General features: G+C 68.9%; 79 protein-coding genes and 4 pseudogenes. 24 read left to right on the forward strand and 59 right to left on the reverse strand.

Annotation, left to right across the window (positions count from 1 at the left end; all coding sequences use genetic code 11):
• A pseudogene (locus RT97_RS30400) lies at positions 1-204 on the forward strand (alpha/beta hydrolase); the annotation flags it as partial.
• Between the two features lie 124 nt (positions 205-328).
• Here RT97_RS30400 and RT97_RS30405 read toward each other — a convergent pair.
• Positions 329-3202: an ATP-binding protein gene (locus RT97_RS30405; protein WP_042582660.1), complete on the reverse strand. Its 2874-nt coding sequence runs from the start codon at positions 3200-3202 to the stop codon at positions 329-331.
• Positions 3203-3520: 318 nt separating this feature from the next.
• Here RT97_RS30405 and RT97_RS33320 point away from each other — a divergent pair, with 318 nt between their 5' ends.
• Positions 3521-3661: a hypothetical protein gene (locus RT97_RS33320; protein WP_155403944.1), complete on the forward strand. Its 141-nt coding sequence runs from the start codon at positions 3521-3523 to the stop codon at positions 3659-3661.
• Positions 3662-3706: 45 nt separating this feature from the next.
• Here the strand turns inward: RT97_RS33320 and RT97_RS33325 are convergent, their stop codons facing one another.
• The 5 genes from RT97_RS33325 to RT97_RS30425 all read right to left on the reverse strand — a co-directional run bounded on the left by RT97_RS33325 (position 3707) and on the right by RT97_RS30425 (position 11558).
• On the reverse strand, positions 3707-3868 hold the full coding sequence (locus tag RT97_RS33325) for a hypothetical protein (protein ID WP_155403945.1): 162 nt from the start codon (positions 3866-3868) through the stop codon (positions 3707-3709).
• The gene (locus RT97_RS30410; protein WP_080898486.1) at positions 3865-4944 is read right to left on the reverse strand and encodes a sensor histidine kinase; all 1080 of its coding nucleotides are present in this window, start codon (positions 4942-4944) and stop codon (positions 3865-3867) included. The genes RT97_RS33325 and RT97_RS30410 overlap by 4 nt, the downstream gene beginning before the upstream one ends.
• Positions 4945-5095: 151 nt before the next feature.
• On the reverse strand, positions 5096-5473 hold the full coding sequence (locus RT97_RS30415; RefSeq protein ID WP_042582593.1) for a response regulator transcription factor: 378 nt from the start codon (positions 5471-5473) through the stop codon (positions 5096-5098).
• 134 nt (positions 5474-5607) lie between these two features.
• Positions 5608-6309, reverse strand: a complete 702-nt coding sequence (locus RT97_RS30420; RefSeq protein WP_253278349.1) for a response regulator transcription factor — start codon at positions 6307-6309, stop codon at positions 5608-5610.
• A 44-nt stretch (positions 6310-6353) separates the two neighbouring features.
• A complete protein-coding gene (locus tag RT97_RS30425) occupies positions 6354-11558 on the reverse strand; it encodes a trifunctional serine/threonine-protein kinase/ATP-binding protein/sensor histidine kinase (protein WP_080898489.1) in 5205 nt (1734 codons plus the stop codon).
• A 386-nt stretch (positions 11559-11944) separates the two neighbouring features.
• On the opposite strand from RT97_RS30425, the gene RT97_RS30430 reads away from it, so the two are divergent.
• A complete protein-coding gene (locus RT97_RS30430; RefSeq protein ID WP_042582595.1) occupies positions 11945-12769 on the forward strand; it encodes an alpha/beta fold hydrolase in 825 nt (274 codons plus the stop codon).
• A gap of 34 nt (positions 12770-12803) precedes the next feature.
• Here the strand turns inward: RT97_RS30430 and RT97_RS30435 are convergent, their stop codons facing one another.
• From RT97_RS30435 to RT97_RS30485, 11 genes are all read right to left on the reverse strand, one after another.
• A complete protein-coding gene (locus RT97_RS30435) occupies positions 12804-14015 on the reverse strand; it encodes a DUF1501 domain-containing protein (RefSeq protein WP_042582596.1) in 1212 nt (403 codons plus the stop codon).
• Between the two features lie 155 nt (positions 14016-14170).
• The gene (locus RT97_RS30440) at positions 14171-15733 is read right to left on the reverse strand and encodes a DUF1800 domain-containing protein (protein ID WP_253278350.1); all 1563 of its coding nucleotides are present in this window, start codon (positions 15731-15733) and stop codon (positions 14171-14173) included.
• A gap of 121 nt (positions 15734-15854) precedes the next feature.
• Positions 15855-16538: a DsbA family oxidoreductase gene (locus RT97_RS30445; protein WP_437184115.1), complete on the reverse strand. Its 684-nt coding sequence runs from the start codon at positions 16536-16538 to the stop codon at positions 15855-15857.
• Positions 16539-16598: 60 nt separating this feature from the next.
• Positions 16599-18008: an MFS transporter gene (locus tag RT97_RS30450; protein WP_042582598.1), complete on the reverse strand. Its 1410-nt coding sequence runs from the start codon at positions 18006-18008 to the stop codon at positions 16599-16601.
• 69 nt (positions 18009-18077) lie between these two features.
• A complete protein-coding gene (locus tag RT97_RS30455) occupies positions 18078-19952 on the reverse strand; it encodes a bifunctional sugar phosphate isomerase/epimerase/4-hydroxyphenylpyruvate dioxygenase family protein (protein ID WP_042582599.1) in 1875 nt (624 codons plus the stop codon).
• Positions 19953-20085: 133 nt separating this feature from the next.
• Entirely contained in the window at positions 20086-20853 is a 768-nt protein-coding gene (locus tag RT97_RS30460) for an alpha/beta fold hydrolase (RefSeq protein ID WP_042582600.1), read from the reverse strand.
• A gap of 15 nt (positions 20854-20868) precedes the next feature.
• A complete protein-coding gene (locus RT97_RS30465; protein ID WP_155403947.1) occupies positions 20869-22026 on the reverse strand; it encodes an MFS transporter in 1158 nt (385 codons plus the stop codon).
• 47 nt (positions 22027-22073) lie between these two features.
• A complete protein-coding gene (locus RT97_RS30470) occupies positions 22074-22574 on the reverse strand; it encodes a carboxymuconolactone decarboxylase family protein (protein ID WP_253278351.1) in 501 nt (166 codons plus the stop codon).
• Positions 22571-23782: a 3-carboxy-cis,cis-muconate cycloisomerase gene (gene pcaB / locus RT97_RS30475; protein WP_042582602.1), complete on the reverse strand. Its 1212-nt coding sequence runs from the start codon at positions 23780-23782 to the stop codon at positions 22571-22573. Before pcaB ends, RT97_RS30470 begins: the two co-directional genes overlap by 4 nt.
• 19 nt (positions 23783-23801) lie before the next feature.
• Positions 23802-24635: a shikimate dehydrogenase family protein gene (locus RT97_RS30480; RefSeq protein ID WP_042582603.1), complete on the reverse strand. Its 834-nt coding sequence runs from the start codon at positions 24633-24635 to the stop codon at positions 23802-23804.
• 29 nt (positions 24636-24664) lie between these two features.
• Positions 24665-25588, reverse strand: a complete 924-nt coding sequence (locus RT97_RS30485; RefSeq protein ID WP_042582604.1) for a shikimate dehydrogenase family protein — start codon at positions 25586-25588, stop codon at positions 24665-24667.
• Positions 25589-25787: 199 nt separating this feature from the next.
• Between RT97_RS30485 and RT97_RS30490 the strand changes: the two genes are divergently transcribed.
• The 7 genes from RT97_RS30490 to RT97_RS30520 all read left to right on the forward strand — a co-directional run bounded on the left by RT97_RS30490 (position 25788) and on the right by RT97_RS30520 (position 32115).
• Positions 25788-26582, forward strand: a complete 795-nt coding sequence (locus RT97_RS30490; protein ID WP_042582665.1) for an IclR family transcriptional regulator domain-containing protein — start codon at positions 25788-25790, stop codon at positions 26580-26582.
• A gap of 1 nt (position 26583) precedes the next feature.
• Positions 26584-27231, forward strand: a complete 648-nt coding sequence (locus RT97_RS30495; protein ID WP_042582605.1) for a hypothetical protein — start codon at positions 26584-26586, stop codon at positions 27229-27231.
• Between the two features lie 67 nt (positions 27232-27298).
• Positions 27299-28303: a Bug family tripartite tricarboxylate transporter substrate binding protein gene (locus RT97_RS30500; RefSeq protein WP_042582606.1), complete on the forward strand. Its 1005-nt coding sequence runs from the start codon at positions 27299-27301 to the stop codon at positions 28301-28303.
• A 129-nt stretch (positions 28304-28432) separates the two neighbouring features.
• Entirely contained in the window at positions 28433-29098 is a 666-nt protein-coding gene (locus RT97_RS30505) for a response regulator (protein ID WP_042582607.1), read from the forward strand.
• Between the two features lie 171 nt (positions 29099-29269).
• Positions 29270-30670, forward strand: coding sequence for a sensor histidine kinase (locus RT97_RS30510; RefSeq protein WP_042582666.1), 1401 nt, complete (start codon positions 29270-29272; stop codon positions 30668-30670).
• Positions 30671-30683: 13 nt separating this feature from the next.
• Positions 30684-31694 (forward strand): Bug family tripartite tricarboxylate transporter substrate binding protein, encoded by a 1011-nt coding sequence (locus RT97_RS30515; RefSeq protein ID WP_042582608.1) that lies wholly within the window; start codon positions 30684-30686, stop codon positions 31692-31694.
• A 19-nt stretch (positions 31695-31713) separates the two neighbouring features.
• A complete protein-coding gene (locus tag RT97_RS30520; RefSeq protein WP_042582609.1) occupies positions 31714-32115 on the forward strand; it encodes a DUF6194 family protein in 402 nt (133 codons plus the stop codon).
• Positions 32116-32141: 26 nt separating this feature from the next.
• Here the strand turns inward: RT97_RS30520 and RT97_RS30525 are convergent, their stop codons facing one another.
• Entirely contained in the window at positions 32142-32783 is a 642-nt protein-coding gene (locus tag RT97_RS30525; RefSeq protein ID WP_042582610.1) for a hypothetical protein, read from the reverse strand.
• A 169-nt stretch (positions 32784-32952) separates the two neighbouring features.
• Here RT97_RS30525 and RT97_RS30530 point away from each other — a divergent pair, with 169 nt between their 5' ends.
• The 3 genes and pseudogenes from RT97_RS30530 to RT97_RS30540 form a co-directional block, all read left to right on the forward strand.
• Entirely contained in the window at positions 32953-33210 is a 258-nt protein-coding gene (locus RT97_RS30530; protein WP_042582611.1) for a hypothetical protein, read from the forward strand.
• Entirely contained in the window at positions 33195-33650 is a 456-nt protein-coding gene (locus RT97_RS30535) for a hypothetical protein (RefSeq protein ID WP_042582612.1), read from the forward strand. Before RT97_RS30530 ends, RT97_RS30535 begins: the two co-directional genes overlap by 16 nt.
• A 60-nt stretch (positions 33651-33710) precedes the next feature.
• A pseudogene (locus tag RT97_RS30540) lies at positions 33711-34010 on the forward strand (DUF2846 domain-containing protein); the annotation flags it as partial.
• 123 nt (positions 34011-34133) lie between these two features.
• Here RT97_RS30540 and RT97_RS30545 read toward each other — a convergent pair.
• From RT97_RS30545 to RT97_RS30560, 4 genes are read right to left on the reverse strand one after another with little or no spacing between them, the layout of a single operon-like run.
• Complete coding sequence (locus RT97_RS30545) at positions 34134-35360, reverse strand: ROK family transcriptional regulator (RefSeq protein WP_042582613.1); 1227 nt, start codon at positions 35358-35360, stop codon at positions 34134-34136.
• Complete coding sequence (locus RT97_RS30550; protein ID WP_042582614.1) at positions 35353-36150, reverse strand: ATP-binding cassette domain-containing protein; 798 nt, start codon at positions 36148-36150, stop codon at positions 35353-35355. Before RT97_RS30550 ends, RT97_RS30545 begins: the two co-directional genes overlap by 8 nt.
• Positions 36150-37109 (reverse strand): ABC transporter permease, encoded by a 960-nt coding sequence (locus RT97_RS30555; protein ID WP_042582615.1) that lies wholly within the window; start codon positions 37107-37109, stop codon positions 36150-36152. The genes RT97_RS30550 and RT97_RS30555 overlap by 1 nt, the downstream gene beginning before the upstream one ends.
• A 27-nt stretch (positions 37110-37136) precedes the next feature.
• A complete protein-coding gene (locus RT97_RS30560; RefSeq protein WP_042582616.1) occupies positions 37137-38159 on the reverse strand; it encodes a sugar ABC transporter substrate-binding protein in 1023 nt (340 codons plus the stop codon).
• 310 nt (positions 38160-38469) lie between these two features.
• Here RT97_RS30560 and RT97_RS30565 point away from each other — a divergent pair, with 310 nt between their 5' ends.
• Positions 38470-38700, forward strand: coding sequence for a hypothetical protein (locus tag RT97_RS30565; RefSeq protein ID WP_042582617.1), 231 nt, complete (start codon positions 38470-38472; stop codon positions 38698-38700).
• Positions 38701-38713: 13 nt separating this feature from the next.
• Here the strand turns inward: RT97_RS30565 and RT97_RS30570 are convergent, their stop codons facing one another.
• The 9 genes and pseudogenes from RT97_RS30570 to RT97_RS34170 form a co-directional block, all read right to left on the reverse strand.
• Positions 38714-39886: an MFS transporter gene (locus tag RT97_RS30570; RefSeq protein ID WP_042582618.1), complete on the reverse strand. Its 1173-nt coding sequence runs from the start codon at positions 39884-39886 to the stop codon at positions 38714-38716.
• A 17-nt stretch (positions 39887-39903) separates the two neighbouring features.
• The gene (aroC, locus tag RT97_RS30575; protein ID WP_042582619.1) at positions 39904-41016 is read right to left on the reverse strand and encodes a chorismate synthase; all 1113 of its coding nucleotides are present in this window, start codon (positions 41014-41016) and stop codon (positions 39904-39906) included.
• A gap of 32 nt (positions 41017-41048) precedes the next feature.
• Positions 41049-41246 carry a hypothetical protein gene (locus RT97_RS30580; protein ID WP_042582620.1) on the reverse strand — a complete coding sequence of 66 codons (198 nt, stop codon included), beginning with the start codon at positions 41244-41246 and terminating at the stop codon, positions 41049-41051.
• Between the two features lie 251 nt (positions 41247-41497).
• Positions 41498-42597, reverse strand: a pseudogene (locus RT97_RS33980) (MFS transporter); the annotation flags it as partial.
• A complete protein-coding gene (locus RT97_RS30590; RefSeq protein ID WP_042582621.1) occupies positions 42594-42956 on the reverse strand; it encodes a YciI family protein in 363 nt (120 codons plus the stop codon). The pseudogene RT97_RS33980 and the gene RT97_RS30590, both read right to left, overlap by 4 nt.
• Positions 42953-43315 (reverse strand): YciI family protein, encoded by a 363-nt coding sequence (locus tag RT97_RS30595; protein WP_042582622.1) that lies wholly within the window; start codon positions 43313-43315, stop codon positions 42953-42955. The genes RT97_RS30590 and RT97_RS30595 overlap by 4 nt, the downstream gene beginning before the upstream one ends.
• A gap of 94 nt (positions 43316-43409) precedes the next feature.
• Positions 43410-44657, reverse strand: a complete 1248-nt coding sequence (locus RT97_RS30600) for an RNA polymerase sigma factor (protein ID WP_042582623.1) — start codon at positions 44655-44657, stop codon at positions 43410-43412.
• The gene (locus tag RT97_RS32905) at positions 44654-45133 is read right to left on the reverse strand and encodes an SRPBCC family protein (protein ID WP_080898492.1); all 480 of its coding nucleotides are present in this window, start codon (positions 45131-45133) and stop codon (positions 44654-44656) included. Before RT97_RS32905 ends, RT97_RS30600 begins: the two co-directional genes overlap by 4 nt.
• Before the next feature lie 146 nt (positions 45134-45279).
• Positions 45280-45675 (reverse strand): annotated as a pseudogene (locus RT97_RS34170) (ArsR/SmtB family transcription factor); the annotation flags it as partial.
• Between RT97_RS34170 and RT97_RS30615 the strand changes: the two are divergent.
• The 3 genes from RT97_RS30615 to RT97_RS30625 all read left to right on the forward strand — a co-directional run bounded on the left by RT97_RS30615 (position 45643) and on the right by RT97_RS30625 (position 47837).
• Positions 45643-46065 (forward strand): cupin domain-containing protein, encoded by a 423-nt coding sequence (locus tag RT97_RS30615; RefSeq protein ID WP_042582669.1) that lies wholly within the window; start codon positions 45643-45645, stop codon positions 46063-46065. The pseudogene RT97_RS34170 and the gene RT97_RS30615 sit on opposite strands and share 33 nt — an antisense overlap.
• Positions 46066-46147: 82 nt before the next feature.
• A complete protein-coding gene (locus RT97_RS30620; RefSeq protein ID WP_042582625.1) occupies positions 46148-47095 on the forward strand; it encodes a DUF2167 domain-containing protein in 948 nt (315 codons plus the stop codon).
• Between the two features lie 10 nt (positions 47096-47105).
• Positions 47106-47837 carry a site-2 protease family protein gene (locus tag RT97_RS30625; RefSeq protein WP_042582626.1) on the forward strand — a complete coding sequence of 244 codons (732 nt, stop codon included), beginning with the start codon at positions 47106-47108 and terminating at the stop codon, positions 47835-47837.
• Positions 47838-47851: 14 nt separating this feature from the next.
• Here the strand turns inward: RT97_RS30625 and RT97_RS30630 are convergent, their stop codons facing one another.
• From RT97_RS30630 to RT97_RS30655, 6 genes are read right to left on the reverse strand one after another with little or no spacing between them, the layout of a single operon-like run.
• Complete coding sequence (locus RT97_RS30630) at positions 47852-48640, reverse strand: enoyl-CoA hydratase/isomerase family protein (RefSeq protein WP_042582627.1); 789 nt, start codon at positions 48638-48640, stop codon at positions 47852-47854.
• A 1-nt stretch (position 48641) separates the two neighbouring features.
• Entirely contained in the window at positions 48642-49472 is an 831-nt protein-coding gene (locus tag RT97_RS30635; protein ID WP_042582628.1) for an SDR family NAD(P)-dependent oxidoreductase, read from the reverse strand.
• Between the two features lie 34 nt (positions 49473-49506).
• The gene (locus RT97_RS30640; RefSeq protein ID WP_042582629.1) at positions 49507-49929 is read right to left on the reverse strand and encodes a MaoC family dehydratase; all 423 of its coding nucleotides are present in this window, start codon (positions 49927-49929) and stop codon (positions 49507-49509) included.
• 14 nt (positions 49930-49943) lie between these two features.
• On the reverse strand, positions 49944-50384 hold the full coding sequence (locus tag RT97_RS30645) for a MaoC family dehydratase N-terminal domain-containing protein (RefSeq protein WP_042582630.1): 441 nt from the start codon (positions 50382-50384) through the stop codon (positions 49944-49946).
• Positions 50385-50398: 14 nt separating this feature from the next.
• Positions 50399-51583, reverse strand: coding sequence for a lipid-transfer protein (locus tag RT97_RS30650; RefSeq protein ID WP_042582631.1), 1185 nt, complete (start codon positions 51581-51583; stop codon positions 50399-50401).
• A 52-nt stretch (positions 51584-51635) separates the two neighbouring features.
• A complete protein-coding gene (locus RT97_RS30655; RefSeq protein WP_042582632.1) occupies positions 51636-53195 on the reverse strand; it encodes a long-chain-fatty-acid--CoA ligase in 1560 nt (519 codons plus the stop codon).
• A 110-nt stretch (positions 53196-53305) separates the two neighbouring features.
• Here RT97_RS30655 and RT97_RS30660 point away from each other — a divergent pair, with 110 nt between their 5' ends.
• Complete coding sequence (locus tag RT97_RS30660; protein ID WP_042582633.1) at positions 53306-54331, forward strand: AraC family transcriptional regulator; 1026 nt, start codon at positions 53306-53308, stop codon at positions 54329-54331.
• Positions 54332-54389: 58 nt separating this feature from the next.
• Complete coding sequence (locus tag RT97_RS30665; protein ID WP_042582634.1) at positions 54390-54974, forward strand: GbsR/MarR family transcriptional regulator; 585 nt, start codon at positions 54390-54392, stop codon at positions 54972-54974.
• Between the two features lie 243 nt (positions 54975-55217).
• On the opposite strand, the gene cydX is transcribed toward RT97_RS30665, so the two are convergent.
• The 12 genes from cydX to RT97_RS30725 form a co-directional block, all read right to left on the reverse strand.
• On the reverse strand, positions 55218-55367 hold the full coding sequence (cydX, locus tag RT97_RS30670) for a cytochrome bd-I oxidase subunit CydX (RefSeq protein WP_042582635.1): 150 nt from the start codon (positions 55365-55367) through the stop codon (positions 55218-55220).
• Between the two features lie 18 nt (positions 55368-55385).
• Positions 55386-56540: a cytochrome d ubiquinol oxidase subunit II gene (gene cydB / locus RT97_RS30675; RefSeq protein ID WP_042582636.1), complete on the reverse strand. Its 1155-nt coding sequence runs from the start codon at positions 56538-56540 to the stop codon at positions 55386-55388.
• Positions 56537-58153 carry a cytochrome ubiquinol oxidase subunit I gene (locus RT97_RS30680; protein ID WP_042582637.1) on the reverse strand — a complete coding sequence of 539 codons (1617 nt, stop codon included), beginning with the start codon at positions 58151-58153 and terminating at the stop codon, positions 56537-56539. Before RT97_RS30680 ends, cydB begins: the two co-directional genes overlap by 4 nt.
• Positions 58154-58194: 41 nt before the next feature.
• On the reverse strand, positions 58195-59895 hold the full coding sequence (cydC, locus tag RT97_RS30685; RefSeq protein WP_042582638.1) for a thiol reductant ABC exporter subunit CydC: 1701 nt from the start codon (positions 59893-59895) through the stop codon (positions 58195-58197).
• Complete coding sequence (gene cydD / locus RT97_RS30690) at positions 59892-61577, reverse strand: thiol reductant ABC exporter subunit CydD (protein WP_042582639.1); 1686 nt, start codon at positions 61575-61577, stop codon at positions 59892-59894. The genes cydC and cydD overlap by 4 nt, the downstream gene beginning before the upstream one ends.
• Before the next feature lie 178 nt (positions 61578-61755).
• On the reverse strand, positions 61756-62865 hold the full coding sequence (locus tag RT97_RS30695) for an acyltransferase family protein (RefSeq protein WP_042582640.1): 1110 nt from the start codon (positions 62863-62865) through the stop codon (positions 61756-61758).
• Between the two features lie 61 nt (positions 62866-62926).
• A complete protein-coding gene (locus RT97_RS30700; protein WP_042582641.1) occupies positions 62927-63889 on the reverse strand; it encodes an NAD(P)H-dependent flavin oxidoreductase in 963 nt (320 codons plus the stop codon).
• A gap of 93 nt (positions 63890-63982) precedes the next feature.
• On the reverse strand, positions 63983-65773 hold the full coding sequence (locus tag RT97_RS30705; RefSeq protein WP_042582642.1) for an acyl-CoA dehydrogenase: 1791 nt from the start codon (positions 65771-65773) through the stop codon (positions 63983-63985).
• Between the two features lie 76 nt (positions 65774-65849).
• Complete coding sequence (locus RT97_RS30710) at positions 65850-66782, reverse strand: electron transfer flavoprotein subunit alpha/FixB family protein (RefSeq protein WP_042582643.1); 933 nt, start codon at positions 66780-66782, stop codon at positions 65850-65852.
• A gap of 2 nt (positions 66783-66784) precedes the next feature.
• Positions 66785-67534 carry an electron transfer flavoprotein subunit beta/FixA family protein gene (locus RT97_RS30715; protein WP_042582644.1) on the reverse strand — a complete coding sequence of 250 codons (750 nt, stop codon included), beginning with the start codon at positions 67532-67534 and terminating at the stop codon, positions 66785-66787.
• Between the two features lie 133 nt (positions 67535-67667).
• On the reverse strand, positions 67668-68948 hold the full coding sequence (locus RT97_RS30720; protein ID WP_042582645.1) for a mechanosensitive ion channel family protein: 1281 nt from the start codon (positions 68946-68948) through the stop codon (positions 67668-67670).
• Positions 68949-68984: 36 nt separating this feature from the next.
• Entirely contained in the window at positions 68985-69938 is a 954-nt protein-coding gene (locus tag RT97_RS30725; RefSeq protein ID WP_042582646.1) for a histone deacetylase family protein, read from the reverse strand.
• 76 nt (positions 69939-70014) lie between these two features.
• On the opposite strand from RT97_RS30725, the gene RT97_RS30730 reads away from it, so the two are divergent.
• The 5 genes from RT97_RS30730 to RT97_RS30750 are packed head-to-tail and all read left to right on the forward strand — an operon-like array spanning position 70015 to position 75723.
• The gene (locus RT97_RS30730) at positions 70015-70935 is read left to right on the forward strand and encodes an AAA family ATPase (RefSeq protein ID WP_042582647.1); all 921 of its coding nucleotides are present in this window, start codon (positions 70015-70017) and stop codon (positions 70933-70935) included.
• On the forward strand, positions 70932-71909 hold the full coding sequence (locus RT97_RS30735) for a DUF58 domain-containing protein (RefSeq protein WP_042582648.1): 978 nt from the start codon (positions 70932-70934) through the stop codon (positions 71907-71909). The genes RT97_RS30730 and RT97_RS30735 overlap by 4 nt, the downstream gene beginning before the upstream one ends.
• A gap of 10 nt (positions 71910-71919) precedes the next feature.
• Positions 71920-73941 carry a transglutaminaseTgpA domain-containing protein gene (locus tag RT97_RS30740; protein WP_042582649.1) on the forward strand — a complete coding sequence of 674 codons (2022 nt, stop codon included), beginning with the start codon at positions 71920-71922 and terminating at the stop codon, positions 73939-73941.
• A gap of 53 nt (positions 73942-73994) precedes the next feature.
• Entirely contained in the window at positions 73995-75095 is a 1101-nt protein-coding gene (gene mltB / locus RT97_RS30745; RefSeq protein ID WP_042582650.1) for a lytic murein transglycosylase B, read from the forward strand.
• Between the two features lie 4 nt (positions 75096-75099).
• Positions 75100-75723: an HD domain-containing protein gene (locus RT97_RS30750; RefSeq protein WP_042582651.1), complete on the forward strand. Its 624-nt coding sequence runs from the start codon at positions 75100-75102 to the stop codon at positions 75721-75723.
• A 64-nt stretch (positions 75724-75787) separates the two neighbouring features.
• Here RT97_RS30750 and RT97_RS30755 read toward each other — a convergent pair whose 3' ends face one another.
• The 10 genes from RT97_RS30755 to RT97_RS30800 form a co-directional block, all read right to left on the reverse strand.
• Positions 75788-76291 carry a hypothetical protein gene (locus RT97_RS30755; protein WP_042582652.1) on the reverse strand — a complete coding sequence of 168 codons (504 nt, stop codon included), beginning with the start codon at positions 76289-76291 and terminating at the stop codon, positions 75788-75790.
• A gap of 23 nt (positions 76292-76314) precedes the next feature.
• Complete coding sequence (locus RT97_RS30760) at positions 76315-77388, reverse strand: beta-ketoacyl synthase N-terminal-like domain-containing protein (protein ID WP_042582653.1); 1074 nt, start codon at positions 77386-77388, stop codon at positions 76315-76317.
• Positions 77385-77615 (reverse strand): acyl carrier protein, encoded by a 231-nt coding sequence (locus RT97_RS30765; RefSeq protein ID WP_042582670.1) that lies wholly within the window; start codon positions 77613-77615, stop codon positions 77385-77387. Before RT97_RS30765 ends, RT97_RS30760 begins: the two co-directional genes overlap by 4 nt.
• A 47-nt stretch (positions 77616-77662) precedes the next feature.
• A complete protein-coding gene (locus RT97_RS30770; RefSeq protein ID WP_042582654.1) occupies positions 77663-78820 on the reverse strand; it encodes an ABC transporter permease in 1158 nt (385 codons plus the stop codon).
• An 11-nt stretch (positions 78821-78831) separates the two neighbouring features.
• The gene (locus RT97_RS30775; protein WP_042582655.1) at positions 78832-79740 is read right to left on the reverse strand and encodes an ABC transporter ATP-binding protein; all 909 of its coding nucleotides are present in this window, start codon (positions 79738-79740) and stop codon (positions 78832-78834) included.
• 4 nt (positions 79741-79744) lie between these two features.
• Complete coding sequence (locus RT97_RS30780) at positions 79745-80725, reverse strand: BtrH N-terminal domain-containing protein (protein ID WP_042582656.1); 981 nt, start codon at positions 80723-80725, stop codon at positions 79745-79747.
• Positions 80722-81117 (reverse strand): hypothetical protein, encoded by a 396-nt coding sequence (locus RT97_RS30785; protein WP_042582657.1) that lies wholly within the window; start codon positions 81115-81117, stop codon positions 80722-80724. Before RT97_RS30785 ends, RT97_RS30780 begins: the two co-directional genes overlap by 4 nt.
• An 84-nt stretch (positions 81118-81201) precedes the next feature.
• Positions 81202-82338 (reverse strand): beta-ketoacyl-ACP synthase III, encoded by a 1137-nt coding sequence (locus RT97_RS30790; protein WP_042582658.1) that lies wholly within the window; start codon positions 82336-82338, stop codon positions 81202-81204.
• Positions 82328-83368, reverse strand: coding sequence for a hypothetical protein (locus RT97_RS30795; RefSeq protein ID WP_080898493.1), 1041 nt, complete (start codon positions 83366-83368; stop codon positions 82328-82330). The genes RT97_RS30790 and RT97_RS30795 overlap by 11 nt, the downstream gene beginning before the upstream one ends.
• A 132-nt stretch (positions 83369-83500) precedes the next feature.
• On the reverse strand, positions 83501-85033 hold a 1533-nt coding region (locus RT97_RS30800), incomplete at its 5' end, for an ABC transporter substrate-binding protein (protein WP_042582671.1).

Here is an 85033-nt window from a genome sequence, read left to right on the forward strand (position 1 = left end):
GCCAAGGCCCCGGTGATCGGCGTGCCGACCATCACGCTCGAAGGCGACGCCAACGGCGCGCCGCACCCCGAACCCAGCGCCTACGCGAAGAAGTTCTCGGGGCGTTACGAGCACCGGCTGGTCAGCGGCGGCATCGGCCACAACCTGCCGCAGGAAGCACCGCAGGCATTCGCCAAGGCCGTGATCGACGTGGCACGCGGCTGAGCGGCCGGGGCCGCAAGGCGGCCCTGAGGCGAAGCCACGGTGGCGATGAAAACGGTGGGCGTTGCCGGCCTCATCGCGCCTTGGATCAGCGCCGCGGGCAGCATCTGCAGCCGCGACCCGAGGCCTAGGCGGCCGGCTCGCCCAGCAAGCGTCCGGCCTCCTGCAGGTCCGCCGTCGTGAAGCCTTCGGTGTAATGCGCGAGAACGCCCTCCAGCAGGTCTCGACCCTCGCGCGCGCGGCCGGCGGTTTCCCACAGGCGCGCCAGGTCCATCGCGACGCGCAGCTCCCAGGAACGCGCGCCCTGCTGCCGGCTGACTTCGAGCGCCTCGCGCAACGAGTCCTCGGCCTCGATCGCGCGCGGCAGCACGGCGCCCGACAAGGCGCGCGCCTTCACGCGAAGGAGTTCCGGCAGGTTGTAGAGATCGCCCTTGGCGTGCACGAGCGCGAGCGTGTCGTTCATCAACTCCAGCGCATCGTCGTGCCGGCCGATGGCGTTCAGGCCCTCGGCAAGCGTGATGTTGAACGAGGTGGTGAGCAGTTCGTAGCGTGACTCGCGCAGCTCGATCAGCGCCCCCTGGATCGCCTGCACGCCGCGCGCCGCATCGCCGCGCTTGACGGCAAGCTCGCCCTTCACGCCGCGGCCCACCGCCAGGTAGGGCGTGAGCGAATGGGATTCCGCAAAGGCGATGAACCGGTCGATGTCCTGCTCGGCCTGCGCCAGGTCGCCGACCCACATGTACACCGACACCGCCCATATCAGCGCAATGCACAGCGTGACCGGATGGTTCAGCTGGCGGGCTTCCTCGACGGCGCGCTGCGCCACGACGACGGCCTGCGAGGGATTCCCCTGCAGCCACAGGGTCCGGGCCAGCGCGATGCATGCGCGGTTGTGGAAATCGAAGCCCGAGTAGATGCTGCTGCGCTGCTGCGACACGCCGGCGCCGGCGATCGCGGCTTCCAGGAAATGGCGCGCGCGCGGCTGGTCTCCCACCAGGTGATGGCACAGGCCCACCAGCGAATGCGCGGTCGCCTGCGCTGTCGGGTCGTCGATGGACGCGGCCACCGCGGCGCAGCGCCGGGCATGGCCGAGCGATTCGACGAAGTCGCCGATGCGCTCGTGAAAGATCTGCAGCCGCCCCAGCAGCTCGACCTGGCTGCGCGCATCGCCGAGTTCCTCGGCCACCTGCAGGCTGCGTTCGAGTGCCTGGCGCACTTCGTCGCTGTGGCCGCGCGTGAACATCTGCGAGAGGCCGACGGCAGCCTGCAGATGCATTTCCGCGGCGCTGCCCCGCGTGGCGGCCGTCAGCTCGCCGAGCGCGCGCTTGGACCAGTCGTGGCACTCGGCAAGCAGCGACATCGCCATGAACGCCGGCACCGCGGCGAGCGCCAGCGACACGCCCAGGTCCCTGGCATCGGCGCGCTCGAAGCACCACGCGAGCGCCGCGCGCACGTTCCCCAGGTCCGCGAGATCCGAGGCGCGCGCGGTGTCGCGCGAAAAGGCATCGTCCTTGTGGGCCATCTGTTCCAGCCGCTGCCGGAAGTAGATCGCGTGGCGCCGCGCGGCCGCGTCGGCCAGGTCCGTGGCGGCCTTCGACTGCGCATACGCGCGCGTGCTCTCGAGCAGCCGGTACTGGGTCTGGGTCGCGGATCGCCGGATGGACAGCAGCGACTTCTCCGCGAGGCTCGCGATGGCATCGACCACCTGCGCCTGGGTCAGGTCTTCCGCCGCCGCCACCTCGCGGGCGGCCTCCAGCGAGAAGTGCCCCACGAAGACCGACAACCGGCACAGCACCGCGCGCTCCGGCGTGTCCAGGAGTTCGTAGCTCCAGTCGAGCGTGGCCTGCAGCGTCTGGTGGCGGGGCTGCGCCGTGCGTTGCCCCAGCCACGACAGCGCCAGGCGCTCGTCCAGCAGCGCTGCGGTCTGGTGCAGCCCGTAGGCGGCCACGCGCCGGGCCGCAAGCTCGATGGCAAGCGCGACGCCGTCGAGCTTTCTGCAGATGTTCGCGATGACCGGCGCATCGTCGTCGCTCAGTGCCGTCATCGCGCCGCTGGCGCCGGCCCGGTCGACGAACAGGCGCGTGGCGGGATACAGGAGGATGTCGCGCGCGGCCAGCCCGGGCTGGTCGGGCGGCGTGGCCAACGGATCGAGCAGGTGGATGTGCTCGCGCTGCACACGCAGCGCCTCGCGGCTCGTGGCCAGGATGTGGATGCGGGGCGCCGCCTGGAAGATGCGTCCGGCCAGCGATGCTGCCGCCGCGATCACATGCTCGCAGTTGTCCAGGATCAGGAGCATCCGCCGCTCGCGCAGGTAGGCGACGAGGCTGGGCACCGGATCGGCCGAGCGCACCGACAGGCCCAGCATCGATGCGATCGCGCTCGGCACGAGCGCGGGGTCCGTCAGCATCGAGAAGTCCACGAACACGACGGCGCCGTCGAAGTCGTCCAGCAGGTCCTGCCCGGTGCGGATCGCAACGGTCGTCTTGCCCACGCCGCCCGAGCCGACGATGGTGACGAACCGTTCCTTGAGCAACTGCGCCGCGATCGCGGCCAGGTCGTTGGCGCGGCCGAGCAGTTCGAGCGGCTGCGCGGGAAGGCCGGGTTCGACCGCGCTCGCGACCGGCGGAATGTCGGCGGCGTGCTGCGCCCCGGGGGCCGCGGCGCCCTTGGTGATGCGCGCGACGAAGCAGTAGCCGCGCCCGACGACGTTCGACAGGTAGCGCGCGCCGTCCTGCCCGTCGTCCAGCGCCTGCCGCAGCATCGTGATCTGGTAGCGCAGGCTCCCGTCGGACACGACCATGCCGGGCCAGGCCTTGGCCATGAGCTCCTGCTTGCTGACGATCGCATTGGCCTTGGCGACGAGCGCCAGAAGCACATCCATCGCGCGCCCGCCCAGATCCACCGGCAACCCGTCGCGCTCCAGAAGCCGCTGCGCAACGCGCAGCGTGAAGGGCCCGAAGGAGAGGGTGTCGGCGGTCTCGAAGAAGCTGTCGTCGCTCATGACGGATCGGAAGATCGGATAGATCGGGAATGCGGCGTGCCGCACGGCGGAGGAATCGAACAGGCACGCCACGCAGGCCCCGGCGGGCCGCATCGTTCGTCGAACGGAGCCGGCCCCCGGCGCGCGAGCGGACGGGAGCATAACCGAGGGCCTCCGGCGCGCGGCACGCCATGGCCCCGCCGCTTCGGGCGATTTTGTATGGCCGTGTATCGGCCCGCACCCTGGCTACTTGCCCATGCGAATCGGGCGATTCCTCACACATGCCGGATACATCCGCCCGATTCAATCGAGGGGTCCCAGATTCATCGAGACACCCACATGAGCGAACCCAACCCATCCCATCCCTCTCCCGCCGCCACCGGCGCCTTGGCCACGCTGGGCGCCACGCCGGCATCGGCGGAGACCGTCGCCGACACGCTGAGCAACGGCAAAAAGGCCCGCATAGGCGGGCCTTTTTAGGGGGCGATCGGCATCCTCGATGAACTTCGTCGTCCCGCAGCCAGATCAAGGGAAAGGCTTGAACGCCGGGACTGCGGCCTGCGCGTAGCGTGCGCTGCCCGCACTGCGCACCGCCCTGCCCGTGCCCTCGGCCTTCACCACGCCGGGTGTCGCGAAGCCCATCGCGCCGAAGCGGATGCACTGCTCTCGGCGCCGGGTCGACGTCATGCGACGACCAGCGGCAGCGTGAGCCTCGCCTCGAGCCCGCCGCAGCGGCGGTTCTGCAGCTGCAGATCGCCCTGCATCGAGCGCGCGAGGCGCCGCGCGATCGCCAGCCCCAGGCCCGAGCCGGGCTTGCCTTCGTGGCTGCCCTGCTGCGCGCGGACCCACGGCGCGAACACCGCATCCATCTGCGCCGGCCGGATGCCCGGCCCCGAATCCACCACGGCCAGCACCAGGCTCGTCGCATCGATGCGGGCGCAGATGCGCACGTCGCTGCCGTAGCGCAGCGCGTTGTCGACCAGGTTGGAGAGCACGCGGCGCAGTGCGAGCGGACAGGCCATCACCGGCCGTCCGATGCGGCCGTCGAGCGCGACCGCGCGGCCCGCGTCACGGTAGTCCCGCATCAGGTTGCCCAACAGGCCGTCGGCATCGATGCGCTGCAGCGGCTCGGCCACGCTGCGCTGCATGCGCGCGCTGGCGACGCTGGCCTCCACCAGCTCGCGCATCTGCAGGAGATCGCGCTCCATGGCTTCTCGAAGCGCCTCGTCCTCCAGCATTTCGCAGCGCAGCCCCATGCGGGTCAGCGGCGTGCGCAGGTCGTGCGCGTAGGCGGCCTGCACGTCCAGGTGCTCGGCGTCGCGCCCGGCCTGACGGCTGCGGACGGCATTGATCGCGCGTGCCAGCCGACCGATGGCGCGCGGCCCGTTCTCTGCAAGCTCGGGCAGGCGGGCGTCGCCGGCGTTGCGCTCCATCGCGCGTGCCAGGCGGGCCGCGCCGGCGCGCAGCTCCATCGCCTCGAGCCAGAAGAAGACCGCGAGCAGCAGGAGCCCGACGAGCACGCACACGCCGACGATCCACAGCAGGCCTTCGTCGAGCGGGCAGGCCAGCGGCGCGAGTGGCGCAAGTGATGCAGCCTGCGCGCTCTGCCCGAGCGAGGCGACCGCGATCGCGCGCGCCGCGATCGACGCGATGCCGCGGGAACCACGGCTCGGTGCAACGCGATCCGCATCGGCCCCGGCAGGCGCTGCGCATTCGCGCGTCGCAAGGAAGGGGCTGGCGGACCTGGGGGGCTTCTTCGTCATCTGCTTTTCTCCTGTCGCCGACGCATGTGCCGGCATGGGAGCGATGACATCACGCGGGATGGGCCGCACACCATCGCATCAGCGTTTGCCGCACCCCTACGAAGGTTTGCCCCTGCCATGCGCTGGCGTGGCGCGGCGCGCGCCGGACGCCTCAGCCCAGGGCGAGCGCGCGGCCGATCCAGGCCTCGAGTTCGGCGGCGTCGATCGGTTTCTCGATCAGGCACAGCGCCGGGCTGGCCTGCAGGCGCTCGCGCGTGCGCGCCGTGGCGAAGGCGCTGATGAAGAGCGTGGGTATGCGCAGGCCCTCGCGCTGCAGCCGCTCGAGCAGGTCGATGCCGTCCATGGCCGGCATCTGGATGTCGCAGACCAGGCAGCGCGTTCGCCCCGGCGCGTCGGAGGCGAGGAAGTCGACGGCCGACTCGAACGCACGCGCCTCCCAACCGAACGAGCGCACGAGACTGCTCGTTGCGGCGCGCACGAAGGGATCGTCGTCGACGATGCAAACGAGTTCGATGGCTGACAGGGACAAGAAGGGATCCCGTTCTCTACCGGGGGGTCTCGGGTGATGAAGGCGCGGGACCATTCCCGCGATTGCACAGGATTGCAGGATAGCGGCGCCCGCGCGCGGCGCCATCATCCCTAGGTATGCCGGGCGGCGCGGCCTCAGCGCGTGGCCTCCACGACACCGAGCGCCTCCATCTTGCGCACCAGCTGCGCGACCGAGCGGGCGTTCATCTTGCGCATCGCCTGGCCCCGGTGGATCTTCGCGGTGATCTCGGCGATGCCCATGCGGTCGGCGATCTGCTTGTTCATGAGGCCGCCGGCCACGTGCTGCACCACCTCGCGCTCGCGCGGCGTGAGCGACTCCCAGCAGGTGCGCGCCGCCTGCAGCAGGTGCGCGGCCTCCAGCCGGCGGGCATCGCGGTCCAGCGCAGCGATGACCGCATCGATCATGTCCTGGTCGCGAAAAGGCTTGGCCAGGAAGTCCACGGCGCCCGCCTTCATCGCCTTCACGGTCATGGCGATGTCGCCGTGGCCGGTCATGAACACGATGGGCATGTGCGGCTGGCCGAGATCGACCAGTGCCTGCTGGAAGGCCAGGCCGCTCTGGCCGCGCAGGCGCACGTCCAGCACCAGGCAGGAGGGCCCGCCGGTGCGCGGCGCGTCGAGGAATTCCTCGGTCGTGGCGAAGGCATGCACCGCCAGGTCGATGGAGCGCAGCAGGCTGCACAGCGCATCGCGCACCAGCTCGTCGTCGTCGACGATGAACACGCAACGCCCGGGCTGGGCGTCCGGCGCGGCGACCGGCGGCGCGCTGCGCACCGGCCTGGGAAATGGCGTTGGAAGGGGCATCGGAGTGGACATGGAAGTCGGGGCCTTTTCTGATGGCATGCGATGAGAGGCGCTGCTCATTGCTCAGGGGCCGCGCCGTTCGACGCAGGCGTCGCTCGCCGCAGGCTGAAGACGGCGCGCGCGCCTGCGGTCTCGCGCTGCGACAGCGTGAGCGTTCCGCCGTGGGCATCGAGGATCGACTTGCAGATCGCCAGCCCCATCCCCATGCCGTTGGCCTTGGTGGTGAACAGGGGCTTGAGCAGGTGCTGCGCCGCCTCGGGGCCGATGCCGGGGCCGACGTCGTCCACGACGATGCGCACCTCGCGCGCCTCGATCTCGCAGGCCATGCGCAGCGGCCGCGGGCCGTGTGCAAGCGTGGCCATGGATTCGGCCGCGTTCATCAGCAGATTGACGGCCACCTGCTGCAGCTGCACGCGGTCGCCGTGCACGGGAACCGCCGCATCCAGGCCCTGCGTTTCGAGCGTCACGCCCAGGGTGTCGAGCGCGCCGGCCACCAGCGTCGCCGCTTCGCGCAGGGCTTCGCCCAGGTCGAATGCCGCGAACTGCGGCTCCGCGTTGCGCGCCTTGGCGCGAAGGCCCTGGATGATGGTGCGGGCGCGCAGCGCGCTCTTGCTGATGTGGGTGAGCATCTCGCGGGCCTCGCCGATGTCGGGCGGGCTGCGGTCGAGCCAGCGCAGCGCGGCGCTGGCCGAGGTGTCGACCGCCGCGATCGGCTGGCCGACCTCGTGCACGATGGAAGCCACCAGCTCGCCCATCGCCTTCAGGCGCGTGGCGCGCTCCAGCTCGGTGAGCGTGCTGCGCAGTTGCTCCTCGGCATGCGCGCGCTGGTGGTTCTGGTCGATCAGCTCCTCGTACAGCCGCGCGTTCTCCAGCGCGAAGGCCGCCTGCGAGGCGATCACCTCCAGCACCTCGGCCTTGGCGGGCGTGAACACATGGGAGGCCAGGTTGTTCTCCATGTAGAGCGCGCCGATGAGCGTGGCATGGCGCATCAGCGGCACGCACAGGATCGAGCGCGGACGCTGGCGGCGGATGTAGTCGTCCTGCGCGAACGAGGTGCTCTCGCGCGCATCGTCCACCACGATGTGCTGCTGCGTGCGCGCGACGGCCTGCACGATGGAGACCGGCAGCGTCCCCGCATCGAACGCGGCGCCCGCCTGCGAGAGCGTGATGGCGCCTTCGGCCACCCGCGCCTGCGCCCTCACCTGCCAGGTGTCATGCCGCAGCAGCACCAGCGTGCCGAGCTCGGCGCCGGCGTTCTCCAGGGCGGTGCGAAGCAGCGTCTCGACCAGGCGGGCCGGAACGATCTCGCTGGCCAGCGCCGTCGAGATGCGCAGCACGGCCTGCGCGTCGAGCGACTGCATGCGCCGCGTGTTCGGTACCGGGTCCTCGATCTCGAAAAGCCCCGGATGCGCGGCCTGCAACTGGCGAGCCTTGGCCACCGCACCCCAGCGCTGCCACGCACCGCGTGCATGGCGAAGGTTGCCGTGCGCGGACAGATCGTCGCCCCGGCTGGCATGAAATGCAGCGGCGCGCTCGGCCGCCAGCGCCTCGACCTGGGTGAAGCCGTGGCGCCGCGCGTGCGACACCGCCCGCGCGTAGGCCTCCACCGCCGCCAGCGGATCGCCGTCGATGCGGCACATCTCCGCCCACACCAGCTGGTAGCGCGCCAGGAAGTTCGCCGGGCAGGCCTGCACCCAGGTCCGCAGCTGGTAAACGTCGCGCTGGAGCGCCGCCTGCTGCGAGGCATCGCGCTCGGGCAGCGCGAGCAACGCCAGCGCGCCATAGAACGGCAGGTCGCCGCTCTCGGCGAAGGTGCGGCCCGAGGCCGCGCAGGCCTCGGCCCTGCGGCGCGCCTCGATGGCCTCGGCGAGCCTGCCGCCGAGCAGCGCCGCCTGCAGCCTGTGCACCCAGTAGGCGAAGTCCACGAGCGTTGCGGGCTCGCCCTCCTGCGGCGTGCGCGGCTGCGCGTCCGGGTCGCCCTCGGTGCCGTCCTGCAGCTGCGCGAGCAGCACTTTCTGCGCCAGCAGCGCATCGATCACGAGCTGGAAGTTCGCGTCGCGCGCGAGGGCCAGGCCGCGCTCGACCGTGTCGCGCACGTCGCCCAGGTATTCCCCGGCGAAGAGCATGCCCCTGGCCTGGTTCGGGCCGCAGTACAGCGCGAAGGTGTGGTCGTCGCTCGCCACGGCCGCGTCGTAGGCGCGCCGGATGTAGTCGCGCGCCGCGCGTGCCGGCTGGCTCCACGGAACCATCATGGTGCCGAAGGACATGTAGACCCGGCCGCGATAGCGCGAGAGGCCGCGCTCGTCGACCAGGTGCAGCGCGAGCGCGCCGAACTCCCGGGCGGCGGCGTAGTCGCCGTAGCGCACGCCGAAGACCTGCGTCATGCAGACATAGCCGTCCGCCGAGGCATCGGCGTGGCCCTGCGCGATGGCAAGGCCGATCATCCGCATCAGGATGAAGTCGACCAGGTTCTGGTCGGTGTAGAGCGCCGGCGGAATCAGGTCGGCAAAGATGTCGGTGATCGCGCGGCGCAGCGGGTCGGCCACGATGGGCAACTGCCGCAAGGCGCCGATGCCGTGGCGATCGATCCATGCCTGCAGCGTGGCGTGCTCGCGGTCGACGGCGGCATCGTCCGGGCGCCGGGGCATGTCGATGCCCGACTTGCGCAGGAACGCGAGGCCCACGTCCAGCGCGCGGTCGAAGGCGCCGAGCGTGGTGTAGAGCGCCGCCCGCAGTCGCGCCAGATCGGCGCCGAAGATGCCGTCGCCCGCCACCTCCTCCAGCGCCGCGAGGCGCGCCTCGGCGGCTTCGAGCGAGCCCGTCATGAACTCGGCCTCGCCGCACAGCGCGCGCGCGGCCAGGCCGTCGTCGCTGCAATCGTCCTCGCCGAGGAAGGCGAGCGCGGCGCGGAAGAAGCCGAGCGCCGAATGGTGGGCGGTCGCGGCCTTCGCCTGGCGGCCGGCCTCCAGGTTGAGCCGCGCGAAATCGCGCCGCTCCTGCGGCGACTCGACGGCCAGGCGGGCGAGGCTGGCCTGCGCGGCGAGCGAGAACACCTGCGCCGGGTCGCCCGCGTGCAGGAGCTGCCGCCGCACGATCCGCAGGTGCATGCGCGGGCGCTCCTGCGGCGGGATCGACCGATAGGCCGCCTCGCGGATGCGGTCGTGCCGGAACACCCAGTCGTTGCCGTCGCGCAGGATGCTGCCGGCGTCGCGCGCATCGTCCAAGGAGGCTTGCAGGCGCCGGGCCGCATCGGTGCCGGCTTTCACGTCCATCGCGAGCGCTAGCGCGCCGTCGGACGCGCGGTGCCCGAGGCACGCCATCAGGCGCAGCAAGGCCTGCGTCGACACAGCCAGCTGCTCGAAGCGGCGGGCCATGAGCTCGCCCACGCTGCCGACGCCCGGGTGCGACACCAGCGCTTCGAGGCTCCACCGCCACGAGGCGGATTCCGCGTCGTAGGCCAGCAGGCCGTCGCCTGCCAGCAGGTGCAGCAGGTGCCGCGCGAAGAGCGGGTTGCGCTCCGTCTTGCGGCCGATGACCTCGGCCAGCTCGCCGATGGCGCTCTCGTCCTGCTGCAGCGTCAGCGCGATCATCTGGCGGAGCGCGGCGTCGTCCAGCGGGCCGAGTTCGATGCGAACGGCCTCGGGCACTTCGGCCAGGCGGCCCGCGCGCAGCGGATGCTCCGCGGACACTTCGTTGTCGCGGAAAGTGCCCACCAGCAGCAGCGCCACATCGTCGTGCTGGAACAGCAGGCGCTCGAGCACCTGCAGCGTCTCAACGTCGGCCCACTGCAGGTCGTCCAGCAGCAGCACGAGCGGCCGCGCGGGCGTCGCGAAGCAGGCGACCAGCCGCGCCATGCCCTGCAGCACGCGCTCGCGTTCGAGCGCCGGCGCCGCGTCAGGCGCATCGACAGGCGCAGCCTGCACCGGCAGGCCCACGATGACGCCCAGGGCCGGCAACAGCGCGGCCAGCGTCCGCTCCACGGGTTTCGCCGCGCTGGCGATGCGGTGGCGCCAGACCGCGAATTCGTCGTCCGCGCAACCGAGCACGTGCTGCAGCAGCGGCTCCAGCGCCTCCACCAGCAGCGCATAGGGCTTGCCCCGGCGCCCCTCTTCGCTCTTGGCCGTGGCCAGCAGCGGCGCGCCCGATGGCTGCACGCGCGCCATCGCCTCGCGCAGCAGCGTCGACTTGCCGATGCCGGACGGACCCGTGACCCAGGCCGCGCGCGAGCGGGCGCTCTCTGCGACGGTCCGATAGAGCGCGAGCAGCGTCTGCAGTTCGGCGTCGCGCCCCAGCACGCAGTCTGCCCCGCGGGGCGTGCTCAGGGCCGAATAGACATCGAGCGCGAAGGGCGCGATGCGGCCGTGCTGGCGCAGCTGGGTGTCGCAGCGGCGCAGGTCCGCGAGCACGCAAGCGGCATCCGAGTAGCGTTGTGCCGGTGCTTTTTCGAGCAGCTTCATGACCAGCAGCGAGAGTTGCGGCGCAACGCCTTCCACGACTTCGGCGGGCGCACGGGCGGTCTGCGTCGCGTGCGCATGAACGCGCGCAGCGGCATCCGCCCCCGGGAACGGAAGCCTGCCCACCAGCAGTTCGTAGAGGATGCAGCCGAGCGCGTAGAGGTCGGCGCGCGCATCCACGCGCAGGTTCATGCGGGCGCCCAGTTCCGGCGCCATGTAGTTGAAGCTGTCCTCGTCCCAGGTCAGCTGATCGTCGTTCGCGGCCTTGTCTTCGGCGGATGCGAGCGCAGCGTCCGTGTTGGTGATGGCATGACCGAAGCCGGTCAGGCGCGCGCGGCCGTCGTCGCCCAGCAGGAAGCGATCCGGCGTGAGCGCGCGGTGCAGCACGCCGGCCGCGTGCATCTGGCCGACGGCGGCGGTCAGGCGCAGCGCGAGCGCGATGAAGGCGCCGGCATCGGCGCCGGGCGCCGCGCTTCGGCGGAGCGTCTCGCCGCCGGGGTCCTTCAGGATCAGCAGGAAGCCGTCGCCGTGCGGCACGAACGCGACCGGCACCGCCGCCCATTCGTCGCCCAGCGCATGGCGAAACTCGTACTCGCGTTGAAGCAGCGCGGCGGTGGCCGGCGCGGCCTGGCCGCGACCGGCCACCAGCGACGCAGCCGCGCCGTGGCCGAGTGCGCGATCCAGGCGCGGCGTGCCGGTGCTCAGTTCGCGAAAGTCCCGGTATCGCCGCGCCGGCGTGCCATCCGCGACGACGCGAGCCTCTGGCGAGGCTGCCGGTTCATGTCCGATGAGTTCCTGGTGTTGCATGGGTGTGGGCCTCTTGCGGCTGGCCGGCCTGCGCTTCGCGGCCTGGGCCTGGAGCGTGGGCGCGGTCGGGTTGCCGCCGTTCTTTTTTCTCCCCGTCCGCGAACACTTTCGTCCGCAGGCAGCCATTGGAACGCCGCGCGTCGCGAGATAGGCGCCGGAGGCGTTGGCTGGTGTTAGGCGTTGTTAGGCGCCGCGGTGCGCGCGCTGGAAAACGGGCGCATCGCTGCGTTTTCGGCCCGGCCGCTTGAAAAGTAATGTCGCTGCGCGGCCCCTGGACACACAGGCATACAGAAGCGGTCGGGCGTTCCTCGCATCGCTCATAGATTCATTGCCATCGGCCCGCGCCGATCTTGTTTTCCCCCTGATCAACCCAAGGAAAAATCGTCATGAAGAAGTTCTCTCGCCGCCTCGCCGCGACCCTGATGGCCCACACGCTCGGCGCCGCCGCGCTGGTACCCCTGCACTCGCTCGCACAGCCGGTGGATGCCGCGGCGTCCGCCAAGCCCACGGTCGTGCTCGTGCACGGTGCCTTCGCCGATTCGTCGAGCTGGGACGCCGTGGTCCAGCGCCTGCAGGCGCGGCACTATGCGGTGATCGCGGCGGCGAATCCGCTGCGCGGCCCGGCATTCGACGCGGCGTACGTCGCCGGCATCGTCGATGCGGTCAAGGGCCCGGTGGTGCTCGTCGGGCACTCGTACGGCGGCTCGGTGATCTCTTCCGCCGCGAGCGGCAAGGCCAACGTCAAGGCGCTGGTCTACGTGGCCGCGTTCGCGCCCGACGCCGGCGAGACGGCCCTGGGCCTGACGGGCAAGTTCCCCGGCAGCACGCTCGGCCCGACGCTCGCGCCCGCGGTGCCGCTGCCCGACGGCGGCAAGGACCTGTACATCCAGCAGGACAAGTTCCCCGCGCAGTTCGCCGCCGACGTTCCGCTCGCCAAGGCGCGCCTGATGGCCGTGGGCCAGCGGCCCATCGCCGAAGCTGCGCTGAATGAAGCCTCGCAGGCGCCGGCCTGGAAATCGGTGCCGTCCTGGTTCATCTATGGCGACCGCGACAAGAACATTCCACCGGCGGCCATCGCCTTCATGGCCGAGCGTGCCCACGCGAAGAAAGCGGTGGTGGTCAAGGGCGCCTCGCACGTCGTGATGACCTCGCAGCCCGAGGCGGTCGCCAGGCTGATCGCCGAGGCGGCAGGAGCGACGGCGGCGAACTGAGTTGCGGCACCGGGGTGCCACGGCGCCCGGGCTGCTAGACCAACCGCAGATCCCGCGGCGCCACGCCCTCGAACACGCGCCCCAGCTGCGCAGGCGACAACCCGTACATCCGCTGGAACAGCCCCCCGAACACCGCCCGGTATTCATTGAGCACCGGGTAGTCGCGGTTCTGGAACAGCGTGGCCTGCGTCAGCGCCTGCTGCTCGCCGACGATGCGCCCGCCGGCCTCGGCCGAGAGGCCGCCGCCGAGCACCCAGTACACGGTGCCGTGCCCGTGGTCGGTGCCGCGGTTGCCGTTCTCGCGAAAGGTGCGGCCGAACTCGCTGATGACGACCACCACGGTCTGTCGCCAGGCGTCGTCGCCCATCTCCTGTGCGAAGCCGGCGACGCCCCGGCCCAGCTCCTCGAAACGGTTGGCGAGGTAGCCGGTGCCGGCGCCCTGCCCCACGTGCGTGTCCCAGCCGCCGACGTCGACGAAGCCGAGGTCGAAGCGGTCGCGCATCAGCACGGCCATGCGGCGCGCGACGAGCTCGAAGCCCTTGGCGGTCATCGCGTTGCGGCTGGCCGCGTCCATCTCGGCCTGCACCGCGCGCATGACCTCGTCGCGCACCTGGAAGCCCTCGGCCACGGGCTGCGCGAGCGGCGTGTTGCGGTACATGGACGCGATGATCTGGCTCTGACGCGCGTCGATGCCCGAACGCGCATTGCCCGCGAGCGCCATGTTGGCCGCCTTGGCGTCGCCGCGCAGCGCGATGGGCAGCTGGTCGGTGAAGGCAATGGGCGACACGTCGGTGATCGGCCCGCCGCCGAGCACGCCCGCCAGGCGGTTGAGAAAGCCAGAGCGGTAGTCGCGCCGCTTGTCGAGCGCCTGGCCGAGCTCGATGGAATCCTGCGTTTCGAAGTGGCTGCGCGTCAAGTCGTCGGTGCCCGCGAAGGCGATGAACGATGCCTGCTTCTGCTGGAAGAGCGGCATCACGCTCTGCGCGAGCGCGGTGTGCAGGCCCCAGTCGGCGTCGAGCGGCAACGCGCCGCCGGGCTGGCCCGGCCGCGCGATGGCGATGTTGGGGCGCGAGGCGTAGTAGAAATCGCTGGCGGTCGGCACCAGCAGATTGGCGCAGTCGTAGGCGCCGCGCAGGAACACGACGAGCAGCTTGGCGCCTTCGGCGGACGGTGCGGCGATCAATTGGCCGGCAGCGCCCGCCATCGGCGCGGCGGCAATCAGTTTCAGGAGTTCTCGACGTTGCATCACATGCGTCCTTCTTTATGCCTTGCGCCTTCCCCCTCGGGGGGAAGGTTGGGACGGGGGCGCGACGGGGTCCGATCCGTCACTGCGCTTCATCGAACGCCGCTTGCCCCCACCCCTGCCCTCCCCCAGAGGGAGAGGGAGAAAAATCAATCAACTCATCGGCGCATCAGCTCGGGCGATGCGAGCAGGAAGGTGTTCCACTCCTGCGGGTTCTTCGCCTGCGCGAGCGCCCCGCGCGTGTCGGCGCTCAAGCCTGCCTGCATCGCACGAACCGCGTGCGACTCGGCCAGTTGCGGAAATGCGGGCTTCTCCAGCGGCGCCTTGTCGTCGGCGCGGAACAGCACCGCCCCGTTCGCCCCGATGGCCCGCGCGATCTCGAAGCGCGTGTTCATCTGGCCGGCGCTCGCCCACGCGGCCTCGTTCAGCGGATAGCCGTCGGGCGTCTCGTGCCCATACAGCGGCTCGCCCATGCGGTTGATCCAGTTGAGCATCGGGTTGACGTTGAGCGCCACGCGGTCGTCGTAGGCGAGCCGCACGCCGGCCATCACGTAGTGCACCGGGTCGCGGAACTTGCGGCCGAGCGAGGCGGCGAATTCAGGTGACTCGAACAGTGCTTTCAGCGTGACGGCGATGTCGCCGTCGCTGCGCGCGAAAGCCGAAGCCATGCGGTCGATCAACGCGTGCGGTGGCTCGTCGGCGACGAAGTACACCGCGAGCTTGCGCGAGATGAAGCGCGCGGTGGCCGGCGCGCGTGCGAGCCGGTCGAGCGCCTCGTCGGCTTCGGCGAGGCCGCGTGCCTGGACCGGCTGGCCCAGCAGTGTCTTCGGCCCGTAGTCGTGCCGGTTCGGGTTGAACTCGAAGAGCCCCCTGCGCACATAGTCCGCGCGCACCGCGGGCCGGATGTTCGGCACCGCATCGGCCGGCTGCAGGCTCACGCCCACGCCGGTGAGCACGCGCGCGAGTTCCTGCACGTCGGCCTGCGAATAGCCGCCGCCGACGCCCAGCGTGTGCAGCTCCATCAGCTCGCGCGCGTAGTTCTCGTTGATGCGGTTGGCGGCGTTCTGCGCGTTGTCCAGGTAGCGCAGCATCGCGGGGTGATGCAACGTGGCGCCGAGCAGCTCGCGGAACCTGCCGAGTGCGTGCGGGCGGATCGCGTTCTCTTCGTAGTCGCCGACGAGCGCGCGGATGTTGTCCTTGCGCAGGTTGACGTTGAAGTGGTTCATCCAGAACCAGGTCATCTGTTCCTGCAGCTGATTGGGCGAATACAGCGCCCGCAGCACGAAGCGCTGCTGCGCCTCGCGCGCAAGCCGCGTCAGCTCCTGCTGGTAGGCCTGGCGCGCGGCCTTCTTCTGTTCTTCGTCGGGCAGCGCATCGGCCGCCTTGCGCTGGGCATCCAGGCCCATCGCGAGCTGGTCGAGCGGCGTGCGCGATATCGTCATCGCATCGATCTGCGCCTGTGCGGCCGGGGGCAATGGTTGGGGCCGGGGCTTGAGTTGCCGCCCCATCCATCGTGCAAGGCCGGCCTTTGCGAGCTCGGCCTGGCTGCTGGCGTTCGCGCCCCAGGTCACGCGGTCGAGCCATTGCAATTGCGTCGCCGGGCTGCCGGCCGCGGCGTCCGGAACAGAGAGCGGCGGTGCGTCGGATCGCAGCCCGCTCGTCGTGCAGGCCGCCAGGACCAAGGCGGCCGACACCATGCAGAGACGGCCGAGATGCAGCATGGGACTCATCATGAACCGATCAACCCGCACCGGGTCGATGCGGTTGACGGCAGCCCGCCGCCGGGCAGGTAAAGCTCGTGGTCAGCTTCGTTTCAAGCCGAAACGAAAGCCAAGGGCCACGTCAGGCGCTGACGACCCGGCTCGGCTCCGCGCCAGCGATCTGCTTGAGGGCGCGCTCGAACACTTCGACCGGCTGGCCGCCGGAGATGAGGTGCTGGTCGTTGATGATGATCGCGGGCACCGAGTGGATGCCCGCATCGGTGTACATGCGCTCGCGCTCGCGGGTCTCGGCGGCGTACTCGTCGCTGTTCAAGATCTCGCGCGCCCGCGCCGCATCGAGCCCCGCCTCGGTCGCCGCGCGCACCAGCACCTCGGGGTCCGAGGGGTTCTGGCTGTCGGTGAAGTAGGCCTTGAGCAGCAGCTTCTTGAGCGCCGCCTGCTTGGCCGGGCTCTCCAGTTCGGCCCAGTGCAGGAGCCGGTGTGCGTTGAAGGTGTTGTAGACGCGCGGCCGGCCCGCGGGGTTGAACTCGAAGCCGACGGCCGCGCCGCGCTGGCGGATCATCTCGCGGGATTGGGCCTGCTGCTCACGAGAAGAGCCGTACTTCTCGTTCAGGTGCTCGAAGGTGTCCTGCCCTTCGGGCGGCATCTGCGGGTTCAGCTCGAAGGGCTGGAAGTGCAGTTCGGCGGTGACCTCCGGTGCCACCCGCTTGAGCGCCGCCTCGAGCGAACTCAGGCCAACGGCGCACCAGGGGCAAGACACATCGGAGACGAAATCGATCTTGAGGTGGGAAGAAGAGGTGGTCATGGGCGCCATTCTTCATGGCGCCTCAACCCTTGGTGCGCGAAAGGTTTTCCGTGTGACGGCTCAGGCCGCGGCCTTGGCCAGGCGGGCATCCGACAGCGTCTGCTCGCGCAGGCGGTCGTACTCGCCCTTCTCCACCGGCACCGCATTGGGGTCGCCCAGGTCGCGCATGTGGATGCGGTAGGTCTCCCGTGCGCTCATGGCGGCCAGCGCCGCGAGGACCGTCACGGTAAAGGTGATCGCGCCCACGGTGAGCCACACGTTGGTCGAGCCCGGAGGCGCCACGGCAGCGAACAGCGCGGGCAAGAGCGCGGTGAACGTGGTGCCGATGTTCTGCGAGATGGCCATGGCCGAGACGCGGTTGCGGGTGCGGAACAGCTCCGGATAGAAGCTCGGGAAGGTCGCGTTGTAGCCCTGGTACACGATGCCCCACATCAGGAGCGACATGCAGATCGCGAGCGGCACGTTCTTGATGCTGATCGCATACAGGTACACGAACGACAGCAGCCCCGAGGCCAGCGCGCCGATGACGATCGGGGGCTTGCGGCCGATGCGGTCCGACAGGTTGCCCACGAACGGAATCACCAGCACCGCAAGGATGTTGCCCAGCACGGGGATCCACAGGTACACGTCTTTCTGGAAGCCGATGCCGTAGGCCGCCTGCACCGCGTAGGCGGCACCGAACACGGTGGCCACCACCGGAATCACGTTCATGAGCGCCATGCACACCACGCGCAGCATGTCGGCCCAGCTGTCGGTGAAGGCTTGCACGATGGGCGACTTCGCCACTTCGCCCTTCTTGTCGACTTCGGCGAACGCGGGGGTCTCGTCGACCTCGCGGCGGATGATGTAGCCGGCCACGATGACCAGGAAGCTCAGCAGGAACGGAATGCGCCAACCCCACGAATTGAAGGCTTCCTCGGGCATGTAGTGCGCGAGCGGCAGGAACACGGCGGCCGCCAGGATCTGACCGGCCTGCACGCCCTGCAGCGTGAAGCTCGCAAAGAAGCCGCGGCGCCCGAAGGGTGCGTGCTCCAGGATCATCGAGCTCGCGCCCGAGATCTCTCCCGCCACCGCGAAGCCCTGGACGAGCCGCAGGATCACCAGCAGCGTCGGGGCCAGCAGGCCGACCTGGTCATACGTGGGCAACAGGCCCACGGCCACGGTCGAGAAGCCCATGAGGAACATGCACAGCACGAGCACCTGCTTGCGCCCGTGCGTGTCGCCCCAGTGGCCGAGCACGAAGGCGCCGATGGGCCGTGCGACGTAGCCCACGCCGTAGGTCGCGAGCGACGCGATGATCGCCGTCTTGGGGTCGCCCTTCGGAAAGAAGATCTGCGGAAAGATCAGCGCCGCCGCGGTGGCGTAGATGAAGAAGTCGTAGTACTCCAGCGCCGAGCCGATCCAGCCGCTTGCCGCGGCTTTCTTCGACTGGTGCCTGCCTTGCGGCTCTTTGGCGGATGTGTTGGCCATGGGTTTGTCTCCAGTGGTGATGCAGTGGGATGCGGTGGGATGCAGTGATGCGTTTATGCGTGCGAAGAATCAGTCCTGCGCTTGCGAAGCCATGCGCGCGGGTGCGTTGAGGGCGCCGTACGCGTCATACGCGCCGACGCGCTGCGCGACCTCGAAGAAGAGGCCTCCCTCGAAGCTCTCGGTGTAGATGTGCAGGTAGTCGCCGGCCGGCGAGCGGTCGAACAGCACGCCCGCCGCACGCATGCGCGCAAGCAGTTCGGGCGCGAGGTCGATGCGCGTGGCCAGGTCGTCGTAGTAGTTGTCGGAAATCGGCACGAAGCGCGTGCCGTTGGCGCGCAGCCTCGCGGCGGCCTCGAAGATGTCGTCGCAACGCAGGGCGATGTGGTGCACCGCGCCGCCACCCGTCACGCTCAGCGTGCGCGCGGTGCGGGTGCGCTGGCTCAGCGACACGTTGAGCACGAGGCGCACGCTGCGCCCGGCATTGGCGACGCCGCGGCTGCGGATGAGGCCGAAGGGGTCGGCGAGTTCGAGGCTTTCGCCGGCCTCCAGGCCGAGCACGGCGCGTGTGAAGAGCACCCAGGTGTCGAGCTGGTCCACCGCGAGCCCAAGGGCCACGTGGTCGATCTGCGCGAGGCCCGCGTCGTTGGCTTCGGGCGCCTCGTCTTCGAGGATGAAGTCCGCCTCGTACAGGCCGTTGGCCCCCAGCGCCTCGGGCACGAAGTGAATGAGATTGCCGCCCGGTGCAACGACCGCCGGCACGCGCAGTTCGTTGGGCCCGACGGGGCTGTCGTGGCGCTTGGAGCGCATCGCGGTCGCGCGCCCCACCGCCGCGAGCGGATCGGCGCAGCGCACGCCCAGCGCGCAGACCGAGGTGCCGTGCGCCTCGAAGCGGCCGCGCGCGAAGGAGTCGGGCTGCGCATTCACGATGAAGTTGATCTCGCCCTGCCGGTACAGCGTCACGGCCTTGGAGCGGTGCCGGCCGATGCGTCGAAAGCCCAACTGCCGCACGAGCGTGTCGAGCGTGAGCGCCGAGGCTTCGTCGGCCGCGAACTCGATGAACGAGAGGCCCGAGAGCGCGGCCACCGGCGGCGGGTTGAAGAGTTCCACGCGCTGCGGCTGCACGGCGGCCAGCCGCTGGCGCGCCTCGCTCTCCAGGTACAGCAGCGAGCGCATCGCATCGACGGCGGTGCGGCGGTTCGGCGTCTCGCGAAAGATGTCGTTGAAGATCTCCAGCGACAGCGGTCCGGTGTAGCCGGTGCGCAGCACCTGCTCGAAGAAGCCGACCACGTCGAAATCGCCCTGCCCCGGAAACGAGCGGTGATGGCGCGCCCACTGCAGCACATCCATCGCGAGCAGCGGCGCATCGGCCATCTGCAGAAAGAAGATCTTCTCGCCGGGAATGTCGGCGATGCCCGCCGGGTCGTCCTTCAGCGACAGCGTATGGAAGCTGTCCAGGATCAGCCCCAGGTGCGGGTGATCGGCCTGCTTCACGATGTTCCAGGCCTGCCCGTAGAGCGAGGTGTGCCGGCCCCAGGCCAGCGCCTCGAAGCCCACGCGCAGGTTGCGGCGCGCGGCGCGCTCGGCCAGTTCGTGCAACTGCGCGGCGGCCCGCGCAGGGTCGTCGATGGACAGCGGCGAGGTGTTCGAGCAGCACAGCATCATCGGCGCGCCCATCGCCTCCATCAGGTCGAACTTGCGCTCGGCGCGCTCCAGGCTGCGCAGGAACTGCGCCTCGGGCATGCCTTCGAAATCGCGGAACGGCTGGTAGAGGTCGATCGACAGGCCCAGGTCTGCGACGATGCCGCGCAACTCGGTGGCCGTGCCCTTGAAGTTGATGAAGTCGGCCTCGAACAGCTCGATGCCGTCGAATCCGGCAGCCGCGATGGCTTCGAGCTTCTGGCGAAGGGTGCCGCTGAGCGACACCGTGGCGATGGAGCGATGCATGGGGTGGACTTTAGGAACCCTGGCCCCGCGCCACAATCTATTCGAACCGTGTCTGATCGATTATCGAACGCTCTCGTTCATTAATCGCACGAAATACGGGATACACCTAGGTCCGCAGCCACCGCGCAGAAGCTCAAAGACTGCGCCAGAAATCGATCAGCAGTTGCGCGAAATCTTCCGGGCGCTCCACCGCGCTCAGGTGGGCTGCGTCGATGGTGGCCAGGCGCGCGCCGGGAATGGCGGCCGCCATGGCCTCGGACATCGCCATCGGCGTGGCCTCGTCCTGTAGCCCGCCGATCACCAGCGTGGGCACGGCGATGCGGTGGTTGCTCTCACGGAAGTCGATGGCCGCGACCGCGTTGCAGCTCTCGATGTAGCCCTGCGCGTCGGTCGCGACCAGCATGTCGTGCAGCGATTTCGCCGCCGCCGCGCCTTCGTACGTGGCCGCGAACGAAGGCGTGAGCCAGCGCGAAACCGCGCCGGGCGCGATGGCGGCCACGCCCTTGGCGTTGACGGTCTCGGCGCGCGCGCGCCACGGTGCCTGGTCGGGGTAATGGGCGGAGGAGTTCGCGATCACCACGGTCCTGAGCAGCTCGGGGTGCCGCACCGCGAGCGCCTCTGCGGTCATGCCGCCCATCGAGAGGCCGACGAAGTGCACGGGCTCGCCGCCCGCCTCGCGCTGGATGAGCTCGGCCGCGTCCTGCGCAAGCGTTTCCACGCGCAGCGGGCCGGGCACCACCTCGGAGCCGCCGTGGTTGCGGTGGTCGTAGCGGATCACCGTGTGGGCGCGCGCGAGCTGCGCGGCCACGCCGTCCCACATGCGCAGGTTGCAGCCCAGCGCATGGCTGAGGACGACGAAGGGGCCTTCGCCCTCGCGAACGACATTCAGGCGGGTGGTCATGGTGCGGTTTCCTTTTTACGGATGCTTGGGAGGTTGAAGACGCGGGAGCCAGAGGAACGCGATGGCCAGCAGCACGGCGCCGGCCGCCAGCATCGGCACGACCATGGGCCAGGCGCCGTTGGAAAAATCGTTGTCGACGAACAGCGCGGCGACCTGCCCCACGCAGAACGCGACCATCATCATGCCGAAGCCGGACCACGACACCGCGCGACCCGCCAGGTGCGGCAGGTCGCCCACGGCACCGGCCTGCCCGCACGGCTGGTGGATGCCGTGGCCGAGGCAATACACGGCGTGCCCCGCGAGCAGCGGCACGGCGCTCAGCGGCATGAGCCAGCAGCCCAGCGCCTGGATGACCGCGCCCGTCATGCTGAGCGACGCGCCCAGCCGCACGGTGCGCATCGGCCCGTAGCGGCGCAGCAGGCTGCGGCACATCGTGGTGCTGAAGATGTAGACCAGCGAGCCGCCGGCCGGGATCCACCCGTACCACGCGGGCGACCAGCCGAGGTAGCCGATGTAGACCATCGGCGACAGCAACAGGAAGCAGAAGAGCCCGCCGTAGGTGGTCGCCGCCACCGAGGCCCAGGCGCGGAACGAGCGGCTCGCGAACACCGCGCGCGTGCTGCCGTGGGGCGCGGACAGTTCGCCGGTGAGCGGCTTGCGCGTTTCGTCGAACGAGCGCCAGCACATCGCGAAGAGCAGCGAGGCATAGACCGCCATCGCCACCATCACCCAGCGCCAGCCCGCGCCCTGCACCAGCCACGCGCCGAGCAGCGGCGCCGCGAGCCCGACCACGCCCAGCCCGGTGAGCCCGCGCGCCATCACATGCGGGCCTTCGTGCGCCGGATAGAGATCGCGCACCGCCGCACGCGCGCACACCAGGATCGCGGCCATCGAGAAGCCCTGCAGCGTGCGCCAACCCGCAAGCAGCGCCACGCTGCCGGCGAACGCGCCGCCCAACGCGGCGATGGCGTAGCAGGCAAGCCCCGCCAGCAGCACCGGCCGGCGGCCGAAGCGGTCTGCGAGCGGGCCGCACAACAGCTGCGCAAAGCCGAAGGCCAGCACGAACAGCGTGAGGCTGGTGCTGGCCGAGCCGAGCTCTTTCGCGATGGCGGGGAGCGCCGGCAGGTAGCTGTCGGTGGCCACGGGCTGCGCCGCGAGGAGCAGCGGCAGCATCAGCGTGAACGTGACGCCGAGGCGCCCCTTCCGGGCGACCGGCGCGCTCACCGCGCGGCCGGGGCGGCGGCTGCAGGTGCTGCGGGCAGGAGCCCCTTCTCGCGCAGGATGTTGGTCGCGATGCCGAACGCATGGTTGGCCACCGGCACGCCGCAGTAGATGGCGGCCATCATGATCACTTCCTTGATGTCCTCGGGCGAGAGGCGCGACTCGGGCGGGCCGTCGAGCGCGGCGCGCACGTGCATCGCGAATTCCTCGTAGGCATGGATGCCCAGCATCATCGACAGCACCATGTAGCGGCGCGTCTTGTCGCCCAGCGCGGGACGGCCCCAGATGTCGTTCCACGCGTGGCGCGTGATCAGCTCCTGGAACTCGGCGTTGAAGCCGTTGCGATTGGCGAGCGAGTTGTCGACCCAGGCATCGCCGAGGACGCGGCGGCGGTTGAGCAAGCCGTCTTCATAGTCGCTGCCGGTGCTGCCGGTGCTGCCGGTGCTGCCGGTGCTGCCGGTGCTGCCGGTGCTGCCGGTGGGGGTTTCGGGGGCGGTCATTGAAAGAGTTCCTTGTCTGAGAGTCTGGCCTGCAGCGCCTTCACTTCGGCCAGCGCGATCCGGCCGGCGTTGATGGCGAGGCCCGGGGCGAACCATTCGTCGGCCGCATCGCGCGGCAGTTCGGAGCGCAGGCGCTCGATGTTGGCTCGCATGCGCGCGGCATCGACCTGCAGGCCCGGCAATGCGCCCGCCATCGCGCGCACGCTGCCGTGCGCCGACATCAGGAGCTGAGGCCATTCGGCCAGCTCGGCCTGCCACGCGCCGAGCGCGCGCTCGTGCTGCTGCGGCATCGCGCCGAGCAGCGCGGCCACGCGCTGCGGCGCCCGGTGGGCGGCGGCAATGGCGACCATCGAGGCCACCGGGTTGCGCTTGTGCGGCATCGCCGACGAGCCGCCGCGGCCGGGTTCGCTGGGCTCGGTGACTTCGGCGACCTCGTACTGGCCGAGCAGCGAGATGTCGACCGCCACCTTGCCCAGGCTCCCCGCGATCAGGCCAAGCTCGCAGCCGAGCGCGACCCATTCGTCCCGCTGCGTGTGCCACGTCGCGCCGGGGTCGCCCAGGCCCAGTTCCTTGGCCATGCGCTGCCGCACCGCGGCGCCCAGCCCGTTCATCTGCGCGAGCGTGCCGACGGCGCCGCCCAGTTGCAGCTGAAGCGCGTGCTTCGCGGCGTTGTGCAGGCGGATGCGGCTGCGCACCAGCGGCGCGGCCCAGCCCGCGCACTTGAAGCCGAAGCTGGTGACCGAGGCCGGCTGCATCAGCGTGCGCGCGAGCATCGGCGTCTCGGCGTGCTGCACGGCCAGGCGCAGCAGCGCGCTGACCGCCTTGGACAGGTCCGCCTCGATGAGCGTGACCGCCTCGCGCGTGACCAGCGCCATCGCGCTGTCGATCACGTCCTGGCTGGTGCTGCCGAAGTGCACGAAGGGCGCGGCCTCGGCATTGAAGAGGCCCACGGCCTCGCGCAATGCCTTGACCAGCGGAATGGCGACGCTGCCCGCGCGGCCGCTCTCGCGCACGATCTTGGCGACGTCGAACAGCTCGACCTTGCAGCTGCCGGCGATCGAGTGCGCGGCGCTCTCGGGAATCAGCCCCTCGGCGGCCTGCGCGCGTGCGAGCGCGGCCTCGAAGCGAAGCATCGCGTCGACGAACGCGCGGTCGCTGAAGGCGCCCAGCGTTTCGGACGTGGAAAGAAAGCCTTCGAAAATGCTCATGCGGCGACCTTGGTTTTCATCAATATTTCAGCTGGGCCACGGCACGCAGTTCCTCGGGGGACGCGGTGCCGAAGCCGAAGAATTCGAGGTACGCGGGAATCATCTCGAACAGCATGTCGGTGCCCACCTGCACCGCGCAGCCCTTGGCTCGCGCGGCCTCGAGCAGCGGCGTGTATTCGGTCTTCATCACGACTTCGCCGACGAAGGTGCTCGCATCGATGCGGTCCACGTCGAAGGGCAGCGGGTCGCTGTCCTTCATGCCCAGCGGCGTGGCGTTGACCACCACGTCGCAGCCGGCCGGGTCCTTCGAGCCGGTCGTGACTTTCATCTGCGGGTAGTGCTCGCGCAACCGCGCGGCCAGGGCCTGTGCGGATGCATCGCTCATGTCGAACAGCATCAGCTCCGCGGCGCCCGCGGCCGCGATCGATGCCGCAATGGCCGAGCCCACGCCGCCCGTGCCCGACACCAGCACCCGCGTGCCCTTGAAAAGCCTGCCCTTGCGCTCCACGCCGCGCACGAACCCCGCGCCGTCGAACTGGTCGCCGAGCAGCGTGCCGTCGGGGCGCTTGAGGATCGCGTTGCAGGCGCCCGCAACGCGCGCGGTGGGGGTCACCTCGTCCACCAGCGCCATCGTCGTGACCTTGTGCGGCATGGTGACCAGCGCGCCGCGCAGGTTCGAGAACCTGAACACCTGCGGCAGCGTGGCCGCGTAGTCCTCGGGCTTCACGCCCATCGGCACCACCACCGCGTCGATGCCGTGCTTGTCGAACCAGGGGTTGTAGATCATCGGCGCCTTGAAGGCCTCGGTGGGGTAGCCCAGGTGCGCGATGAGCGTTGTCTTGCCGGAAATCATGAAAACCGTTTCGTTGAAAAAGTGAGGGCTCAGGCGACGCTGGGCGAGTGGTAGCGCAAGGGGTTGGCGATTTCCGCGTGCATCGCCGGCGGATAGACGATTTCGCGCAGGAAGTTCGCATCGGCCTGCAGCGCCTCGGCCGCATCGAGGTGGCCGAAGTAGCGCAGGTAGTGCGGCATCTGCTGGATCAGCATCTCGAAGCCGGCCTGTGCGTTGAGCCCGCGCGCCCGCGCCGCGCGCACCAGCGGCGTGGGCTGGTTGCGCAGGAGGATGTCGAAGAGCGCCGCATGGCCTTCCATGCGCGACACATCCAGCGGGAGCGCATCGCCCTCCACCAGGCCGAGCGGCGTGGCGTTGATCACGAGGTCGTAGCCCTCGGGGGCGTTGCTCTCGACGGCGACCACGGTCGCGTCGAAGAAGGCATCGAGCTTGGCCGCCACGCCCGCCGCCTTGCCCGCGGCCGTGTCGTGGAAGGCGATGTGCTCCGCCCCGTTCACCGTGCCGCCCTCGGCCAGCGCCACGCCGATGGCCGCGGCGCTCACGCCCGCGCCCAGGATCAGCACCCGCTTGCCGCGGAAAGGAATGTTGCAGTGGTCGAGCGCGCCGATGAGGCCTTCGCCGTCGAAGAGGTCGCCCTCGAGCTGGTCGCCCTCGGTGCGGCGCACCACGTTGACCGAGCCCGCCACGCGGCCGAAGAGGCCGCAGCCGTCCAGCAGGTCGACCACCAGCGGTTTGTGCGGCGGCGCGATCACCATGCCGCGCACGTTGCGCGCGAGAAAGGCCGACTTGAAGAACACCGCGAAGTCGCGCACCGGCACCTGCATCGGCAGCAGCACCGCGTCGATGCCGAAACGCTCGAAGGTCGCGTTGAACATGCGGGGCAGCCGCACATTGCGCACCGGATCGCCCGGGATCAGGTAAGCCTGGGTGCTGCCGCTGATGGAATGGCTCATGTGCTGGGTTCCGTTCGTCAATCGCTCTTCGGGAGGGCGGATGCCGAGCTTTATAGACCCATCAGTTGACCTTTGCAGCGCCGGAGTTAACAAAACGCGCGATGATCGATCATTCAAATTCGATAATCGATCAAATTAAGGGTTTTCACCGGCCAAGAACGCAGCTAGCCTGCAGATGGCCGGAGGCACACTCCCGACCATGAGCAAGGACAGCACGGACGATCACCCCCCACCCGCCGGCCTGGACAAGCGCGACTGGATCGCGGGCCTGGAGCGCGGCGTGAGCATCATCGAGGCCTTCGACGATGCCAATCCGCGCCTCACAGCCAGCCATGCCGGCCAGCGCACGAACATGACGCGCACCGCCGCGCGCCGCTACCTGCTCACGCTGCAGCACATGGGCTACGTGGCGAGCGACGGCAAGCTCTTCTGGCTCACGCCGCGCGTGCTGCGCCTGGGCCGCTCGTACCTGGAATCGGCCCGCCTGCCGCGCGTGGTGCAGCCCTTTCTCCAGCGCGTGGCGGCCGGCACCAACGAGATCGCCTACCTGAGCGTGATGGACGGCGACGAAGTCGTCTACATCGCCCGCAACGGCCCCAACCGCAGCATGAGCACCGGCTACGTGCTGGGCGCGCGCGTGCCGGCGCAGGTCACGGCCTCGGGCATGCTGATGCTCGCGCTGCGCAGCGACGCCGAGCTGGACGCGTGGCTGGCCACACGCGAGCTGACCGTCTTCACCTCCCACACCATCGCGAGCATGGAGCGCATGAAGCTCGAGCTGGCACGCATCCGCGCGCAGGGCTGGGCGCTGTCGGAGCAGCAGCTGGACCTGAACTCGCGCGGCATCGCGGTGCCGCTGCGCGACCGGCATGGCACGCTGGTGGGCGCACTGAACATCACGATGCCGATGGGCCACGAGAGCTCCGAAGACGCGGTGGCGCGCGTGCTGCCGGTGCTGCGCGAGACCGCGCAGGCGATGCGCAACCTGATCTGAAATGACCACACCCTTACCCGCACTCCCCGACTGGGCCCTGCAATCCGAGCCGGTGGCCGGCGTGCAGGTCGACATCGGCTTCGCGATCTCGCCGAACTTCTACTACGGCCCCGAGAACGACTTCTCGCCGGCGCAATGGGAAGCCATGCGTGAACCGCTGGTGCAGCCCGCCATTCCGCTCGTGGAGGGGCACTTCGTCCTGTCCGCCGACGCCGCAGGCAACGAAGACGAGCTGTGCAGGCACTACCGCGACGTGCTCGACAAAGCGGCCCGCCACGGCAGGGACCCGCGGCGCGGCGCCTATTTCTGGAACCGGCCGGTCATCCATGCGCCGGAGGGCCTGGTGCTGAGCTTTCCCTGGCACGACCATTTCATCGAGGGCCGGCTCTTCATCGAGTCGCTCGACACCCGGCAAGCCAGCGAAGTGTTCTCCTATTACGAGCAGGGCTGGGTGTTCGAGCTGCACCTGCACGAGGGCACGCTCTACATGCACGAAAGCGACCCGGACTCGGGGGAGACACATCACAACCTGCGCTTTGCCCACGAACCCGTGAGGGCGCAGGCAGCGGGCGTGCTCGTGCGCACCGAGGCGCTCATCGCGCGGCTCGCCCGCGAATTCGGCCAGGATTTCTGGACCACGGGCGGCTGACAGCATTCCGACAGCATCGACCGGGCACGATGCGGGCTTTCCTACAAAAGCGACGGAGACAAGCACCATGCCCGACCACTTCCTGAACGACCTGCCCACGCGCCGCCAATGGCTGCAAGGCGGCAGCGCCCTCGCTCTCGGCGGGCTGCTGCCCTCGCTGGCTTCGGCCGAAGCCGCATGGCCGAGCAAATCGGTGCGCTTGGTGGTGCCCTTCGCACCGGGCGGGAGCTCGGAAATCGTCGCGCGCTCCACCGCCGCCGAGCTCTCGCGCACGCTCGGCCAGAGCGTCTTCGTCGACAACAAGCCCGGCGCGGCCGGCAACATCGCGATGAGCGAAGTGGCGCGCAGCACCGACCAGCACACGCTGATCCTCGGCCACATCGGCACGCTGGCGGTGAACCCGTACATCTTCGCCAAGCTGCCCTACGACCCGAACAAGGACTTCAAGCCCGTGAGCCTGCTGGCCAAGGTGCCCAGCCTCTACGTCGTGCACCCCGACGTGCCGGCCAGGAACCTGAAGGAATTCATCGCCTACGCCAAGTCGAAGCCCGGCAAGCTGAGCTACGGCTCCGCGGGCAACGGCAGCGCGGGCCACCTCGCGTTCGAATACCTGAAGATGACCGCCGACGTGTTCATGCTGCACGTGCCCTACCGCGGCACCGGCCCGATGGTGACCGACCTGCTCTCGGGTCGGCTCGATGCCTCGGCCATCGGCGCGGCGGCGATCATTCCGTTCATCAAGGCCGGCAAGGTGCGCTGCATCGCCACCGGCTCGGCCAAGCGCCTGGCGCAATTGCCCGACGTGCCGACCGTCGCCGAGCAAGGCTTCCCGGGCTTCGAGATGACGCAGTGGTACGGCATGCTCGCGCCCGCCAACATCGAACCCGCGAACCTGGCCAAGCTCTCGGCCGAGACGATGAAGGCGGTGAAATCGCCCGATTCGATGCAGCGCCTCACGGCCGATGCCGCCGAGGCCGTCGGCGGCACGCCCGAGCAGTTCGCGCAGTTCATCGCGGCCGAGCAGGCCCGCTGGCAAAAGGTGATCGCCCGGGCAAACATCAAGCCGGATTGATTGGCCCCCCCAGTCTTCGCGCACTTCGTGTCGCTTCGCCAATGTCCTTTCAGGGGGCACCACCAGCGGCCCGGCAACGCCGGTTCCGCGGTGTTTCGCGAAAAGACGGGGTCCCACTAGCATCGCGCCATGCGCATCCTGCTGGCTGAAGACGAACACACCCTGGGCACCTGGCTCTGCAAGGCGCTGGAGCATGCGGGCATCCAGGTCGAATGGGTCGACGACGGCCGGCTCGCGGACCGCGCGCTGCAGCAGCGCGACCACGATGCGCTGGTGCTCGACCTGGGCCTGCCCGGCATGGACGGCCACACGGTGCTGCAGCGGCTGCGCGAGCGCGACCAGCGGCTGCCGGCGCTGATCCTCACGGCGCGCGATTCGCTGAACGAGCGCGTGGCCTCGCTCAATGCGGGTGCCGACGACTTCCTTGCCAAGCCCTTTGCACTCGCTGAACTCGAAGCGCGGCTGCATGCGCTGGTGCGGCGTGCGCGAGGCGTGGAGCATCCGCGCCTGGCCTGCGGGCCGCTGGTGTACGACGGCGCGCGCCGGCAGTTCGTGCTCGACGGCGAGGCGCTGGCGTTGTCGCCGCGGGAGCACGCGGTGTTGCGCGTGCTGGTGCAACGCAGCGGCGAGCCGTTGTCCAAGCAGCAGATCCTGGAGCGGGTGTTCTCCGACGACGAAGAGGTGCATCCGGAGGCGGTCGAGGTGTTCGTCTATCGCCTGCGCAAGCGCCTCGACGGCACCGGCGTGCGCATCGTCACGCTGCGCGGCCTCGGCTATGTGCTGGAAGCAGACTGAAAAAATGAAGCTCACCCCCAGTCCTCGCGCACTTCGTGTCGCTTCGCCAACCCCCTTGCAGGGGGCAACACCTGCGGCCGGGCCAAGCCCGTTCTGCGGTGTTCCTGGCCTTGGCCATGGCGGTTTCATGCGCCACGGTCGCGCAGCGCGATGGGAACCTGAGTGAGCAGCCTGAGCGGTCGCCTGCGCCGCGCGAGCCTCTGGCAGCGGCTCGCGCTGCTGCTGTTCCCCGCCCTCTTGGTGGTGACCGGCCTCGAACTGTGGATGACGCGGCACGACGCGCTCGCGGCCGCCAACGCGGCCTACGACCGGTCGCTGCTGGGCGCCCTGAAATCCATCGACGCCAACATCTCCACCGCTTCGGGCGGCCTTTCGGTCGAGTTGCCGTACACGATGTTCGAGTTCTTCGAGCTCACGGCGAGCGGCCAGGTGTTCTTTCGCGTGGCGACCTCCGACGGATTGGTGGAGCTCGGCAGCGCCGACCTGCCCGCGCCGCCCGCCGAAATGAAGATGGGCGTGCCGGGCTTCTACGACGCCACCTACTTCGGCGAGGCCGTGCGGCTCGCGGCCTACCGGCGCGACCTGGACCGGGCGCCCGCCGGCAGCACGGGGCGCAGCGTGCTGATCCAGGTCGGCGAGAGCACGCGCTCGCGGCAGGAGTTCAGCGCGCGCTTCGTGCGCAGCGCGGCGCTGCGCGACGGGCTGGTGCTGGCGCTGCTGCTGTGCGGCACCGCCATCGCGCTCGCCGCGGCGCTGCGCCCGCTGTCGCGGCTCGCGCGCGAGGTGGAGGCGCGCACGCCCGAGGACCTCACGCGCATCGCCGAGACCGACCTGCCCGCCGAGGTGCGCCCGCTGGTGAATGCGGTCAACCAGCAGATGTCGCGCACTCAGGACCTCGTGACGCAGCAGCGCCAGTTTCTGGACGACGCCTCGCACCAGCTGCGCACGCACCTCACCACGCTGCAGATGCAGGCCGACTACGCCCGGCGCCAGGAAGACCCGGCGCAGGTGCGCGCCGCGCTCGATGCGCTGGGCACCGAAATCGGCCGCGCCACGCGCAGCGCACAGCAGTTGCTCGCGCTCGGCCGCAGCGACACGGTGGCGGTCGAGCCTGCCGAGTTCGACCTTGCGGCGCTGCTGCGCGAAGTGGCGGTGGACCTGCTCCCGCTGGCGCGCGCCAAGCGCATCGACCTGGGCATCCACGCGCCCACGCCCGCGTTCTTCGCGGTCGCGGACCGGGGGCTGCTGCGCGAGGCCTTGAGCAACCTCGTGACGAACGCGATCACCTACACGCCGGCCGAAGGCACGATCACCCTCTTCGCCGCGGGCGATGCCGCGGGCTGGAGCCTCAACGTCGAGGACGACGGCCCGGGCCTGGGCGAAGACGAGCGCTTCGCGCTGGGCCAGCGCTTTCGCCGCGGCGCACGCGCGGGCAAGGACGGCTTCGGGCTCGGGCTGGCCATTGCGCGGTCGATCGCGCAGCGGCACCGGGGCGAACTGCGGCTCGAGGCGCGCGAGGCCGGCACGGGGCTGCATGCGATCATCTGGTGGCCCCGGCCGGCGGCCAGCTAGCGGCGCACACCCCATGCAGATGCCCTCTTCCACCCGCCGCCATGCGCTCTGCACGCTTTCCGCGCTGCTCGTGCCCGGCATCGCCGCGGCGCAGTCCGTCGACCCTTCATTGGCCGCGGCCGATTGCGTGATTCCCGCCAAGGCCGGCGGCGGCTTCGAGCTCACCTGCACCCTTGCGCGCGACGCGCTGCAGGCGGTGCGCCCTTCGCGCCCGCCGCTGGGCCAGCGCTACCTGCCGGGCGGCATCGGCGCCGTCGCCTTTGACCGCATCGCCACCGGCCAGCTCGGCGGGCCCGGCACGCTGGTCGCGTTTTCCAGCGGCTCGCTGCTCAACCTGGCGCAGGGCCGCTTCGGGCCGCATCCCCCTTCCGCGGTGCGCTGGATCGCCACGCTCGGCACCGACTACGGCGTGATCGCCGTGCACCGCGACTCGCCCTACAAGCGCCTGCAGGACCTGGTCGCGGCGCTCCGGCAAGACCCCTCGCGCCTGGCGTTCGGCGCAGGCGGCACGGTCGGCAGCCAGGACTGGGTGAAGGCCGCGCTGCTGGTGCGCGCCGCGGGCCGCGACCACAAGGCCATGCGCTTTGTCTCCTTCGAGGGCGGCGGCGATGCGCTGGGCGCGCTGCAGGGCAAGCACGTCGACGTGTTCCCCGGCGACGCGGCCGAGGCGCTGCAGGCCATGGCGGGCGGCGCGGCGGTGCGCCTCCTGGCGGTGCTGTCGGAGGCGCGCCTCGGCGGCGCGCTCACCGGCGTGCCGACCGCGCGCGAGCAAGGCGTGGACATCGCCTGGCCCACCGTCCGTGGCCTGTACCTGAGCGCCAACGTGCCCGACGCAGCCGTGCGCACCTGGACCGCCGCCTTCGCCGAGGCCACTGCCGCGCCCGGCTATGCGGCGCTGCGCGCGCGCCACAGCCTTTATCCTTTCGCGCTCACCGGCGCCGCGCTCGACGACTACGTGCAGGCCCGCCTCAAGACTTACCAGGCGCTCGCCGACGAACTCGGCCTGCGCCGCTGGAAGCCCTGAGCCCACGAAGCCTCCTCTCATGACCGAAGACGACATCACCCAGCACATCATCGACACGCTCGGCGGCGGACATTTCCAGGTCGCCGACGACAACACCTTCTTCTTTCACGGCGCGGACAACAGGTTCCCCTTCGCAACCGTTGTGACGAAGGACAACGCGTCCGACAGCGCCTCGAAGCTCGACCGCCCCGGCGTGTTCCGCCTCAACGTGGGCGTGGGCAAGGAGACCTTCCGGGCGCTGTTCGGCGATGAGCCGGCGGGCGTCGACTTCGCCGCGCTCGACACGCTCATGCCGCATCCGGTGTACGCGAAGATGTATTGGGTCAGCGTGATCAACCCGAGCGGCAAGACCTTCGAGACGGTGAAGCCGCTGATCGCCGAGGCCCGCAGCCTTGCGGCTGCGAGAGACAAGGGCAAGTAGCCCGGCGGCGGCCTGCCGGGGCCCCGCTACCTGGACGGGCGCGACAGCGTCGCCAGCTTCTTCTTCGCGCTTTGCAGGAGCCCGACCCTCTCGGCAGGCAACTGCGCCTTCGTATCCCCGAGCTTGATGATCTCCAGCGCCGAGACCTTCGGCTTGAGCGCATCGCGCGGCGTGAGGCCGTTGAACCGCGCGTTCGAGATGACGTGCACCTTCAGGTGCCGGTGGATGTTCTTCGAGAGCTTCTGGCACGCGGCCGTCATGGCGGCTTCGTCGGGCATCGACTGGCCGTGCACGACGAGCAGCTCGAGGGTGCCGTCCTTGTCCTCGGCGAGGATGAAGGCGCGCACCACCGAATCCTTGAACTTGCCGCGCAGCATGGTGCGCACCGGCTCGGCGGCGGCGAAGGACTTCAGCGCCACGCTGCGCAGTTCGTCGTGAAAGAGGAAGGTGCGGTCGATCGAGACGGTTTCGGCCTCGTCTCCCTTCGCCTTGTGCCGCTTCAGGATGCCGCTGCCGGCAAGGTGCTCCAGGGTGCGCGCGACGGTGTCGGCGTCGAGCTTCGAACGCTGGGCCAGATCGCTGGCAGAAAACTGCTGGTCGGGCGCCGCGTAGGCAACCATCAAGAGCTTTTGCACCTCGGGGGCGAACAGGAAATCGGCGGCACTCATTTTTTCGTGGTCTCGAAAGGGGGATCGCATTATCGGGATACCGCCCTCGGATGCGGTCTTATCCGCGGCGTTTTCGGCACGAATTCCGAGGCCGCGCATGGCGCAGGCCTACAGCGCTGTCCGGCACCGGCCGCCAAGAATGGCTGCACAGCAATCAGGAGCTTCAGCCATGGGCATCGAACAAACCATCGACAGGATCAAACAGGTGGACGCCGCACGCGCCGACTATCCCGGCGAGCACCTCATCGTGCTCGGCGCCGGCGTGCTGCTGCTGCTCGCGGCCGGTCGCAGCCGCTCGTTCCTCATGCGCATCGCGGCAGGCGCCGCCGGCGGCGCGTTGATCGGGCGGGCTGCGAGCGGCACCGGCGGCATCGCCAAGCTCGCGGGCGCACTGCAAAGCGGAGGCCTCGCATGGCCGCGGCGCTGAATTCGCGGGCGGCGCTGTCCGACGCCGGTTCCCAACGGTATTGGGCGCCATGCCTTGCCGTGGCGCTTGTGGCGATGTCGCTTTTCTATGTAGCCCTGAAAGACCTGGTGCACGAGAGCGCGGCGCGCGCACCGAGCCCGCCGCCGGCGATCATGCCGGCCTACGTCGAGGCCACGGAGTCGGCGGGCCGCCTTGCGTTGTCGGATTCGGTCACCAGCTCTTCGGTGCGGGCCATGCCGGTTTTCCATCGCGCATTGCCGGCGAATGCGAACCTCGTGGCTCCGGCGGAGACCGTCAAGGCCGCACCCGCCGTCACCGAGGTGCACAAGTGCGTCATGCCTGAAGGCGATGCCATCTATTCCGATGGCCCTTGCCCCGAAGGCGCACGCTCGACCACGCTGCGGCTGCCGCGCGATCTTCACGCATCTGCTATCCAGTAAGCACGGCGGCCACAGGCCGCCCAAGGTCACCGGCGTCGCCGCGCTCGACATCCGGTCGGAAAGGCCTTGAAGAAGGACATCCGGGTCAACGGCAACTGCCTGGGCGAGAGTGCACCCGACGTGTTTTTCTACACGCAGGTGGATGGCGGAAAGAAGAACAAGATCGAAACGGAATCGGAGTTCTCGCCTAATTTCATGGAACTGTTCATGGACGCCGGCAAGAACTACTTCGTGCGGCAGTTCATCAAGATGGGCGCTTTCGTGGGCGGCGCCGACCTGGAGCAGATTCCCGAGGAGCAAGGCAAGGCCGACATCGCCAAACTCGGCCTGGCAAAGTCGGGCACCTGCGCAAGCAAGTAGCGTCGTTGGGGCGGCGATCACATGCTGACGATCGCCGTCCAGGCAATTTCCACGTCGGCCTGAGCCCGAGGAACGGGCAGCCGCCAAGGCGTGCCCAGGGACTGCGGCAACGGCCGCAGTCTCTCAGCCTGCCTTCAGGAACACATCGTGGTCCGGCGCGAAGTTCGCATGCAGCGGCAGCATGGCCCCGCCTAGCGCACACGCCTGCGCCCCCACCCGGCCCCCGTGCAATTGCGGCGGCCACAGACCTTCCCAGTTGCACTGCGCAAGCGCGGCGCGCGTTTGCTCCAGCAGCGCCTGCAGCAACGCGCGCGACATCGATCCATCCATCACCACATCGGCGAGGTCGAGCACTGCGGTGCTGCTGACGATGGCATGCGCCAGCGCCAGCGACGCCGACCCGAGCCAGGCCTGCGTGGCCGCCGCATAAGGGGGCTGCAGCGCGCGGTCGTCGTAGGCCGCCGCGGGGTCGAGCCCTTCGCCCTGCAGGCGCTGCTCCAGCTCCCACAGCGAGGCCTCCGCCATCACCTGCGACGGCAGCGCGCCACCCGGGCGCACCGGTTGCATCGGCAGCGAAGCCAGCGCCCCCGCATTGCCGTGCGCGCCCGCGTGCAGGTGCGAGTCGATGACCAGCCCGCCGCCCACGAAGGTGTCGACGAAGATGTAGAGAAAGCTCTTCAGGTCATGCCCGCGCCCGCCGACCAGTTCGGCCACGCACGCGGCCACCGTGTCGCGCGCGAAGCTCACCGGCACGTCGGTGCGGGCCCGCACCTCGGCCAACAGGTCCATCTGGTTCCATTCGTCCGACTGCGCCTTCGACAGGCCCAGCGTGCGGTGCCAGCCGCCAAGCAGGAACGGCGCGGCCAGTCCGACGCCCACATTGCGCGCGGCGAGCGCACCGAGGCCGTCGCGCAGGCGGTGGATGTGCTCGGCGATCGACGGCAGCAGCACGCCGGCATCGGGAAAGTCGTAGCCCACCGCGTGGCGCTCGCGCACCTGCGCGGTGAAGTCGATCAAGAGCCACTCCGCGCCGCGCCGCCCCACCTTGATGCCGATGGCGAAGGCCCCGTCGGGGTTCAGCGCCAGGGGCACCGAGGGCTGCCCGATGCGCCCGCGCACCCGGCTCTGCTTGACGATGAGCTGGTCTTCCTCGAGCCGCGCGGTGATGAGCCCGATGGTCTGCGCGCTCAGCCCCGTGAGCCGCGCGAGATCGGCCTTGGGCAGGCTCGTGTGCACGCGCAGCGCGTGCAGCACCACGCGCTCGTTGAACTGGCGCATGCCGACCTGGTTGGAGCCGCGCGGGCGCAGCAGGTCGGGCGGGCGCGCGATGGTTGCCTGCGCATCAGGCATGCGCCTCCGCGGGCAGCTGGTCGGCGGTCATGGCGCCCGTCATCACCGCGACGGTGTCGCTCATGCTGATCTTCTTCGGGTTGAGCACGGCCGCGCGCTTGCCCAGGCGCGCGACGTGGATGCGGTCGGCCACCTCGAACACATGCGGCATGTTGTGGCTGATGAGCACCACGGGCAGGCCGCGGTCGCGCACGCGGCGGATGAGCTCCAGCACCATGTTGCCCTCCTTCACGCCGAGTGCCGCGGTGGGCTCGTCCATGATGACCACGTGCCGCGCGAAGGCTGCGCTGCGCGCCACCGCCACGCACTGGCGCTGGCCGCCGGAAAGCGTCTCGACCGCCTGCGTCATCGACTGGATGCCGACCTTCAGGTCGGCCATGCGGGCGGCGCTTTCCTGCAGCATCTTCTTCTTGTCGAGCATGCGAAGCACATTGCCCAGGAACCCGGGGCGGCGCAGCTCGCGGCCGAGGAACAGGTTTTCGTAGATCGTCATCGCGGGCGCGACGGCGAGGTCCTGGTAGACCGTCTCGATGCCCGCGCGCCGCGCATCGAGCGGATTGCGAAAGTGCACCGGCGCGCCGTCCAGCAGGATCTGGCCCTCGTCGGGAATGGTCGCGCCAGAGAGCGCCTTGATGAGCGACGACTTGCCCGCGCCGTTGTCGCCGATCACCGCGAGGATTTCTCCTTCGCGCAGTTCGAAATCGACCCCGTCGAGCGCGGTGACCTGGCCGTAGCGCTTCACGAGGCCCTTGGCCTGCATGACGATCTTCGGGTTGGCAACGGCGTTCATCAGCGGGCCCCCTTGCGCGAGAGCTGGTCGGCCGCCACCGCGAGGATCACGAGCACGCCCGTCACCAGCACCTGGTAGATCGACGACACGCCCATCAGCGTGAGCCCGTTGCGGAACACGCCCACGATCAGCACGCCGATCAGCGAGCCCAGCACGATGCCGCGTCCGCCGAAGAGGCTGGTGCCGCCGAGCACCACGGCGGTGATGGCGTCCAGGTTCTCGGTCTGCCCCGCGTTCGGATCGCCCACGCCGGTGCGCGCCACCGACAGGAGCGAGGCGATGCCGTAGAGCACGCCCGCCGCCACGTACACGCCCAGCAGCACGCGCTGCGTGGGAATGCCGACCAGCCGCGTGGCCTCGGCGTTGTTGCCCACCGCATAGATGTGGCGGCCCGCGCCCGTCTCGCGCAGCACGAACCAGGCGAGCGCGTAGAGCGCCACCATCAGCACAGAGCCCCACGCCACTTCGGCGCCGCCGATGGCGAAGGTGGTGCCCAGGCCCGTGAGGCCGGTGGGCAGGTCGGTGATGGTCTGCGAGGAGGAATACAGCTGGGTGATCGCGAACGCGATGTTCAGCGTGCCCAGCGTCACGATGAAGGGCGGCAGCTTGATGCGCGTGACCAAGAGGCCGTTGATGAGCCCGAACAGCGTCGTCACCCCGATGCCGCAGAGGATGGCCAGCGGCACCGGCATGCCCAGCTCGGTGGCGAACTTGGTCATGATGATCCCGCCCAGCGCCATCACCATGCCGCACGACAGGTCGATGCCCGCCGTGAGGATGATCAGCGTCTGGCCGATGGCGATCACCCCCACCACCATCACCTGCTGCAGGATCAGCGAGAGGTTCTCGCCGGTCAGGAACCGGTCGGACTGGGTCGCGAAGAAGATGCATGCGCCCAGCAGGGCCAGCCACGGCCCCAGGGCGCCCCACGGGATGTGGTGCGTTGCGGATTTCGCCATCGAGATGCTCCCTGAAGGGCTATCGGTTTACTTCTTGCCCCAGCACAGGTCGGCGCCGGTCTTGGTGTCCTTGCTGTCCACGCCCGCCACGCTCTTGCCCGCGATCAGCGTGACGCCGGTGTCCACGTAGCCCGAGGCCTTCTTGCCGGTCTTGGCGAATTCCACGCCCGCGGCGACGCCCATGGCCGCCATCTTCAGCGGGTACTGCTGCGAGGTGGCGGCGATGATGCCGGCGTTGGTGTCCTTGATGCCCTGGCAGCCGCCGTCGACCGAGACGATCAGCACGCCCTTCTCCTTGCCTGCGCGCTTGAGCGCGTTGTAGGCACCGGCCGCGGCGGGCTCGTTGATCGTGTAGACCAGGTTCACCTCGGGCGCCTTCTGCAGGCAGTTTTCCATCACGGTCTGCGCCTTGGCCTGGTCGCCGAAGCTGTCGGCCATGCAGACGATCTCGGGCGCCTTGGACAGCTCGTTCGACTTGGCATCGTTCGCCGCCAGGCCGAAGCCCTTCATGAAGCCGTTGTGGCGCTGCGCGCCAACCGGGTGGCCCGGCAGCAGGTCGAGCGCGACGATCTTGGGCGTCTTGCCGGCCATCGCGGCCTTGGCGTATTCACCGATGAGAACGCCCGCGGTGTAGTTGTTGGTGGCGAAGAGCGCATCGGTCGCCTCCGGCGGATCGGCCGGGCTGTCGAGCGCGATCACCATGATTCCCTTGTCGCGCGCCTTCTTGATGGCCGGAACGATCGCCTTGGCGTCGCTGGGCGTGATGAGGATGGTCTTGGCGCCGGCCGCGATCATGTTTTCCATCGCGGTGATCTGCCCCGCGTTGTCGCCGTCGGCCTTGCCCGCGCCCGAGAGCAGCTTGGCGCCGAGCTTCTTGGCTTCTTCCTGCGCGCCCTCTTTCATCTTCACGAAGAAGGGGTTGGTTTCGGTCTTGGTGACCAGCCCGATGACCGGCTCGCCGGCCGCGAAAGCCGTGGATGCGGCGGCGGTAGCCAGGGAAAGGATGGCGAGGGCCAGGGTCGAGCGACGGCGGCTGCGCGAACTGAACATGGGTGTGTCTCCTTGCAGGCGGTGGGCCTGTGTCTTTGTTGAACGGAGGCAACTATGTTTCAGGGCAGCGACTAAATCAAGTGCCTGTAGTTATCGGAAACCCGGGGTTGCATGCGTCGCTCGGCATCAAGCTGGACGACAGCGTGAGGAACGTGTTCGTCGTGCTTTTGATCGTTGCGCCGGGCCTGCCGATGCAGGAGGACCCGAACTCGGTCAACTGCTACCACCTGCTCGACCTGCAGGACATAGCCACGCAGATGAATGGCGAGATCGTGACCAAGCGGCTGCCCAACGAGGCGCTGTCAGCATCGTGCTGCTGCCGGGACGCGGCTTCGGCGGCAAGCACGCGTCGGGGCGGGTGTCGCTGGCGAACCTCGACGAATACGACTACGCGGACATCGGGCGGTCGCTGAGGAAGCTGGCGTTGGAGTACTTTGCGGTGTTCGAGAAGGAGAACGGCGGCGGCAAGGAGGGGAAGGAAGGCAAGGGGCGCAATGCCAAGACTGCGGTGACGAAGCCGTTGAAGCGCGGAAAGAAATAGCGGCGCACCCGGGCTAGGCCGCGGCGCGCTCGGCCTGCTCCAGCCTCACCACGCGCCAGGCGCAGAGGCTGCCCACCACCGCCAGCAGCGCCGCCGCGGTGAACATCGCGCGGTAGCCGAACTCCTGCGCCACCGCCCCGCCGAGCAGCACGCCGAGCACGCCGCCGAAGCCATAGCCGATCACGGTGAAGAGCGCCTGCCCTCTTCCGCGCAGCCGCCCCGGAAAGCGGCGCGACACCACGGCGATGCAGGTCGTGTGGTGCGCCGCGAAGCTCAGTGCGTGCAGCCACTGCGCCACCACCAGCGCGGCGATGAAGCCGCCCAGCCCGGCCGTGAGCCCGAGGCGCGCGACGGCCGCGATGCCGCACACCAGCATCCAGCGCGGCATCGGCAGAAGGCCGATGAGCCGGCCCTGAAGGTAGAACCAGACGATCTCGGCCACCACCGACAGCGCCCACAGGAGGCCGATGGTGCTCTTGGCATAGCCGATCGAGTCCAGATACAGCGAGAAGAACGCGTACACCGAGAAGTGCGACATCACCTGGAAGAACAGCGCAGCGAAGAACCACCGCACCATCGGGTTGCGCAGCACCGGGCCGATGGGTTCCTTGACGGCGTCGTGCGCGGCCACGGGCTCGCGCACGTCGGGAAGCTTCATCGTCGCAAACAGCACGATGGCCAGAGTGCCGGCCGCCCAGGCCGGAAAGTGCTTCATGCCGAAGCGCTCGAACCACTCGCCCGCGACGAACACCGTGACCAAGAAGCCGGCCGAGCCGCACAGGCGTATGCGCCCGTAGCGGCCCCAATCGCCGGCCACCAGTTGCGCCATGGCCGCTTCGGTGAGCGACATCATCGAGCTGGTGTGGGTGAACATCACCAGCAGCACCAGCGCGAGCCACCATGCGCCGCCGTGCCACCAGAGGCCGAAGGAGCTGACCAGCGCTACCGCCGCACTGAAGCGCAGCAGCATCACGCGGTGGCCGGTGTGGTCGCTGAGCGCGCCCCAGGCGTAGGGCGCGAAAACGCGCGTGACCGACTGCACCGAGGCCAGCAGGCTGATCGTGAAGATCGGCAGGCCCAGGTCCTTGAGCCACAGCGGCAGGTAGGGGTTGAAGAAACCGATGTGCGCGAAATAGCTGGCCGACAGACCAGCGAACGCCAGCAGGTGGCCGCGTCCGGCGGCCACTGGTGGCGGTGTCGGCACTAGAGGAAAGACGCCTGCGGGGACGCGGCTTCGTTCTTCTGCGCGTCGGTCTGCACGTCGCCACATTGGGCGCGGTTGCGCAGCACGTGCTCCATCACCACCAGGGCGAGCATCGCCTCGGCAATGGGCGTCGCGCGGATGCCCACGCAGGGGTCGTGGCGGCCCTTGGTGACGACCTCGACGGGGTTGTTGTGGATGTCGATCGACTGGCGCGGGCTGATGATCGAGCTGGTGGGCTTGATCGCGATGCTCACCTCCAGGTCCTGCCCCGAGCTGATGCCGCCCAGGATGCCGCCCGCATTGTTGGTGACGAAGCCGGTCGGTGTGATCGAGTCGCCGTGCGTGGTGCCGCGCTGGGTGACGCTGTCGAAGCCGGCGCCGATCTCGACGGCCTTCACCGCGTTGATGCCCATCATCGCGTAGGCGATTTCGGCATCGAGCTTGTCGAAGAGCGGCTCGCCCAGGCCAACGGGCACGTTCGTTGCGGTGACGCGGATGCGCGCGCCGCACGAATCGCCGGCCTTGCGCAGGCGATCCATGTAGTCCTCCAGCGCGCTCACGTCGGCGATGGGGGCGAAGAAGGGGTTGTGGGGCACGTGGTCCCAGCTCTCGAAGGGAATGGCGATTTCGCCGATCTGCGTCATGCAGCCGCGAAACACCATGCCGTATTTTTCGGCGAGCCACTTCTTGGCGACCGCACCGGCCGCGACCATGGGTGCGGTGAGCCGCGCCGAGGAACGCCCGCCGCCGCGCGGATCGCGGATGCCGTATTTCTTCCAGTAGGTGAAGTCGGCGTGGCCGGGGCGAAACTGCTGGGCGATCTGCCCGTAGTCCTTGCTGCGCTGGTCGGTGTTCTGGATCAAGAGGGCGATGGGGGTGCCGGTGGTCTTGCCCTCGAAGACGCCGGAGAGGATCTGCACCGCATCGGGCTCGTTGCGCTGGGTGACGTGGCGGCTGGTGCCGGGGCGGCGGCGGTCCAGGTCGCCCTGGATGTCCGCCTCGCTCAGGGCCATGCCCGGTGGGCAGCCATCGATGACACAGCCGATGGCCGGGCCGTGCGATTCGCCGAAGTTGGTGACCGCGAAGAGTGTTCCGAAGGTGTTGCCGCTCATGGCCGGGATTATCCCTACAAAGCGGCGCCCCCTCAGTGGGTCGTGCTTTCCGGGGCGCCTTCGAGGCGCTTGGTGAGCGCGCCCACCTGCAGCTCGATGGAGAACAGCCGCTCGTTCAGCACGGCCGTCTGCAGCCGGATCGCCTCGATGATGGCCTTGGTCTGCGGATCGGTGGTCTTCTCGCAGAGTTCGGCCAGGTCGTGCAGCTTCTTGCGCAGTTCGTTGCTCATGGGAGGCTCCGGTGGTCTCGTCGTGGAAGCCCCAGTATGGGTGTTCGTCAGCGCTCAGGCAATGCGGCGGCACCCGGTGTCGCGGGGGCATTGGCCTCGCCGGCCCCGCGCAAACGGAAAGCGACGAGCCCGGCCACGACGAGCAGCACCGCGGCGCAGATGCCGGCCACGAGGCGCAGGCCGTGCAGCAGCGCGGCGCGGCCCGCATCGAGCAGTTCGGCGCCCGCGCTCCCCGCAAGCTGTCCCGCCAGCGCCACCGCGCCGCCGAGCGTGCTGCGCGCCGCCTCCACTTCGGCCGCACCGGCCAGCCCGGCGGGCACCGCGTCGGCCATCGTGCTGCGGTAGATCGCCGCGCCGATGCTGCCGAGGATTGCGATGCCCAGGGCCCCGCCGAATTCGGAACTTGTCTCCGAGATGGCCGAGGCCACGCCGGCCCGCTCGGGCGGCGCGCTGCCCACGACCACGTCGGTGGCCAGCGTGAACACCGGCGCGAGGCCCAGCGACGAGATGACCGCGCTCGCCACCATCCACGCGAGCCCGCCTTGCGCAGCGGACGCAGGCAGCACGACGAGCATCGCGAACCCCAGCGCCGCCACCGCCAGCCCGCCGCCCATCACGTAGGCCGGGCGCATGCGCCGCACGAGCGCCGAGACGACCATGGAGCCGACGATGAACGCGCCCGCGCCCGGCACGCTCCAGAGACCCGCGTGCAGCGGCGACATGCCCAGCACTCGAGCCGCCCCGCATCGGGGTCGCGGTACTCGGGCAGGAGGATCGGCCCGAGCACCAGCAGCAGCACCATCACCGGCACGCCGATGAGGAACACCGAGCCCCACGGAAAGAACTGCAGCAGCACCCCGCCCAGCACCGGTCCGATGACTGCACCGGCCGAATAGCTCGATATCCACACGCCGATGGCCACGGTGCGCTGCGCCGGATCGAGAAACATGTTGCGGATGAGCGAGAGCGTCGAGGGCGCGAGCGTCGCTCCCGCCACGCCCAGGAGCGCACGCGTGGCGATGAGCATGTTCGCGCTGGTGGAAAACGCCGCGAGCACCGAGGCGATGCCGAACGCGCCCGCGCCGATCAAAAGCAACCGGCGCCGCCCGATGCGGTCGCCCAGCGTGCCCATGGTGACCAGCAGGCCCGCGACGAAGAAGCCGTAGATGTCCACGATCCACAAGAGCTGCGAGGCCGTGGGCTTGAGCTCCTCGCTGATCGAGGGGATCGCGAGGTTCAGCACCGTGAGGTCCATCGAATAAAGCATGCACGGAAGCGCGATGACGGCCAGGCCCGTCCATTCGCGCACGGTGGCGCGCTCGGGCGGCGTTGCGGGGCGCGTGCCGCTCATGGCGTTCGCGCGCCGCCGCCCTTGGCGCGCCGTACCTCGACGCTGCTCAAGCGCGCAGACGGGATGCCGGCCGCGAGCTCGAGCGCTTCCTCGTCGCTGTCGGCCTCGACCAGGTAGAAGCCGCCGAGGTATTCGCTGGTTTCGGCGAAAGGGCCGTCGGTGACCGAAAGCTTGTTGCGGCGCATGCGCACGACGGTCGCCGTCCCGGCAGGCTGCAGCGCCTCGGAGGCGACGAGCTTGCCGCGGGCCTCGAGGGCGCGGTCGTAGTCGAGGTGTTCGTTCACGTAGTCGTCCATTTCGCGGGGAGAGAAGTGCGCGGTCTCGGCGTCGGTGCCGTAGATGATGCAGAGGTACCTCATACCGCTCTCCTTTCGAGGGTTTCTACAGGCCGGATCTCGATGGCGCCGTAACGCGCCATGGGAATGCGCCCCGCCAGCTGGATCGCCGCATTGAGGTCGCGCGCCTCGATGAGGATGAAGCCGCCGAGCTGCTCGCGCGCCTCTGCGAACGGGCCATCGACATGGGAGCGCTTGCCGCCCCGCACCTGCACGACCTTGGCGGTCTTCGCGGGTTCGAGCGCGTTCGAGGCGATGTAGTGGCCGGCGCGCTCGAGTTCTCGGTCGTAGGCGCTGGACTCGTCGCCGAGCGCCTTGAGTTCGTCGGGCGGCATCGTGTCGATCACCGCTTCGTCGTAGTGAACGAGGCAGAGGTATTTCATGGCGGTATCTCCTTGAAGAGGGAATGTAGACACCACTGGTCGATTGGCGACGGCGGAAATCGACATGTCCGAGACAACCGGCGTCAAAAATTTTCTACTTGAGATCCAGCAGGGTCAGTTGCCGCTCCAGGAATTTACGCTCGGGCAGCTGGCGCGCCAGCGACAGCGCGCGCTCGTACGCGGCGCGCGCCTCGTCGATGCGCCCGAGGCGCCGGCACAGCTCGGCGCGGGCACTGTGGGCCAGCTGGTAGTCGGCCAATTCGCCACGCGCGAGCAGCGCATCGATCAGCGCCAGGCCCGCCGCGGGCCCGTCGCGCATGGCGATGGCGGCGGCGCGGTTGAGCTCGGCCACGGGCGAAGGGTCCAGGCGCAGCAGCACGTCGTAGAGGCCGACGATCTGCGGCCAGTCGGTGGCGGCGGCCTCCTTCGCTTCGGCATGCACGGCGGCGATGGCGGCCTGCAGCGCGTAGGGGCCGAAGCGGCGCGACAGCAGCGCGCGCTCGACCAGCGCCGCGCCCTCCCCGATCTGCGCGCGGTTCCAGAGGCTGCGGTCCTGCGCATCGAGCAGCACCAGTTCGCCATCGGGCGAAGTGCGCGCCGCGCGGCGCGAGTCGTGCAGCAGCATGAGCGCGAGCAGGCCGAGCGCCTCGGGGTCGGGCAGCAGGTCAGCGAGCAGACGGCCCAGCCGGATCGCCTCGGCCGAGAAATCGGCCCGCGTGACGCTCTCGCCCGACGAGGCCGCATAGCCTTCGTTGAACACGAGGTACACCACGCGCAGCACCACATCGAGCCGCTCGTGCAGTTCGGCCAGCGAAGGCACCTGGTACGGGATGCGCGCGTCGCGAATGCGGGCCTTGGCGCGCACGATGCGCTGCGCGATGGTGGGCGCGGGCACGAGGAAAGCGCGGGCGATTTCCTCGGTGGCCAGGCCGCACACCTCGCGCAGCGTGAGCGCCACCTGCGCATCGGGCGCGAGCGCCGGGTGGCAGCAGGTGAAGACAAGGCGCAGGCGGTCGTCTTCGAGGTCTTCGGTGTCGTCGTGCCATGCCGGTGCGGGATCGGCCAGCGCCGCGGTGTGCTCGGCCGCGTCGTCCCACGCGGTGAAGCGCGCCTGCCGGCGGATGCCGTCGATGGACTTGAAGCGCCCCGCCGACACCAGCCAGGCGCGCGGGTTCGCGGGCAAGCCGTCACGCGGCCATTGCTCCAGGGCGCTGCGGAAGGCGTCGTGCAGCGCCTCTTCGGCGAGGTCGAAATCGCCGAGCAGCCGCACGAGCGTGGCGAAGATGCGGCGCGACTCGGTGCGGTAGATCGCATCGATGGTGTCGGCGATCGGTGCGGTCATGCCGCTGCGCTGTCCAGCCACTGGTCGAGCTTCACGAGGGCGCCGCTCCAGCCGTGGTTGTGCCCGTCGCGCGCGGCCTCGTCGAAGAACTGCTCGTGCAGGAGCACCAGTTCGCAGCCGTCGCCGTCGGGCTCGATCCGCACGGTGACGCGCGATTCGCGCTCGGGCGTGCTGCGCCAGGCCCAGCTGAAAACCAGCTTGCGGTTCGGCACGATTTCCAGGTAGGTGCCGCTCACGTCGTGCGTTTCGCCGTCGTCCGCGAGCATCGTCACGCGGAAGCCCCCGCCGACGCGCAGGTCGATGTCCACGCGCGGCACCGAGACGATTTCGCCGGGGCCGAACCAGAGCCTCAGCGCTTGCGGGTCGGTCCACGCGCGCCAGACTTTTTCGGGCGCGACGCGGTAGTGCCGGCGGAGGGTGAGCGAGGGGCGGCGCCCTCTGTCTTCGTCGGTGTCTCGGTCGGCAGGGTGTGCCATTCGGTTTCCTCCTGGTGGTAGAGAAATCGCGCCAGTGCATCGAGGCGCCCGGTCCAGAATTTCTCGTAGCGCGCGAGCCACGCCGCCGCCTCCTTCATGGGCCGTGGCGAGAGTTCGCAGCGCACGATGCGGCCCTCTTTCGTGCGCGAGATGAGGCCTGCGTTCTCCAGCACGCGCAGGTGCTTCATGAATCCGGTGAGCGACATGCCGTGCGGCTCGGCCAGCTCGGTGATGCTGAGGCTGCGCTCGCCCAGGGTTTGGAGCACGGTGCGGCGGGTCTGGTCGGACAGTGCGGAAAAGATGGCGTCGAGGGTGGCGGCGTCGAGGGTCGCGGCTTCGGTCGGGGCAGCTGGGTGAACCATGCGGTTGAGTATGGAAAGCGGGTTCGCGAGCGTCAAGGGGAGCGCAGAAAAGCAAGAATGCCCCGGTGCGCAAACGAAAGCTCCCGCGAACAGGAACGCTTTATGCGTGCTGCGGCGCAGCACCACCACCCTGCGAAGGAGCGCCCCATGCTGGACCGTACCGCCACCCAGTTCTCCCATGTCAAGCCCTGTGACACAGAGTTCGTGTCGGGCGGATTGCGCGATTTCTTCCTGTACCGCGACCTGGGCGTGGCCGAGGCCACCAACGGCAAGGTCATCGCGCATCTGGTCAAGGCCAACATGGCACCGGAAACGGGCACCGGCTGGCACCGCCACGAGGCGGACTTCCAGATCGTCATCATGGTCAAGGGCTGGGCCCGCTTCATGTACGAGGACAAGGAAACCCTGGTCGAGGCCGGTGACGTGGTGCACCAGCGGCCGGGCATCCGGCATTTCCTGTTCGACTACTCGCCCGACATGGAGTACCTGGAGATCGTCTCGCCGGCGGATTTCAAGAGCATCGACGTCGAGCCGGTGTGCGAAATCCCGCCGCCCACGCCTTGGCCCTGAAAACGCACTGTTGGGCGCCGGCCGGAGCGCCGATAAACTCCTCGCGTCTCACAAAAACCGACAACAACCGAGGAGAGAGAACTTGCGTATTCATACTGCCCGCCTGACGGCCGGCTTTCTGCTCGCGTGCGCCCTTGCGGCCACCGACACCGGCAACGCCGCCACGTCCGCCACCCCCGCCACTTCCACGGCGCCTGCCACCGCCTCCACGGCGAGCTCGCTCGAAGCCGAACAGGAAGCTGCCTTCAAGGCCGCCAAGGCCGTCCAGAAGGCCGGCCCCGCCGACATCCCGTTGCGCGACCAGGCCCACCTGAAGCTGCCCGAGGGCTACATCTGGGTGCCCACGCCCGCCGCCGCGCAGCTCATGCGCAGCATGGGCAACCGCACGGACGACACCTTCATCGGCGCGATCTTTCCGGCCGACGACAACGCCGACTGGATGGCCGTCGTCAAGTTCGTGAAGGAGGGCTACATCAAGGACGACGACGCGAAGGACTGGAACGCCGACGACCTGCTCAAGAGCCTGAAGGAAGGCACCGAGGCCGCGAACGAGGAGCGCGCCAAGCGCGGCATCCCCGCCATCGAGGTCACGGGCTGGGCGCAGAAGCCGCAGTACGAAGCCGCCACGCACCGGCTCGTGTGGTCAGCCCTCTCCAAGAAGAAGGGCGACACGGGTGACAGGCAAGGCGTCAACTACAACACCTATGCGCTGGGCCGCGAGGGCTACCTGAGCCTGAACCTCATCACCAACGCCAAGGACCTGGACACCTACAAGCCCGACGCCGCCAAGCTCCTGGCCGCGCTGCAGTACGACGACGGCAAGAAGTACGCGGACTTCAATTCGTCGACCGACAAGGTCGCCGCCTACGGCCTCGCTGCACTGGTGGCCGGCGTTGCCGTGAAGAAGCTGGGCATCTTCGCGCTCGCGCTCGCCTTCCTGGCCAAGTTCGCGAAGATCGCGGTCGTGGCCGGCGGCGCCGCCATCTGGGGCGTGGCGAAGATCTTCAAGAAGAAGAACCCCGAGGCCTGAAGCGCAGGCCATGGTCAAGCTGCTGCTGGTCCTGCTGAGCGCGGGCAAGCTCGGCAAGCTGCTGCTCTCGGGCGGCACGATGCTGCTATCGGTGGTGGCCTATGCCTTTGTGTTCGGCTGGCGCTATGCGGTGGGGTTCGTCGCGCTCATCTTCGTGCACGAGATGGGCCACTACCTCGCGGCGAAGCAGCGCGGCCTGCACGTGGGGCTGCCCACCTTCATTCCGTTCGTGGGCGCGTGGATCGAACTGAAGGACCAGCCGCACGACGTGGAGACCGAAGCCTGGGTCGGCTTCGGCGGCCCGCTGCTCGGAAGCCTCGCGGCGCTGGCCTGCTACTTCGCCGCGCGCGAAGCGGACAGCCGGCTGCTGCTGGCGCTCGCGTACGCGGGCTTCTTCATCAACCTCTTCAACCTGATTCCGCTCTCGCCGTTCGACGGCGGGCGCATCACCGCGGTGCTCACGCCGCGCGTGTGGCTGGTGGGCGTGCCGGTGCTCGCCGCCCTCTTCTTCTGGCGGCCGAGCCCGATGCTGATCCTGGTCGCGGTGCTGGCCGCGCCGCAGGTGATGCGCGCCTGGAAGTACGACCCGAAGGACCCGGCCAACCAGCAGTATTACGCCGTCTCCACCGAGACGCGGGTGACGTACAGCGTGTACTACATCGGCCTCCTGGCGTTCCTGGCGGTGATGGCGCACGACACGCACGAGATGCTGGGCGCGGCGCGCAGCCTCACCGGCGGTTGAGCGGCGGCTGAACCTCAGCGCCCCGTGAAACGCGGGGCGCGCTTCGCAACGAAAGCCGCCACGCCTTCTCGCGCGTCCGCACTGCCCGCACGCGTGTGCAATAGCTTCTGCTCCATCGCGAAGTGCTCCTCGATCGGCCGGCCCGGCGCGCCGCCGCACAGGGCCTTGATGCCCGCGTACGAAGCACTCGCACCAGCGGCCAGCCGCGCGACCAGCGCTTCGCTCGCCGCTGCAAGTTCCGCATCCGGATAGACCGCATCGACCGCGCCCGTCGCCAGGCAACGCTGGCTGTCGATGGCCTCGCTCAGCATGAGCCATTGCTGCGCGCGCACCGGCCCCACGCGGCGCGACAGGAAGTACGAAGCGCCCGCATCGGGCGACAGGCCGATGGCTGCGTAGCCCGTGCGCAGCTTCATCGACTCCGCCGCCAGCACGAAGTCGCCGCACAGCGCGAGCCCCACGCCCGCGCCGCCCGCCGGGCCGTTCACCGCGACCACCAGCGGCGCCGGCCCGGTCGCCAGGCGCAACAAGGCGGGATGAAGCCCGTCGAGAATTTCATTCACGAGCTCGGGCAACCGCTCGCCGGCCGCCACGAACTCGTCGATGTCGCCGCCCGCGCAGAACGCCTTGCCCTCGCCGGTCAGGAGAATGGCGCGCGGCTTCTGTTCGAGCACCTCGTCGATGGCACGTACCAGCGCGCGTGCGCTCGCCGAGGTCAGCGCGTTCGCGCTGCCCGGCCGCTGCAGCACGATGCGGCCGATGTCGCCTTGCACGCGCCAGGCGATGCCTTCGGAGGCCTGCATGTCAGATACCGGTCAAGCCGCCGCTGCACATCAGCGTCTGGCCGCTCACGTAGTCCGACTCGGGCGTGCACAGCAGGTAAACCGCGCCGGCGGCTTCCTCGGGTGTGCCGCCGCGGCCGAGGGGAATCGACTGCTCCATCATCGCGAGCAGCCCGGGGTTGATGCCGACCTTGATTTCGCGGCCTTCGATGTTCGCCGTCGATGCCTCGGCGGCGCTCGCGGTCAGCCGCGTCTGGATGAAGCCGAAGGCCACGCAGTTGACCGTGACGTTCATGCGGCCCCATTCCTTGGCCAGCGTCTGCGTCATGCCGACGATGCCGGCCTTGGCGGTCGAGTAGTTGGCCTGCCCGGCGTTGCCGAAGAGGCCCGCCACCGACGAGATGTTGACCACCTTGCGCACCACGCGCTGTCCGGCCTCAGTCTCTGCCTTGCCCAGCGCGCGAATCACCGGCTGCGCCGCGCGCAGGATGCGGAACGGCGCCGTCAGGTGCACGTCGATCATCGCGTACCACTGCTCGTCGGTCATCTTCTGCACGACGCTGTCCCAGGTGTAGCCCGCGTTGTTGACGATGATGTCCAGGCCCTTGTATTCGCTCACCGCGGTGCCGACGAAGCGCTCGGCAAAATCCGGCGCCGAGACGCTGCCCACGCAGGCCACGGCCTGCCCGCCGGCCGCACGGATGGCCTGGACGGTTTCTTCGGCGGGCTCGGCATCGAGGTCGTTGACGACGATGCGCGCGCCTTCGGACGCGAGCTTGAGCGCGATCGCACGGCCGATGCCGCGGCCCGAGCCGGTGATGAGGGCGACCTTGCCTTCGAGCTTGAGTGTCATGCTGTTTTTCTTTCGTTGTTCGTAGGAATGGCGATCAGCGCAGCGCCACCAGCGCCTCGCCGGCGATGCGGGCCTGGCCGTACTGGTTGGCGCTCAGCACCTCGACGCGCACGCAGCGCTCGCCGTTGTGCTCGAGCTTCTCCACCACGCGGCCGGTGCAGCGCACCGCATGGCCGATGTGGGTGATGCCCTGGAAGCGCGCGTCGAAGCGGCGCAACTGCGACTGCGGCGCCCACTGCGTGACGAGCCGGCCGAGCCAGGCCATGCCCAGCATGCCCTGCGCGAACACGTCGGGCATGCCGGCCCTGCGCGCGAAGTCGGTGTCGATGTGAATGGGGTTGTGGTCACCCGAGGCGCCCGCGAAGAGCGCGAGCATGGTGCGGTTGACCGGCGCGAACTGCAGAGGTGGCAGCTCGTCGCCGATCTGGATGCTGTCGTAGGTGGCGGGGGTGGTCATCTCAGGTTCTCTCTTCAGTGGCGGCACACGATCACCGTGCGCAGCTCGGCCACGAGCTCGTCGCGTTGGTTGGTGGCGCGCGAGGTCTTCACGACGAACTCCAGAGCACCGTTCTTCTTGTCGTAGATGTCGCTGACGACGGAGCGCACCGTCACCGTGTCGCCCACGCAGGCGGGCTTGTGGTAGCTGAAGCTCTGCTCGCCATGCAGGAGCTTCGAAAGCGGGATCTGCAGGTCGTCGAGCAGCTGGTTCGATGCGCCCGAATCCAGCTCGGCCGCGAACAGGAACGTGGGCGGCGCGGGCAGGTCCGCATAGCCCGCATCACGCGCGGCGGCGGCATCGGTGTAGACCGGATCGGTCTCGCCGATGGCCTTGGCAAAGAACTGCAGGCGGGTGCGCTCGATGGGGAGCACCGAGGCGGGCAGCTCGTGGCCGATCCATTTCTTGTCGATCATGTTCTGCTTCTTCCTCAGACGCGTTCGTAGAGCGTGACCACGCAGGCGCCGCCCAACCCGAGGTTGTGCTGCAGCGCCATCCGCGCGCCTTCGACCTGCCGCTTGTCGGCCGTGCCGCGCAGCTGCTGGACCAGCTCGGTGCATTGCGCAAGACCGGTCGCCCCGAGCGGATGCCCCTTGGACAGCAGCCCGCCCGACGGGTTGGTCACCACCTTGCCGCCGTAGGTGTTGTCGCCATCGACCACGAACTTCTCCGCGCCGCCGACGGGGCACAGGCCCAGCGCCTCGTAGCTGATGAGCTCGTTGTGCGCGAAGCAGTCGTGCAGCTCGACCACGTCGATGTCCTGCGGACCGACGCCGGCCGCGTCGTACACCTTCTGCGCGGCCTCCTGCGCCATGCTGAAGCCCACCACCTCGCGCATGTCGCGGCTCTCGAAGGTCACGGGGCGATCGGTGGTCATGGCCTGCGCCTTGATGCGCACGGTGCGGTCCAGGCCGTGGCGCTCGGCGAAGCGCGGCGAGCAGACGATGGCCGCGGCCGCGCCGCAGGTGGGCGGGCAGGCCATGAGCCGGGTCATGACGCCGGGCCACATGACAGGGGCGGCCATCACCTCGTCCTCTGTGACGACGGTGCGGAACAGCGCGACCGGGTTGTTCGACGCATGGCGGCTGGCCTTCGCGCGGATCTTGGCGAAGGTGGACATCTGCGTGCCGTACTGCTGCATGTGCGCGAGGCCCGCGCCGCCGAAGTAGCGCAGCGCGAGCGGCACCTGCTCGTTGCCGACCAGCTCGTCGGTGATGCTCTCGAAGTTGTCGAACGGGCTCGGCCGGTCGTTGAACACCGCGCCCAGCGCGCCGGGGCTCATGTGCTCGAAGCCGAGCGCGAGCACGCAGTCGGCCGCGCCGCTGGCCACCGCCTGGCGCGCGAGGAAGAGCGCGGTCGAGCCGGTCGAGCAGTTGTTGTTGACGTTCACGACCGGGATGCCCGTCATGCCCACTTCGTACAGCGCGCGCTGGCCGGCGGTGGAGTCGCCGTACACGTAGCCTACGTAGGCCTGCTGGATCAGTTCGTAGCCGATGCCGGCGTCCTTGAGCGCTGCGTTCGTGGCGTGCGCGGCCATCTGCGGATAGGGCTGGTTCGCGCCCGGCTTGGTGAAGGGGATCATGCCGACCCCGACCACGTAGACGTCTTGACTCATGAAGGTCTCCTTGATGTTCGGATAGGAAAATGCTTAGGAAAAAAATGTCGGGTCAGGCCACGCTGCGCTGGCGGTCTTGCCAGAAGGGCTCGCGCAGCTTGGTCTTGAGCACCTTGCCGGCGCCCGACAGCGGCAGCGCCTCGACCACGGCCACGCTGCGCGGGCACTTGTAGTTGGCGATCAGCGTCTTGCAGTGCGCGATCAATTCCTCGGGCTGGATGCCCTGCCCCGGCTTGAGCACCAGCACCGCATGCACCGACTCGCCCCACTCCTCGCTGGGGATGCCGATGACCGCGCACGCCGCCACCGCGGGGTGCTGGTTGATGGCGTTCTCGACCTCGGCCGAGTACACGTTCTCGCCGCCGCTGATGACCATGTCCTTCATGCGGTCGACCACGAAGATGAAGCCGTCGGCATCCATGTAGGCGCCGTCGCCGGTGTGCATCCAGCCGTTCCGCAGCGCCGCCGCCGTCTGCTCGGGCTTGTTCCAGTAGCCCTGCATCACGTTGGGGCCGCGCACCGCCACTTCGCCCACGGTGCCGCGCCGCACTTCGGTGCCGTCGGCATCGACGATGCGCACTTCCATGCATACGCTGGCCCGGCCCGCCGAGCGCAGCTTGCCGGTCTTTCGGCCCTCGGCCGTGTGGAAGAAGGCCGGATGCAGCGTGGCGATAGGCGACAGCTCGGTCATGCCGTAGGCCTGCACGAAGTCGACGCCCGGGAAGGCTTCCATGGCGCGGTTGAGCACCGCTTCCGAAATGGGCGAGGCGCCGTAGGTGATGCCCTTCAGGCTGCTCAGGTCGCGCGGCTTGCGCATCGCAGGATGGTCGACCAGCATCTGGATCATGGTGGGCACCAGCAGCAGGCTGGTCACGCGGTCGCGCTCGATGGCGTCGAGCACGCCTTCGGGCGTGAACATCGGCAGGATCGCGTGCGTGTTGCCGGCAAACCAGTGCGGCGTGGCCAGGCCCATGTCGGCCAGGTGGAACATCGGCGCCGCATGCAGGTAGCAGCCGCCGGCCGGTGCCAGGCCCTCGGCCTGCGCCGCCAGCGCCGAACTGCAGATGTTGATGTGGCTGAGCATCACGCCCTTGGGAAAGCCGGTGGTGCCGCCCGTGTAGAAGATGCCGGCCAGGTCCTCGCCGCGGCGCACGGCGTCGGGCACTGGCGAAGTAGCGTCAATCAGCCCCTCGTAGCTGTGCATGCCGGCCGGCAGGGGGCCGTCGCCGCAATAGATCACCTCGCGCAGGCTCCTGGACTCGCCGCGCATCTGCTCGACCACGCCGCGGAAGGTCTCGTCGACCAGCAGGATGGTCGAGCCCGAGTCTTCCAGCGAGTAGAGGATCTCGGCCGGCGACCAGCGGATGTTGCAGGGGTTGAGCACGCCGCCGCCCCAGGGCACGGCCATCTGGTATTCGAGGTAGCGGTCGGAGTTGAGCGACAGCATGGCGACGCGGTCGCCCGCCTGCATGCCCAGGCCCTGGAGCGCGCCAGCAAGGCGCGCGATGCGTTCGGCGAAGTCGCGAAAACTGCGGGTGCGGCCGGCGAAGCGCACCGCGATGGCGTCGGGGCGCTGCTGCACGGCGCGGTGAAGGCCTTGGGTCAGGTACATGGGTTTGTCTCCGTCTGGTTCTTGTGCAGTGGCATGGTAGAAATCCCCGCACAGCCCGGCGATTGCAGTTCGCTTCGATCGCATGGCAGAAAACGTCAATCCACCGAGACATGCTGCAACCGCCCATCACCATTCCGATCGTCTTCGTGCAGGGCATGCTCTCGGGCGTGCGCGCGCGCGGGGCCGAGGCGGCGGTGTGCATCGAGACGGCGCTGGAAGACGCGGGCATCGCACCCTCGCTGCTGCGGGAGGCCGGTGCGCGCGTCACGGGCGAGCAGTACGTGGCCCTCTTCGCGCTGCTGATGCAGCGCATGGACGACGAGGCCCTGGGTTTTCTCACGCGGCGGCTGCGCTGCGGCAGCTTCGCGCTGATGCTGCGCTCCACGCTGGGCGCGCCCACTTTCGAAGTGGCGCTGCGCCGCGTGGCCCACACCTTCAGCCTGCTGCAGGACGACATCGCGCTGGTTCCGCTGCGGGAAGGCCAGCTCGCAGGCTTCGGCATTCGGCTGAACAACCCGCAGGCGATGCAGCAGAACTTCCTGCACGAGCTGATGCTGCGGGTGCACTGGCGGCTCTTCGCATGGCTGCACGGCGGACGGCTGGCGGCACGGCGTTTCGATTTCGGCTTCGAGCTGCCGCCCTATGCCGACGGCTACGCCAAGGTGTTTCCCGGCCCGCTGCAGTTCGGCCAGCCCCTGTCGGCGGTGTGGTTCGATGCCAGCGCACTGGCCACGCCGGTCCACCGCGATGCGCATGCGATGCAGGTGTTTCTGTCGGCGTCGCCTGCCAATGTGATCCTGCCCCGGCTCGCCGAGCAGGCCGTGAGCGCGAAGGTGCGCGCGGTGCTGCAGCAGAACCGGCCAGCGTGGCCCGACCTTGCGACCACGGCGGGCAGCCTGCACATGTCGGTGAGCACGCTGCAACGCCACCTGGCGACGGAAGGCACGTCGTTCCAGTCGCTGAAGGACCAGTTGCGGCGCGACCTGGCCATCGTGCGGCTCAACACCAGCACCGTGCCGCTCGCCGCACTGGCCGAGGAGCTGGGGTTCGCGGACAGCGCGGCCTTCCAGCGGGCCTTCAAGACCTGGACGGGCGGCGCGCCGGGGTCGTACCGGCGGCGCACGCAAGCCGACTGAGCGGTTCGAGTTTTCAGAAGCTACCGGAACTCCAGCAATCCCGCGCGACAATCCGCGCATGGCCACCGCACCCGACCTCCCGCCCCTCAACCGCCAGTTCGTCGCCCACTTCGGCGAGATGGGCAGCAAGTGGGGTATCAACCGCACCGTGGGGCAGATCTACGCCCTCATCTTCCTGTCGCAGCGCGCGCTCAATGCCGACGAGATCGCCGAGCTGCTGGAGTTTTCTCGCTCCAACGTGAGCATGGGCCTGAAGGAGCTGCAGGCCTGGCGGCTGGTGCGGCTGCGGCACCAGGCGGGCGACCGGCGCGAGTATTTCGAGGCGCCGTCGGACGTGTGGGAAATCTTCCGCGTGCTGGCCGAGGAGCGGCGCCGCCGCGAGATCGAACCCACGCTCTCGATGTTGCGCAACGCCCTGCTCGAATCGCCCACGAGCGACGCCGAGCGCCATGCGCAAGAACGCATGCGCGAGATGCACGACCTGATCGACCGGCTGATGAAATGGTTCGACGACGTGCAGCGGCTCGCGCCCGAGACTGCGATGCAGCTCATGGGCATGGGAGCGACGGTGACGAAGGTGTTGACGCTGAAAGACCGCATCACGGGCGGGTCGGCGAAGAAAAAGAAGCCAGCGGCGGAGTGACGTCGGCGGGCCGTGTTCAGGGCTCGATCACGCCGACGGGGTACCTTGCTCCGCGAATGTCCCCCGGGCTTCGCCCTCCTCCTTGATTTCGCTGCGCAAGGCACCCCATCGGCGTGCTCGTCTTCAGCGCACGGGATGATCGGCCAGTACGGAGGCAGCGCCTCTTGTGCGCAGGGCAGCGAGTGCTCTCCGAAGCGAAATCAAGATGAGCCGAAGGCGCGGGGACATTCGCACGAACCGAACCTAGAGCCGCTCCTGCCCCTGCGGCGACTCGGGCAGCTCGAGCTTCTCCCTGCGGATGGCGTCGTCGTCCATGAGTTCGTACCACATGGCATTGAGTACGGCGAAAGCGGCTGCCAGCGGCAGGCCGAGGATCCAGGCGAAGTACCACATGTTCTTGTCCCTCTGTGTTCAGTAGGCGTGACCGCTGTCTTCGCGGATGGCTTTCTCGTCGACCTTGCCCCACAGCACGTGGTAGACCCAGGTGGTGTAGGCCACGATGATCGGAATGAAGATGCCGGTGACCACCAGCATGATGAAGAGCGTGAGGTGGCTGGACGACGAATCCCACACCGTGAGGCTCGCGCGCGGGTCGATCGACGAGGGCAGGATGAACGGGAACATCGACGCACCCACGCTCAGGATGATGCCGGCGATGCCGAGTGCCGCCGTGAGCAGCGCGAGCACCGGTCGGCGCAGCACCAGCCCGAGCAACGCGCCCAGCGCGCCGATGAAGCCGGCAGCGGGCGCGGCCAGCGTCCACGGGTGCGCTGCGTAGTTGGCGGTCCATGCGCCCGCATGCAGCTCGACGGTCTTGAGCATCGGGTTCGAGGGCCCCACCGCATCGACCACGCTGCTGATGCGGTAGCCGCCGATGCTCGTGGCGAGCAGCGCGCCGGCGAGCGCATAGAGCGCGATGGTGAGCACCGCGGCCACCATGCCGTAGGTGCGCGCGCGCTCGGCCACCGGCCCCTCTGTCTTGAGCAACAGCCACGCCGCGCCGTGCATCACGAGCATTGCGACAGACACCAGCCCGCACAGGATGGCGAACGGATTCAGCAACCCGAAGAAGCCGCCGTCGTAGAAGATGTGCATGTCCGCATCGAAGCGGAAAGGCACGCCCTGCAGCACGTTGCCCACTGCCACGCCGCAGATCAGCGCGGGCACGAAGCCGCTGAAGAACAGCACCCAGTCCCAGCGCGCGCGCCATTGCGGCGACTCGCGCTTGCTGCGGAACTTGAAGGCCACGGGGCGCAGGATCAGCGCGGTGAGGATCACGAACATCGCCAGATAGAAGCCCGAAAACGACACCGCGTACAACTGCGGCCAGGCCGCGAAGATCGCTCCGCCGCCCAGGATGAGCCACACCTGGTTGCCCTCCCACACGGGGCCTACGCTGTTGATAACGACGCGGCGCTCGATGTCGTTGCGCGCGGCGAACGGCAGCAGCATGCCGCTGCCCAGGTCGAACCCGTCGGTCACCGCGAAGCCGACCAGCAGCACGCCGATCAAGAGCCACCAGATGAAGCGCAGGGTGTCGTAGTCGAGGAGTGTGTGCAGGATCATGCGGCGCTCCCGGTGGTGGAAGGGACGGTGGTGGCGCCATGCGCCGGCGGAACATGGGAACGCGCATCGCCCTCGTCGGGCGCGTGCTCGGCTTCGGGCCCCTTGCGGATGGCCTTGAGCATCAGCTTCATCTCGATGACGAGCAGCACGGTGTAGATCGCGATAAAACCCGCGAGCGTGAGCAGGAGCGTCTTCACGCCCAGGTTCGACACCGCGACCGCCGTGGGCAGCACGCCCTCGATCACCCAGGGTTGGCGGCCGAACTCCGCCACCAGCCAGCCGGCCTCGATGGCGATCCACGGCAGCGGGATCGCGAACACCGCGGCCTTCAGGAGCCACCGGTGCCTGTCGAGCTTGCGGCGCGCCGACAGCACGAAGAAGGTGCCGGTCAACAGGATCAGCAGCATGCCGATGCCCACCATCACGCGGAACAGCCAGAAAAGCGGCGCGACCTGCGGCACGGTGTCCCATGCGGCCTTGGTGATCTGCGCGTCGGTGGCGGTGCGCGGGTCGTCGACGTAGCGCTTGAGCAGCAACGCGTAGCCCATGTTGATGCCGTTGTCCTCGAAGTCGCCGCGCACGCCCTGCGTCACCTTGCCGGTGCCGCCCGCCTCGCGGATCTTCTGCAGGGCGTCGTAGGCCTTCAGGCCCTCTCGGATGCGGGCCTCGGCGCGCTTGACCAGTTCATCGATGCCGGGCATCACCGTGTCGAGCGAGCGCGTGCCGATGAGGCCCATCACGCCCGGGATGTGGATGGCGTAGTGCGTCTCGCGCGATTCCTGGTCGGGAAAGCCGATGACCGTGAAGGCGGCGGGTGCGGGTTGTGTCTCCCACATGGCTTCGATGGCGGCAAGCTTCATCTTCTGGTGCTCGCCCGAGAGGTAGCCGCTTTCGTCGCCAAGCACCGCCACCGAGAGCGCCGAGGCCAGGCCGAAGGAGGCGGCCACGGTCATCGAGCGCTTGGCCAGTTCGAGGTGGCGGCCCTTGAGCAGATACCAGGCCGACACGCCGAGCACGAACACCGAGGCGCACACATAGCCTGCCGAGACGGTGTGCACGAACTTGGCCTGCGCCACCGGGTTGGTGAGCACCGCGAGGAAGTCGGTCACCTCCATGCGCATGGTCTGCGGGTTGAAGGCCGCGCCCACGGGGTTCTGCATCCAGCCGTTGGCAATGAGGATCCAGAGCGCCGAGAAGTTCGAGCCGATGGCCACGGCCCAGGTGGCCACCAGGTGGCCGACCTTGGAGAGCTTGTCCCAGCCGAAGAAGAACAGGCCCACGAAGGTCGCCTCCATGAAGAAGGCCATGAGCCCCTCGATGGCCAGCGGCGCGCCGAAGATGTCGCCCACGTAATGGCTGTAGTAGCTCCAGTTCATGCCGAACTGGAACTCCATCACCACGCCGGTCGCGACACCCATCGCGAAGTTGATGCCGAAGAGCACGCCCCAGAATTTCGTCATGTCGCGCCAGATGACGCGGCCCGTCATGACGTAGACCGTTTCCATGATCGCCAGCAGGATCGAGAGGCCGAGCGTGAGCGGCACGAAGAGGAAGTGATACAGCGCCGTGACGGCGAACTGCAGGCGCGAGAGCGCAACGATGTCGAGGTCCATGGGTTCTTCCTTTGTGTTCTCTTTTGTCTTTTCCTGCGGAATCAATCGGGGCGCAGCGTGCGCAGTGCGGCGTCGAAGGCGGGGTTGCCGCGGCGCAGGTCGGCGACGATGCGGCCTTGCTGCATGCACACGAGGCGGTCGGCGAGCGCGGCCTCGCGGCGCAGGTGCGTGGCGATCACGAGCGTGCGGCCATCGGCGTAACGGGCGAGGCGCTGCAGCACGTCGTGCGCGACAAAGGCGTCGAGCGCTTCGGTGGGTTCGTCGAGCAGCCAGAGCGGCACGGGGCGCAGCAACAGGCGGGCCAGCGCGAGGCGGCGCGACTGGCCGCCCGAGAGGCCGAGGCCGCCTTCGCCGAGGCGGGTGTCCAGGCCCGTCTTGAGGGCGCGGACGTCGTCTTCGAGGCCGGCTGCGTGCAGCGCGGACCAGAGCTGTTCGTCGGTGGCCTCGGGGTCGGCGAGCCGGAGGTTGTCGCGCAGGCTGTCCTGGAACAGCTCGGTGCGCTGGGTCAGCAGGCACGGCGGCTGTGCGCTCGCGCTGCCGGACTGCGGAGCGATCTCGCCGGCGATCACGCCGAGCAATGTCGACTTGCCGGCGCCGCTTGCGCCGATCAGTGCGACCCGCTCGCCTGGGGTCACGGTCAACGACACGTCGTTCAACACCTGGATGGGGCTGCCGGCGTGCGCGAGCGAGACATGGCTCACGCGCAATGCGTCGGATGGCGCTTCATTGACGGTTGCCGGCCTTTCTACCTCTGTCGCCATGCGGGGTGCGAGACGGCGCACCGCGAGCCAGGTCCGTCCTGCATCGAGCGCGCCGCGCCGCAGTGCCGCGAAGGGCTCGGTCGCCGTGAGCGCCACCAGCAATGCGAGCGCCGCCGCGGGTGCGCCGATCGCGCCCTCGCCCGCCAGCAGGCCCACTGCGAGCAGCACACCGACGAGCGTGACGGTGCCCGCGCTGCTGTAGGCGATGCCGGCTGCGGTTTCGAGGCGGTTCAATGCGAGGTCGGCCTTGGCCAGATGCCGGTCCGCGTTCATGAGGGCTTCGTGCTGTGCATCGATGCGCCCTGCCATGACCAGGTCGGTCTGGCCGGCCACGAGGTCGACAGCGCGGGCGCGCAACGCCTCGATGGCATGGGCGCGATGCACCGCGGGTCGCCGGGCGCGCCGCGCGACAAGCAATGCAATGCCCCAGCCGACGGCGACGAGCCAGAGCATCAGCAGCACGCCCATGCCGACGTGCATGAAGCCCAGCACCACGCCCGCCAGCAGCGCGGCCCCCAGGGCTGCGGCGGCAGGCACCAGGAGGCGCAGGTAGAGCGATTCGAGCGCGTCGATGTCGGCCGTGAGGCGGAACAGCAGGCGCGCCGGGCGCATCAGCAATGCGCGCGCCGCCTGGGGGCGCGCCCAGCCTCGGAAGAGCCGCACGCGCAGCGCGGCGAGCACGGCGAAGGTCGCATCGTGCGTGACGAGCCGCTCGCCATAGCGCGACGCCGTGCGGCCGAGCGCCAGCAGGCGAATGCCGGCCGAGGGCGCGAACACGTCGAAGGTGAATGCCGTTGCCGCGTGCAGGCCGGCCAGCGCGGTCGCGGTGATGAACCAGCCCGAGAGGCCCAGCAGCGCCATGCCCGCGAGCACCGTGACGGCGGCCAGCAGGCCGCCCCAGAGCAAGGGGCTCGGCTGCGACGCCAGGAAGGGGCGCAGCACGAGGCGCAGGTCGCGCCAATGGTTCGCGGCGATGGTCATGCGGCGCGCTCCAGCGCCTGCGCGTCGAGGCTGATCGTGCGGTGCATGCGCGCGGCCAGCACGGGATCGTGCGTTGCGACGATCAGCGTCTTGCCTCGGGCCAGGGTGACGAGTGCGTCGGCCACGCGCCCGGCGGTTTCGGTGTCCAGGTGCGCGGTGGGCTCGTCGACCAGCAGCAGGTCCGCATGCGGATGGACGGCGATGCGTGCCAGCGCGAGCCGCACTGCTTCCCCGCCCGAGAGGCCGCTGCCGCCCTCGCCCAGCGCCGTGGCGGGATGGGCCTGCGCCACGGTGTCGAGCAATGCGAAGCGCATCGCGGCGGCGACCTGTGGCGTGTCGATGTCTGCGCGTCCCAGCGCCACGTTGGCTTCTATCGATCCGGCGAACACGTGCGGCTTCTGGCCCATCCACGCCATGCGCTGCCGGAGGGCGCTCACGGTGCGGTCGGACAGCGGCACGCCGCCGATGGAGATTTCGCCGCCGGCCGCGGGCAGCAGTCCGGCGAGCAGCGACAGCAAGGCCGTCTTGCCCGAGCCGCTCGCGCCGGTGATCGCAACGTGCTCGCGGGCCGCGACGCGAAGGTCGCAGCCATGGAACAGCTCCTGCTCGCCAGGCCAGGCAAAGCGGAGCCCATGAACCGCGACGACAGGCGCGGCACCGGCGGCTCCGGCCGTCGCGCGGACGGACGTGTTGGCACCGGGCAGCGGCACCTCGCTGCGTTGAAGTTGTTCGAGCGACTGCAGCGCCGCCTCGCCCGCGGCGCGGTCGTGCCAGACGGCCGAGAGCTCCCGCAGCGGCTCGAAGAACGCCGGCGCGAGCAACAGCACGAAGAGGCCTTCACCGAGACTCAACTGACGGCCCCAGGCGCCGAAGCCCAGCGTGCCCAGCAGGTGAAAGCCCACGTACGCCGCCACCATCGCGACGCCGAGCGCCGAGAACAACTCGAGCAGCGCCGACGAGAGGAAGGCGATGCGCAGCACTGCCATCGTCCGCTCACGCAGCGACTGCGCGGCCTCGCCCAAGCGGACGGCCGTTGCATCCACCGCACCGAGCGCGCGCAGCGTGGCCAGGCCCCGCAGGCGGTCGAGCAGGAATGCGTTCATGCCGCCCATCTCGACCATCTGCGCCTCGCTCGCGGCCTTGGCGCGCCAGCCGACGATGGCCATGAAAAGCGGGATCAGCGGGGCCGCGACCAGGAGCACCAGTGCAGCGATCCACGAGAGACTGGCGACCGCGACGACGATGACCGCGGGCACCACCATCACGCGCCAGCGCGCCGGTTGGTAGCGCACCAGGTACGGCACGAGCGCTTCGGCCTGCTCGGCGAGCACGCTGGCGGCCTGGCCGGAAGGCGTGCGGCTTCGGTCGAGCGGCGAACTGGCCGCGAGCGCCGAAGCGGCTTGCGCGCGCAGTGTCGTCAGCTGCGCTCTTGCGCGGGTGAAAGTCCGGCGTGCGCCCCAGGCCTCGCAAACCGCGCGGAGCAATCCGAGCAGCAGGATGCCGAGTGCGGGCAACTGCACCGCCGGCAGGCCTTGTCCCGAAGCCAGTCCCTGCACCGCCATCGCGAGCAATGCTGCCTGCGGGACCCAGAAAAGCGCAGCGGCGCCCTGTACCACGCTGCCGACGTCAGGCGACGCAAATGCCTGCAACGGCAATCGTGGGGGCGGCGTGTGCTGGGTCATTCCTTAATTTTGCGTATTTTCAGTATTTACTGAAATTTCCACAATCATACCGAAGATGAAAGACACTGACGAGCCCGCAGCCTGCGCGCTCCGAAGCGCAAGCGCAACCATCCAAAGGAAGAAATCGGCCTCACACCTGCGATGGGGTGGCGCCGGCGGCTGCTCGCTTGCGCGAACGCTAATGCGAAACGACTAGCCCGCTGACCAGCAATGCCGCGAACAGCGCGAACACGGCGCGCCACGATGCCGGGCGCACCTCCACCCAGCGGTACAGCAGCGCCGCCGCGCCCACCGAGAGGCCGAAGGTCGCCACCATGCCCAGCAGGTCGACCCACGGCCCGTGCGGCGCGAGGTTTGCGACGAGGGCATTCATGGCCAGAAGCACCGGGAAGTGGATCAGGAACAGCGAATACGACATGCGCCCCAGCCGCTGCAACGGCACCGCCGCCACCGGCCACTTCGCGGGCGACAGCCAGCGGTGGTGCTGCGCAACGGCAATCAGCAGCGCAGTCACCAGGGCCGTTGCGATGCGGCTGCGCCATTCGATGGCCAGCGCCCCTGCCCCGATCAGGAACAACAGCGCGACCGCGCCCTGCCAGGTGCTGGGCCGCGTCGCGCGGCCGATCCAGAACACCAGCATGCCCAGGCCGTAGGCGCCGAAGAAATACAGCGCCGTGTCGTCCAGCGCGGCAATGCGATTGAAAAGCACCAGCGAAGTCACCGCCAGTGCGAGCACCAACAGCACCGGCGTCCAACGCGACGACGGATTGGCAGTGCCCGGCGTCGGCGGGCTCAGCATGGCTGGAAGCCCCACGAGCATCAGCGCCAGCGCGAAGAGCTGGAAATCGATGGCCACGTACCAGACGCCGGTCGACAGCGACTCGTAGCCCAGCAGGTCCTGCAGCAGCAGCCCATGCGCGAACAGCTGGCCGATGGTCGGCGATGCCGGCACCACGTCTTCATCGAGCCAGGGCCGCACCAGCGCGGCCACCAGCACGCAGACGGTGAGCGCGGCCAGGTACGGCATCACCAGCCGACCGTAGCGCTGCAGGATGCGCGCGATGGGACGGTCCACGCGCAGCAAGCCGTCGGGCGCGAGGCTCGCCGCCGCGAGAAACCCCGCGATCACGAGGAACACCTGCACCGCGAGCCGGCCGTCGTCTGCGAGCCAGCCGAAGAAGTCGGGTGCGAGGCCGTAGGCACCCGCGGGCATCGGCCCGTAGCGCGACAGATGGTGGCCCACGATCACCGCGCAGGCGATGCCCTTCGCCGCGTCGAGCAGCGGCATGCGCCCTGCCTGCATGGGCAAGGGCGGGGACACGATGGCTGAAGCCACGGCCGATGGGCGCTCAGAGCGCCAGCCGCTGCCTTGCTTCCTGGTATTCGCGCTTGAGCTTCTCGATGAAGGCCGCGGCGCTGGCCACTTCGGTCACTGCGCCGATGCCCTGGCCCGAGCCCCAGATGTCTTTCCAGGCCTTGGCCTTGCTGCCGTCGCCGCTGGCGAAATTCATGGTCTTGAGATCGCCCTCGGGCAGGTTGGCCGGGTCCATGCCGGCCTTGACGATGCTGGGCGCGAGGTAGTTCCCGTGCACGCCGGTGAAGAGGTTCGAATAGACGATGTCGTCGGAGCTGCAGTCGACGATGGCCTGCTTGTATTCGTCGCTCGCACGCGCCTCTTCGGTGGCGATGAAGGCGGTGCCGATGTAGGCGAAGTCCGCGCCCATGGCCTGCGCCGCTAGCACCGCGCCGCCGGAGGCGATGGAGCCCGACAGCGCGATCGGGCCGTCGAACCACTGGCGGATTTCCTGCACCAGCGCGAATGGGCTCTTCACGCCCGCATGGCCGCCGGCACCGGCCGCCACGGCGATGATGCCGTCGGCGCCCTTCTCGATCGCCTTCTGCGCGAACTTGTTGTTGATGATGTCGTGCAGCGTCACGCCGCCATAGCTGTGCACCGCGTCGTTCACGTCGGTGCGCGCGCCCAGCGAGGTGATGACGATCGGGACCTTGTACTTCACGACCATCTCCATGTCGTGCTCCAGGCGGTCGTTGCTCTTGTGCACGATCTGGTTGATGGCGAACGGCGCGGCAGGCTTGTCGGGGTTGGCCTTGTTGTACGCGGCGAGTTCTTCGGTGATCTCGATCAGCCACTCTTCCAGCTGCGCCGCGGGGCGCGCGTTGAGCGCGGGCATCGAGCCGACCACGCCGGCCTTGCATTGCGCGATCACGAGCTTGGGGTTGCTGATGATGAACAGCGGCGAGCCGATGATCGGCAGCGGCAGGTTCGCCAGGACGGGGGGCAGCTTGGACATGGTGTCTCCGGGAGATGGGATCGGTTTTATAAGAGAGGGAGGCCCGCGCCGCCGGTCAGATGGGCGACACCGACTGCGGGCGGGCCGTGGGGCTCAGAACGCGTCGAGCGCCAGCGCCGTGACGCTCTCGGCGCCGTCCACGATGCTGTCGCGCATACCCGGCACCTTGTTCAGGATGTGCTCGGCATAGAAGCGCGCGGTCGCGATCTTGGCGAGCATGAAGTCGGTGTCGAAGCTGCGCGAGGCGAGGTCCTCGGCAATGATCAGCGAGCGCGCGAGTTGCCAGCCGGCCACCAGATTGCCCGCGAGCATCAGGTACGGCACGCTGCCCGAGAACACCGCGTTGGGCGAGGCCTTGGTCTGGCCCGCGACGAAATCGACCACTTCGATGAACGCTTCGCGCGCGGCCTTCAGGCGCTTGAGCACGGAGGCGGCGGCGGCGCTGTCGCTCTTGGCGAGCTCGGCCTCGGTCTTCGCGATCTGCGCGGCGATGGCCTTGGCGGTCTGGCCGCCGTCGCGCGCGGTCTTGCGGCCCACGAGGTCGTTGGCCTGGATCGCGGTGGTGCCTTCGTAGATCGTGAGGATCTTCGCGTCGCGGTAATACTGCGCCGCACCCGTCTCCTCGATGAAGCCCATGCCGCCGTGCACCTGCACGCCCAGCGAGGTCACTTCGAGGCTCATCTCGGTGCTGTAGCCCTTGACCAGCGGCACCATGAATTCGTAGAAGGCCTGGTTCTGCTTGCGCGCATCGGCATCGGGGTGGTGGTGCGCGGCGTCGTAGGCGGCAGCTGCGACGCTGGCCATCGCACGGCAGCCTTCGGTGTAGGCGCGCATCGTCATCAGCATGCGCTTGACATCCGGGTGGTGAATGATCGGCGCGCTCGCGTTGATCGAGCCATCGACCGGGCGGCTCTGCACGCGGTCCTTTGCATAGGCCACGGCGTGTTGGTAAGAGCGCTCGGCGATCGCGATGCCCTGCATGCCCACGGCGTAGCGCGCCGAGTTCATCATGATGAACATGTACTCGAGGCCGCGGTTTTCCTGGCCGACGAGGTAGCCGACGGCGCCGCCGTGGTCGCCGTACTGCAGCACGGCGGTCGGCGAGGCCTTGATGCCCATCTTGTGCTCGATGCTCACGCAGTGCACGTCGTTGCGCTCGCCGAGCGATCCATCCTTGCCGACCATGAACTTGGGTACCACGAACAGGCTGATGCCCTTCACCCCTTCGGGCGCGCCGGTCACGCGGGCCAGCACGAGGTGCACGATGTTCTCGGCCATGTCGTGCTCACCGTAGGTGATGAAGATCTTGGTGCCGAACACCTTGTAGGTGCCGTCGGGCTGCGGCTCGGCGCGGCTGCGCACCATGGCCAGGTCGCTGCCGGCCTGCGGCTCGGTGAGGTTCATCGTGCCGGTCCACTGGCCGCTCACGAGCTTCTCCAGGTACACGGCCTTGAGCTCGTCGGAGCCGGCGGTGAGCAGCGCCTCGATGGCGCCGTCGCTCAGCAGCGGGCACAGCGCGAAGCTCATGTTGGCCGAGTTGAGCATCTCGCCGCAGGCCGCGCCGATGGTCTTGGGCAGGCCCTGGCCACCGAAGTCCGACGGATGCTGCAGGCCCTGCCAGCCGCCCGAGACGTACTGCGCGAAGGCATCCTTGAAGCCCGGCGTGGTGGTGACTTCACCGCCCTTGAACGACGAAGGGTTGCGGTCGCCCTCGATGTTCAGCGGCGCGACCACGTCCTGGTTGAAGCGCGCGCACTCGTCGAGCACGGCCTGCGCGGTTTCCAGGCCGGCGTCCTCGAAGCCCGGCAGCTTGGCGATCTCGCCGATGTTGGCCAGGTGCTCGATGTCGAACAGCATGTCCTTGAGGGGGGCGGTGTAGCTCATGTCTCTTGTCTCCAGATACGGCGGATACGAAAAGGGCATCGCGAACGATGCCCTTCGGCTCAATGCGGCGATGCGATCAGAGCGCCTTCACCAGGTCGGGCACAGCCACGAACAGGTCGGCCACGAGGCCGTAGTCGGCCACCGAGAAGATCGGCGCCTCTTCGTCCTTGTTGATCGCCACGATCACCTTGGAGTCCTTCATGCCGGCCAAGTGCTGGATCGCGCCCGAGATGCCCGCAGCGATGTACAGCTGCGGCGCGACGATCTTGCCGGTCTGGCCCACTTGCCAGTCGTTCGGGGCGTAGCCCGCGTCCACCGCTGCGCGGCTCGCGCCCAGGCCTGCGTTGAGCTTGTCTGCGAGCGGAGCCATCACTTCGGTGAACTTCTCGGCGCTGCCCAAGGCGCGGCCACCCGAGACGATGATCTTGGCTGCCGTCAGCTCGGGGCGTTCGCTCTTGGTGACTTCACGGCCCACGAAGCTCGACTTGCCGCTGTCGGCAACGCCTTCAGCCGTTTCGACAGTTGCGCTGCCACCCGTGGCTGCGGCGGCATCGAAGCCGGTCGTGCGCACGGTGATCACCTTGGTGGCGTCGCCGCTCTGCACGGTGGCGATCGCGTTGCCCGCATAGATCGGACGCTCGAAGGTGTCGGGGCTGTCGACCTTGGTGATGTCGGAGATCTGCGCCACGTCCAGTTTGGCGGCCACGCGCGGTGCGACGTTCTTGCCGTTGGCGGTCGAGGGGAACAGGATGTGGCTGTAGTTGGCCGCGATCGCGAGGACTTGGGCTGCCACGTTCTCGGCGAGGTTCTCGGCCAGGCTCGGGCTGTCGGCCACGATGACCTTGGACACGCCGGCGATCTGCGCGGCGGCCTTGCCGGCCTCGGCTGCATTGGCACCGGCCACGAGCACGTGGACGTCGCCACCGCAGGCCAATGCGGCGGTCACGGTGTTGAGGGTCGCGGGCTTGACGGTCGCGTGGTCGTGTTCGGCAATAACAAGTGCGGTCATGTTCAGATCACCTTCGCTTCGTTCTTCAGTTTGTCCACCAGCGTCGCCACGTCAGGCACCTTGATGCCGGCACCGCGCTTCGGCGGCTCGCTGACCTTCAAGGTCTTCAGGCGGGGCTTCACGTCCACGCCCAGGTCTTCGGGCTTGAAGGTGTCCAGCTGCTTCTTCTTGGCCTTCATGATGTTGGGCAGCGTCACGTAGCGCGGCTCGTTCAGGCGCAGGTCGGTCGTGATGACGGCCGGCAGGCTGAGGGAGATGGTTTCGAGGCCGCCGTCCACTTCACGCGTCACGGTGGCCTTGTCGCCGGCGACTTCGACCTTGGAGGCGAAGGTGGCTTGGGGCAGGTCTGCGAGTGCAGCCAGCATCTGGCCCGTTTGATTCGCGTCGTCGTCGATGGCCTGCTTGCCGAGGATGACGAGCTGGGGCTGCTCCTTGTCGACCAGCGCCTTGAGCAGCTTGGCGACAGCCAGGGGCTGCAGCTCTTCAGTGGTCTCGACCAGGATGCCGCGGTCGGCGCCGATGGCCATCGCGGTGCGCAGGGTTTCCTGGCACTTGGCATCGCCGCAGGAGACGGCGATCACTTCCGTGACCACGCCCTTTTCCTTCAGGCGAACCGCTTCTTCGACGGCGATCTCGTCGAAGGGGTTCATGCTCATCTTGACGTTGGCAATGTCCACCCCGGTGCCGTCGCTCTTGACGCGCACCTTCACGTTGTAATCGACGACCCGTTTGACAGGTACAAGAACCTTCATTGACTTGACTCCATTGGATTGCAAAAAGGGGGCTTCGAGGGCAACCGGTCATTCTAGGACGCGACCTTTGCAGCCTCTCCATTCTTCTTGTAGGCACTGCGGGCCAAAAAAGAACGATCGTGCTTTTCCGCGATTATAAAACAGCGTCACGCGCTGGCGTGATTCCCGGCGGCAAAGATTCCACGCGAACCACGCGCTGCGGATAGGGAATGTCAATGCCGGCCCCGCGCAGCCCTTCGAGGATCGCTATGTTGATGGCCGAGCGCAGGTTGTCCTTGCCCTTGTCCGGATCGGCCACCCAGAAGTGCAGGCTGAACTCCAAGCCATCGGGCGCGAAGTTCATGAGGTACGCGATCGGTTCCGGATCGGTCATCACGCGCGCCTGCGCCTTGGCCGCCTCGCACAGGATGGCTTGCACCTGCGCCACGTCGCTCTCGTAGCCCACCACGATGTTGGTCGTGATGTTGAACTTGCGGTCGGCCAGCGAGAGGTTTTCCACCCGGCTGGTGATCAGCGATTCGTTCGGCACGATCGCCTCGCGCCCGTTGCCTGCGCGGATAAGCGTGTAGCGCGTCTTGATGTCGGTGATGCGGCCTTCGAAGGTGTCGACCTTCACGTTGTCTCCGATGCGGATCGAGCGCTCCAGCAGGATCACGAAGCCGCTCACATAGTTGGCGGCCAGCTTCTGCAGGCCGAAGCCCAGACCCACGCCGAGCGCGCCGCCCAGCACCGAGAGCGCCGTGAGGTCCACCCCCACCGCCGACAGCGCGAACAAAAGGCCGATCAGCAGCAGGAAGGCGCGCACCGCGTTCGAGGCCACCTTGCGCATCGAGAGGTCGGTGACAGCCTCGCGCAGGATGCGCTTTTCGATGGTCGAGGCGATCCACAGCGCGATCACCAGCACCAGCCCGGCCGACAGCACGCCCTGGAAGATCGTCTGCACGCTCACGCGCGTCTTGCCGAAGGCCAGCGTGATGTTGTCCAGCTCGGCCAGCACCGGCGGCAGGAGCCCGACGATCCAGAGCACCGCCGCGATCCACGCGAGCCACGAGATCGTGCGCTCGATCAGCCGCACCAAGTTGGAGGTGGGAAACACCGCCCGCAGCACCCGCGCGAAGAGGCGGATGACCACCAGGGAGAGGAACACGGAAACCGCGATGCGCAGCACCAGCACCGGCTGGAAATCGATCACCACGCGCCGCGCAAGATCGGTGAACACCAGCGACAGCAGCGGGAACAGAAGCCCGTCGAAGGTGCTTTCGCCGAACCAGATCGAATCTTTGGGCTGGTCGCGCCCGAACCACTTGCAGATGGCCCAGGCCAGCGCCACGCAGGCCACGAGCACGCTCAACTCGATGCCGATGCCGGCGGCATCGACCTGTTTCAGGCGTTGTGTGAAGTCGTTGAAATTCATCGATGAAGAAACAGGGCGCCGTTCGCGCCGATTGCGTTACAGGTCCGCGAGAACGCGGATGTGCGCTTCCACGCTGCGCGCAAGCGCATCGAGGTTGTAGCCGCCCTCGAGCATCGAGACGATGCGGCCGCGCGCATGGCGTTTCGCCACGTCGTGGATGCGGCTGGTGATCCAGGCGAAGTCGTTCTCGGTAAGGCCGAGCTGGCCCAGGTCGTCCTCGCGGTGAGCATCGAAGCCCGCGCTGATGAAGACCATCTGCGGACGGAACTCTTCGAGCCGCGGCATCCAGGCCGCCTCGATGAGTTCGCGCACGTCCATGCCGCGGGTGTAGGCCGGGATCGGCAGGTTCAGCATGTTCGGCGCCGGGTGGTCGGTGCCGCTGTACGGATAGAACGGGTGCTGGAAGAAGCCGACCATCAGCACGCGCGGATCGTTCGAAAGGATGTTCTCGGTGCCGTTGCCGTGGTGCACGTCGAAATCGACGATGGCCACCCGGTCGAAGCCGTGCACCTCGAGCGCATGGCGTGCCGCGATGGCGATGTTGTTGAAGAAGCAGAAACCCATCGCGCGCTCGCGGCAGGCGTGGTGGCCCGGCGGGCGCACCGAGCAGAAGGCGTTCTCGATGTCGCCGGCGATCACCGCGTCGGTGGCGGCGATGGCAGCGCCGGCGCCGCGGCGTGCGGCCAGCAGGGTGAAGCGATTCAGCGAGGTGTCGGGATCGAGCTGCGCGTGGTCGGGGCCGCCGGCGGGCTCGTCGGCCACCAGGCGCATATGGAGCTCTTCGAGAAGCTCGACGTGCTCCACGCTGTGGGCGCGGGTGAGTTGCTCCAGGGTGGCCAGCGGCACTTCGCAGTGCTCCAATGCGTCGCTCACGCCTGTGAGAAGCAGCCGGTCTTCGATGGCATCCAGTCGCTCGGGGCACTCGGGATGACCCCGGCCCATGTCGTGCTTCCAGAAGTCGCGGTGTGTGAAGTAGCCTGTCTTGCCCATGTCTCTTGTCGCGTGTAGACCTCACGCGGCATGGGGCCGCAAGGTCTTACGGTATCGTTTGCATATGGATACAAATATGGACGTTGCTGCGAAGCTTGCCACTTTGCTGAGTCAGCTTAACACGGTGATCGTCGGCAAAGAGGCGCAAGTGCGCGACTGCGTGGCCTGCCTGCTCGCAGGCGGCCACCTGCTGATCGAGGACGTGCCGGGGGTCGGCAAGACCACCCTCGCCCACGCGCTTTCGCACACATTCGGCTTGCAGTTTTCGCGGGTGCAGTTCACCGCGGACCTGATGCCGGGCGACCTGTCGGGGGTGGCGATCTACGACCGGGGGCAGCAGGCCTTCGTGTTCCACCCCGGTCCGATCTTTGCCCAGGTGCTGCTGGCCGACGAAATCAACCGCGCAAGCCCCAAGACCCAGAGCGCGCTTCTGGAAGCGATGGAGGAAAAGCAGGTGACCATCGAGGGCGAGACCCGCCCGCTGCCCACACCCTTCTTCGTGATCGCCACGCAGAACCCGCAGGACCAGCTGGGCACCTTCGCGCTGCCCGAGTCGCAGCTGGACCGCTTCCTCATGCGCATCTCGCTCGGCTACCCGGACCGCGCCGCCGAGCGGCTGCTGCTCTCGGGCGTCGACCGGCGCGAAATGCTCGCGAGCCTCCCCGCCATGCTGACTGCGGGCGAACTCACCGCGATCCAGCAGCGCGTGCAGCAGGTGCATGCCTCCGAGGCGCTGCTGAACTACGTGCAGGATCTGATCGCAGCCACGCGCTCGGGACGCTGGTTTCTCCAGGGCCTGTCGCCGCGCGCCGGCATCGCGGTGTTGCGCGCCGCCAAGGCGCAGGCGCTCCTGGCCAACCGCAACTACGTTGCGCCCGACGATGTACAGGCCGTGCTGCCGCAGACGATCGCGCACCGCTTGACGCCAGTGGGCGATGCGGGCCGCGGCGCCGTCGAGCAGGTGCGCGCCATGATCGCGGCGGTGCCACTGCCGTGAGCCCGGTCGGCGCCCTGCGCTCGCGCATCGACGGCTGGTTCCTGTCCCGGCGCCCGCCGTCGGACACGCTGGAGCTCACCCAGCGCAACGTCTACATCGTGCCCACGCGTGCGGGCTGGACGCTGGCCGCCACGCTGCTCGTGCTTCTTGTCGCTTCGATCAACTACCAGCTCAACCTCGGCTACCTGCTGACCTTCCTGCTGGCCGGCAGCGTCGCCGTCGGCATGCACGTGTGCCATGCCACGCTGCGCGGTCTTGCGATGCGGATGATGCCGCCCGAGGCGCACTATGCCGGCGCCGCGGCCGTCTTCCGGGTGGTGTTGCACAACGAAAGGCGCAGCGTGCGCTACGGCATCGGAATGGCAGTGCGCGGCAGCGGCCAGTGGGCCTGGACCGACGTGCCGGCCGAGGGCATGTCCACGGTCGAGATCGCCTTCCTGCCCGAGCGTCGCGGCCTGCATCCGGTGCCGCCGCTGACCGCCGAGACGCGCTTTCCGCTCGGCACCTTCCGCGTCTGGACGGTCTGGCGCCCCGCCGCGCAGATGCTGGTGTATCCGGCGCCCGAGGCGCATCCACCGCCGTTGCCGCCGGGCGAGCCGCTGTCGGGGCCGGCCGCCATTTCAGCGGCGCAGCGTGCGCACAGCGCGGGCGAATACGACGGCGTGCGGGCCTACCGGCGCGGCGATCCATTGAAGCTCGTGGTCTGGAAGAAGGCCGCGCGCGCGCAGGCCGCCGGTTCGGAAGACCTGGTGAGCCGCGACACGCAGCACACGCAGCGCGAAGAACTCTGGCTCGATGCGCAGGCCGCCGCGCTGCCCGACATCGAGGCGCGCCTGTCGCGCCTGTGCGCCTGGGTGCTGATGGCAGATCGGCTGGGCGTGGACTACGGCGTCCGGATCGCCGGCCGGGTGGTCAAGCCATCGCAGGGGGAGGCCCACAAGCGCGCCTGCCTTGAGGCGCTCGCCTTATGTTGAGCCGCACCGCATGAACAAGCTGATGCTCAAGCTCGCGGCGCTCCCGCGGGACGCCCGGGACACCCTCTTCCTGCTGGCGGTCATCGCACTGATCGTGCTGCCGCAGGTCGAGAACCTGCCCTGGTGGTGCACGGCGCTCACGGCGCTGGTGCTGCTCTGGCGCGGCTCGCTCGCCGTGGAGGCGCGTCCGCTACCCAGCCGATGGTGGCGGATCGCGTTGCTCGCGCTGGCGCTCGTGGGCACCTACGCGACCCATCGCACCTTGCTCGGACGCGACGCGGGCGTCACGCTGATCGTGATCCTGCTGGCCTTGAAGACACTGGAGCTGCGCGCGCGCCGGGACGCCTTCGTCGTCTTCTTCCTGGGCTTCTTCGCGATGCTCACGAACTTCTTCTATTCGCAGTCGCTCTTGACGGCCTTCACGATGCTGCTTGCGCTGCTGGGGCTGCTCACGGCGCTGGTCAACGCGCACATGCCCGTCGGCAGGCCGCCGCTGATGCAGGCCGCGCGCACGGCCGGCTGGATGGCGCTGGCGGGCGCGCCGATCATGCTCGCGCTGTTCCTGCTGTTCCCGCGCTTCGCGCCGCTGTGGGGAACGCCGGGTGATGCCATGGCCGGGCGCATGGGGCTGTCGAACACGATGCGCGTCGGCACCATCGCCGAACTGGCGCTGGACGACAGCATTGCCGCGCGCATCAAGTTCGACGACGACCGCTCTCCGCCGCAAAGCCAGCTCTATTTCCGCGGCCCGGTGCTCGGCCAGTTCGATGGCCGCGAATGGACGGCGCTGCCGCCGTGGGGGCGCGGCGGGCAAGGCTTCGCCAACCTGCGCGTGACGGGAGAACCCGTGCGCTACGAGGTCACGCTCGAACCCAACAACCGGCCCTGGCTGCTGACGCTCGATGCGGCGCAGAAGGCGCCCGAGGCGCCCGGCCTCGAAGTCGTGGGCACGCCCGACCTGCAATGGATCTCGAACCGCCCGGTCACCGACCTGCTGCGCTACCGCGCCGAGAGCTACCCGCGCTTCCAGAGCGGCCCGGTGCGCCGCGCGGGCGGGCAGTTGCAGGCCTACCTGCAGCTGCCGCCCGGCACGAACCCGCGCACCGCCGCGCTCGCCGCTGAAATGCGCAACGACCCGACGCTGGCCAGTGCCGCCACGCCCGCCCTTGTGCAGGCCGTGCTGCAGCGCCTGCGCACCGGCGGCTACACCTACACGCTGGAGCCCGGCCTCTACGGCAACGACACGGCCGACGAATTCTGGTTCGACCGCAAGGAAGGCTTCTGCGAGCACATCGCCTCGGCCTTCGTGGTGCTGATGCGCAACCTGGGCATTCCCGCGCGCATCGTGACGGGCTACCAAGGCGGCGAGCTCAACAGCATCGACAACTACTGGATTATTCGCCAGCGCGATGCGCACGCCTGGGCAGAGGTCTGGCAAGAAGGCGCGGGCTGGGTGCGCGTGGACCCGACGGGATCGGTGGCGCCCGGCCGCATCGGCCAGCTGCAGCGCCTCGTGCCGCAGCCGGGCCTCTTCGCCGGTGCCATCGGCGCGATGAGCCCGACGCTGGTGCAGAACATGCGCGCCGCCTGGGAGGCGATGAACAACGGCTGGAACCAGTGGGTGCTCAACTACACCCAGAGCCGGCAGCTCAACCTGCTCAAGAACATCGGCTTCGAAGCCCCGAGCCTGGAAGACCTCGCCTACGTGCTTCTCTACCTGGTCATTGCCGCGAGCCTTGCCGGCGCAGGCTGGACGCTGTGGGAGCGCAGCCAGCACGACCCGTGGCTGCGCCTCCTCGCCCAGGCGCGTGCGCGGCTTGCGAAAGCCGGTCTCGCCGTACCCGATACCGCACCGCCGCGCCAGATCGCCGCCCAGGCCGATGCGCGCTTCGGCCCCGCCGCGCAGCCTGTTCGCGACTGGCTGCTGAAGCTCGAAGCCCAGCGCTATGCACCGGCCGCGCCGCAGACCCTGTCAGCCCTGCGCGCGGAGTTCCGCCGCCTGGCCTGGCCCACGGCCAATCCACGCGGCTGAAACCACATGTGTCCCGCCGGAACGCTCGTGCGGGCGGGCGGCACAATCGGCCGATGCGATTTTTTCTCCCCAAGCCCTCCCGCACCGCCGCCGCCGTCGTTCTTCTCGCCGCTTGCTGCCTAGGTTCCTCGGGGGCTTCGGCCCAGAAATCCGCAAACGGCCGCAACGGCGCCGCGAGCCCCGTGCGCGGCACCATTCCCTATGCCACGCGCGACGACGCGATGCAATTCGCCGACGAAGTGGCTGCGCGCCGCGGCCTGGACCGCGAATGGGTGCGCGCCACCATCGGCAGCGCCCGCCTCCTGCCCAACGTGCCGCGGCTCATGCTGCCCGGCCCGGTCGGCACGGTAAAGAACTGGCAGACCTACCGCGGCCGCTTCATCGACCCGGTGCGCATCGCGGCCGGCGTGCGCTTCTGGCGCGACAACGCGGCCACCCTGGCGCGTGCCGAGCAGGTGTATGGCGTGCCGCCCGAAATCGTCGTGGGCATCATCGGCGTGGAAACCATCTACGGCCGCAACATGGGCAACTTCCGGGTGATCGATGCGCTGGCCACGCTGTCGTTCGACTTCCCGCAGGGCCATCCGCGCGCGGCCGAGCGCGAGGCCTTCTTTCGCGGCGAGCTCGAGAGCTTCCTGAGCACCGAGAGCCGCACCGCGGAAGACCCGCTGGTGCCCGTCGGCAGCTACGCCGGCGCGATGGGCATGCCGCAGTTCATGCCCAGCAGCATCGCCAAGTACGCAGTCGATTTCGACGGCGACAGCCGCATCGACCTGGTCAACAACACCGCCGACGTGATCGGCTCGGTCGCGAGTTATTTCAAGGCCTTCGGGTGGAAGGCCGGCATGCCCGCCACCTACCCCGTGCATTTCGATGAAGCGCGCCTTCAGAAGGCGCTGCTGCTCGCGCCCGACATCCTCCCGAGCTTCAGCGCCGACAGCTTCGTGGCCGCCGGTGCGGTGCCCGAGGGCGAGGGCCTGCGCCACAAGGGCCTGCTCGCGCTGGTCGAGCTGCAGAACGGCGCCGACGCACCGCCGACCTACGTGGCCGGCACGCGCAATTTCTACGTGATCACGCGCTACAACTGGAGCAGCTACTACGCGATGTCGGTGCTCGACCTCGGCCAGGAGGTCAAGGCCGCCATGGAGCAATAGCCCCATGACACCCGAAGCGCTCCTCGCGAACTGGACCGAGGCCCGGAGCGCCCTGGGCATCGCGGCGCCCGACGAGGCGCTGTGCCTCGAACTGCAGCGCCGCTACGCAGAGCCGCAGCGCCGCTACCACACGATGCAGCACCTGGGCGAATGCCTCGCATGGTTCGAGCGCGAGAAGGCACTGGCCGAGCGCCCCGGCGAAGTGGCGCTCGCGCTCTGGTTCCACGACGCCATCTACGACGTGCACGCGCACGACAACGAGGCGCGCAGTGCCGACTGGGCGCGCAATGCCCTGCGGCACGCCGGCGCGAACGAAGACGCAGCTGAACGCATTCATGCGCTCGTCATGGCCACGCGCCACGACGCGGTGCCCGAGGGCCACGATGCCGAACTGCTGATCGACATTGACCTCTCCATCCTCGGCGCCGAACCCGCGCGCTTTGCCGAGTACGAGCGGCAGGTCCACGCCGAATACGCCTTCGTGCCCGACGAAGTTCGCCGGCCGCGCCGGCGCGCGATCCTGCAGCGCTTTCTCGATCGCCAAGCGATCTACGCCACGCCGCGAATGCACGCGCTGCTCGAAGCCCGTGCGCGCATCAATCTGCAGAAATCCATCGCCGCAAGCTGAGCCGCGCATCGAGCGCACCGGAGCCGGGTCCGCGGTGTTCCCGGAAAGGCTGCCCAGTCTCGCGTCAGGCAGGCACGAGCCGCCACCACTCCGAGCGCGGCAGTTCGTCGTTGCGCTCCTCCTCGACGATGCCGAACAGCAGCCCGTCGCGGGGCGTGCCGAGCTTGGCCTGCTGCAGCAGGCGCTCCGGGTCGCGGCACAGCATGAAGCTCGCGTCGCCCTGCCACTCGAGGCAGCGGCCGACCTCGGCGAGCATCAGCGCCGGCTGGCTCTGCATGAAGGTGAACGGCATCGGCAGGCCCGCATCGAGCTGCCCCAGCCCGGCATGCGTGGCGCCCCAGGCGCCGCGCTTGCTGGCCACGCGCAGGCGCGCACCCGGGGGCAAGGCGGCCTCGTCCGCCGCATCGAGGCAGCGGCGCGCGCCGTACATCGCAAGCTCGGTCCACAGGCCGACCCGGCGCGGCCGGCGACCCAGGCGACCGGCCAGTTCGTCGCGCCATTCCGCGGGCGGCGGATGAACGACGAAGTGGGCGGCGGTGCGCCAGACGGTTCCGGCTCCGGCATTCATGGCGATTTCTCTGGGCAAGGCGCTCATGCGTGGCAATCCCTCAACAACAGCGAAGCGTGTCCACCGCCGAAGCCGACCACGTTGAGCAGGATGTTGCGCAGCCTCGTGGGCGCCTCGGTGCTCAGCGCAATGCCCAGCGTCTCGTCCAGCGGATAGTCGGTCGTCGGCCAGGCGCCGTCTTCGATGCAGCCGACCAGCAATGCCAGCTCGGCGGCGCCCGCGGCACCCAGCGTGTGGCCGAGCGAAGACTTGAGCGACACCAGCGGCGGCAGTTGCCCGAAGACCTCCTTCAGCGCCTCCACCTCGATGGCGTCGTTGACCGGGCTGCCCGCGGCCTGCACCTTGATGAGGTCGATGTCTTCGGGGCGCAAGCCGCTCTGCGCGAGCGCCGCCCGGCACATGGCACGCACGGCGCTCGCCTCGGTGCCGGAGGGGTTGCGCCCGTCGACCACGTTCGCACCACCCGTGATGCGCCAGCGGGCCGGCCTCGCGCCCAGGCGCAGCGCGGCCACGGCCTCGCCGAGCACCAGCCCCCTGCGCTCCGCGCCGAAGGGCTGGGCGTTGCCCGAGGCGAGCAGTTGCATCGCGCGAAAGCCCGCGGCGGTGAACCGGTTGTCCAGCTCGGCGCCGAGCACGAGCGCCTCTTCGGCGCCGCCGCTGCGGATCAGGTCGGCCGCCGCCAGCACGGCGTTGAGCGCCGAGGTGCAGGCCGTGGAAATGGTGAAGACCGGGCCTTGCCAGTCGAGCGCCGCGGCAACGATGTCTGCGAAGTCCTGCAGGTCGCCGTCCAGGCGCAGGTCCGGCTTCTCGTGCTCCATGTAGCCGATGTCCAGCGAAGACGACGCGACGAAGAGCGGCGCCGTGCGGTCGCCCCAGTCGCCCGTTTGCGCGACCACGTTGCGCACGGTGCGCTGCGCGCGCTCGAGCCAGTTGCCCTCTTGCTGCGGCAGCTTGTAGACCGGCCAGCCCACGCCCCGGGCGATGGTCACCGGCGTGGGCGCGACGCCGCCGCGCCGCAGCGCATCGAGCGCGCCGGGCATGTCGTTGCCCAGCACGCAGGCCAGCCCGGTGGCCGCCAGGTAGACACCGCCGCTCATGCTTTTCCCGCCTCGGCCAGATGTTGTGCGAGGTGGGCGATGGAGGTCAGCGCGCGGCGCGTTTCCTTGCTGTCGGGCATGCGCACGCCAAAGCGCTGCTGGATCGTCATGGACACCTGCAGGGCATCGAGCGAATCGAGGTCCAGCCGCGCCTCGGGGCCGAACAGCGGCTCGTCGTCGCCGAGGCCGCCGGGGGGCGCATCTCGCTCGACAGCTTCGAGCACCATCGTCTTGAGGCTGGCGATGAATTCAGGGGTGACGGGGTTGACGGTACTCACGGTGTGCGCCTGCGGAACAGAAAAACTGCAAGAAGAAACATGGCCGCCGCGAACACGACCAGCCGGCCGATCTGCGGCCATGCATCGGCCACGCCGCCGCCTCGCAGCAGCACGGTCAGGAGCGCTTCGAGCCCCCAGTTCATCGGCGAGACCTCGACCAGCCGCTGCATGAAGCCCGGCATGACGAACTTGGGCACCATGATGCCGCCTGCGGCCGCCATCAGCACATTGACCATCGGCCCGAGCGTGGCGGCCTGCGCATGGGTTCGCACAAGGCATGCCAGGGCGAGCGACAAGCTCACCGCGGCAAGGCTCACGGCCGCGAGCGACAGCAGCAAGGCGCCCCAGTGGATGCCCGCGAGCGAGAGCGCATCGCCCCCGATCAGCGGCATGAACCAGATGCCGGCCGCCAGCATCAGGAGCGCCTGCAACGCGTTCACGCCCAGGTAAGGCAAGGCCTTGGAGGCCAGCAGCATCGTGCGCGACACGCCCAGGCTCTGCAGCCGGCCGAGCGCGCCCGAGCCGCGCTCCTGCACGAAAAGGCTCGAGAGCGAGGCCACGACGAAGAACATGCCGAAGACCAGCCACGCCGGCACGTTCTGCTGCACCGAAGTGGGTCGCGGGCCGGCGGTGGAGAAACGCTCGGCCTGCACCATCGCCTGGATGGAGGCATCGGGCGCGGGACTCGCGGTGCCGGGCACGGCGAGCGCGAGGCGCGCCTTCAGCTCGCCCGAGGCGCCGATGAGTTCCGCGCGCAACGCGTTGAAGAGATTGGCGTCGATCCCCGGTTCGGCCAGCAGCCGGATGTGCGCCTTGGTCGAGAGCGCGGCCGATTCCAGTTCTTCCGACAGGCCCGGCTCCAGCACGATCACGTACTTGAGCGAACCGCTGCGCAGGCGCTCCTGCCAGTCCGCGCCGAGCGGCTGCGGCGCGCCGTGGCTGCGCTGCCAGATCTGCAGCAGCCACTTCGCGGGCGTCGCGGTGTCGCGCGCATCGACGGCGTAGGTCAGCTCGGCCAGCGGCGGGCGGTAGATGTCCTTGAGCGTGAGCGACATCAGCACGATGAAGACCATCGGCATGAGGAACAGCACGGCCAGGCCGTGCATGTCGCGCACGAGGGCGAGCAGTTCCTTCTTGATGAGCGCCGCAAGCATGGGAGGATCGGTCAGTCGCGCAGCGAACGGTGGGTGAGGGTCATGAAGAGCTGCTCGAGATCGTGGCGTCCGAACTCGGCGTGGCGCACCTGGATGCCTGCGGCTTCGAGCGCCGCCAGCACCGGGCCGGGGCCGTTGCCGGGGTCCAGGTGGATGCGCCATTGCGCCGCGCCCTGCTCCACCGTGCCGAAGCGCGACAGCATGTCCGCATCGAGCCCGTCGGCCGCCAGGGTCAGCAGCATCGCACTCCTGGACAGCAGATCGTCCAGAGACCCTTCGCGCAGTACGCGGCCATGGTCGAGGATGGCGACGCGGTCGGCGATGGCCTCGATCTCCTCCATGTAGTGCGATGCATAGATCACCGCCGCGCCCGCTTGCGCAAGGCTCTTGATCGCATCGAGGATGAACGCGCGCGACTGGGGATCGACGCCGACGGTCGGCTCGTCGAACAGCATGAGCTCGGGCTCGGGCAGCAAGGCGATCGCGAGGTTGAGCCGCCGCTTGAGGCCGCCGGAGAGCCGGTCGGCGCGCACGCCGGCGAACGACTCCAGCTGCGAAAAATGCATGCAGGCGTCGATGCGCGCCTTCTTGCGCGCGCCCGCGAGCCGGCTTGCAGCGGCAAAGCACGCGAGGTTCTCCGACACGGTGAGCATCGAATAGAAAGCCTGTTCCTGCGGCGCGACCGCGATGCGGGTCGGCGTCGTTGCGCGCACTTCGTGCAGCGGCCGGCCATCGATCAGGATCTCGCCCGATTGCACCGCGAGCGCACCCGAGAGGTGCGATATCAGCGTGGTCTTGCCCGCGCCGTTCGGGCCGAGCAGTCCCAGCACGCAGCCGCGCGGCACGGCCAGCGATACGTCGGCCAGCGCGGGGGCCGTGGCGTGCGGGTAGCGGTGTCCGAGATTCTTCAGCGCGAGCATCGGGTCAGGCGACAGCAGCCTTGAGATCGCGGAAGAACGCCTCCTCCTGCTGCGCTTGCTCCCGCAACTTGCCGGCCAGCGCGGCCGGATCGATCGGCTCGCGTCCCTTCACCATGCGCGCCGCCTTCAGCGCGAAGGCGCGCCAGCCGTCGCCGATGGCGATGAGGCGCTCCGACATCTGCGTGAGTTGCGGTTTGTCGAGCAGCTGCGCGGCCTCCTGCAGAAAGCCCGCGTAGATGAAGCGAAAGCCCGCCCCGCCCGTGCCGATTTCTTCCTGCATGCGCACCAGGTGGCCGATGAATTCGACGCTGCGCGGATCGGTGGCCGAGAGCTTCTGCATCCGGTTGGCCAGCATGCGCATGCCGCGCACGCCGACGATGGGAATGGGCGCGAGCATGTTGCGCACGGTCTTGCGGATGGCCTTGGTCACCGAAGCGGCATCGACCGACTTGCGATCGATGGCCTGCGGGTAATACATGAGCCCCTTGGGCGCGAGCACGCCCTTGGCGAAGCGCGCGCGGGAGAGGTCGGCGCTCGGGCAGCGCACGGGCTCCTCGAACACCGGGTCGCTGATGAGGTAGTCGTCGCCGTCCTTGCCGTAGACCAGCAGGTTGTGCGCGTTGAAGTGAAAGCGCATGTTCGGCGGAAAGTACGGCAGCCAGTAGACAGAGGTCTGCAGGCCCACCAGCCGGCCGTCGGCCAGCAGCGCATCGAGCCGCTGTTGCCCGGCCTCGGGGCTGCGGAAGGTCTCGAAGCTGAAGCGCGCGGCCATCGGTGCCATGAGACCCTTGATGATGGCCTTGGGCGGCATCCGGTACGAGATGAGCGGCAGGCCCGACAGCTTGATGAACGGCAGGTACGCAAAGGACAACGCCGACGACAGGCCCAGCGCCATGCTCTCGGTCATCGGCGCGCCGTGATGGCGCATGAGGCTGGAGATGACGCCGCTTTCGCAATGCGCGGCCTGTTGATGTTGAAAGATCACGGCAGGCCCTGCAAGGTGGAAACGGGAAGGCCCAGCGCTTCGGCATAGCGCGCCAGGTGCGCCTGGGACAGCGCGGCGAAGTGCCGCGGCTGCAGGTGGCGGCGCACGCGCCATTGCCAGAAGCCGCTGGTCTGCGAGAGCAGCGCCACGTCCATGCGGCGCTCGTACATCCAGAATTCGAGCGGCGATGCGAGCCCGGCCTTGACGCGCTCCTTCGCCTCTTTCGCCTGCTCCACCAGCACGTCGACCGCATGGCTGGTGACGATTTCTTCCGCCTCCCAGCCGCGCGAGGTGGTCGTGACGACGCGGCCCTGCGCATCGCGCGCGTACATCAGCTTGGAATGGCCGTCGAGGGTCGCATTGCCCTCCTGCGGAACTGCGTCCAGGTCCATGTCAGGCCTCCCGCCGGGCCGCCTCGAGGGAGGCCTGCGCCCCCTCGGGGTGCAGCGATACGCATAGCGATGAGCGTGGGGGTTTCATACGGCCTCCATGTGGATGAAGCCGCTCGAGAAGCGGCCGCTTTCCGGAACGAACATCAGGAGCTTGTGGCCGCGCCGGATGCGGCCCGAGCGGAACAGCTCGTCCAGCATGATGTAAGGCGACGCCGAGCCGGTGTTGCCCTTGCGCGAGAGGTTGCTGAACCAGCGCTCGCGCGGAATCGCGAAACCCATCGCTTCGAGGCAGCGGCCGACAGGCTCGACGAAGTAGTTCGACGACAGGTGCGGCAGGAACCAGTCGATGTCCTGCGACTTGAGCCCGCGCTTCTGGATGATGGCCGCGAGCGGCTCGCCGAGCGTGGCGCGCACGATGTTGTCGTTGAGGAGGCGAACGTCCTGCTTGACTGCGAAGGTCGAGTCGCGGTGCCAGTGGGCGGGCGCGGTGCGGGCCCAGCCTTCGAGGCCGCCTTCGGCGTTCTTGTCGGCGCCCGCATACATGCACACCGGCAGCTCGTGCGCGGCCGAAGACAGGTCGATCCAGTCGACGCGCAGCGACAGCGGCCCGCGCGGCTCGCGCTCCAGCAGCACGGCGCCGGCGCCATCGGACAGCATCCAGCGCAGGAAGTCTTTCTCGAAAGCCAGCTCGGGCCGCTCCTCGAGCGCTTCGAGCTTGTGCTCCAGCTCGGCTTCGAAGTTGGCGCCGCGCATCACGGCCGATGCGAGCTCCGAGCCCGTGGCCACCGCGCGGCGCGCATCGCCCGCGCGCACCGAGAGCCACGCGTGCTTCAGCGCCGTGGTGCCGGCCAGGCAGATGCCCGCGCAGGCCACCACTTCCAGGCGCGGCCAGCCGAGCTCGCCGTGCACCATCACCGCATGGTTGGGCATGAGCTGGTCGGGCAGCGACGTGCCGGTGGCCAGGCAGTCGACCGGGCCGATGTCGTCGCCCAGGCCGCGAATGGCCGAGGCGGTGAGCTGCGCGTTGGTCATGGCCAGCTGGCCGGTCGCGCGGTCGATGGCGTAGTGGCGCGACTGGATGCCGTTGCTACGCAGAATCAGCCGACGCGCGCGCGATGCCCTGCCGGCGATGCGACCGAGGACTTCTTCGATGTCTTCATTGCTGACCGGTGAAAAGGGCAGGAAAGCGGCGGTGCGGGTCAGGAAGACATCAGTCGTCATAGAGGTGGGAGCGGTCCGTGGCGGAGCCCGACGGGCACTCGAATTGGGCTGTCATTTTAGTCAGCCACCCCTTGAACAAAGGTCGCAGAAGCGCCTGCAGCGTCAAGCTCACCGGCACGACCGTGACAATGAGCGCAAGCAGGAACACAACGTAGAGCAGCAGCAACGGCTTGCGCTGCCAGGCCCCGGGTCCGCCCGCCGCCATGATGAGCTTGCCCCAGAGGAAGAAGCTGCGCGTGCCGGCCTTCTCGCTGATGAGCAGGCGCGCGTTGGCCTCGACCGCGCCCAGGCCCGCCAGCAGCGGCCCGGTGCCGCGCTCCAGATCGACGTGCAGCGCATCCCGCAGCGCTCGGCCGAAGCGTCCGGCCCTACGAATTTGCGTAGTGCTCAGCCCCGCATCGGGCATGCCCCAGAAGCCGCGCTTGCGGCCCCAGATCAACCATGCCGGCGTGGTGAAGAAGGTGGCGAGCGTCGGGCCGGGGTCGGTGAGCACCACGTTGTCGATGAGGCGCGCGCCCGCAGCGTCGAGCATGCCCTTGAGCTTTTCATGCGCCAGCAGCCACATGTTGCGGCAGGCAATGACGGTGACCACAGGCTTGCCCGCCAGCAGGCGCCCGGCCAGCGGGTGCTTGAGGAATGCGGTGATCGGCTGCGAGGGTGCCAGGAACCACACCTGGTACGGCAGGATGACCAGATCGAAATCTTCCTCGCCCGTGAGCGAGAGCGGCGCGAGCGGCGGCGGCTTCAGGTGAGCCGACTCCGGGAAGGCGTCGAAGAAAGCGATGAAGGGCCAGGGAAACGGGAACGGTGCCAGTGGGCGCAGCGTTTCCTCGTGCACCGCGATGGCGGGGTCGGCCCTGAGCGGCGCGACGATCTGCTCGGCGACGCTGTCGAGTTGTCCGGACTGGGAGTAGTGGATCACCAGGACGCGCTTGGGGCGTGCGGCAAGGCCGGGGCTGCTGGCGGAGCTGGGAGAACTGGAGGTCACTGGGTGGGCGGTTTCGAAGGCCGTCGAATGTAAGCCAAGCATCGGAGGAGCGCATCTGCCATTGGTCATGACGTCGCGCCGAACCCACGACCGGACTGTTCCCGATAGCAAAAAAGGGGCCGCCCCTTCCGGTGCGGCCCCTCGCCTGTGCGAATGAACGGTTGGTGCAGGCGCTCAGCGCACCTTGCCTTCCTTCCAGGCGCCCAGCAGCTTGTTGTAGTCGATGGTCTCGCCCTTGGGCTTTTCGTTGGCCAGCTTCTTCCACGGTGCATGCTGGTCGCTCAGCCACTTGTTCGGGTCGCCCTTGGCGTTGAGCTTGGGCGCGCAATGGGCCATGCCGGCACGCTCCAGGCGCGCCATCACGTTGTCCATCTCGTCGGCCAGGTTGTCCATCGCCTTCTGCGGGGTCTTCTCGCCCGTCACCGCCTCGGCCACGTTCTTCCACCAGAGCTGAGCGAGCTTGGGATAGTCGGGCACGTTGGTGCCGGTGGGCGTCCACGCCACGCGCGCCGGGCTGCGATAGAACTCGACCAAGCCGCCCAGCTTGGGCGCCAGGTCGGTCATGGCCTTGCTCTGGATGTCCGACTCGCGGATCGGGGTCAGGCCCACGATGGTCTTCTTGAGCGAGACGCTCTTGGAGGTCACGAACTGGGCGTAGAGCCAGGCGGCCGCGGTCTTGTTGGCGTCATGGCCGTTGAAGAACGACCACGAACCCACGTCCTGGTAGCCGTTCTGCATGCCCTGCTTCCAGTACGGGCCGTTCGGGCCGGGCGCCATGCGCCACTTGGGCGTGCCGTCCTCGTTCACCACGGGCAGGCCCTTCTTGGTCATGTCGGCGGTGAAGGCCGTGTACCAGAAGATCTGCTGGGCGATCTGCCCCTGCGCCGGCACCGGACCGGATTCGCCGAAGGTCATGCCCATCGCTTCCTTGGGCGCGTACTTCTTCATCCAGTCGATGTACTTGGTGAGCGCGTACACGGCAGCCGGCGAGTTGGTCGCACCGCCGCGCGAGACGGCAGCACCCACCGGCGTGCACTTGTCGTCGGCCACGCGGATGCCCCATTCGTCGATCGGCATGCCGTTCGGGTTGCCGATGTCGGCGGTGCCGGCCATCGAGAGCCATGCGTCGGTGAAGCGCCAGCCGAGCGACGGGTCCTTCTTGCCGTAGTCCATGTGGCCGTAGATGGGCTTGCCGTCGATGGTCTTCACGTCGACGCTGAAGAACTCGGCGATGTCTTCATACGCGCTCCAGTTGAGCGGCACGCCCAGCTCGTAGCCGTACTTGGCCTTGAACTTGTCCTTCAGGTCCTTGCGCGCGAACAGGTCGGCGCGGAACCAGTAGAGGTTGGCGAACTGCTGGTCGGGCAGCTGGTAGAGCTTGCCGTCGGGCGCGGTGGTGAACTTCGTGCCGATGAAATCCTTCAGGTCCAGGCCAGGGTTGGTCCACTCTTTTCCTGCGCCGGCCATGTAGTCGGTCAGGTTCATCATCTTCCCGTAGCGGTAGTGCGTGCCGATCAGGTCGGAGTCGGAAATCCATCCGTCGTAGATCGACTTGCCCGACTGCATCGAGGTCTGCAGCTTCTCGACCACGTCGCCTTCCTGGATCAGGTCGTGCTTCACCTTGATGCCGGTGATCTCCTCGAAGGCCTTGGCCAGGGTCTTGGATTCGTACTCGTGCGTGGTGATGGTTTCGGAAACCACCGAGAT

Origin of the sequence: Variovorax paradoxus (assembly GCF_000834655.1) — a bacterium.
Taxonomy (GTDB): Bacteria; Pseudomonadota; Gammaproteobacteria; order Burkholderiales; family Burkholderiaceae_C; genus Variovorax; species Variovorax paradoxus_F.

Bases quoted from the DNA above. Each gene is read 5' to 3' on its own strand.
- RT97_RS30595 (WP_042582622.1), bottom strand. From the start codon at position 43,315: ATGAAATACCTCTGCCTCGTTCACTACGACGAAGCGGTGATCGACACG.
- RT97_RS30770 (WP_042582654.1), bottom strand. From the start codon at position 78,820: ATGCTTGCGGCGCTCATCAAGAAGGAACTGCTCGCCCTCGTGCGCGAC.
- RT97_RS30765 (WP_042582670.1), bottom strand. From the start codon at position 77,615: ATGGTGCTCGAAGCTGTCGAGCGAGATGCGCCCCCCGGCGGCCTCGGC.
- RT97_RS30405 (WP_042582660.1), bottom strand. From the start codon at position 3,202: ATGAGCGACGACAGCTTCTTCGAGACCGCCGACACCCTCTCCTTCGGG.
- RT97_RS30590 (WP_042582621.1), bottom strand. From the start codon at position 42,956: ATGAGGTACCTCTGCATCATCTACGGCACCGACGCCGAGACCGCGCAC.
- RT97_RS30630 (WP_042582627.1), bottom strand. From the start codon at position 48,640: ATGCAGGCCTCCGAAGGCATCGCCTGGCGCGTGCAAGGCGACATCGGC.
- RT97_RS30555 (WP_042582615.1), bottom strand. From the start codon at position 37,109: ATGGCGAAATCCGCAACGCACCACATCCCGTGGGGCGCCCTGGGGCCG.
- RT97_RS30425 (WP_080898489.1), bottom strand. From the start codon at position 11,558: ATGCAACACCAGGAACTCATCGGACATGAACCGGCAGCCTCGCCAGAG.
- RT97_RS30470 (WP_253278351.1), bottom strand. From the start codon at position 22,574: ATGACCGCCCCCGAAACCCCCACCGGCAGCACCGGCAGCACCGGCAGC.
- cydC (WP_042582638.1), bottom strand. From the start codon at position 59,895: ATGACCATCGCCGCGAACCATTGGCGCGACCTGCGCCTCGTGCTGCGC.
- RT97_RS30505 (WP_042582607.1), top strand. From the start codon at position 28,433: ATGCGCATCCTGCTGGCTGAAGACGAACACACCCTGGGCACCTGGCTC.
- RT97_RS30750 (WP_042582651.1), top strand. From the start codon at position 75,100: ATGACACCCGAAGCGCTCCTCGCGAACTGGACCGAGGCCCGGAGCGCC.
- RT97_RS33320 (WP_155403944.1), top strand. From the start codon at position 3,521: ATGAGCGAACCCAACCCATCCCATCCCTCTCCCGCCGCCACCGGCGCC.
- RT97_RS30430 (WP_042582595.1), top strand. From the start codon at position 11,945: ATGAAGAAGTTCTCTCGCCGCCTCGCCGCGACCCTGATGGCCCACACG.
- RT97_RS30485 (WP_042582604.1), bottom strand. From the start codon at position 25,588: ATGAGCCATTCCATCAGCGGCAGCACCCAGGCTTACCTGATCCCGGGC.
- RT97_RS30480 (WP_042582603.1), bottom strand. From the start codon at position 24,635: ATGATTTCCGGCAAGACAACGCTCATCGCGCACCTGGGCTACCCCACC.
- RT97_RS30455 (WP_042582599.1), bottom strand. From the start codon at position 19,952: ATGCATCGCTCCATCGCCACGGTGTCGCTCAGCGGCACCCTTCGCCAG.
- RT97_RS30655 (WP_042582632.1), bottom strand. From the start codon at position 53,195: ATGTACCTGACCCAAGGCCTTCACCGCGCCGTGCAGCAGCGCCCCGAC.
- RT97_RS32905 (WP_080898492.1), bottom strand. From the start codon at position 45,133: ATGGCACACCCTGCCGACCGAGACACCGACGAAGACAGAGGGCGCCGC.
- RT97_RS30450 (WP_042582598.1), bottom strand. From the start codon at position 18,008: ATGGCCAACACATCCGCCAAAGAGCCGCAAGGCAGGCACCAGTCGAAG.
- RT97_RS30665 (WP_042582634.1), top strand. From the start codon at position 54,390: ATGGCCACCGCACCCGACCTCCCGCCCCTCAACCGCCAGTTCGTCGCC.
- RT97_RS30705 (WP_042582642.1), bottom strand. From the start codon at position 65,773: ATGAGCTACACCGCCCCCCTCAAGGACATGCTGTTCGACATCGAGCAC.
- RT97_RS30530 (WP_042582611.1), top strand. From the start codon at position 32,953: ATGGGCATCGAACAAACCATCGACAGGATCAAACAGGTGGACGCCGCA.
- RT97_RS30760 (WP_042582653.1), bottom strand. From the start codon at position 77,388: ATGAGCGGCGGTGTCTACCTGGCGGCCACCGGGCTGGCCTGCGTGCTG.
- RT97_RS30560 (WP_042582616.1), bottom strand. From the start codon at position 38,159: ATGTTCAGTTCGCGCAGCCGCCGTCGCTCGACCCTGGCCCTCGCCATC.
- RT97_RS30445 (WP_437184115.1), bottom strand. From the start codon at position 16,538: ATGACCACCTCTTCTTCCCACCTCAAGATCGATTTCGTCTCCGATGTG.
- RT97_RS30775 (WP_042582655.1), bottom strand. From the start codon at position 79,740: ATGCTCGCGCTGAAGAATCTCGGACACCGCTACCCGCACGCCACGGCC.
- RT97_RS30725 (WP_042582646.1), bottom strand. From the start codon at position 69,938: ATGGGCAAGACAGGCTACTTCACACACCGCGACTTCTGGAAGCACGAC.
- RT97_RS30440 (WP_253278350.1), bottom strand. From the start codon at position 15,733: ATGCTGCATCTCGGCCGTCTCTGCATGGTGTCGGCCGCCTTGGTCCTG.
- RT97_RS30740 (WP_042582649.1), top strand. From the start codon at position 71,920: ATGAACAAGCTGATGCTCAAGCTCGCGGCGCTCCCGCGGGACGCCCGG.
- RT97_RS30680 (WP_042582637.1), bottom strand. From the start codon at position 58,153: ATGGACCTCGACATCGTTGCGCTCTCGCGCCTGCAGTTCGCCGTCACG.
- RT97_RS30710 (WP_042582643.1), bottom strand. From the start codon at position 66,782: ATGACCGCACTTGTTATTGCCGAACACGACCACGCGACCGTCAAGCCC.
- RT97_RS30660 (WP_042582633.1), top strand. From the start codon at position 53,306: ATGCTGCAACCGCCCATCACCATTCCGATCGTCTTCGTGCAGGGCATG.
- cydD (WP_042582639.1), bottom strand. From the start codon at position 61,577: ATGACCCAGCACACGCCGCCCCCACGATTGCCGTTGCAGGCATTTGCG.
- RT97_RS30535 (WP_042582612.1), top strand. From the start codon at position 33,195: ATGGCCGCGGCGCTGAATTCGCGGGCGGCGCTGTCCGACGCCGGTTCC.
- RT97_RS30460 (WP_042582600.1), bottom strand. From the start codon at position 20,853: ATGACCACCCGCCTGAATGTCGTTCGCGAGGGCGAAGGCCCCTTCGTC.
- RT97_RS30545 (WP_042582613.1), bottom strand. From the start codon at position 35,360: ATGCCTGATGCGCAGGCAACCATCGCGCGCCCGCCCGACCTGCTGCGC.
- RT97_RS30730 (WP_042582647.1), top strand. From the start codon at position 70,015: ATGGACGTTGCTGCGAAGCTTGCCACTTTGCTGAGTCAGCTTAACACG.
- RT97_RS30490 (WP_042582665.1), top strand. From the start codon at position 25,788: ATGAGCAAGGACAGCACGGACGATCACCCCCCACCCGCCGGCCTGGAC.
- RT97_RS30420 (WP_253278349.1), bottom strand. From the start codon at position 6,309: ATGTCCACTCCGATGCCCCTTCCAACGCCATTTCCCAGGCCGGTGCGC.
- aroC (WP_042582619.1), bottom strand. From the start codon at position 41,016: ATGAGCGGCAACACCTTCGGAACACTCTTCGCGGTCACCAACTTCGGC.
- mltB (WP_042582650.1), top strand. From the start codon at position 73,995: ATGCGATTTTTTCTCCCCAAGCCCTCCCGCACCGCCGCCGCCGTCGTT.
- RT97_RS30600 (WP_042582623.1), bottom strand. From the start codon at position 44,657: ATGACCGCACCGATCGCCGACACCATCGATGCGATCTACCGCACCGAG.
- RT97_RS30525 (WP_042582610.1), bottom strand. From the start codon at position 32,783: ATGAGTGCCGCCGATTTCCTGTTCGCCCCCGAGGTGCAAAAGCTCTTG.
- RT97_RS30500 (WP_042582606.1), top strand. From the start codon at position 27,299: ATGCCCGACCACTTCCTGAACGACCTGCCCACGCGCCGCCAATGGCTG.
- RT97_RS30640 (WP_042582629.1), bottom strand. From the start codon at position 49,929: ATGACCACCCCCGCCACCTACGACAGCATCCAGATCGGCGACGAGCTG.
- RT97_RS30790 (WP_042582658.1), bottom strand. From the start codon at position 82,338: ATGACGACTGATGTCTTCCTGACCCGCACCGCCGCTTTCCTGCCCTTT.
- RT97_RS30785 (WP_042582657.1), bottom strand. From the start codon at position 81,117: ATGGACCTGGACGCAGTTCCGCAGGAGGGCAATGCGACCCTCGACGGC.
- RT97_RS30795 (WP_080898493.1), bottom strand. From the start codon at position 83,368: ATGCTTGGCTTACATTCGACGGCCTTCGAAACCGCCCACCCAGTGACC.
- RT97_RS30435 (WP_042582596.1), bottom strand. From the start codon at position 14,015: ATGCAACGTCGAGAACTCCTGAAACTGATTGCCGCCGCGCCGATGGCG.
- RT97_RS30650 (WP_042582631.1), bottom strand. From the start codon at position 51,583: ATGAGTCAAGACGTCTACGTGGTCGGGGTCGGCATGATCCCCTTCACC.
- RT97_RS30410 (WP_080898486.1), bottom strand. From the start codon at position 4,944: ATGACGAAGAAGCCCCCCAGGTCCGCCAGCCCCTTCCTTGCGACGCGC.
- RT97_RS33325 (WP_155403945.1), bottom strand. From the start codon at position 3,868: ATGACGTCGACCCGGCGCCGAGAGCAGTGCATCCGCTTCGGCGCGATG.
- RT97_RS30465 (WP_155403947.1), bottom strand. From the start codon at position 22,026: ATGCTGCCGCTGCTCCTCGCGGCGCAGCCCGTGGCCACCGACAGCTAC.
- pcaB (WP_042582602.1), bottom strand. From the start codon at position 23,782: ATGAGCATTTTCGAAGGCTTTCTTTCCACGTCCGAAACGCTGGGCGCC.
- RT97_RS30625 (WP_042582626.1), top strand. From the start codon at position 47,106: ATGGTCAAGCTGCTGCTGGTCCTGCTGAGCGCGGGCAAGCTCGGCAAG.
- cydB (WP_042582636.1), bottom strand. From the start codon at position 56,540: ATGATCCTGCACACACTCCTCGACTACGACACCCTGCGCTTCATCTGG.
- RT97_RS30615 (WP_042582669.1), top strand. From the start codon at position 45,643: ATGCTGGACCGTACCGCCACCCAGTTCTCCCATGTCAAGCCCTGTGAC.
- RT97_RS30550 (WP_042582614.1), bottom strand. From the start codon at position 36,150: ATGAACGCCGTTGCCAACCCGAAGATCGTCATGCAGGCCAAGGGCCTC.
- RT97_RS30580 (WP_042582620.1), bottom strand. From the start codon at position 41,246: ATGAGCAACGAACTGCGCAAGAAGCTGCACGACCTGGCCGAACTCTGC.
- RT97_RS30520 (WP_042582609.1), top strand. From the start codon at position 31,714: ATGACCGAAGACGACATCACCCAGCACATCATCGACACGCTCGGCGGC.
- RT97_RS30715 (WP_042582644.1), bottom strand. From the start codon at position 67,534: ATGAAGGTTCTTGTACCTGTCAAACGGGTCGTCGATTACAACGTGAAG.
- RT97_RS30695 (WP_042582640.1), bottom strand. From the start codon at position 62,865: ATGCCGCTGCTCGACGCGGCGAAGGGCATCGCCTGCGCGGTGATCGTG.
- RT97_RS30515 (WP_042582608.1), top strand. From the start codon at position 30,684: ATGCAGATGCCCTCTTCCACCCGCCGCCATGCGCTCTGCACGCTTTCC.
- RT97_RS30700 (WP_042582641.1), bottom strand. From the start codon at position 63,889: ATGTCCAAGCTGCCCCCCGTCCTGGCGAACCTGCCGCTGCCGATCATC.
- cydX (WP_042582635.1), bottom strand. From the start codon at position 55,367: ATGTGGTACTTCGCCTGGATCCTCGGCCTGCCGCTGGCAGCCGCTTTC.
- RT97_RS30720 (WP_042582645.1), bottom strand. From the start codon at position 68,948: ATGAATTTCAACGACTTCACACAACGCCTGAAACAGGTCGATGCCGCC.
- RT97_RS30495 (WP_042582605.1), top strand. From the start codon at position 26,584: ATGACCACACCCTTACCCGCACTCCCCGACTGGGCCCTGCAATCCGAG.
- RT97_RS30755 (WP_042582652.1), bottom strand. From the start codon at position 76,291: ATGAATGCCGGAGCCGGAACCGTCTGGCGCACCGCCGCCCACTTCGTC.
- RT97_RS30635 (WP_042582628.1), bottom strand. From the start codon at position 49,472: ATGACACTCAAGCTCGAAGGCAAGGTCGCCCTCATCACCGGCTCGGGC.
- RT97_RS30645 (WP_042582630.1), bottom strand. From the start codon at position 50,384: ATGATCGACAAGAAATGGATCGGCCACGAGCTGCCCGCCTCGGTGCTC.